87 protein-coding genes and 9 pseudogenes (1 of these 96 cut by a window edge) are annotated in these 91,196 nt (G+C 70.5%); 53 read left to right on the top strand and 43 right to left on the bottom strand.

Features of this window, described 5'->3' with window-relative positions; all coding sequences use genetic code 11:
* Positions 1-364: 364 nt before the first annotated feature.
* Both ACZ39I_RS35270 and ACZ39I_RS35265 read left to right on the top strand, forming a co-directional pair.
* A complete protein-coding gene (locus ACZ39I_RS35270; protein ID WP_467248978.1) occupies positions 365-1,363 on the top strand; it encodes a DUF4232 domain-containing protein in 999 nt (332 codons plus the stop codon).
* Positions 1,364-1,428: 65 nt separating this feature from the next.
* Positions 1,429-1,943: pseudogene (locus ACZ39I_RS35265) on the top strand (mycothiol transferase).
* Positions 1,944-2,075: 132 nt separating this feature from the next.
* Here ACZ39I_RS35265 and ACZ39I_RS35260 read toward each other — a convergent pair.
* Positions 2,076-3,719: a peptidoglycan-binding protein gene (locus ACZ39I_RS35260; protein WP_467248977.1), complete on the bottom strand. Its 1,644-nt coding sequence runs from the start codon at positions 3,717-3,719 to the stop codon at positions 2,076-2,078.
* Positions 3,720-3,896: 177 nt separating this feature from the next.
* Positions 3,897-4,343, bottom strand: coding sequence for a peptidoglycan-binding domain-containing protein (locus ACZ39I_RS35255; protein WP_467248976.1), 447 nt, complete (start codon positions 4,341-4,343; stop codon positions 3,897-3,899).
* Positions 4,344-4,618: 275 nt separating this feature from the next.
* Between ACZ39I_RS35255 and ACZ39I_RS35250 the strand changes: the two genes are divergently transcribed.
* Both ACZ39I_RS35250 and ACZ39I_RS35245 read left to right on the top strand, forming a co-directional pair.
* The gene (locus ACZ39I_RS35250; RefSeq protein ID WP_467248975.1) at positions 4,619-5,449 is read left to right on the top strand and encodes a peptidoglycan-binding protein; all 831 of its coding nucleotides are present in this window, start codon (positions 4,619-4,621) and stop codon (positions 5,447-5,449) included.
* A pseudogene (locus tag ACZ39I_RS35245) lies at positions 5,446-6,240 on the top strand (helix-turn-helix domain-containing protein); the annotation flags it as partial. The gene ACZ39I_RS35250 and the pseudogene ACZ39I_RS35245, both read left to right, overlap by 4 nt.
* A 97-nt stretch (positions 6,241-6,337) precedes the next feature.
* Here ACZ39I_RS35245 and ACZ39I_RS35240 read toward each other — a convergent pair.
* Together ACZ39I_RS35240 and ACZ39I_RS35235 are read right to left on the bottom strand one after the other, a co-directional pair.
* A complete protein-coding gene (locus ACZ39I_RS35240) occupies positions 6,338-7,138 on the bottom strand; it encodes a maleylpyruvate isomerase N-terminal domain-containing protein (RefSeq protein ID WP_467248985.1) in 801 nt (266 codons plus the stop codon).
* A gap of 165 nt (positions 7,139-7,303) precedes the next feature.
* Positions 7,304-8,104, bottom strand: coding sequence for an SDR family NAD(P)-dependent oxidoreductase (locus tag ACZ39I_RS35235; RefSeq protein WP_467248974.1), 801 nt, complete (start codon positions 8,102-8,104; stop codon positions 7,304-7,306).
* Between the two features lie 73 nt (positions 8,105-8,177).
* Here ACZ39I_RS35235 and ACZ39I_RS35230 point away from each other — a divergent pair, with 73 nt between their 5' ends.
* Complete coding sequence (locus ACZ39I_RS35230; RefSeq protein WP_467248973.1) at positions 8,178-8,768, top strand: TetR family transcriptional regulator; 591 nt, start codon at positions 8,178-8,180, stop codon at positions 8,766-8,768.
* Between the two features lie 18 nt (positions 8,769-8,786).
* Here the strand turns inward: ACZ39I_RS35230 and ACZ39I_RS35225 are convergent, their stop codons facing one another.
* The gene (locus ACZ39I_RS35225; protein WP_467248972.1) at positions 8,787-9,533 is read right to left on the bottom strand and encodes a phosphotransferase family protein; all 747 of its coding nucleotides are present in this window, start codon (positions 9,531-9,533) and stop codon (positions 8,787-8,789) included.
* A gap of 203 nt (positions 9,534-9,736) precedes the next feature.
* Between ACZ39I_RS35225 and ACZ39I_RS35220 the strand changes: the two genes are divergently transcribed.
* Entirely contained in the window at positions 9,737-10,723 is a 987-nt protein-coding gene (locus tag ACZ39I_RS35220) for an SDR family oxidoreductase (protein WP_467248971.1), read from the top strand.
* A 205-nt stretch (positions 10,724-10,928) separates the two neighbouring features.
* Here the strand turns inward: ACZ39I_RS35220 and ACZ39I_RS35215 are convergent, their stop codons facing one another.
* Positions 10,929-11,819: a hypothetical protein gene (locus ACZ39I_RS35215; RefSeq protein ID WP_467248970.1), complete on the bottom strand. Its 891-nt coding sequence runs from the start codon at positions 11,817-11,819 to the stop codon at positions 10,929-10,931.
* Positions 11,820-12,370: 551 nt separating this feature from the next.
* Here ACZ39I_RS35215 and ACZ39I_RS35210 point away from each other — a divergent pair.
* Positions 12,371-13,126, top strand: coding sequence for an alpha/beta fold hydrolase (locus tag ACZ39I_RS35210; protein WP_467248969.1), 756 nt, complete (start codon positions 12,371-12,373; stop codon positions 13,124-13,126).
* A gap of 82 nt (positions 13,127-13,208) precedes the next feature.
* Positions 13,209-13,547: pseudogene (locus ACZ39I_RS35205) on the top strand (SpoIIE family protein phosphatase); the annotation flags it as partial.
* Positions 13,548-13,651: 104 nt separating this feature from the next.
* Here ACZ39I_RS35205 and ACZ39I_RS35200 read toward each other — a convergent pair.
* The 6 genes and pseudogenes from ACZ39I_RS35200 to ACZ39I_RS35175 all read right to left on the bottom strand — a co-directional run bounded on the left by ACZ39I_RS35200 (position 13,652) and on the right by ACZ39I_RS35175 (position 21,239).
* A complete protein-coding gene (locus ACZ39I_RS35200; protein ID WP_467248968.1) occupies positions 13,652-15,232 on the bottom strand; it encodes a lectin in 1,581 nt (526 codons plus the stop codon).
* Positions 15,233-15,258: 26 nt separating this feature from the next.
* Positions 15,259-16,557 carry a poly(ethylene terephthalate) hydrolase family protein gene (locus ACZ39I_RS35195; protein ID WP_467248967.1) on the bottom strand — a complete coding sequence of 433 codons (1,299 nt, stop codon included), beginning with the start codon at positions 16,555-16,557 and terminating at the stop codon, positions 15,259-15,261.
* Positions 16,558-16,756: 199 nt separating this feature from the next.
* Complete coding sequence (locus ACZ39I_RS35190) at positions 16,757-17,782, bottom strand: glycoside hydrolase family 5 protein (RefSeq protein ID WP_467248966.1); 1,026 nt, start codon at positions 17,780-17,782, stop codon at positions 16,757-16,759.
* 187 nt (positions 17,783-17,969) lie between these two features.
* Positions 17,970-18,683 (bottom strand): annotated as a pseudogene (locus ACZ39I_RS35185) (SGNH/GDSL hydrolase family protein); the annotation flags it as partial.
* Positions 18,684-19,160: 477 nt separating this feature from the next.
* Positions 19,161-20,318 (bottom strand): N-methyl-L-tryptophan oxidase, encoded by a 1,158-nt coding sequence (solA, locus tag ACZ39I_RS35180; RefSeq protein WP_467248965.1) that lies wholly within the window; start codon positions 20,316-20,318, stop codon positions 19,161-19,163.
* A gap of 51 nt (positions 20,319-20,369) precedes the next feature.
* Positions 20,370-21,239, bottom strand: coding sequence for a helix-turn-helix domain-containing protein (locus tag ACZ39I_RS35175; RefSeq protein ID WP_467248964.1), 870 nt, complete (start codon positions 21,237-21,239; stop codon positions 20,370-20,372).
* 183 nt (positions 21,240-21,422) lie between these two features.
* Between ACZ39I_RS35175 and ACZ39I_RS35170 the strand changes: the two genes are divergently transcribed.
* From ACZ39I_RS35170 to ACZ39I_RS35130, 9 genes are all read left to right on the top strand, one after another.
* The gene (locus ACZ39I_RS35170) at positions 21,423-22,439 is read left to right on the top strand and encodes a zinc-dependent alcohol dehydrogenase family protein (RefSeq protein ID WP_467248963.1); all 1,017 of its coding nucleotides are present in this window, start codon (positions 21,423-21,425) and stop codon (positions 22,437-22,439) included.
* A gap of 83 nt (positions 22,440-22,522) precedes the next feature.
* Positions 22,523-23,188: an SDR family NAD(P)-dependent oxidoreductase gene (locus tag ACZ39I_RS35165; protein ID WP_467248962.1), complete on the top strand. Its 666-nt coding sequence runs from the start codon at positions 22,523-22,525 to the stop codon at positions 23,186-23,188.
* 14 nt (positions 23,189-23,202) lie between these two features.
* Positions 23,203-23,733 (top strand): cyclophilin-like fold protein, encoded by a 531-nt coding sequence (locus ACZ39I_RS35160; protein ID WP_467248961.1) that lies wholly within the window; start codon positions 23,203-23,205, stop codon positions 23,731-23,733.
* Positions 23,734-23,902: 169 nt separating this feature from the next.
* On the top strand, positions 23,903-25,159 hold the full coding sequence (locus tag ACZ39I_RS35155) for an MFS transporter (RefSeq protein ID WP_467248960.1): 1,257 nt from the start codon (positions 23,903-23,905) through the stop codon (positions 25,157-25,159).
* A gap of 67 nt (positions 25,160-25,226) precedes the next feature.
* Positions 25,227-25,994, top strand: coding sequence for an SDR family NAD(P)-dependent oxidoreductase (locus tag ACZ39I_RS35150; protein WP_467248959.1), 768 nt, complete (start codon positions 25,227-25,229; stop codon positions 25,992-25,994).
* 36 nt (positions 25,995-26,030) lie between these two features.
* The gene (locus ACZ39I_RS35145) at positions 26,031-26,444 is read left to right on the top strand and encodes a (R)-mandelonitrile lyase (protein ID WP_467248958.1); all 414 of its coding nucleotides are present in this window, start codon (positions 26,031-26,033) and stop codon (positions 26,442-26,444) included.
* A gap of 305 nt (positions 26,445-26,749) precedes the next feature.
* Positions 26,750-27,400, top strand: coding sequence for a 2Fe-2S iron-sulfur cluster-binding protein (locus tag ACZ39I_RS35140; protein ID WP_467248957.1), 651 nt, complete (start codon positions 26,750-26,752; stop codon positions 27,398-27,400).
* A gap of 11 nt (positions 27,401-27,411) precedes the next feature.
* On the top strand, positions 27,412-28,392 hold the full coding sequence (locus ACZ39I_RS35135; RefSeq protein WP_467248956.1) for an FAD binding domain-containing protein: 981 nt from the start codon (positions 27,412-27,414) through the stop codon (positions 28,390-28,392).
* On the top strand, positions 28,389-30,584 hold the full coding sequence (locus ACZ39I_RS35130; protein WP_467248955.1) for a xanthine dehydrogenase family protein molybdopterin-binding subunit: 2,196 nt from the start codon (positions 28,389-28,391) through the stop codon (positions 30,582-30,584). Before ACZ39I_RS35135 ends, ACZ39I_RS35130 begins: the two co-directional genes overlap by 4 nt.
* Positions 30,585-30,764: 180 nt before the next feature.
* On the opposite strand, the gene ACZ39I_RS35125 is transcribed toward ACZ39I_RS35130, so the two are convergent.
* From ACZ39I_RS35125 to ACZ39I_RS35110, 4 genes are all read right to left on the bottom strand, one after another.
* Entirely contained in the window at positions 30,765-31,238 is a 474-nt protein-coding gene (locus ACZ39I_RS35125) for an MFS transporter (protein ID WP_467248954.1), read from the bottom strand.
* A gap of 16 nt (positions 31,239-31,254) precedes the next feature.
* On the bottom strand, positions 31,255-31,785 hold the full coding sequence (locus tag ACZ39I_RS35120; RefSeq protein ID WP_467248953.1) for a DUF6584 family protein: 531 nt from the start codon (positions 31,783-31,785) through the stop codon (positions 31,255-31,257).
* A gap of 84 nt (positions 31,786-31,869) precedes the next feature.
* The gene (locus ACZ39I_RS35115) at positions 31,870-32,145 is read right to left on the bottom strand and encodes an SHOCT domain-containing protein (RefSeq protein ID WP_467248952.1); all 276 of its coding nucleotides are present in this window, start codon (positions 32,143-32,145) and stop codon (positions 31,870-31,872) included.
* A 36-nt stretch (positions 32,146-32,181) separates the two neighbouring features.
* Positions 32,182-32,604, bottom strand: a complete 423-nt coding sequence (locus ACZ39I_RS35110) for a DUF6325 family protein (RefSeq protein ID WP_069764702.1) — start codon at positions 32,602-32,604, stop codon at positions 32,182-32,184.
* 177 nt (positions 32,605-32,781) lie between these two features.
* On the opposite strand from ACZ39I_RS35110, the gene ACZ39I_RS35105 reads away from it, so the two are divergent.
* Complete coding sequence (locus ACZ39I_RS35105; protein WP_467248951.1) at positions 32,782-34,119, top strand: hypothetical protein; 1,338 nt, start codon at positions 32,782-32,784, stop codon at positions 34,117-34,119.
* 386 nt (positions 34,120-34,505) lie between these two features.
* Here ACZ39I_RS35105 and ACZ39I_RS35100 read toward each other — a convergent pair.
* The 5 genes and pseudogenes from ACZ39I_RS35100 to ACZ39I_RS35080 form a co-directional block, all read right to left on the bottom strand.
* Positions 34,506-34,652 (bottom strand): annotated as a pseudogene (locus ACZ39I_RS35100) (GTP 3',8-cyclase MoaA); the annotation flags it as partial.
* Positions 34,649-35,815: an XdhC family protein gene (locus ACZ39I_RS35095; RefSeq protein WP_467248950.1), complete on the bottom strand. Its 1,167-nt coding sequence runs from the start codon at positions 35,813-35,815 to the stop codon at positions 34,649-34,651. The gene ACZ39I_RS35095 and the pseudogene ACZ39I_RS35100, both read right to left, overlap by 4 nt.
* Positions 35,816-35,962: 147 nt before the next feature.
* Positions 35,963-36,157, bottom strand: a pseudogene (locus ACZ39I_RS35090) (xanthine dehydrogenase family protein molybdopterin-binding subunit); the annotation flags it as partial.
* 47 nt (positions 36,158-36,204) lie between these two features.
* Positions 36,205-36,555: pseudogene (locus ACZ39I_RS35085) on the bottom strand (FAD binding domain-containing protein); the annotation flags it as partial.
* 11 nt (positions 36,556-36,566) lie between these two features.
* Positions 36,567-37,205, bottom strand: a complete 639-nt coding sequence (locus ACZ39I_RS35080; RefSeq protein WP_467248949.1) for a (2Fe-2S)-binding protein — start codon at positions 37,203-37,205, stop codon at positions 36,567-36,569.
* A gap of 482 nt (positions 37,206-37,687) precedes the next feature.
* Between ACZ39I_RS35080 and ACZ39I_RS35075 the strand changes: the two genes are divergently transcribed.
* Positions 37,688-38,413, top strand: a complete 726-nt coding sequence (locus ACZ39I_RS35075) for an SDR family NAD(P)-dependent oxidoreductase (protein WP_467248948.1) — start codon at positions 37,688-37,690, stop codon at positions 38,411-38,413.
* Between the two features lie 450 nt (positions 38,414-38,863).
* A complete protein-coding gene (locus tag ACZ39I_RS35070; protein ID WP_467248947.1) occupies positions 38,864-39,700 on the top strand; it encodes a helix-turn-helix transcriptional regulator in 837 nt (278 codons plus the stop codon).
* A gap of 538 nt (positions 39,701-40,238) precedes the next feature.
* Here ACZ39I_RS35070 and ACZ39I_RS35065 read toward each other — a convergent pair.
* Together ACZ39I_RS35065 and ACZ39I_RS35060 are read right to left on the bottom strand one after the other, a co-directional pair.
* Positions 40,239-40,667, bottom strand: a complete 429-nt coding sequence (locus tag ACZ39I_RS35065) for a nucleoside deaminase (RefSeq protein WP_467248946.1) — start codon at positions 40,665-40,667, stop codon at positions 40,239-40,241.
* The gene (locus tag ACZ39I_RS35060) at positions 40,664-41,539 is read right to left on the bottom strand and encodes a TIGR03619 family F420-dependent LLM class oxidoreductase (protein WP_467248945.1); all 876 of its coding nucleotides are present in this window, start codon (positions 41,537-41,539) and stop codon (positions 40,664-40,666) included. Before ACZ39I_RS35060 ends, ACZ39I_RS35065 begins: the two co-directional genes overlap by 4 nt.
* A 95-nt stretch (positions 41,540-41,634) precedes the next feature.
* Between ACZ39I_RS35060 and ACZ39I_RS35055 the strand changes: the two genes are divergently transcribed.
* The gene (locus ACZ39I_RS35055; RefSeq protein WP_467248944.1) at positions 41,635-42,090 is read left to right on the top strand and encodes an Lrp/AsnC family transcriptional regulator; all 456 of its coding nucleotides are present in this window, start codon (positions 41,635-41,637) and stop codon (positions 42,088-42,090) included.
* 362 nt (positions 42,091-42,452) lie between these two features.
* On the opposite strand, the gene ACZ39I_RS35050 is transcribed toward ACZ39I_RS35055, so the two are convergent.
* The gene (locus tag ACZ39I_RS35050) at positions 42,453-42,785 is read right to left on the bottom strand and encodes a DoxX family protein (RefSeq protein ID WP_467248943.1); all 333 of its coding nucleotides are present in this window, start codon (positions 42,783-42,785) and stop codon (positions 42,453-42,455) included.
* Between the two features lie 144 nt (positions 42,786-42,929).
* Between ACZ39I_RS35050 and ACZ39I_RS35045 the strand changes: the two genes are divergently transcribed.
* From ACZ39I_RS35045 to ACZ39I_RS35020, 6 genes and pseudogenes are all read left to right on the top strand, one after another.
* Positions 42,930-43,403, top strand: a complete 474-nt coding sequence (locus tag ACZ39I_RS35045) for a carboxymuconolactone decarboxylase family protein (RefSeq protein ID WP_467248984.1) — start codon at positions 42,930-42,932, stop codon at positions 43,401-43,403.
* Between the two features lie 119 nt (positions 43,404-43,522).
* Positions 43,523-44,443 (top strand): RNA polymerase sigma-70 factor, encoded by a 921-nt coding sequence (locus ACZ39I_RS35040; protein ID WP_467248942.1) that lies wholly within the window; start codon positions 43,523-43,525, stop codon positions 44,441-44,443.
* A 75-nt stretch (positions 44,444-44,518) separates the two neighbouring features.
* Positions 44,519-45,352 (top strand): NAD(P)H-binding protein, encoded by an 834-nt coding sequence (locus ACZ39I_RS35035; protein WP_467248941.1) that lies wholly within the window; start codon positions 44,519-44,521, stop codon positions 45,350-45,352.
* Complete coding sequence (locus ACZ39I_RS35030; protein ID WP_467248940.1) at positions 45,349-46,017, top strand: NAD(P)-dependent oxidoreductase; 669 nt, start codon at positions 45,349-45,351, stop codon at positions 46,015-46,017. The genes ACZ39I_RS35035 and ACZ39I_RS35030 overlap by 4 nt, the downstream gene beginning before the upstream one ends.
* A 145-nt stretch (positions 46,018-46,162) precedes the next feature.
* Complete coding sequence (locus tag ACZ39I_RS35025; RefSeq protein ID WP_467248939.1) at positions 46,163-46,669, top strand: anthrone oxygenase family protein; 507 nt, start codon at positions 46,163-46,165, stop codon at positions 46,667-46,669.
* A 155-nt stretch (positions 46,670-46,824) separates the two neighbouring features.
* A pseudogene (locus ACZ39I_RS35020) lies at positions 46,825-46,938 on the top strand (IS982 family transposase); the annotation flags it as partial.
* A gap of 94 nt (positions 46,939-47,032) precedes the next feature.
* Here ACZ39I_RS35020 and ACZ39I_RS35015 read toward each other — a convergent pair.
* Positions 47,033-47,203: a DUF5670 family protein gene (locus ACZ39I_RS35015; RefSeq protein ID WP_030933194.1), complete on the bottom strand. Its 171-nt coding sequence runs from the start codon at positions 47,201-47,203 to the stop codon at positions 47,033-47,035.
* A 116-nt stretch (positions 47,204-47,319) separates the two neighbouring features.
* Positions 47,320-47,688 (bottom strand): STAS domain-containing protein, encoded by a 369-nt coding sequence (locus ACZ39I_RS35010; protein WP_467248938.1) that lies wholly within the window; start codon positions 47,686-47,688, stop codon positions 47,320-47,322.
* A gap of 175 nt (positions 47,689-47,863) precedes the next feature.
* On the opposite strand from ACZ39I_RS35010, the gene ACZ39I_RS35005 reads away from it, so the two are divergent.
* Positions 47,864-48,355, top strand: a complete 492-nt coding sequence (locus tag ACZ39I_RS35005) for an ATP-binding protein (protein ID WP_467248937.1) — start codon at positions 47,864-47,866, stop codon at positions 48,353-48,355.
* A gap of 137 nt (positions 48,356-48,492) precedes the next feature.
* Positions 48,493-49,338 (top strand): RNA polymerase sigma factor SigF, encoded by an 846-nt coding sequence (locus ACZ39I_RS35000; protein WP_467248936.1) that lies wholly within the window; start codon positions 48,493-48,495, stop codon positions 49,336-49,338.
* Positions 49,339-49,407: 69 nt separating this feature from the next.
* On the opposite strand, the gene ACZ39I_RS34995 is transcribed toward ACZ39I_RS35000, so the two are convergent.
* Complete coding sequence (locus ACZ39I_RS34995; RefSeq protein WP_467248935.1) at positions 49,408-50,994, bottom strand: amidohydrolase family protein; 1,587 nt, start codon at positions 50,992-50,994, stop codon at positions 49,408-49,410.
* Between the two features lie 267 nt (positions 50,995-51,261).
* Between ACZ39I_RS34995 and ACZ39I_RS34990 the strand changes: the two genes are divergently transcribed.
* The gene (locus ACZ39I_RS34990) at positions 51,262-52,413 is read left to right on the top strand and encodes an acyl-CoA dehydrogenase family protein (RefSeq protein WP_467248934.1); all 1,152 of its coding nucleotides are present in this window, start codon (positions 51,262-51,264) and stop codon (positions 52,411-52,413) included.
* Between the two features lie 626 nt (positions 52,414-53,039).
* On the opposite strand, the gene ACZ39I_RS34985 is transcribed toward ACZ39I_RS34990, so the two are convergent.
* The 6 genes from ACZ39I_RS34985 to ACZ39I_RS34960 all read right to left on the bottom strand — a co-directional run bounded on the left by ACZ39I_RS34985 (position 53,040) and on the right by ACZ39I_RS34960 (position 59,997).
* On the bottom strand, positions 53,040-53,555 hold the full coding sequence (locus ACZ39I_RS34985; protein WP_467248933.1) for a PaaI family thioesterase: 516 nt from the start codon (positions 53,553-53,555) through the stop codon (positions 53,040-53,042).
* Positions 53,556-53,586: 31 nt separating this feature from the next.
* Positions 53,587-54,561: an LLM class flavin-dependent oxidoreductase gene (locus ACZ39I_RS34980; protein WP_467248932.1), complete on the bottom strand. Its 975-nt coding sequence runs from the start codon at positions 54,559-54,561 to the stop codon at positions 53,587-53,589.
* Positions 54,558-57,011: a bifunctional acetate--CoA ligase family protein/GNAT family N-acetyltransferase gene (locus ACZ39I_RS34975; protein WP_467248931.1), complete on the bottom strand. Its 2,454-nt coding sequence runs from the start codon at positions 57,009-57,011 to the stop codon at positions 54,558-54,560. The genes ACZ39I_RS34980 and ACZ39I_RS34975 overlap by 4 nt, the downstream gene beginning before the upstream one ends.
* A 23-nt stretch (positions 57,012-57,034) precedes the next feature.
* The gene (locus ACZ39I_RS34970) at positions 57,035-58,114 is read right to left on the bottom strand and encodes an amidohydrolase family protein (protein ID WP_467248930.1); all 1,080 of its coding nucleotides are present in this window, start codon (positions 58,112-58,114) and stop codon (positions 57,035-57,037) included.
* A gap of 97 nt (positions 58,115-58,211) precedes the next feature.
* Complete coding sequence (locus tag ACZ39I_RS34965; protein WP_467248929.1) at positions 58,212-59,174, bottom strand: electron transfer flavoprotein subunit alpha/FixB family protein; 963 nt, start codon at positions 59,172-59,174, stop codon at positions 58,212-58,214.
* A 61-nt stretch (positions 59,175-59,235) separates the two neighbouring features.
* A complete protein-coding gene (locus tag ACZ39I_RS34960) occupies positions 59,236-59,997 on the bottom strand; it encodes an electron transfer flavoprotein subunit beta/FixA family protein (RefSeq protein ID WP_467248983.1) in 762 nt (253 codons plus the stop codon).
* Positions 59,998-60,158: 161 nt separating this feature from the next.
* Here ACZ39I_RS34960 and ACZ39I_RS34955 point away from each other — a divergent pair, with 161 nt between their 5' ends.
* The 8 genes and pseudogenes from ACZ39I_RS34955 to ACZ39I_RS34920 all read left to right on the top strand — a co-directional run.
* Positions 60,159-61,481 (top strand): phenylacetate--CoA ligase family protein, encoded by a 1,323-nt coding sequence (locus tag ACZ39I_RS34955; RefSeq protein WP_467248928.1) that lies wholly within the window; start codon positions 60,159-60,161, stop codon positions 61,479-61,481.
* On the top strand, positions 61,481-62,191 hold the full coding sequence (locus ACZ39I_RS34950; protein WP_467248927.1) for a hypothetical protein: 711 nt from the start codon (positions 61,481-61,483) through the stop codon (positions 62,189-62,191). The genes ACZ39I_RS34955 and ACZ39I_RS34950 overlap by 1 nt, the downstream gene beginning before the upstream one ends.
* Positions 62,192-62,214: 23 nt before the next feature.
* Positions 62,215-63,126 (top strand): SDR family oxidoreductase, encoded by a 912-nt coding sequence (locus ACZ39I_RS34945; protein WP_467248926.1) that lies wholly within the window; start codon positions 62,215-62,217, stop codon positions 63,124-63,126.
* 1 nt (position 63,127) lies between these two features.
* Entirely contained in the window at positions 63,128-63,586 is a 459-nt protein-coding gene (locus ACZ39I_RS34940; protein WP_393596925.1) for a Zn-ribbon domain-containing OB-fold protein, read from the top strand.
* Positions 63,583-64,731, top strand: coding sequence for a thiolase family protein (locus tag ACZ39I_RS34935; protein WP_403662070.1), 1,149 nt, complete (start codon positions 63,583-63,585; stop codon positions 64,729-64,731). The genes ACZ39I_RS34940 and ACZ39I_RS34935 overlap by 4 nt, the downstream gene beginning before the upstream one ends.
* Before the next feature lie 42 nt (positions 64,732-64,773).
* Positions 64,774-66,021: an acyl-CoA dehydrogenase family protein gene (locus tag ACZ39I_RS34930; protein ID WP_467248925.1), complete on the top strand. Its 1,248-nt coding sequence runs from the start codon at positions 64,774-64,776 to the stop codon at positions 66,019-66,021.
* Positions 66,018-67,136, top strand: a complete 1,119-nt coding sequence (locus ACZ39I_RS34925; protein WP_467248924.1) for an acyl-CoA dehydrogenase family protein — start codon at positions 66,018-66,020, stop codon at positions 67,134-67,136. The genes ACZ39I_RS34930 and ACZ39I_RS34925 overlap by 4 nt, the downstream gene beginning before the upstream one ends.
* A gap of 610 nt (positions 67,137-67,746) precedes the next feature.
* Positions 67,747-67,914: pseudogene (locus tag ACZ39I_RS34920) on the top strand (IS701 family transposase); the annotation flags it as partial.
* A gap of 61 nt (positions 67,915-67,975) precedes the next feature.
* Here the strand turns inward: ACZ39I_RS34920 and ACZ39I_RS34915 are convergent.
* On the bottom strand, positions 67,976-68,128 hold the full coding sequence (locus ACZ39I_RS34915; RefSeq protein ID WP_467248923.1) for a hypothetical protein: 153 nt from the start codon (positions 68,126-68,128) through the stop codon (positions 67,976-67,978).
* 413 nt (positions 68,129-68,541) lie between these two features.
* On the opposite strand from ACZ39I_RS34915, the gene ACZ39I_RS34910 reads away from it, so the two are divergent.
* Positions 68,542-68,844 (top strand): hypothetical protein, encoded by a 303-nt coding sequence (locus ACZ39I_RS34910; protein WP_467248922.1) that lies wholly within the window; start codon positions 68,542-68,544, stop codon positions 68,842-68,844.
* Entirely contained in the window at positions 68,841-69,980 is a 1,140-nt protein-coding gene (locus ACZ39I_RS34905) for an ABC transporter substrate-binding protein (protein WP_467248921.1), read from the top strand. Before ACZ39I_RS34910 ends, ACZ39I_RS34905 begins: the two co-directional genes overlap by 4 nt.
* A gap of 292 nt (positions 69,981-70,272) precedes the next feature.
* On the opposite strand, the gene ACZ39I_RS34900 is transcribed toward ACZ39I_RS34905, so the two are convergent.
* The 6 genes from ACZ39I_RS34900 to ACZ39I_RS34875 are packed head-to-tail and all read right to left on the bottom strand — an operon-like array spanning position 70,273 to position 75,633.
* Positions 70,273-71,430, bottom strand: a complete 1,158-nt coding sequence (locus tag ACZ39I_RS34900) for an acyl-CoA dehydrogenase family protein (protein ID WP_467248920.1) — start codon at positions 71,428-71,430, stop codon at positions 70,273-70,275.
* Between the two features lie 30 nt (positions 71,431-71,460).
* Positions 71,461-71,973 carry a DoxX family protein gene (locus ACZ39I_RS34895; RefSeq protein ID WP_467248919.1) on the bottom strand — a complete coding sequence of 171 codons (513 nt, stop codon included), beginning with the start codon at positions 71,971-71,973 and terminating at the stop codon, positions 71,461-71,463.
* Positions 71,970-72,881: an SDR family NAD(P)-dependent oxidoreductase gene (locus tag ACZ39I_RS34890; protein ID WP_467248918.1), complete on the bottom strand. Its 912-nt coding sequence runs from the start codon at positions 72,879-72,881 to the stop codon at positions 71,970-71,972. The genes ACZ39I_RS34895 and ACZ39I_RS34890 overlap by 4 nt, the downstream gene beginning before the upstream one ends.
* A gap of 23 nt (positions 72,882-72,904) precedes the next feature.
* Positions 72,905-74,059 carry a CaiB/BaiF CoA transferase family protein gene (locus ACZ39I_RS34885; protein ID WP_467248917.1) on the bottom strand — a complete coding sequence of 385 codons (1,155 nt, stop codon included), beginning with the start codon at positions 74,057-74,059 and terminating at the stop codon, positions 72,905-72,907.
* Between the two features lie 37 nt (positions 74,060-74,096).
* Entirely contained in the window at positions 74,097-74,876 is a 780-nt protein-coding gene (locus tag ACZ39I_RS34880; RefSeq protein WP_467248916.1) for an enoyl-CoA hydratase/isomerase family protein, read from the bottom strand.
* Position 74,877: 1 nt separating this feature from the next.
* Entirely contained in the window at positions 74,878-75,633 is a 756-nt protein-coding gene (locus ACZ39I_RS34875; RefSeq protein WP_467248915.1) for an SDR family NAD(P)-dependent oxidoreductase, read from the bottom strand.
* Positions 75,634-75,718: 85 nt separating this feature from the next.
* Between ACZ39I_RS34875 and ACZ39I_RS34870 the strand changes: the two genes are divergently transcribed.
* The 10 genes from ACZ39I_RS34870 to ACZ39I_RS34825 all read left to right on the top strand — a co-directional run bounded on the left by ACZ39I_RS34870 (position 75,719) and on the right by ACZ39I_RS34825 (position 86,533).
* Positions 75,719-76,861 carry an acyl-CoA dehydrogenase family protein gene (locus ACZ39I_RS34870; protein WP_467248914.1) on the top strand — a complete coding sequence of 381 codons (1,143 nt, stop codon included), beginning with the start codon at positions 75,719-75,721 and terminating at the stop codon, positions 76,859-76,861.
* 121 nt (positions 76,862-76,982) lie between these two features.
* Positions 76,983-78,473, top strand: a complete 1,491-nt coding sequence (locus tag ACZ39I_RS34865; protein ID WP_467248913.1) for an aldehyde dehydrogenase family protein — start codon at positions 76,983-76,985, stop codon at positions 78,471-78,473.
* A 36-nt stretch (positions 78,474-78,509) separates the two neighbouring features.
* Positions 78,510-80,084, top strand: coding sequence for an AMP-binding protein (locus tag ACZ39I_RS34860; RefSeq protein WP_467248912.1), 1,575 nt, complete (start codon positions 78,510-78,512; stop codon positions 80,082-80,084).
* A 4-nt stretch (positions 80,085-80,088) separates the two neighbouring features.
* Positions 80,089-81,240, top strand: a complete 1,152-nt coding sequence (locus ACZ39I_RS34855; protein ID WP_467248911.1) for a thiolase family protein — start codon at positions 80,089-80,091, stop codon at positions 81,238-81,240.
* Complete coding sequence (locus tag ACZ39I_RS34850) at positions 81,237-81,632, top strand: Zn-ribbon domain-containing OB-fold protein (RefSeq protein WP_467248910.1); 396 nt, start codon at positions 81,237-81,239, stop codon at positions 81,630-81,632. The genes ACZ39I_RS34855 and ACZ39I_RS34850 overlap by 4 nt, the downstream gene beginning before the upstream one ends.
* Before the next feature lie 236 nt (positions 81,633-81,868).
* Positions 81,869-84,256 carry a sensor histidine kinase gene (locus ACZ39I_RS34845; RefSeq protein ID WP_467248909.1) on the top strand — a complete coding sequence of 796 codons (2,388 nt, stop codon included), beginning with the start codon at positions 81,869-81,871 and terminating at the stop codon, positions 84,254-84,256.
* 8 nt (positions 84,257-84,264) lie between these two features.
* The gene (locus tag ACZ39I_RS34840) at positions 84,265-84,693 is read left to right on the top strand and encodes a roadblock/LC7 domain-containing protein (RefSeq protein ID WP_393598879.1); all 429 of its coding nucleotides are present in this window, start codon (positions 84,265-84,267) and stop codon (positions 84,691-84,693) included.
* Between the two features lie 8 nt (positions 84,694-84,701).
* Positions 84,702-85,079: a DUF742 domain-containing protein gene (locus tag ACZ39I_RS34835; protein WP_352385804.1), complete on the top strand. Its 378-nt coding sequence runs from the start codon at positions 84,702-84,704 to the stop codon at positions 85,077-85,079.
* A complete protein-coding gene (locus tag ACZ39I_RS34830; protein WP_467248908.1) occupies positions 85,060-85,656 on the top strand; it encodes a GTP-binding protein in 597 nt (198 codons plus the stop codon). The genes ACZ39I_RS34835 and ACZ39I_RS34830 overlap by 20 nt, the downstream gene beginning before the upstream one ends.
* 85 nt (positions 85,657-85,741) lie before the next feature.
* A complete protein-coding gene (locus tag ACZ39I_RS34825; protein ID WP_467248907.1) occupies positions 85,742-86,533 on the top strand; it encodes a FadR/GntR family transcriptional regulator in 792 nt (263 codons plus the stop codon).
* Positions 86,534-86,558: 25 nt separating this feature from the next.
* Here ACZ39I_RS34825 and ACZ39I_RS34820 read toward each other — a convergent pair whose 3' ends face one another.
* From ACZ39I_RS34820 to ACZ39I_RS34810, 3 genes are read right to left on the bottom strand one after another with little or no spacing between them, the layout of a single operon-like run.
* Positions 86,559-87,584: an LLM class F420-dependent oxidoreductase gene (locus tag ACZ39I_RS34820; RefSeq protein ID WP_467248906.1), complete on the bottom strand. Its 1,026-nt coding sequence runs from the start codon at positions 87,582-87,584 to the stop codon at positions 86,559-86,561.
* On the bottom strand, positions 87,581-88,753 hold the full coding sequence (locus ACZ39I_RS34815) for an acyl-CoA dehydrogenase family protein (RefSeq protein WP_467248905.1): 1,173 nt from the start codon (positions 88,751-88,753) through the stop codon (positions 87,581-87,583). Before ACZ39I_RS34815 ends, ACZ39I_RS34820 begins: the two co-directional genes overlap by 4 nt.
* Before the next feature lie 3 nt (positions 88,754-88,756).
* On the bottom strand, positions 88,757-89,542 hold the full coding sequence (locus ACZ39I_RS34810) for an enoyl-CoA hydratase/isomerase family protein (protein ID WP_467248904.1): 786 nt from the start codon (positions 89,540-89,542) through the stop codon (positions 88,757-88,759).
* Positions 89,543-89,642: 100 nt separating this feature from the next.
* Here ACZ39I_RS34810 and ACZ39I_RS34805 point away from each other — a divergent pair, with 100 nt between their 5' ends.
* The 3 genes from ACZ39I_RS34805 to ACZ39I_RS34795 form a co-directional block, all read left to right on the top strand.
* Positions 89,643-90,542, top strand: a complete 900-nt coding sequence (locus ACZ39I_RS34805) for a crotonase/enoyl-CoA hydratase family protein (RefSeq protein WP_467248903.1) — start codon at positions 89,643-89,645, stop codon at positions 90,540-90,542.
* Positions 90,539-90,706 (top strand): hypothetical protein, encoded by a 168-nt coding sequence (locus ACZ39I_RS34800; protein ID WP_467248902.1) that lies wholly within the window; start codon positions 90,539-90,541, stop codon positions 90,704-90,706. Before ACZ39I_RS34805 ends, ACZ39I_RS34800 begins: the two co-directional genes overlap by 4 nt.
* Positions 90,707-90,820: 114 nt before the next feature.
* On the top strand, positions 90,821-91,196 hold the start of the coding sequence (locus ACZ39I_RS34795; protein WP_467248901.1) for a family 1 glycosylhydrolase. 1,040 nt of this gene lie beyond the right edge of the window; only the first 376 of its 1,416 coding nucleotides appear in the window; the start codon lies at positions 90,821-90,823; its stop codon lies beyond the right edge, outside the window.

The raw sequence follows: 91,196 nt of genomic DNA, 5'->3' as shown, positions 1-91,196 counted from the left end.
CGCAGCCCCATCGCTTACGAGACAGCACTCGACACAACATCAACTACCCTGGCCCAAGCCGCATAGCCCGTGTCCAAGATTCCGGGTCAAGGCCCGAACGGCCGACCAGCTCCGGTTGTTCCCCGCCCCGTGTCGGCGACCGTTGTGAGCTGCGGCACCCAGCGACCCGGTCGGCGCTGCCACGTGACCCGGCTGCCGCCCACAAGTAAGGGAGGGAGAAGGGGGCGTTGTGCCCCCGGGCACGTGAACTCCCTTGTCGACCCCGGCGTGCCCGCGGTCGGCCACGCTCATCTGTGACACCGCTGTGACCGGAGGTGTGGGCTCCGCCACAGCCCAAGGCGTGCTCCCCTGGTGAGGTGAGCGGATGTCGAACGCCTCCCGCACCGCTCCCGCCGTCCTCGCGGCCGCCCTGCTGCTCGCCGCCTGCGGTTCCGAGACAGGCTCGTCGGGCGGGGATGCCGGCGGGGGCCCGGTCCGGGCCGGGGCGTTGTGCCCGTCGGAGTTCTCCCGGTACGGCAGCCCGCCGTCCTCGGTGCCGTCCGAATCGTCCGAACCACCCGCTGGTCCCTCCGGCACGCCGACCGCGTTACCCCTGCCCTCGGGCCCGGCCGAGAACGGCGTCAAGATCACAGCGCTGTACGCCTGGGGCTCGCAGAGCGGCTGTGCGGGAGTCTCCTACAGCGCGGACTTCGAACTCACCAACGAGCAGACGGAAGCCGCAAGGTACACGCTGACCTTCGGATTCCTCTCAGCCTCCGGAGGCCCGGTCGACAACGCGGTACGGACCGTCGAGGCCGTCGGGCCGGGGCGGACAGTCAAGGGCTCCGTCGTCATGGCGGAGCAGGCGGGAAACGCCTCCGAGGTGACGGGCGTAAAGGTGACCAAGGTCCGTAGCGTTCCCGAGGCCGAGGCGTCGTCCGCCTCGGGAACGTGCCCGAAGTCGGGCACGCGTCTCTACGTCGACCAGGGGGACGCGGCCCTGGGGCTGCGCGTCGTCGGCCTGCACCTGGTCAACTGCGGAACCGGATCCATCCGGCTCAACGGCTACCCGAAGCTCACGATCCAGGACGAGGACCACCACACCGTGGACGGTGTACGGATTCTTCAGGGAACCGATCAGATCGGTACGGGCGTCGGTGGGGACGGCAGCCCGCACCCGGTCACCCTGCGCCCGGGTGAGGCCGCGGTGGCCGGGCTGGCCTGGCGCAACACCACGCAGGCGGGCGAACCGGTGAACGGGCCCTACGTCCGTGTATGGGCCACGCCCGCGGCCGATCCCGTGATGGTGGTCCCGGAACTCGACCTCGGCACGACCGGAAAGCTCGGCGTCGGTCCGTGGCGGAAGGACGAGACCTACCGGTAGCGGCCTCCACCCCGGCCTTGTGAGGTCGTGCTCGGTTGTCAGTGCCGGGTGGGAAACTGCCCGGCATGATCGAACCGAACCCGAAAGCGGACCTTCTCCGGTACCTGCAAGAAGGGCGTGACGCCCTGGTGTGGAAGCTCGATGGCAACCGGGGTATTTCGGCGACACGTTCGGGCGGCCCTTCTTCGACGGGGACCCGCCGTCCTGGTGGTACACCGAGGAGTCGGAACCCAACTCGGACATGTGGGCCACTGCGGACGAATCACGGGAACAGATCGTCGGGCTGTATCGCCAGGCGTGGGAGCACTCCAACACCACGATCGCGACGCTGCCGCTCGACGCGATCGGGTATGTCCCGTGGTGGCCGGAGGAACGCCGAGCGGTGACGCTGAACCACATCCTGGTGCGCGTGATCTTTGATACTCAGCGCCACGCAGGGCACGCCGACATCGTGCGAGAGCTCATCGACGGGTCGGTCGGATATTTGGAAGGCAAGGGCACCATGCCACCGGCGGATCAGGCGTGGTGGGAGGATCACCGGAGCCGACTGGAGGGCGTGGTGCGGGAAGTCGACGGCTGATCTCGGGCGTTGCCGAACCCGTGGGCCGGGGCACAAAGGTCCGCCGCTCACGGCCCGTGCCAAGTCGGTGCCGGAGTCCTGGGAAGGCCGCCGTAGGAGAGTTCGGCCTGCCGTGGACCCCGGCAGTTCCGTTCAGCGGACCCTGATGAAGACCACGTCGTAACTACTGTTCGTGGCACGGGACTTGACGTAGACGCCGTCGCTGCCGCCGTTGGGGTCGCTCGTGTTGCCCTCGACGGTGGTGAAGGACGACCCGGACACCGTCCGCACGATGCCGATGTGCTCGTTGCCGCCGGTGAAGTCGCTCCCGCCGTCCCAGTCGAAGGCCACGATGTCACCCGGCTGCGGACTGGTCGTCACCGACAGGTGGTAGGTGCCGGCCCGCGCCTGCTTGACCCAGCCCGAGACGTAGGAGTTGCGGTAGGAGCTGGCCCCGGTCTGCTTGGCCACCCAGCTCACGAAGGTCGCGCACCAGGCGTAGTTGCTGGTGGACAGCGAAAGACCCACGGACGCGCCGTAGCTGTTCGCGCGGGCGCTGCCCTCGACCGTGCCGACCTCGGCCGCCGCCACGTCGAGGATCTTGGCGTAACCGCCGCCGGGCGCGGGCGACGACGGCGGGGTGACCGCGCCGTACAGCGCGGCCTTGGTGTTCGGCCCCACATGGCCGTCGACCGAAAGGCCCTTCTCGGCCTGGAAGTCCCTGACGGCGCTGTCGGTGAGCGCACCGAAGTCGCCGTCGACGGCGAGATCGGCGCCGTGGTGGTTGAGCAGGCTCTGCAACTCGGTGACACAGCCGCTGCGCTGGCCCTGAACGATCTCGTTCGGGCAGGAGGCGGAGGTCAGGTTGATCGGCGCGGGTGCGCCGTTGCCGCCGCCACCGCCGATGTTGGAGTACAGGGCGGCCTTGGTGTTCGCACCGACCTGGCCGTCGGCGGTCAGCCCGCTCGCGGACTGGAACGCCTTCACGGCAGCCAGGGTCTGCGGGCCGAAACTGCCGTCGACGTCGAGACTCTGGCCCTTGCCGTTCAGCAGGGACTGCAGCGTGGAGACGCAGCCGCCGCTCTGCCCCTCCACGATGTTCGCCGGGCAGGACGTCGACCTCAGGTCCAGGCCCGTCGACGGTGACTCGTCGGTGTCGTACAGCGCGCGTTTGGTGTTCGTGCCGACCTGGCCGTCGGCCGTGAGGCCGTGGGCGGACTGGAAGCTGCGGACGGCACTCGCGGTCCCGGCACCGAAGTCGCCGTCCACGTCGACCGTGTAGCCGTGGTGGATGAGCAGCCGCTGAAGCTCGGTGACGCATCCGCCCTTGGCGCCCTGCACGATGTTCGCGGGGCACGACGAGGAGTTGAGGTTGACGGGGGCGGGCGCCGAGCCTGCGGTGGCGTACAGCTTGCTCTTGGTCGCGGGGCCCACCCGGCCGTCCACAGCGATCGCCGTGGCGGCCTGGTACTCACGGACCGCGTAGAGCGTGGCCGACCCGAACTGACCGTCCACCACCAGGCCGGCGCCGTGCGCGTTGAGCAGATTCTGCAACTCCGTGACACAACCGCTCGCCTGGCCCTGCACGATCTCTTGGGGGCAGGACGCGGACGTCAGCTTGATCGGGGCCGGTGCCGCGGACGCCGGGCCGGCGCCGAGCACGAGACCGGCCGAGACCATCGCCGCGGTGGCGGCGAAGGTCCCGATGCGGACCCGCCACGGCTTCCCGGGGCGGTGCGTGTCCCGATGTGCCGGATCTGCGTCTTCGGCGCGAACGAGGAATGCGAGTCTTCCCATGGCGGCGAGGTTCTCCTTCGGTTGTGGGGTCGGCTGTGGGAGGGCGAGGGACCGTACCGGGGGGGAGCGGAAACACGCATCCGCGGCCCGTCCTTGCCGGGCAAGGACGGGCCGCGGTCGGTCACTCGACGATCAGCCCGGACAGGCGGGGTCGTACGGGTCGTCGGGGCGTACGGCTCAGGCGGCGAATCGCTTGAACGCCGCCCGAGTGCCCGAACCAGCGATGCCGTCGATGGCACCCGTGTAGCCGTAGGAGTCCTTCAGCAGACGCTGCAGCGCCTTGATGGTGTTGGGGCCCGGGTCCCCGTCGATGTCACCCGTGTAGCCCCAGTACGTGGCGAGGCAGCGCTGGAAGGCCTTCCAGCTGTTGGTGCCCAGCTGGCCGTCGATGGCGCCCGTGTAGCCCCAGTTGTCCGCGAGGAATTTCTGGACGTTCTTGGCCTCGGCCGTGGTCAGACCGAAGTTCTGCGTCGCGGCCACGGCGGCGGGCTGGGCGACAGCTGCCGTCTGCGCGGTGCTCGTGGTCGCCGCGAAGCTGGTGCCGGCGGTCGCCACACTGCCGGCGGCGAGGCCGACAACGGCGATGAGGCCGGCGATGGTCCTGCCAAGAGCGTTCGGTCGCATGTGTTCCTCTTTCGGTTGTGGGGTGGGCACTTGTCCCGCCGAGCGGGCCAAGTGGCGAGACCAAAGGTGCAGGGCGCGGGGCAGGGCCGCCACGGTTGCGGTACAGGTGGCGTTCTTCCGGGACGGCCACCCTTCTGACCTGCGGCTACAGCATCGGGCGGGACGGTGATGTGGGACGCCTGTGACAGATGTGGCGGGCTCATGCAGAATGCGCAGCAGCGGAGGGGGCCGCTGTTCACGCGCTGACCCACGCTGACGACCGCTTTGGGGGACACATGCCGCGCTCCAAGACGCTGCCCGCGGAACTCGATGCCGAGGCACGGCAGTTGGTGGCACGCTTGCGTCGGCTGAAGGACTGCAGCGAGCTGACACTGCGGCAGCTCGCGACCAAGACCGGCTACAGCGCCAAGTCGTGGGAGCGGTATCTCGGAGGTACGTCGCTGCCGCCGCGGGAGGCGGTGGAGGCACTGGCCCGGATCACCGGCACCGATCCCGCCCCCTTGCTCGCGCTGCACGAGATCGCCCTCGACGCCAGGCACTGCCACCGTGCAAGGCCCGCTGCGCAACAGCACGACGAGCAGCGTGAGCGGGACGCGGAGGAAGAGACCCACCCGGCCGACCCGCATCCCGAGCCGTTGGCCACACCGGACGCCCGCACGCCACCGCGTGCCACCGAACCGGCTTCCGCGCGCTTCCCGCACCTCGCCCTGACAGCAGGGGTCGCCGCCCTCGCCGTAGCGCTGTCGGCGGCGCTGCTCCTCGCGCTGCGTCTTGGCGACGGTGAGGCCACGGCGGCCGTCACCGCGCCGTCCCGCACTGCCGCCGTCTCCTCACCGCCCTCCTACACCTGCCGCATCAGCCGGATCGACGGTCGCTGGTCGGCCGGCATCAACAAGGGCCGCAACACCGAGATCGTCTACGGCGCCACCGGTGCCGATGTCGCCGAGGCGCAGTGTCTGCTGCGCCGGGCAGGCATCACGCCGGGAGGCATCGACGGCATGTTCGGCCCCCTGACGCTGCGGGCGGTCAAGACGTTCCAGCAGCGCGCGGGGCTTTCCGTCGACGGGATGCTGGGCCCGCGCTCCTGGAAGGCGCTGCGCGGATGACATCCCGTGCACCCTCACCACCGGGCGCCCGACTGGCCGCCGTACTCCAGCAGTTGCGGCAGCGCACCGGACTGAGCCTCGCGCAGCTCGCGAACACGACCACCTACAGCAAGTCGTCCTGGGAGCGCTACCTCAACGGCAAGAGCCTGCCACCGCGCAACGCGGTCAAGGAACTGTGCGGTCTCGCCGGCGAACCCGCCGACCGTGCGTTGGCTCTCCTGGACATTGCCCGCATGGGCCCGACGGAAGACGGGGAGCCTGCACGGACGCCGGCTCGACAACGCACGGTCGCCGACGCGGACACCTCGACCGCGGCCTCCGCCACTTCCCGACCCGACACCGCTCCACCCGCCACCGGCCCCAGCAAGACGGCTCCGAGCGCCGCCGATTACCCGCGTGCGACGCCAACGGGCCGTCGGGGCGCGAACATTGTCACCGCTCTCGCGTCGCTCGGTGCCGTCGCCCTCGGAACGCTCGTGCTCGTACACCTACCCCCGTCGCACCGCAAGGCGACGTCACCGTCTCCCGTGCCCGCAGTGGCCACCGGGGCGCTCTGTCGGCACACAGCCTGTCAGGACAAGGACCCGATCGCGACGAGATGCGGAGCCGAACCGCTGACCCTCGCCGAGCGCGAGACCGCCACCGGCGCCTGGGTCCAGATTCGCTACAGCGAGGAATGCGGAACGAGTTGGGCTCGGATGTGGGGCGCCGCCGTGGGCGACCGCGTCGAGATCAGGGCAGGAGGCCGGCACGGCTCCCTCCACGATGCCCAGGTCACCACCCGGAAGGAGGCGGACACCTATGTCCACACCCTCATGAGCGTGGTCGGTCCCGGAACATCCGTGCAGGCCTGCTTCAGCCCTGCGACCGGCAGCGGGAACGAATGCTTCAAGGCCCACTACAGGCCGAGCCCTCAGCCGGGAGGGCACGATGCCCGAGTTGGCGTCGGGGTGTCGGATGACGTTGACGGCGTCGAGGAATCGGGCGGCGAGTTCGGTGTCGCCGGTGACGGTCACGTCGTGGTCGCGCCACGACGAGCGCCGGGTTCCCCAGTCGGGGAAGGTGAGGGCGGGCGCGGTGATGTGCGCGGCGACCGGGCCGTTGGACGGGGTCAGCGCACCTGCCTCGTCGATCCACCATGTTCCGCCGCCGGGGCCGGTGAGCGTCAGGGCGACGCGGGCGTCGAGCCCGGCGACCGGCGCCTGCCGGACCTGGTTGTCCAGTACGGCGACCATCCACGTCAGGACGGCTCGCATCCGGTCGGCGTCGGTGGCCGGTGTGGGCCGGCCGAGTGCGGGGGCCATGTCGAACCGTAGGTGGGTGTGGTGGTCGAAGACGACGGCGCCGCCGATCAGCAGGCCCACGGGGTAGCGTCCGAGCTCGACGAGAGGCAGGCGCAGGCGGGTGGCAGGGGTGCGCCGGACGACGTCGAGGAGTGTGGTGGCTCGGCGGGTGGCGCGGGTGTACTCGGCCATGACCTGCGCCCGGCTCCAGCCGCGTCGCCGCTCGACGGGGCCTTCGTTGAGCTTTTCGAGGCTGGTGGCGCGGAACATGTCCGGTCCGGGGGGGTGTGTAGAAGTTCCGTGCTGTCGCGCCGATGTGGGCGACGACATCGGCGATGCGCCATCCCGCCGCGGCGCTGGGTGCAGCCCATTCCTCGTCGCTGAGGCTGCTGGTGAAGTCGAGCATCTCGGTGCGTTCGGCGCGCAGGGCGGTGGTGAGGTTTCGCAGGTCCGCTGCGGGGAGACGGTCGGTCATGGCGTTCTTTTCTCTTGGCGGAACTTCCCTCGGAGCAACTTCGGATCGTCCGGGTTGACGGTCCCCACGCCCGTGGCGGTGCGGCGATGAGTGGGGTTACGCGTGCATGGCGCGTCGTGCCGTCCAGCCCATCGCGCGGACGACCGTGCGCCTCGGCAGGAACCTGCCGGCGAGGGCGAGGGGGCGGCCGTTGGTGATGACCGAGGGCGGTGCGGAGCGGCGGTCGAGAGTGTCGAGGGCCGCCCTCACGACGTGGTCCGCGGTGACCCGTTTCGAGCCGTAGTCCGCCGACTGGCTGCCGGCAGCGTCGTAGAACTCGGTCTCCACCGCCCCGGGGCACACGGCCAGGACGCGCAGGCCGGTGCCGCGGGTCTCCTCCCACAGCGATTCCGTGAAGCTGAGCACGAATGCCTTGGTGGCGCCGTAGACGGCCAGGTACGGCGTGGGCTGGTAGCCCAGGAGGCTCGCGACGTTGATCAGGAAGCCGTTGCCGGCGGAGGTCAGCGGGTCGATGAACGCGCGGCTGAGGTCGACGAGGGCGGCGACGTTCAGCGCGATCATGCTTTGCAGGCGCTCGGGATCCTCGTCCCGGAAGGCGCCGTGCGTGCCGAAGCCCGCGTTGTTGACCAGTCCGGTGGCGTGGATGCCGCGGGATTCGAGCTCGGCGCGCAGTGTGCGGCCGGCGTCGGGCAGGCCGAGGTCACGGGCGACGACGGTCACCGTGACGCCATGGGTGCGGGTGAGGTCGTCGGCCAGGCTCTGCAGCCGGTCCGCGCGTCGGGCGACAAGCACCAGGTCCGCGCCCCGAGCGGCCAGTTGCTGTGCGAACTCCGCGCCGAGGCCGGAACTGGCTCCGGTGACGATGACGGTCTGGTGGCGATGGTCGATTCCTGTCATGTCGTACACCCTACGCATGGTCTTGCACTCAGTGCAAATATCTCTATCGAGTGAATGCTTGTACCATCGATGCATGGCCCGGAAACAGACATCCATCCGTGAGCAGACCCGCTCCGTGGTCCGATCCCTGCTCGCCCGGACCGCCGTCGAGCTGTTCGCCGCGCAGGGGTACGACAACACGACACTGGAGGAGGTCGCCGCCGCGGCGGGTGTCTCCCGGCGGACCCTGTTCAACTACTTCCCGAGCAAGGAAGACCTCGCGCTCGGCGGCCTTTCAGAACAAGGCGAGTCGATCGCGGAACGCTTCGCGCAGCGCCCGGCCGACGAGGACTGCTGGGTCTCGCTACGCGCGGCCTTCCAGGTCGTCGAGGAGATGGAGACCACCGCCGAGCACCGGCTCGAACTGGTCACCCTCCTGTTCGGCAACGAGTCGCTGCGCGCCGGCCACGCCGAGAAGCAGGCCCGCTGGCAAGACCTGCTCGCCCCGCTGATCGAGCCGCGCCTGCCCGACTCCGACCACCGCGCCCTCCAGGCACGCGCGATCGCGGCAGCGGCGATCACCTGCCTGCAGGCAGCGAACCAGGAGTGGGCACGCCTCGGCGGCCGGGCCGACCTGTTCGACCTCTACGACACGGCCGTGCATGCCGTCCGCCGGCCAACCTGAGGCTCCGGCCGAGCCGCCTCACATCCGGGATCTCAGCACGTCGACCTCGCAGCCCGGCGCGAACGGGTCGAAGCCGTGCTCGATCAACCAGCGAACGATCAGCAGGCTTCGCAACGACCACCACGCGTGGATCACGTCGAGGTCGACGGTGGTGTCATAGCCGGCGATGACGTCGTCGAGGTGCTCCTCGTGTCCGAGCGTGAAGGTGGCGACGTCGTACAGGGCATCGCCCTGGCCCGCCTCCGACCAGTCGATGATGCCCGTGACCTCGTCGCCGTCGACGAAGACGTGATCGATCTGCAGGTCGCCGTGCGTGAACGCCGGAGTCCACGGCCGGAACGCCGCTTTGGCGACCCGGCGGTTGCGGGTGACCAGCTCGGCCGGCAGGACACCGTTCGCCACGAGCCACTCGCACTCGACGTCGAGTTCCGCCGCCAGCGCGACCGTGCTCCGGCCGGCCCGGCCGAGCCGGGGCGGCAGCGGAGCCTCGTGCAGCTTCCGGATGGCGGCGCCCGCCGCGGCCCACGCCGCCGGCGACCCGGTCGACGGCCCGCCGAGGCGCCCGAGCGTCGTCCCCGCGAGTGCGGCGATCGCGAGCGCGGGCGGTTTGCGCCACAGGATCTCCGGGGTCGGAACCGGCGCGAGGGACATCGCCTCGACCTCGACGTCGATGCGCGCCTGATCGGCGTCCACCTTCACGAACACGTCACCGACGCGCAGGGTCGCGCGCTCGGAATGGGCGACGACGACTTGGACCTCATCCATGGGCGACCAGTATCCCGGGGGCGATCGCCGACGGCGCCGGGTTTGTCGCGTGGGGTTGTGCGGCTGACCGCGCAGATCGGACCAAGGGGTGCGTCGGCGCCTGTCTGCCCCTGTAGATCGGTTCGGTGTCAGCCGGGTACTCGTTGCGCCCCGGAGTCGGGCGACGGAGCGCCCGGCTCGGCAGACCTGAGGAGGAGGTACGTATGGGACTGCGCGATCACGTCGTGGTGGTGACCGGAGCATCCAGCGGCATCGGACGTGCCACGGCCGAGGCCTTCGCCCGCAAGGGCTGCGCCGTGGTGCTGGCCGCGCGCCGCGAGGAGGCACTGGAGGCGGCGGCCAAGGAGTGCGAGAAGCATCGCGGGGCCCGGACGCTGGTCGTACCGACGGACACGACGGACGCCGGAGCGGTCGAGAACCTCGCGCGGCGGGCGGTGGCGGAGTTCGGCCGTATCGATGTCTGGGTGAACAACGCGGCTGTCAACGCCTTCGGCCGCTTCGAGGACGTGCCGCTGGAGGACTTCCGCAAGGTCCTGGACGTCAACGTGATGGGTTACGTGCACGGAGCCCGGGCCGCGCTGCCGGTGATGCGGGAGCAGGGGACCGGCACGCTGATCAACATCTCGTCCGTCGTGGGTGCCGTGTCCCAGCCGTACAGCCACCCCTACAGCATGTCCAAGCACGCCGTCCGAGGGCTCGGATCGAGCCTGCGGCAGCAGCTGAGGGTCGAGGGGGTGAAGGGCGTGCACGTGTGCACGGTGATGCCCGCCACCATCGACACCCCGCACTTCCAGCAGGCGGCGAACTACACCGGGTACAAGGTGGTCGCCATGCCGCCGGTCTACACCCCGGAACGCGTCGCCCGGGCGGTCGTCGACCTCGTGCGCCGTCCTCGCCGCGAGGTGGTGGTCGGTCCGGCGGGCCGCGCCCTCGTCCGCCAGTCCCGGATCATGCCCGGACTCGCGGAGCGGACCATGGCACGGCAGACGGACAAGGGTCATCTCGATCACGACGAGGCGGCCCCCGTCACCCACGGAGCGCTGCACGTACCCGCTGCCGGGGAAGGCGCGGTGCGCGGCGGCTGGCACGGAGGGCGACGCACCGCGATACGGCGGACCGCCGTCGCCGCCGCACTGGCCGGAGCGGCCGTGACCGCCGGCCGCAGGATCACTCGCGGCGCGGCCGCCTGAGAGTGATCGGGTGCGGGACCTGACACGGTGACGGGGTCGAGGCTCGTGCCTACGCGATGTTGCCCGTCCGGCGCGAGACCGGACGGGCAACGGCAGCCGGACCAGGGTGCCGACCAGGACCCGCTCGCCCCGGCACAGTGCCACAGCTGAGGAGCCGGGCCGCGACCGCCGTGGGGAGACAGCCCGGGCTGCGTTCCGGCGCTCTCTATGTGTCGCCTCTGGACATACGACGTACCTGCTGCGCACTCTCGTGTGCCGCCCGCTCGGCCTGGGCCAGGGCGTCCGCAGCGGACTGGTTGTGTTCCTCGGCCTTCTGCTGTTCGTTCTCCGCTCGACGGCACTCCTCGCGCGCCTGCTGCAGTTGCTCCTCGACGGTGGACACCCGTCGGCGGGCCTGCTCGGTGCGCTCGCGGGCCCGCTGCAGCTCGGCGTCGGCGTCCGCCTGCCGTGCGCGCTCTTCGCGCAGACGCTGCTCGGCTGCCTTGGCGGCCTCCCGTGCCCGGGCCAACTGCTCCTGACGTGCACGGCGCCGCTCGGCGACTTCGTCCTTGGTCGCCCTTGCCGGAGGCGGGGGCGGGGGCGCCGGGCGGCTTCGGGTGCCCGGTCTCCCGGCCACTGGTGTGCTGCCCGGGCGGAACTCCGAGGGCGGGGTGAGGGCGCTGACCAGGCGGCCGCCCGCCCACTCATCGGCTGCCTCCGGATCGGCGAGTACGGCGCGCAGAGTCGCTTCGAGATCCTGCTGGACCGGCTCCGAGAGCTGCTGCCCTGCGTCGCGGGCGAGTTGGGCGGCCTGCCGGGACAGCGCGGAGACGACACGGCGGCGCTGCGCGGAGAGATCCTTGAGGCCGGCGGGGTCCAGCGTCTGGTAGGCCTCGCGCAGCGCGCGCCCCAGTTCCAGGAACTGCCGGCTCTCTTCCGGCTGGGAGCGCACCAGGAGGTTGGCCGCCCAGGCCGCGAGGGTGGGTCGGCGGGCGGCGCGGATGCGGCGGGCATCGTCGACCCGGCCGGCCGTTTTCGCGGCGAGGGCCAGCGTCTCCCGCCGGGTGACGAAGCCGGACGGCGGCGTGGTGTAGAGCTCGTCGAGGACGGCTTCCACGTCGGGCCCTTTGCCGTCCCGACGGCGGCCTGTGCGCGCGTTCAGCGTCTCCACACCTCCGGCTCGCCCGCATGCCTTTCGGCGGGTCCCGATTCGGCGACGGCCGGCTCGTCCCGGCTGCTCAGGCCCGTGTTCCGCCGAAAGACGGTGAGGTCGAGGTCATGGACGCGGTATCCCGCACCGAGCATTCGATCGCCGACGCCCAACCCGCCGCCACCCGTCCCGGACGGCGGGCAGGCGATCACGCGGCGTTCCGACATGGCACCAGCCTCCCGCGCACCTCACCGCCTCGCATCCCGGCCTGCCCCGGTCCAGTCACGGAAGGGGTCTGGGGCCCTCGGATGATTGGGACGTTCTGTCACGGTGACTCGGCGAAGAGCAAAGACGCGCCAAGACGACCAGAGCTGAAGTGGGTGGGAGTGGGCGACGATCAGGCCGCGGAGTGCCGGCGTACCGAAGAAGGGCCCCTCGAGTCTGCTCACGCCGTGCGCACCCGTCGTCGACGCAGGCGCGAGGCTGTCGTCGCCTCGCCCGGGGTGGAAGAGCAGCCCGTGCGGTCAACAGCTCGGCGCGAAGGGCGAGTTGAGGGTCTGTACACCCTGCGCCTGGGGCCCTGGCCCCCGAGCGAAGCCGCGGTCGTCATGGTCCACGGCCTCGGCCTGTCGGGACGCTACTTCACCCCTCTCGCCCGGTCCCTGGCGGCTGCGGGGCGCACCGTGCTGGTGCCGGACCTCCCGGGAAACGTACGCTCGCGGCGGGCCGTCCGGCGTGCCCCGGACATCGAGGAAACGGTGGAAGCGCTGCTGCGCTGGCGGACCGCCGCGGCGATCGGCCCTTGCGTCCTCGTAGCCAACTCGGTCGGCTGCCAGGTGACCGCGGCACTCGCGGCCGAGCACCCTCGACTGGTGGAGCGGATGGTGCTCATCGGCCCCGCACTCGACGCCACGGCGTTGTCACCGGTGCGGCAACTGCTGCGACTGCTGACCGACGCGCCGAAGGAACCGCTGTCCCTCCTCGCTGTGGCCGCCGCGGACTACCTGGTCACCGGAGCGGCCCGGTCCCTTGCGGGATTCCATCGCGCACGCCAGGACGCGTCCGGCCCGTTCGAGGCGCACCTGCGTCGCATCGAGGCACCGACCCTCGTGCTGAGGGGGTCCGGCGACCCGGTGGCCCCTCAGTCCTGGGCCGAGCGACTGACCGCCCACCTGCCGCACGGCCGACTCGCCGTGGTGCCCGGCGCGGCCCACGCGGTGCACTTCAGTCGGCCCGACACCACCGCCCGGCAGATTCTGCAGTTCCTGCCATGAGGAATTCCGGTACGCCCACCGCGGTCGCCCCGGCTCGTAGTCCTTGAAAGCGCATCCGTAGGGCAGGCGTTCCAGTGCCGGGCACCCGCCACCCCTGCTGATTACTCACGACGGTGACACTCGTTACCTCACCGGCGGTCACGGCCTTCTCCTCGGCGTCGACCCGGACGAACCTCGCCCGGACACCACCGAAGTGCTACCCGCCCGCTCCACCTTGCTGCTCTACACCGACGGTCTGATCGAACGCCGTGGCGAAGGGCTGGACGCGGGGATGACCCGGCTGCGGCAGCACGCCGCCGCCCTTGCCCGCGAGAACCTCGACACCTTCTGCGACGAACTGCTCAACGGCCTGGCCGCCGACCACGCCGACGATGTCGCGCTCCTCGCCGCCCGCCTGCCCCCGACCCGCCCCGGACGATGATCCGTGACATGGGCTATGGCTGTCTCGTGCGCGTCACGAGAAGGTCCGCCCGGGCCTGACTGACCACTGCCTCGGCCCGGACGGTGTTCGTCAGCTTCGGTCGGTCAGACGCGGGTCCACTTTTGGTTGGCCCCGCCGCCGCAGTCCCAGATCTGGACCTTGGTGCCGTTGGTGGTCGCGCCGCCACTGACGTCGAGGCACTTGCCGGAGCCGACGGCGGTGATGGTGCCGTCGGCGTTGAGTCGGAACTGCTGGTTGGACTGGCCGTTGCAGTCCCAGATGTTCACGGCGGTGCCGTTGGCGGTGGCGGCGCCGACGACGTCCAGGCACTTGGTACCGCCGTAGACCCGCAGCTCGCCCGCGCCGGTACTGGTGAACCTCTGGTTGGCGCCGCCGTTGCAGTCCCAGATCTCGGCGAGCGTGCCGTTGGCCTGGGCGCCGCCGGTGATGTCCAGGCAGCGGCCGGAGCCCTGGCCCTTCAGCGAGTAGGTGCTGCCGCCGGGCGGCGTGCCGCCGCCGGAGACCACGTACATCGCGGCGCCGTGGGCGGGAACGGAGGCGCTGAGGGAGCCGCTGGTCGTGCTGCTGGAGTGCGCCCACAGATCGCGTACGGAGTAACTGGACGCCGCACCGAGGCCGATCTGGGAAGCGGAGGTGGAGACGGTGGCCGTGCCGCTGCCGCGGTTGAGGAGCACCACGGCGACCGAGCCGCCGGCCATCGGCTTGGTCCACACCTCGGTGTCGCCGTTGTCGACGAGGCGGTTGCCCTGGCGGCCGCCCCAGTCCTGGTTGACCCCGATGACCTCGGTGTTGGTCAGGATCGACTTGGTGGCGGCACTCATGGAACGCAGATCGTTGCCCGCGATCAGAGGCGCGTTCAGCAGCGCCCAGAGGCTGAAGTGGGCTCGGGACTCGGTGTCGGACAGACCGTTGCCGACCTCCAGCATGTCGGGGTCGTTCCACGCACCTGGGCGGGAGAAGCCCGCCCAGGCGGGCTGGGCGTCCAGGATGCCCATCACGGAGTTCCAGTTGGCCTGGATGTCGCCGGTGTTGCGCCAGGAGTTGCCGGTGGCCGGGCCCCAGGTGCCGACCTGGTCCTGACCCCAGTTGCAGAGGGCGAACAGGATGGGGCGGCCGGTCCTGGCGAGAGCGTCGCGCATGGCCGTGTAGCGGTCCTGTCCGCTGCGGCCCTGGTGGTCACCGCAGTTGTCGTACTTGAGATAGTCGATGCCCCAGGACGCCCAGAGGTTGGCGTCCCGTTGCTCGTTGCCGAGGCTGGCGGGGTATCCGGCGCAGGTGGTCAGGCCGGCCGACGAGTAGATGCCGAGCTTCAGCCCCTTGCCGTGCACATAGTCTGCGACTGCCTTCATGCCGTTGGGGAATTTGGCGGGGTCCGCGACCAGGTTGCCGCCGCCGTCACGGTTGCGTGTCGACCAACAGTCGTCGATGTTGACGTACTGATAGCCGGCCGCGGCCATGCCGCTCGACACCATCGCGTCGGCGGTCTCCCGGATCAGACGGTCACTCACGTTGCAGCCGAAACTGTTCCAGTCGTTCCAGCCCAACTGCGGAGTACGGGCAAGGCCGTTGTCGAGCGCCAGGGCCTGGGAAGCGGGTAAGAGGGCGAGAGGTACGGCGGCGGCTACCAGGGCCGCGGACAGAACCGCGCGGACGAGTCTGAGCATGGGTTTCTCCTCGGGCTGTGTCTTCGTTAGCGGACGGTCCAGCGCTGAGTGGACGCGCCGTTGCAGTTCCCCAGGACGGTCTGGGCGCCGTTCCCGGTGGCGCCGCTGTTCGTGTCCAGGCACAGCCCGGAGCCGACGCTGGTGATGGTGCCGTTGGTGTTGACGTTCCAGCGCTGGTTCTGCCCGCCGTGGCAGTCCCAGATGATGACCCGGGTACCGGTGGCCGTTCCCGAGCCCTCGGCGTCCAGGCACTTGCCGCCGTACACGCGCAGTTCCCCGGCGTCGGTGCGCGCCCACTTCTGGTTGACGTTGCCCGAGCAGTCCCACAGCTGGACCTGGACGCCGTTCGTCTGCGACGCGTTCGGTACGTCCAGGCAGCGGCCCGAGCCGGCGCCGACGATCTGTCCCCCGCCCGGCGGCGGAGTGGTCGTTCCGCCCGGCGGCACGTACGGGCACTTGGTCTGGGACCGGGAGATTCCACTGCTGTCCGCCAGTGACGGGCACAGGAACTGCGTGTAGCGGGTGTCGTTGTCGAGGAAGATCTTCAGCCAGGGGATCGTACGACGCGTCACGCTGGAGTTCCCCCAGGTGGGGAAGCCGTGGCCGCCGCTGGTGAGCTCTATGTAGGCGCTCTGGGTGGCGGACGGCATGCTGCCGTAGAGCCCGTTGAGGTAGGAGGAAGTGACCGTGCCGTCGTCCCGTGCGCCCATGATCATCGTGGGCACGCGCAGGCTGGACAGGTTCTGCGAGGGAGAGAAGGGCGCGAACGGCACGGCTGCCTTCAGTGACGGTCGGCGTTCGGCCGCGCTGATGGCGCCGCCACCGCCCATGGAATGGCCGAGCACGCCCAGCCGGTCGGGGTCGACGCGGTCGCGCACCGGGCTCTTCTGGGTGAGGTAGTCCAGGGCTGCGAGGAGCTGGGTGCCGCGGGCGGTGTCGTAGTCGTTGGGGCTGTTGGTGTCGATGCCGATGACGACGAACCCGAAGGACGCGAGCCAAGGTCCCATCCACGCGCCTTCGGCAGCCCACTTGGCGGTGTAGCCGGGCACGGCGGCCACCGCACCCCACGTGCCCAGAGAGGTGTCCGTCGGGTAGTAGATCTTCCCGCCGTTGAAGCCGTTGCCGGGCGGCACGGCCACCTCGGCGGTCGCGAACGTGCCCCGCTGGGCCGCAACGCTGCTGACGGTGGGAGCCGGTCCCCGCTCGTACGGGTTGGCCGCGGCCGTGGGCGATTGCGCCGATGCCGGCTGGATCGCAGCCAGTGCGGTCATCAGGCCGGTCACGGCCGCGAGCACAGCGGCCTTCAAGGTGACGGTCCTGCTCACGGTCCTGCTCCTCCTGCGGAATCCCTTCGGGCGGGTACGGGCGTCGCGGGAATCCGGGACGTCGATGATGCTCGTGTGCATCGTCCTGTTCCTCCATGCCTTTGTCGTGGCTGCGGGAGTCGCGCCGAACCGGCGACGGCCTATGGCATACGCATATGGCGTGCGCATGACAGCCGCCAAGCCGTAGGGCCGAGTTGCCTCAGCGGGAGCGCTGGGCAACGGCCGGGGGAGTGGTGCCCGTGGCGCCGGTGGAGAAGACCGCGGCCTCCTTGGCGGTGGCAGCAATGCCGTTCGTCCCGTTGAAGAGGCGCCGGCCCCAACTGGTGAGCTGGTTGGGGTCGAAGCCGGTGGCCAGGTCCAGGTACTGCACATCGCTGCTGTTGCCGCTCCATGACCAGCCCAGGTAACCGATGCGCAGTCGCTGCGCGGCAGCCAGGATGGCGTCCTCGTCGGGATTGCCGTCCGAGTGGTTGTGGCCGAACTCGCCTACCACGATGGGGAGTTTCGCGGCCACGAAACGGTTCAGGTAGTCGTCGACCTTCGCGGCCGTGTTGAAGACGCCGTACATGTGGACCGAGAACACCGTGTTGCGGTCCGGGTCGGCGGCGAACACCGACGCGGCGTTGTCGCGCATCGTGAACGCCCAGTCCTGACCCCAGTTGGGCGCGTCCACCATCAGCGTGTGGCTGAACCCGGCGCTCCGCAGCTTCTGGACGGCGGCCTTCGTGTCGGCGGTCCACCGTGTGTAGTTGCCGTTTCCGTACGGCTCGTTGCCGATGTTGACGATGACGTACTTCTCCTGGCCGGCCAGGGCACTCTTCACGCTGATCCAGTAGTCGGCGGCGCGGGAGAGGGTGATCGCACCGCTCTGGTCGCCGTAGCCCGTGGTGTCGTGCACTTCCAGGACGCAGATGAGCCGGTTCTGCTTGCACTGGGCGACGACGTTGGCCACGTCGGCGGCGGTGTTGCGAGTCCAGCGGTCACCGCTGGCGAGGACGACTCGGACGGTGTTGGCACCCTTGGCCTTGATGTGGGAGAGGGAGCTGATCCGGTTCGGGTACCAGGTGTGGGCGTGGTTGACGCCCCGCATCACGAAGTCGTTGCCGGACGCTTCCAGCAGCCTGCCGTTCTGGACGCGGAAGCCACTGGGCGCGGCCTGGGCCGGGGAGGCGAGACCGAGCAGGGGGACGAGGAGAGCCAGGAGGGCTGCCAGGACAGCGGCCATTCGTGTGGCGGTTCGGGTGCGGACTCGCATGGTGGCGGCTCCGAGAGGGGAAGGGGTGTGCTCAGGTGGTCAGGTGGTGTGGGTCGTGTCGTGCGGCTGACTGGGGCGGCTCGTGCCGTGAGGAGGCGGCCCCATCAGCGGCCGGGCAGGCGGCCATAGGTGTCCGGGCCGCTCGGCACCCCGTTCACAGCAGAGGGGCGAGGGCGGGATACCAGCGGGCGGCGATCTTCGTGTTGCCGGAGGTGGAGGGGTGTACCCCGTCGTAGGTGTCATTCGACGTGTTGAAGCCCGTCCACTGGTCGACCACGGTCACGGGAGAGCGGCTCGTACTGGTCGCCCGGGCCCAGCCGGGGATCCGCGCATTCAGGTCGACCACTCGCCCGGCACAGCCGGTGCAGTTGGAGGGATTCATCGGAATGATCTGTGCGACCAGGATCTTCATGTTCGGGTTGGACGCCCGCATCTGTGTCACCAGCTTGGTGTAAGCGGCGAGGATGCGGTCGGGCGCGATGCTGCTCCAGACGTCGTTCGTGCCGAAGTGCATGACAACGATGTCGGGACGGGTGGTGGAGAGGCGGGCAGGCAGCAGGTTCTGGTTTGCCACGTTGGTCACGAGTTCACCGCCGTGACCTTCGTTGTCGCCGTCGAACGACTGGGGGCAGCCCTGCTCCTTGAGGGTGCCGACGAAGTCGATGTTCGCGTGCCCGCTGCTGCGCAGGCGGTTCCACAGCACCGCCCGCCAGCAGCCGGGGGAGCCGGTGATCGAGTCACCCAGCGGCATGATGCGTACGGGGGTCGCTGCGGGAGCGGCGGCGACCGCGGGAGCGAGGGTCCCGCCGAGGGCGAGCAGAAGCAGAGTCAGGAGAATCCGCAACAACGGTAAGTGCGGGGTGCTGCGCATGTCGGTTCCTTCCTGTTCGAGCAGGGAGCGCCATGAGGCCGACGGCGTACTGGGTGACATGGGGCGGCGGGGTGATACGTCTGCCGGTCAGTACGACGGCGATGACGCGGCCGACCAATTCGCTTGCGACAACCGGATCGCTCTCCGCGCTGATGGCACGATGCCGAGGCGTGAGTCGGTCATGAAGGTCTCCGATGCGTGGGGGGTGCCGAGTGAACCGGTGCCTGTCAGGATCGCTCGGACGTGCATGGGAACGCTCCCACGGAGATTAGGAAGGGCCCCAAGGCGTCGTCAAGGAGTCTGTCGAAACCCGACGTCAGGCATGCCGATGATTGCCGGGTCGCCACATACTTCGAAAACCGCGTGATGCGTCGACTATTGAACGATCTCAAGCAGTAATGCGAGATCTTTGGGACTTACCGGCACGCGTATTGAATGCGGTCACGTTGAATTCGGTCACGCCCTTGAAGGGATTCGTCAGCTCTCGACGGTGTCGAAGCGTCGTACGTCGAAAGCGGCGATCGGGTGGGCCGTGGAGCCCTCGGCGGCCAGGTCGGCGATGATCTCGCCGATGACCGGAACGAACTTGAAGCCGTGCCCGGAGAAGCCGCAGGCGATCGTCACCTGGGGATGCTGTGGATGGGCGGACAGCACGAAGTGCTCGTCGGGGGTGAGCGTGTAGGTGCAGGCGGCGCCCGTCAGGAATCGTCCCTCGGCCAGCGCGGGGATCCGCGGACGCAGATACGCGCGCATCGCCTCGACCTCCTCCGGATGGATCTCCCGGTCGAGCTCGTCCGGGTCGGCGGGGGAGCCCACGGTGTGGAAGGCGACCTTGGCGCCGCCGTCCGGGCCGTCGAGCGCGGGGAAGCCGTAGATGTCGGTGCCGTCGCGGTCCTCCCAGACGTAGACCGGATGCCGGTCCGCAGTGAAGGGCGCGGTGCCGCCCCGGGGAGCGAACCAGTACATGACACGCCGCTCCACGTGCACCGGGACATCGATGCCCCGCAGGAGCCGGGACGCCCACGCGCCCGGGGCGATGACCAGTCGGTCCGCCACATACGTCCCCTTCGCCGTGGTGACCCGGGCGTTGCCGGGGGAGTCGATCTGCCAGCTGCGGACGGGCTCCTCGAAGCGCAGATCGGCGCCGTGCCGTGCGGCCAGGTCGAGGTGGGCCGAGACGGTGAGTTCGGGCCGGGCCACGCCGGCCTCGCGCTCGTAGAACGCCACCTCGTCGTCGGCGGGGGTGAAGGTGGGGAAGCGGCGGCGGAGCTCGGTCGTGTCGAGCATCTCGTGGGCCAGTCCCCAGTCCTGGGCGCTGCGGACGCTTCCGGCGACCATCGGGCTGTCCTGCGGTCCGATGACCAGCCCTCCGGTGGTCGTGAACACCTCCTGGCCGCAGTCCGCGGCAAGTTGGTGCCACAACTCGCGGGAACGCAACAGCAGGGGTACGTAGCCGGAGCCCTCGGCGTAGCTCTGCCGGTAGATGCGCGAGCCGCCGTGGCTGGCCCCGAGAGCGTGGGCGGGGCGGAACTGTTCCAGCCCGAGGACCCGCTTGCCTCGCCCGGCCAGGTGGTAGGCAGCGGCGCTGCCCATGCCACCGAGTCCGATCACGATGACGTCGTAGGGGGCTGTCATTGTCGACTCCTCAGAATGTCACTTTTGACGGACCGAATGAGCCCGTCGCGGTCAGCCGGCGGGGGAGGAGGCGGGCAGGTCCTGGTCGGCGGCCCAGGAGGCCAGGATGCGCAGGCGTTCGTGGGTGGGGGAGCCGGGCTCGGCGGTCCAGACGGTCAGATTCTGGTCGGGGTCCGTGTTGGCGGTGAGGGTGTCCCAGTCCAGGACGAGTTCGCCGACGACGGGATGGTTGAGGGTCTTCGTGCCCACGGTGCGGGCGGCGACATGGTGATCGCCCCACCAGCGGGCGAACTGCTTGTCGCGCAGGGACAGTTCACCGACCAGTTCGATCAGGCGGGGGTCCTCGGGGTACTTCGCCGCCTCCATGCGCAGTTGGGCGACGGCGATGTGCGCGGAGGTCTCCCAGTCGGCGTACAGGTTGCGCATGGCGGGAGTGGTGAAGATGATCCGCGGATAGTTGCGGTGTTTTTCCGGGATGCGGGAGAAGTCGGTGACCAGGGCGGCGGCCAGGGCGTTCCAGGCGAGGATGTCCCCGCGCCGGCCCTGCACGATGGCCGGGGTGGCGGTGAGGTCGTCCAGGACCCGCTGCAACTGCGGCTGGACCTTCTGCCGGCCGCGGCGCCGGGTGCGGTTGGTGGTCTTGCCGGCGAGCTGGAAGAGGTAACCGCGCTCGTCGTCGTCCAGGTGGAGCACCCGGGCGAGGACATCCAGCACGGGCGCCGACGCCTGCATACGGCCCTGCTCCAGGCGGGTGTAGTAGTCGGTGCTGATGCTGGCGAGCTGGGCGACCTCCTCGCGGCGCAGCCCCTCCACCCGGCGGGGCTTGCCCGTCTCGGGCAGGCCGACCGTGCGCGGGCTCAGCTCGGAGCGGCGCTTCTTGAGGAATTCTCCCAGCTCATTGAGGGGAACGTAGGCGGTCATGCTTCCCAGGATGGCATCGATCGCACCTGGATATGGGGGGAGAATTTCCTCCCAGGATGTTTCCCTCCCGGGATATTTCTCTCCGCTTTTCGCGCCTGCCCTCGCGTGTGAGGCTCGATCATGAGCAGTCGCGTTCCTCACGGCGGCTGCGGCTCACCGATCCCCGCACCGAAGGAAGACCCCATGCGCGGAGCAGTCATTCACGCCCCCGGCGATGTGCGCTTCGAGACCCTGGACGACCCGAAGATCCTCACGCCGACCGACGCCGTCATCCGTACGGCCGCCACCTGTGTGTGCGGCTCGGACCTGTGGCCGTATCGCGGCGCGGAACCGATCGGCGACCCGCACCCGATGGGGCACGAGTACGTCGGCATCGTCGAGGAGGTCGGCAGCGAGGTCACCAACGTCAGGCCGGGCCAGTTCGTCGTCGGTTCCTTCGCCACCTCGGACAACACCTGCGTGAACTGCCGGGGCGGCTGGCAGTCCTCCTGTCTGAACCGCGAGTTCATGAGCACCTGCCAGGCCGACCACGTGCGCATCCCCAACGCCCACGGCACCCTCGTCGCCACCGACGAGCTCCCGGACGCGGAGCTGCTTCCTAGCCTGCTCGCCGTCTCGGACGTGATGGGCACCGGCTGGTACGCCGCCCTCGCCGCCGAGGTCAAGCCCGGCTCGACGGCCGTGGTGGTCGGCGACGGAGCGGTCGGCCTGTGCGGTGTCATCGCCGCCAAGGAACTCGGTGCGGAGCGGATCATCGCCATGTCCCGGCACGAGTCCCGGCAGAGGCTCGCCCTCGAGTTCGGCGCCACCGACATCATCAGCGAGCGCGGCGACGAAGGCATCACCCGCGTCAAGGACCTCACCGGTGGCATCGGCGCCGACTCCGTGCTGGAGTGCGTCGGTACCGCCGAGTCCATGCGGCAGGCCCTGCACTCCACCCGCCCCGGCGGCAACGTCGGCTTCGTCGGAGTCCCCCACGAGGTCTCGATCGACGGCCAGGAGCTGTTCTTCTCCCAGGTCGGCCTGCGCGGCGGCCCGGCCCCCGTGCGCCGCTACCTGCCCGACCTGATCGACCTCGTCCTGACCGGCCGGATCAACCCGGGCAAGGTCTTCGACCTCACCCTGCCCCTGGACCAGGTCGCCGAAGGCTACAAGGCCATGGACGAGCGCCGCGCCATCAAGACCCTGCTCAAGCCCTGAGCACGGACGCGTCCACACCCGGGGCCGCACCGACGCGGTGCGGCCGCAGGGCCGGCAACCACCCCGCTCGCACAAGGACTGACATGACGACCTTCGCCCTCATCGGTGCCGGACCCGGCCTCGGGCTCGCCACCGCCCGGCGCTTCGGAGCCGCCGGCCACACCGTCGCCCTCATCGCCCGCGACGCGCAGAAGCTGGACGGTCTGACGGCCGACCTCGCCCGTGACGACGTCCAGGCGCGCGGCTACCCGGCCGATGTCCTCGACATCGAGTCCCTGACCGCGGCCCTGTACGCGGCCGCGGCCGACCTGGGCACCGTCGAGATCCTCCAGTACAGCCCCGTGCCCCGCGCCGACTTCATGAAGCCCGTCCTCGACACGAGCGCCGACGACCTGGACGCCCCGCTCGCCTTCTCCGTCAAGGGCCCCGTCACCGCGGTGAACGCCGTCCTGCCCGGCATGCGCGAACTCGGCCGCGGCACACTGCTGTTCGTCAACGGCTCCAGCGCCGTACGCCCCAATCCGAGAGTCGCGGGCACCTCGATCGCCTTCGCCGCCGAGAGCGCCTACGCCCGCATGCTGCACGACACCCTCGCCCCGGAGAACATCCACGCCGCCCAGCTGATCATCCCCGGAGCGATCCGGCCCGACGCCGAGCACAGCAGCCCCGACGTGCTGGCCGAGCGCCTGTACGACCTCCACGCCGAGCGGGACGGCTTCCGCCACTACGCCGAGCCCCTGCCCGACTGACGCCCGGACGACACATGAACTCGGCCACCCTCCGCGCCGTCGCCCGTGCCGCCGCGGCCACCGCTGTCCTGCTGGCAGCGGCGGCCTGCGGCGACACCTCACCGGCCGCCCCGCACAAGACATCCTCCGCGTCCTCCGCCCGACAGCACACACCGACGGCCGGGGCACGCACCACACCGTCCGACAGGAACACCGCCATGGACATCCGGGTCACCCTCGACGGCCGCCCCGTCGACGCCGCCCTGAACGACAGCCCGGCTGCCGGTGACTTCGCCGAACTGCTCCCGCTCACCCTGGATCTGAAGGACTTCCACCGGACGGAGCGGATCGCCGACCTGCCGCGCAAGCTGACCACCTCGGGCGCTCCCGAGCCCCGCGCGCCGAAGGTCGGCGACCTGACCTACTACGCGCCGTGGGGCAACCTGGCCCTCTTCCACCGCGACGGCGACTCCGCCAACGCCGACCTGCTCATCCTCGGCCACATCGACGCCGACGCCGACCGGCTTGCCGGGGCCGACCGGATCACCATCGAAGCCGCCCCCTGACCCGCACCCCTCGTTCGTCCCCACATGAAGGGGGGAGGAGATCCTCCCCTTTTCGTCCGGTTCGCCGCATGGGACCGTCGAAGACGCGGCCGCGCCGTCCACTGTCCGCCCCGACGGCTTCCGCTGCCACCACGAACCCCCGATGTCCACGCAAGGAGAGACCACACGTATGCCTTCCGCATCCGGGACCACCCCCGGCAAGCTCCCCTTCGTCGTCTGGGTGCTCGCTGCCGGCACGTTCCTGATGGGGACCACCGAGTTCGTCGTCGCCGGTCTGCTGCCGGAGCTGGCCGATGACCTCGGAGTCAGCGTCTCCCATGCCGGCCTGCTGATCACCGCCTTCGCCATCGGCATGATCGTCGGAGCGCCGACCATGGCCATGGCGACCCTGCGCCTTCCCCAGCGCCGGACGCTGATCCTCGCCCTGTCCGTGTTCTGCCTCGGACATCTGGTCGCCGCCCTCAGCACCTCCTTCACGATCGTCCTCGCCGCCCGCGTCGTCACCGCCCTGGCCACCGGAGCGTTCTGGTCCGTGGGCTTCGTCGTCGCCACCACCGCCGCGGGACCGCACAACGCCACCCGCGCCACGGGCGTCATGATCGGCGGCCTGACCCTGGCCAACGTCGTCGGCGTGCCGATCGGCTCCTTCGCCGGCCAGTTCACCGGCTGGCGCGGCCCCTTCTGGGCCCTGGCCGCCCTCTCCGGGCTCGCCGCCGTCTCCATCGGCCGCTTCATCCCGGCCCGGGAGCAGCGCGTCGAGGTGTCCCTGCGGGCCGAGGTCCGGGCCCTGCGGCAGGGCCGGCTGTGGCTGGCGCTGGGCGCCGCGATGCTCATCATGGGCGGGGTCCTGGCGACGTACACCTACGTCACGCCGCTGCTGACCGACCGCGCGGGCATCCCGGCAGGCGCCGTACCGCTCGTCCTGATCGCGTTCGGCGTGGGCGCCCTGTGCGGCACCACCACGGGCGGCCGCCTGGGTGACCGGCGTCCGATGTCCACCACCATCACGGCCGCCGCGGCCACCGCCCTGGTCCTGTTCCTGATGATCCCGCTGTCCGGCAACCCGGTCACGGCCACGCTCCTGGTCTTCCTCATGGGCCTGACCGGCTTCACGGTCAACCCGGTGGTCACCGCGCTGGCCATGCGTTTCGCGGGCGACGCGCCCACTCTCACCTCGGCGCTGACCACGTCCGCCTTCAACACCGGTATCGCCGCCGGTTCGCTGATCGCCGGTACGGCCCTGGACTCCTCCCTCGGCCTGACCGGGCCGCCCCTGGTCGGCACCGTCATCGCCGCCCTCACGCTGCTGCCGCTGATCGCCCTCGCCGTCCACGGCTCATCCGGCAAGGGCCGGATCGTGGCCCGCAGCAGCGCGTCCACGCGGGCGCGACGCGACGAGGCCGCGCAGGTGCCGTCGCAGCGCTGACTCGCGCCCGGATCCGCGCAGCGCCCACCGCCGTGCCCCACATCCCCCATCTGAAGGGACAACAGCAGTGAATCCCACCTACGACTTCACGGGCCAGGTCGCGCTTGTCACCGGGGCCGGTGCCGGCATGGGCCTGGCGACTGCCCGCGCGTTCGCCGAGTCCGGAGCCGCCGTCGCTCTCACCGACATCGACGAAGCGGCCCTGAACGCGGCCGCGAAGGAACTCACCGACGCCGGCCGCCAAGTGCTCGCCCTCACCTGCGACGTCAGTGACGAGGACCAGGTCGCCGCAGCGGTCGACCGCACCGTGGAGACCTTCGGCCGCCTGGACATGGCCTACAACAACGCCGGAATCCAGATCCCGCCCAGCGACGCCGCCGACGAACCCGCCGAACGGTTCGACCGCGTCAACGCCATCAACCTGCGCGGTGTGTGGGCGTGCATGAAGCACGAGCTGCGGCACATGCGCGCGCAGGGCAGTGGCGCCATCGTCAACTGCTCCTCCCTCGGCGGCCTGGTCGGCCTCCCGGGACGGGCCTCCTACCATGCCTCCAAACACGGCGTCATCGGCCTGACGAGCAGCGCGGCCCTCGAATACGCCCCGCGCGGCATTCGCGTCAACGCCATCTGCCCGGGCACGATCGACACCCCCATGGTCAGCGACATGATCGCCAAGGGCGAGCTCGACCGCGCGGAGGCCGAGGCCAACCAGCCCATCAACCGGCTCGGCACCGCCGAGGAGATCGCCCAGGCGGTCCTGTGGCTGTGCAGCCCCGGAGCGGGTTTCGTCGTGGGCGTCGCCCTCCCTGTGGACGGTGGCTACGTCGCCCGCTGACAACAGCCCACGCATCAAGGAGAGTTGAGAGACATCATGGAATTCATCAAGGCGCAGCCCAGCAGCAAGGCCCCGGCGGACTGGTTCACCGGCGATGTGTGGTGGGACGTCATCGTGGCGGGCCAGGAGCCGTCCCGGATGCGTGCCAACCTGGTCCGCTTCTCGCCGGGCGCCCGCACCAACTGGCACTCCCACGCCGTGGGCCAGACCCTGCACGTCGTTTCCGGCGTCGCCCTGATCGGCACCCGGGACGGCACCGTCTTCGAGGGCCACCCCGGCGAGACCGTCGCGTGTCCGCCGGACGAGGAGCACTGGCACGGTGCCGTCCCCGACCGGTTCATGGAGCACATCGCCCTGTGGGAGGGCACGGCGGACGGCACTCCCGAGACCACGTGGGCCGAGCCGGTCACCGACCAGCAGTACAACGGCCTCCGCACCCGCGACCAGTAGCCCCGGCCCGGCCCGTCCCACCCGCATGCGGGCCCGCTCACGACGTCACGGCTTCCCGGACAGGGCCGCCTGCCCTGTTTCGCGCGCAAGTGCCCCCGACGACGTCGGCCAGTCGCCTCCGACGGAGCCTGAAGGGGGGAGAAAAGTCTCCCTGCCACGACAGTTGCCGGTGGTGCAAGACTCCCCAGGTGCCCAGTAGCCGCTGCCCGAGCACGCGGTTGCCGGCTTTCCAGCGGTGACGACGATCCACTCGCGCGTCCCGCTGATGTGTACGGCCGATCCGTCCGCGATCCGAAGGCGTACGTATGTCAACTGAACTCCCCGAGTTCGCCGTTCCACCCCCCACCCGGGCCGGCGAATCCTCCCCGGCGCCCACGCGGCGCACCTTCCTCGCCACGAGTACCGCGGTCGGCGGCGCCGTTGTCGCGGGGAGCGTCGTAGGAGGGACCTCCCTCATCGGCGCGGAAGGGGCGGCAGCCGCCGAACGGCCGTCGTCCAGCCGTGTGTCCCTGGCGGTGAACGGCACGCGTCGGACGGTGACGGTCGACAATCGCACCTCGCTGCTGGACCTGTTGCGCGAGCACCTCGACCTGACCGGGTCGAAGAAGGGCTGCAACGCGGGGGCCTGCGGGGCGTGCACCGTGCTGGTCGACGGGCAGCGGGTCAACTCCTGTCTGACCCTGGCGGTCCGGCTGGAGGGTGCCGAGGTCACCACCATCGAGGGACTGGCCGAGGGGGATCAACTGCACCCGCTGCAGCAGGCGTTCATCGACGAGGACGCCTTCCAGTGCGGCTACTGCACCCCGGGCCAGATCGTCTCCGGGGTGGGCTGCGTCCAGGAGGGCCACACCAATTCGCCGGAGGAGATCCGGGAGTGGATGAGCGGCAACATCTGCCGCTGCGGCTGTTACGTCAAGATCGTGCGCGCGGTCGAGCAGACCGCCGCCCGCAAGTAAGGAGCGGCCCCATGCACCCCTTCACCTACGCCCGCGCCTCCGACACCCGCGAAGCCCTCAACGCCGGGCGCGCGGGCGGCCGTTACATCGCCGGCGGCACCACCCTCGTCGACCTGATGCGCGAGACCGTCGAGCGCCCCGACAGCCTGGTCGACATCAGCGCCCTGCCCCTGAGCGAGATCACCGCCACCGAGCGTGGCGGCCTGCGGGTCGGCGCCCTGGTGACCATGTCCGAGGCCGCCGCCCACGCCAAGGTGCGCACCCTGTATCCCGTCGTCTCCGAGGCGCTGGAACTGAGCGCCTCGGCGCAACTGCGGAACATGGCCACCATCGGCGGCAACATCATGCAGCGCACCCGGTGCACCTACTTCCGGGACGTGACCGCCGACTGCAACAAACGCGAGCCCGGCTCCGGTTGCGCCGCGCTGCACGGAGTCAACCGCACGCACGCCATCCTCGGCACCTCCGACGCCTGCGTGGCCACCCACCCGTCGGATGCCGCCGTGGCCTTCGCCGCCCTGGAGGCACGGGTGCACCTGCTGGGCCCGGACGGAGCACGCCAAGTCCCCTTCGCCGAATTCCTGTTGCGGCCCGGCCGCACACCACAGCGTGAACAGGCTCTGCGCAAGGGAGAGTTGATCACGGCGGTGGAGATCCCCGCTCTTCCGCGCCCGCTCAGGTCCGGCTATCTGAAGGTCCGTGACCGGCAGTCGTACGAGTTCGCCCTGACGTCGGCGGCCGTCGCGCTGCACATCCGCGGCGGGGTCATCCGCGACGCCAAGGTCGCCGCCGGGGGAGTGGGCACCGTGCCCTGGAAACTGACCGCCGTCGAACAGCACCTCGTCGGGGAACGCCCCTCGGGGGCCCTGTGGTCGGCCGCTGCCGCGAAGGCGGCGGACGGGGCCCGTCCCCTGCAGCACAACCGCTTCAAGGTCGAGCTGCTCAAGCGCACCGTCGAACGCCAGCTGCGCGTCGTAGGAGGTGCCAAGTGAGCCCTCAGCCGCAAGCAGCCGTGGGTGCGCCGCTGTCCCGGGTCGACGGCCGGCTCAAGGTCACCGGACAGGCGTTGTACGCCGCCGAACACGACGTCGACGGAGTCGTGCACGCCGTCATCGTGGACGCGGCCATCGGCCGCGGTCGCATCACGTCGATCGACACCGGTGCCACCGAGGCCCTTCCGGGCGTACTGAAGGTGATCCACCACCGCAACGCGCCGAAGCTGCCGTACCGCGACAACTCGGGTTCGAACAATCCGCCCGGCAGGCGACTGCGCGTCTTCCAGGACGACGTTGTCCGCTTCCACGGCCAGCCGGTGGCCGTCGTGGTGGCCACCACCCTGGAGGCCGCACAGCACGGTGCGAGCCTGGTCGAGGTCGGTTACGACGCCGAACAGCCGTCGACCGACCTGACCGGAGCCGAGCCGGACGAGCCGACCCGATACGCACGCGGCGACGCCGAAGCGGCCCTGCGCTCGACCGCCGTACGACTGGACCTGACCTACCGCACGGCGCGCAACCACCACAACCCGATGGAGCCGCACGCCACCATCGCCCGCTGGAACGGCGCCAAGCTCACCGTCTGGGACAAGACCCAGTGGGTGGTGGGCACGCAGACCGAACTCGCGGCGGTGTTCGGCCTGGAGACGGACGCGGTGCGCGTCATCTCGCCGTTCGTGGGCGGCGGTTTCGGTACGGCGCTGCGCTGCTGGCCGCACGTGGTCGTCGCCGCGCTGGCCGCCCGCGAGGCGAAGCGCCCGGTCAAGCTGGTCCTGAGCCGGAAGCAGATGTATCTCGGTACCGGTTTCCGGCCCTCGTACGAGTACCGCCTGCGCCTCGGCAGCGACCGGCGGGGCCGACTGTCCGCAGCGGCCCACGAGTTGGACGCGGAGACGTCGTCGTACGAGACGTTCACCGAGTCCGTCCTTGCGGCCGGCCAGATGCTCTACAGCATGCCGAACGTGAGCCAGGCGTACCGGACGGTGCCGCTGGATCTGCCCACGCCGCTGTACATGCGCGGGCCCGGCTTCCAGACGGCCTCCTTCGTCATCGAGTCGGCCATGGACGAACTCGCCCACAAACTCGGCATCGATCCGATCGAGCTGCGCCGGCGCAACGAACCGGACGAGGACGAGTCGTCGGGCCTGCCGTTCTCCACCCGCCGGCTGCGGGAGTGCTACACGGTCGGCGCGCGCGAGTTCGGCTGGCACCGCCGCAACTCCGAGCCCCGCTCGACGCGTGAGGGCGACTGGCTGATCGGCAGGGGCATGGCCGCCGGCGTCTACGACACCGCCCGCATGCCGGCCCAGGCCCGGGCCCGCCTCGACGCCGACGGCACCGCGCTGGTCGAGGCCGCCGCCACCGACATGGGCCCGGGCACCTACACCTCCCAGACCCAGGTCGCCGCCGACGCCCTCGGGCTGACCGTGCGCATGGTCACCTTCCGGCTGGGGGACTCCCTCTACCCGCCGACCCCACCGCACGGCGGCTCGATGACCATGGCCAGCGTCGGCTCCGCCACCCTCGACGCCTGCAACAAGGTCCGCCGTCAGGCGATCCAACTGGCCGTCCAGGACCGCGAGTCACCGTTGTACGGGGTGGACGCCGGCGATGTCGTGGTGCGGGCCGGCCGACTGCACGTGAAGAACGACCCCACGCGCGGGGAGACGTACCGGCGGCTGCTGGCCCGCAACCACCGCACCCACCTGGAAGCGGACGGCTCCTTCGCACCCCCGTCGGGCCCGGAACGGCACTCCTTCTACGGCTACAACGCGACCTTCGCCGAGGTGGCCGTGGACGCGACCCTGGGCCTGGTGCGGGTGCGGCGCGTGCTCGGCGTGTACGACGCGGGCCGCATCATCAGCCCCAAGCTCGCCGACAGCCAGGCCCTGGGCGGCATGGTCGGCGGCATCGGCACGGCCCTGCTGGAGCACACGCTCACCGACCACCGCGACGGCCGGGTCGTCAACGCCAACCTCGCCGACTACCTCGTCCCCGTCAACGCCGACATCCCCGACCTCAAGGCGATCTACCTGGACGGCGAGGACCGCGAGGCCGACCCGATCGGCGTCAAGGGCCTCGGAGAGCTCGTGATGATCGGAGTGGCACCCGCCATCGCCAACGCGGTCTTCAACGCCACCGGCCGCCGCGTCCGTGAACTGCCCATCACCGCCGAGGCGTTGATCTGACCCAGCGCCCCTGCTCCTGCTCCTCCTCGGGGGAGTGCCCACCGCTTGTCCGGCAGCCTGCCTCTCCCCGTCCGGCTGCCGGACTCTCCAGGGCCGTCGCCGCAACGTCTGCCCGCGTCGCGGCGACGGCCTGCTTACCGTGGCGTGAGTGCCGCACCCGATCGACTGCTCTGCGGCAGCTCAAGGCTGAAGCTGAGGCTGAGTCTGCGGCCTCTCGGAGCGAGTGGCACGCATCAGCGCGAGTGCGCTCAGCGGTACGAGGGTGAGGGCGGCCGCCACCGTGCCGACCAGCGGAGGCCCGGCCTGCCCCAGTGGCGAGCTCAGGGTTACGCCCGCCGTCCAGGAGCCGACGGCGATGCCCACGTTGGGCACCGAGCCGCTGAGGCCGGAGACCCGGGTGGGCGCGGAACCGGCGAAGCGCAGGGCCAGCGCGCCGAGCACCGGGGTCGCGGCGAAGCCGGTCATCCCCATCAGTGTCACCAGGACGACGGCCGCCACGGGGATCGGGGAGAGGAAGGTCAACAACAGCAGCACCGGCCTGGTCGTGGCGCCGGCCGTGAGGAGCGTGGCGAGGGGGCGACGGTCACCCAGGCGCCCGCCGACCGTCGTGCCCAGCAGGGCACCCAGGCCATAGCCGGTCAGGACCAGGGGCACGGCTCCGTCCTTCGAGTCAGTCGAAGAGGGCAACCACTCCATTGACCCAGATCGCGAGGAACGCAAGGGCCCCCACCAGGCAGCCGACGCCCGCCAGCACGCCGCCGGCCGTCCACGGCTCGGAGGGCGTCTCCTCGTACGTCTCCCGCAGGCCGTCCCGGTAGGAGGCGGGGTCGTCCCAGTCGACGGGGCGCCCCAGCTCCTCGGCGCAGGCGGTCCGCACGGCGACCAGCTGCCGCTCCGCGAAGGAGGTGGCGGCCATGGCCTCGGGGCCGCGCCAGACGAGAGCCTTCATCCGCCGCGCAGGAGACTCGTGCCGCGCCTCGAAGGCGACGGTCTCGTCGGCGTGGCGGTCCTCTTCGAGGTACATCCAGCGTCCGGCCTCGGCGGCATCGCCGTAGAGCCGGTACACCTCGGCCAGACGCCGACGGAGCGTCAGGTCGTACGGGAAGGACGAGACGAGACCGCGCAAACGCTGGCGCGCGACGGGAACCCGGCCGGCAGCCAGGTCTGCATCGACTCGGGCAAGGGTCTCTCTCAGTGGCATGAACACATGATCGGGCGCCGCACTGCTCCGCGTCGACCTGGTTTGTCGCTCATCGCTCAGACAGGCCCGCCCCCGCAGGAGCGGTCAGGAGTCCAGAAGTTTGCGCTTCTGGTCCTCGAACTCGGCTTCGGTGAGGACGCCCCGTGTCTTCAGCTCGTCAAGCTGCTTCAGCTGTTCGATCTTGCTGGTCATGTCGGGGGCCTGCTGAGCCGCGGGCGACTCGGCAGGGTACGCCGGTTGCGGCGCGGGCTGCTGTGCCGCCCATCGCCCCTGCTGGCGGCGCGATACGCGGTTCGATACGGCGGTGGCGGTTCCGGCGACGACGGCCGTGCGGGCAACCCCTCGGAGGAGTCCAGGCATGGTGATCTCCCTTCTCGTTTCCCCCTGCCCCCGCTCTCAGGGCGCGGTTTCCGCCGCGTCCAGGGCGGCCAGGACCGCGGGCACGGGGATCCGTCCGGAGGCGACCAGTTCGGCGCCGCCGCGTCGCAGGGCGGCGGCGAACGGCGCGGCCCAGAGGTTCTCGTAGATCAGGACGCCGGCGGAGTTGCCGGGTTCCAGGGCGGCGGCTGCTTCCACGAGGTCGTCCTGGCCCAGCAGGCCGGAGGACGCTCCCTCGAAGACAGCCAGATCGAGTTCGCCGTCGCCGGTGAGATCGCCGATCTCCAGGCCGGTCACGGATCCGTCGGCGTCCTTCCTGATGAACGTCAGATCGAGGATCCGGATGAGGCCGCGGTCCACCAGATCGACCAGGAGGGGGAAGCCCTCGCCGGTCATTCGGTTGCCGGGAAACTCGACGACCAGATAGTCGATCGGTCCCATCGCGCCGGATGTGTCGACTTCGTCGAATGTGTCGCTCACGGCGTCACCTTCTGGGCTTGTGGCTGTCTTCCCCTTGCCATTGCATCACCCGACCGCGGCGATCGCACCTCGTGCGGGGCTCACCCGTCGGGCGCACACGGGTCGCGTGTGCTGCACCGTGCCGATCTTCTTGTGTCCATGAGCAATGAAGGCGACGAGCAGCTCTCGGCCCGGGAACGCATCGAACTCGATGAACTGCGGCACCGGGTCGGCGCCCTGGAGAGTGCCGCTCGCCCGCAGGCGGCGCGCCATCACTGGCTACGGTCCACAGGCTCGGTCCTGCTGATCCTCCTCGCTGCGCTGCTGTCGCTGCTGTCCGTCATCGCGGTCTGGGCGAACAGCATCGTGCGGGACACGGACCGCTACGTCGCCACGGTGGGACCGCTGGCGTCGGATCCGGATGTGCAGAAGGCCGTCACCAACCGGGTCACCGACGTGGTGCTGGCGCAGATCGACGTAGACGTGCTGGTCAAACAGTTGCAGGACGCCGTGTCGGAGAAGGGTGTGCCGCCGAAAGCGGCCCAGCTGGTCGGCAATCTGGACGGGCCGATCGCGAGCGGCCTGAAGCAGCTGGTCAGCGGCACCGTGGAGCGGGTGGTCAGCAGCAGCGCCTTCGAGAAGGTCTGGGTGGACGCCAACCGCAGGGTGCACTCGTCCGTCGACAAGGCCCTGACGGGCGAGGGCGGCGGCGCCGTCTCGCTGAAGAACGACGAGGTGGCCATCGACGTGGCACCGATCGTGGACCAGGTCAAGGAGCGGTTGGTCGGCGCCGGCCTCGGAATTGCCGCGAAGATCCCGGACGTCCACACGGACTTCGTGGTGGTCCAGTCGAAGGACATCGGCAAGATCAAGACCTATATGAGGGTCCTGGAGATCCTGGGCAGCTGGCTGCCCCTCATCGCCCTGCTCGTGGCCGCTGCGGGGGTGTACACCGCGTTCAACCGCCGGCACGCGTTGGTCGGGGCCGGGTTGGCGGTGTTCCTGGCCATGCTGGTCCTCGGGATCACCCTCACCGTCTTCCGGGACATCTACCTCGACCATCTGCCCTCCGGAGCGTCCCCGGCCGCCGCCGGAGCGGTGTACGACGCGCTGATCAGGTTCCTGCGCGCCGGTGTACGGGCCCTCGGCGCCGTCGCCCTCATCGTCGCCGTCGGCGCCTTCCTCAGCGGCCCGTCCCGGATCGCCGTCCTCGTCCGCAACGGCTGCCGCAGGAGCATCGGCGCTCTGCGCGACGTGGCGGCCTCCGAAGGACTTCGACTCGGGGCGGTCGGGCGGTTCGTGCACCGCTTCAAGCGCTGGATCGGGGTCGCGATCCTGGTGGTCGCCGCGATCGTCCTGTTCACCTGGACCTACCCGACCACGATGGTCGTGGTGTGGACCACGGTCATCGTGCTGGCGGGCTTCGCGATCCGTGAGTTCCTGGACGGCGGCTCCGCCTCACCCGCCGACCCGGCGGCCGGCGGGGCCGCTCGCTGACGCGTGGCGAGACGGGGGGCCCGTACTGGCTCGGCTCGCCGGAAACGCCTCCAGGGACAAGTTGAGCGGGGAAGCTCCTATGCCCCTCTGACACGGCCGGGCCGGAGCACGCCCCGAAAAGCGCCGGTCCGTGTGCCCTGGGCGCAGTGACACCCGTGGCATGACCGGCACGCGCCGGAGTGGACAGTCCTCCGCCGACGCCCACCGCCGGCGGCATCGCCCGTGCGTCGGGCATCACCTGGCTGCTGCGGGATACGGTGGCCCGCGCCGCCTTGCCGAGTGTGCGGGCCGCTCCTGCGGTGAACTCCCGGCTGCCGGCCTCGCCCGAACGCCGCCGACCACACCATGCAGACCCGGACACTCCACGCCAACCTTCCCCTGCAACGGCGCACGATCTCGTCGTCGGTGAGCAGATCGGGCTTGGCCAGCCACTGCAGGCCCTCCTCGGGCATGCGGTAGGTGCACCGCAGATTGCACCGGTCGGTCAGCGAGACCCGCAGGTCGGTGGCCTGCCGGTCATAGGTGTCGATCAGCGTGTTCCCGAGGCCGTTCCTGCCCCGTGCCGCGCTGTCTCCGGCACTGCGTCGGGAACGGGGTGGATCGGGCCGCTGACCCGGGCCAGAGGCAAGCCGCTCGCCCGGCCGGCGTGGGCGATGATCTCGGCGGTGATGGAGATGGCCGTCTCCTCGGGGGTACGGGCACCGAGGTCGAGGCCGATCGGGGACCGCAGCCGGGCCAACTGCTCCTGTGTGACGCCGACTTCGCGCAGCCGGAGAAGACGCTCCTCGTGGGTGCGCCGGGAGCCCATCGCGCCGACGTAGCCGACAGGCAGGTCGAGTGCCCGCCGCAGCAGCGGGATGTCGAACTTGGCGTCGTGGGTGAGCACACAGACGGCGGTACGGGCGTCCACGGCCGTTCGTGCCAGGTAGCGGTGGGGCCAGTCGACGACGACCTCGTCGGCGTGCGGGAAGCGTGCCTGGGTGGCGAAGACGGGGCGGGCGTCGCACACGGTGACGTGGTAGCCCAGGAACCGGCCTGCCTGGGCCAGGGCGGCGGCGAAGTCGACGGCGCCGAAGATCAGCATGCGGGGGCGGGTGGCTGCCGCGTGGACGAGGACGGAGAGCCTCTCGGGGCAGGTGCCGGCGTGTCCACCGACCGCGCGGAGTGCGGTGCGCCCGGTGCGCAGTTGGGAGGTGGCCAGGTCCGCCACCACCCGGCCTGTCGGCCCGTCGCCCAGCGCACTGTCGGCGATCCAACTGTCGCCGATGACACTCAAAGTGGCCCCGACCAATTCCCCTGGCGCGTCCACGACTTGGGCGACGGCAACGGGCCGGCCCCCGACCGCCTCGGCGAACGCCGCGCCGAGATGCGACTGGGCCGCCGGGTCGATGCGCTGGACGAGCACGTCGAGTTCACCACCGCAGGTCAGTCCCACGGCGAAGGCGTCGTCGTCGGAGTAGCCGAACCGGGCACGCTGTGGAGCGCCTTGCTCCTGGAGCACCTGTCGGCACAGTTCGTACACCGCACCCTCGACGCATCCGCCGGAGATGCTGCCGACGGCGTTGCCGTCCTCGTACACAGCCACCGACGTACCGATGGGCAGGGGTGCGCTGCCCGTGACGTCGACGATGGTGGCCAGGGCGAAGGGGCGTTCCTCGCGGAACCGGCGGTGCAGTGTGTCCGCGATGTTCAGCATGGGGGCTCCAGAGCAGACGGTCGCTGTCGCAGAAGGTGGGCGGGCTGCCACCGCGCCGACGGGGGCGTGTGCGCGGCGGCGGCCCGGGGAGGATCCGGCAGACGTACGGGGGTTCGGCTGCCGGACCGGTCCGTGGCGGCGGAGGTGTCAGAGCAACGCCTCTGCGGCGATGGTCAGTTGGCGGATCCGGCGGCCGGTGGCGTTGAAGACCGCGTTGCCGATCGCCGCCGCCACGCCGACCTGGACGACCTCGCCGAGCCCCTTGACGCCCAGCAGGTTGCCGGCGTTGTCCTCGCCGTCGAGGTAGATCGCCTTGATCTCGGGGACGTCGGCGTTGACGGGCCGCACGCCACTGTCGCCCCCGGCAGCACCCCGCACCGCGAACAGGCCGTGCAGCGGGTGCGCTGCATGATGTTGCCGCCGATGGTGGCCATGTTCCGCAGTTGCGCCGAGGCGCCCCGCAGCGCCTGGGCGGCCACCGCGAAGAGGGAGTTCAGCTTGGGGTCGGCGGTGGCCACGGCCATCGGGACCAGGGCGCCGATGCGGATGCCCCCGCCCGCGGTGACGGTGATCTCGCTCAGGGGCAGGGTGCTGATGTCGACCAGGCTGTCGGGGGTCTCGACGGTCTCGCGCATCAGGTCGACCAGCGTGGTGCCGTCGGCGATGTAACGGCCGCCCGCGCGCCCGGCGTTGAGGGCTTCGCGGGTGTCGGAGGCGCGGGTGTAGGTGAAGGGGTGCATGGGGCCGCTCCTTACTTGCGGGCGGCGGTCTGCTCGACCGCGCGCACGATCTTGACGTAACAGCCGCAGCGGCAGATGTTGCCGCTCATCCACTCCCGGATCTCCTCCGGCGAATTGGTGTGGCCCTCCTGGACGCAGCCCACCCCGGAGAGGATCTGGCCCGGGGTGCAGTAGCCGCACTGGAAGGCGTCCTCGTCGATGAACGCCTGCTGCAGCGGGTGCAGTTGATCCCCCTCGGCCAGTCCCTCGATGGTGGTGACTTCGGCACCCTCCAGCCGGACCGCCAGGGTCAGACAGGAGTTGACCCGCTGCCCGTCGACCAGCACGGTGCACGCCCCGCAGGCCCCCGCGTTGCAGCCCTTCTTCGACCCGGTCAGGTCGAGGTGCTCGCGCAATAGGTCCAGCAGCGAGGTGCGATTGTCGACCGTCACCGTCCGACGCGTGCCGTTCACCGTCAAGGAGACACGGCTGGAAGGGGCCGCTCCCGTGGCGGTCGCCTCCTCGGCACCGGCCAGGAACGATCCTCCAGCGACCACGACACCGCCCACCGCGACACCGGTGGCGATGACGGTGCGCCGACTGGGTCCCGAGGTGGACTCACCGCCTCCGGTGGGCGGAGAGACAGCAGATTCAGGGAGTTCAGAGGACATGCGTTCGCCTTTGCATCACGGACGGATCAGTCGTGCACACCAGCGGAAGGCCAGGCACGGAGATCGACGCCACCGCGGGAGACTGGGGTGATCGCTCGCCTCGACAGGGCGGCTGATCACGCGACGAGTCTTGCACCACGGGAGTCACGCATGACAGGGAGAGTCTTGTCCCCCCTGCTTTCCCTTGGCCGTCCCTTGGTGTCTTTGCCCGCAAGTGAGAGCTCAGTGAAGGAGGCTGATCGGGTCGGGTGGGGGAGGGTAGGGGGCATCAAGTCCGCGAGTGCGGTGATCGAAGGGAGACGCCCCGTGCGAGGAGGCACACAGATTCACGACGACGTCAGCGGCGACGCCGGCAGGCAGGACCCGACGACCGTCCGAGCGCTTGGCGGCGTTACCGGGCTGGAGGCCGCTGCACGCACCGCACCGGTGCCTGTGTCCGGCGGCCAGGCCCGAACGGGGTGGGCCCCGGGGGCGGTGCGCTCATGAGCCGCATCCTGGTGACCGGTTCCGCGGACGGTCTCGGACGTGCCGCCGCGGACACGCTGCTGTCCCAAGGCCACGACGTTGTCGTACACGCTCGCAATCAGGATCGGGCGGGGGGCCTGGCCGCGCTGGTGGAGCGCGGGGCGCACCTCGTGACGGGGGACTTCACGGAGCGGGATGCCGTTCGGCGCATCGCCGCCGAGCTGAACGACGCCGGCCCGTTGGATGCGGTCATCCACAACGCCGGCGTGTGGAGCGGGCCGGCGGTCATGCCGGTCAACATCATCGCCCCGTACCTGCTCACGGCCCTGCTGCGCGGACCGCGACGGCTCGTCTACTTGAGCAGCGACTCGCACTTCGGTGGACAACCCCGGCTGGACGGCGTCGACTGGCGTGGCGAGAGCGCGGGTTCGTACCCCGACAGCAAGCTGTACGTCACGGCGCTCGCTGCCGCCGTGGCCCGGCTGCGTCCCGGTGTGTTCAGCAACGCGGTCGATCCGGGCTGGGTGCCGACCAAGATGGGCGGTCCCGGGGCACCGGACGACCTGGAGCTCGGGCATCGCACACAGGAGTGGCTCGCCTCCAGCGATGACCCCCAGGCCCTGACCGCCGGCGGGTACTGGTACCACGGCGAGCGAGTGCAGCCGCACCGGGCAGTGCACGACGAAGCGTTCCAGGACCGCCTCCTGCAAACGCTGGCCGAAGATACGGGCCTCGAACTCTGAGGGCGGACCACCGACAGCACATCCTGGCCGCCACCCACGTGCACGGATGAGGTCAGGTGTGTCAGGAGCCCCTCGCAGCAGCTTCCGCGAGGGGCTCCTCACCGTGCTCTGAGCCCGGGCCGATGACCGCGCGCCTCGCGCCGAGCGGCCCGGGGGGCTTCCGGGCACGTCAGAGTGGCAGGCTGGTGAGCCCGGTCGACGATTTCCTCACCGAGCCCCTCGACCTGCTGCGTAAGAAGCCCGGTGGCCAACGGTTCCTACGACGACGTCCTCGCCGTGCTCAGCAGTCGACCGACCTGTGGTGACCGACGTGGAACAACTCCCCGCGGGCTCCTTGCTGCGCGCACCTCGGCGTCGGCCGTCGGGCGCATTCGCGGGGTGGGAGAGGAGGGCGTAGCCATGGATCGGTGGTCTCTGGATAGCCGGGCGGGATGCGGTGAGGATGGGGCCATGGACAAGAAGGAACTGGCCGAATTCCTGCGCCGTCGGCGTGAGACGTTGCGCCCCGGCGACGTCGGCCTGGTCGAGGGGCCGCGCAGGCGTACCCAGGGCCTGCGCCGTGAGGAGGTCGCCCAGCTCGCCGGCATGTCCACCGACTACTACGCCCGGCTGGAGCAGCAGCGTGCTCCGCAGCCCTCCGTGCAGATCACCGCGGCTCTCGCCCGGGCGCTACGGCTGACCTTCGACGAGCGCGACCATCTCTTCGCCCTCATCGGCCACAACGCCCCGGCCCGCTTCCGCCGCTCCGAACACGTCAGCCCGACCCTGCTACGGGTCCTGGACAGCCTGGACGACACCCCCGCCTTGGTGACCACCGACCTGGTCGACACCCTCGCCATGAACCCCTTGGCCGTCGCCCTCCTCGGCGACCAGACCCGTCACACCGGTCTGGCCGGCAGCGGCTTCTACCGCTGGTTCATGGACCCGGCCGAGCGTCTTGTGTACCCCGAGGAGACCCACGAAGGTCACGGCCGGGCCCAGGCAGCGCGCCTGCGGGCCGCGCTGACAAATGGCAGCGACACCCCCCGAGCCGCCCGGATCCTCGCCGAACTCCAGGAACACAGCCCCGAGTTCGTCCGCATGTGGGAACTGCAGGAGGTCGCCCGCTACGGCGACTGCAAGACCGTCCTGCATCCCGAACTCGGCCGCATCGACGTCGACGCTCAGCTCCTCTACACCGAGAATCGCGCCCAGACCCTGGTCGTGCTGACCACCCGCCCCGGCACGGAGAGCCACAGCAAGCTCGAACTGCTCTCCGTCATAGGGCACCAGCAGCTCACCCCCTGACGTCCTGGACCGGACAAGGGCACGCTGGAATGCCTGGGCAGCTCGCATGGTCGGCTCCGCGCTCGGGCCGCCCATTTGACCGGATGCTGCCTCCGCTTTACTCTCGAATACATGCGGAGGCAGCATCCGTTTTGATGCGGCCGCAGGGCAACGGCAGGCAGGAGGGCGCATGAGCGCCGGTGCACAGCGCGAACGCACGCCCGCAGCTTGGAAGCGATGCCATTTCATAGCGCGGCTGAGTAGTGGCCCGACACGTGGGCGCTCCCCGGGCGAGCGCCCCGCCCGTCAGACTCCGAGTGCCTCGATCACGAGCTGTGCGACCTTGCGTGCCGAGTACTGCTGCTGACCAGTGATCAGCCTGCCGTCGCGCACGGCGAAGGCCTTGAAGAGATGTCGTCGCTGGTGCCTCCGTGTTGAGCGGCGCCTGTCTTGTCGTTTATCTGGAAGCTGACTAGCCCTTGGGCGTCCTGGTGCGCAGGAGGGGCGAGCGCACCCAGGTGCGTTCCACCGGTGGCGGGCTCTGCCCTCGGCCCGGCGGTCAGCGGTAGTAGGGCTCGACTGCGGCCCGTACCTCGTCGAGCAGCGCGGGGCCGTCCTGCGGCACGGGCGGTCGGCTGCTGCCCGGCCTGATGTCCAGGAGCTGTTCGTTGGACAGGGCGAACACCACTCGCCGCAGTCCTGCCCATTGGATGACGGCCTCGCACATCCCGCATGGCTGGCAGCTGGTGTACATGGTGGTGTCTGCCGCCGTCTGCGCGTCGAGTTCTCTTGCGGCCCACCTCGCCAATTTGAGTTCCGGGTGTGCGGTGACGTCGTTGTCGGTGAGGGTGGTGTTGTGCTCCTCGGCCAGGATCGTCCCGTCCGGTCCTGCCAACAGAGATCCAAAGGGCGGGTTGCCGCTCGTGCGTGCCTTGGCCGCGAGAGAGATGGCCCGTCGGAGGAGGGTGTGGTCGTCGGGTGTGGTCATGACTGCTCCTTCGTGGTGCGGGGTGGGGTGTTGGGCGGGAGAAGGCGCGCGGCCACGGTGGCGAGGGCTTGCCAGGCCGCCTGCGGGTGACATGTCGCGTGGGGGTCGCCCTGGTAGGTGTCGAGGACGACGGACTCGGCGCCCAGCAGCCGCAGTTGGTCGAGGTCGTCCATGATCTGGTCGATGGTGCCCTCACCGGCGGGCCGTCCCGCTCCGTCGACCGGTTCCTTGGTGAGTCGCAGGGCGATGCGGGGAGCCAGTGCGGGCACGGGCAGGTGTTGCTCGTCCGCGTACGTCTTCAGCCTGCCTGCGGCTTCGCGCAGCCACGGCATGGTGGGGTGCAGCGGATGCCATGCGTCTCCGAGTCGTACGGCCCGGCGCAGCCCCGCGTCGCTGTTGCCGCCGACCCACACCGGGATCCGGCGGTCTCCGTACGAGGCGGTGTCCTTCCAGGCGGCCCGAATGTCCCGCAAGTGACTGTCGGTCAGCTGTCCGCGCTGTGAGAACGGGATGCCGAGGGCGGCGAACTCCTGCCGCGCCCAGCCCACTCCCACGCCGAGGATCAGCCGGCCGCCGCTCAACTCATCCAGATTGGCCGCCATTCGGGCGGTGAGCAGCGGGTGCCGGTAGGGAGCGATGAGGACCGTCGTGCCGAGCTGGATACGGGTGGTGAGGCCGGCCAGCCACGACAAGGTGGTGAAGGGCTCGTAGAAGGGGGCCGGGTAGCGCTCGGCGACATCCGGCGTAATGGCTATGTGGTCCGAGACCATCAGTAGGTCGAAGCCCAGGCCCTCCACGGTCTGGGCCCAGCTTCGCAACACTCCGGGGTCGGTGCCCGGGCCGAAATTGGGGACGTTCACTCCGATCTTCATAGGGCCCAACCCTAGGCAGGGTGTACGGGTCGCCAGAAGGGATTCCCGCCTGTTCAGGGGCAGTTCGGCCGTGGATCCGCCGGTAGAATGGGCGTATGACCGTGAGTCTCGACGTGACGGACTGGGCGATCCTGGCAGAAGTCCAACGGGACGGGCGGATCCCGTTCACCGAGCTGGCGCGGCGGGTGAACCTGAGCGCGTCGGCGACCAAGGAGCGGGTACGTCGGCTCGAGGAGGCCGGGGTGATCACCGGGTACCGGGCGGAGGTGGACCCGGAGCGGACCGGTTACCCGGTGATGGCGGTGGTCCGGCTCAAGTACCCGGGGCCGGGAACCCGGCACCAGCCGCTGCGCCGGCTGCTGGAGGAGCGCTCGGAGATCCTGGAGTGCCTTCGCACCACCGGAGACGACTGCTACGTCATGAAGGTGGTGGCCACGTCGATGGCCCACCTGGAGGAGATCGTCGACGAGTTGGCCGAGTTCGGGAGCACCACCACCAACCTCGTCCTCAGTCGGACGCTCCCGTTGCGCGGTCCGGGGGGCTTCGGGTGAACACCGTCAGGTAGGCGCTGACGGTGTGCGGACGCCTCTCAGTTGCCGAGGCTCGGCCTGGCGTCCAGCAGCGTCGACCATCAACTGCCCGTCGTCCGCTGTCACATGGAGAGGGGCGGAGGGCGGCGGCAGTCCGGGCCAGGGCGCGGAGGGTGGGGCCGTCGGCGGCGGAGCGCCCGCTCCACCTCGGCGGCCGAAAGACGCGAAGGTGAAGGAGTTCGTGTGCAAAGCACACCGCCGCCGGACGCCGAGCCTGGCCGGCACTGGAGTGACGTCGTAGCCAACTCCGTTGGCTGGTAGGTGTATCGGTACGACCTGGAGTGTGCCCGGCACTTCGGCGCTCGACTGATGTGCGCCGGTGGTCAGCCGGTGAAGGACTCGGGGCCGAAACGGCCCCATGCGATGAAGGCGGCAAGGGCGAGGTAGATCAGGTCGCCGGGGATCGTGGCCTTCTCGCCACGGCGCAGACGCATGGTGACCGCGCAGGCGAACAGCAGAACGAGACCCGTGACAGCCAGCGGCACCAGCAGCGGCGCGATGTCGAGCACCGCGGGCAGAAACAGGCCCACCGCAGCCAGCAGCTCGACCACGCCGCCCGTCGCGGCCGGCTTCTCCTGCGGCACGAACATCTTGGAGCTGCCCACCAGGCAGACAGCGGCGAGCACCCCAGCGGTGGTCCACAGCGCGACGTTCACCGTCAACGCCCTGATCGAGGACTTCCGTACCCGAAACGAGGGAGCCATCAGCGGAGAGACGTGGGTCACACCGTGTCATGTCACAGGCGTCGCGGCCGCCTCGTCTTGAGGGTGAAGGCATCGACGAACGTGGAGGAGCACACGATGGACGCGCGATTGAACTACTTCGCCAGCCCGATCGCCGGCAAGGCGCTCAAGTACTTCATGTCGGTCGGCCGGGAGCTGAAGGAATCGCCGCTGCCGGCTACGACGCAGGAATTGGTAGCGCTGCGCGTGAGCCAGATCAACGGCTGCGCGGCCTGCATCGACATGCACACCAAGGAAGCCGCCGCGGCCGGCGAGAGCCCGGTGCGGCTGAACCTGATCGCGGCTTGGCGGGAAGCAACGGTCTTCACCGAGGCCGAACGCGCCGCGCTCGCGTTGGCGGAGCAGGGGACCCGGGTCGCGGACGCGGCCACCGGGGTCAGCGACGAGGTGTGGGCGCGTGCCGCCCAGCACTATGACGAGGAGCAGCTCACGGCCCTCGTACTGCTGGTCTCGTTCATGAACACGGTGAACCGGCTGAACATCATCACCCAGCAGCCGGCCGGCGATTACCAGGTCGGCCAGTTCCACTGAACCGCCACCGCCCCGTGGCCCGGGTCAGACTTTCCGGGACCACACATCGGATGATCTTCGAAAGATGCCTCGCCGGCACGAGTCCGGCCGGGCACACAGACAGCTAAGGGGGAGTCGGCGTGGGCAAGGTCGAGGAGTTCGAGGAGCTGCGGCCGCTGCTGTTCTCGATCGCGTACCGGATCCTGGGCAGCGTGGGCGAGGCGGAGGACGCGGTACAGGAGACCTGGCTCCGCTACGACGCCTCGAGAACCCGGCCCGTGTCGGCCAAGGCGTTCTTGTCAGCCACGGTGACCCGGATCGCGATCGACGTGCTGCGCTCCGCCCGGGTGCGGCGGGAGAAGTACGTCGGACCGTGGTTGCCCGAGCCGCTGCTGGACGATCCGTACGAGGACCCGGCCCGCGCGGCGGAGCTGGCCGACTCGGTGTCGATGGCGGCGCTGCTGCTCCTGGAGCGGCTCAGTCCGCTGGAGCGGTCGGTGTTCGTGCTCCGCGAGGTCTTCGCCTTCGGCTTCGACGAGATCGCCACCGCCGTGGGGCGCTCGGAGACCGCGTGCCGACAGCTGCTCGTACGGGCACGCCGGCACATGCACGAGGGACGGCCCCGGTTCGAAGCGGACCGCCAGGAGCGGCAGGAACTCGCGAGGCGGTTCTTCGAGGCACTGACGCAGGGAGACGTGGACGGACTGCAGAATCTGCTGTCCGCCGACGTCCAGCTCATCGGGGACGGCGGTGGCAAGGCACCGCAACTGGCCAGAGCCGTCACCGGCGCCGAGAACGTGGCCAGGCTGCTCGCCACCGTCTACCCGCTCATGGCCCGGATCGACATCACGTTCGAACCGCACGAGGTCAACGGTCAGCCGGGCGCGCTCTTCCGCGACCGCGACGGCAAAATCCTCCACATCCTCGCCCTCGACACACTCGACGGGCAGATCCAAACGATCCGCGCGGTCATCAACCCCGACAAGCTCAGCCACCTCGGCCCGGTCGCCGACGCCTGGGCCGTCGACCGGGAAGTGAAGCAGACCCGTAAAACCCCGTGACGTCTTCCCGCGATATGAACCGCGCTCATCCACCGCGCAAGATCGATTATCGACACACCCACTGGGGGTTCAGTCATGATCCTGATTACCGGGGCCACCGGTGTCGTCGGCCGGGAAACCGTCCGCCTCCTGGTCGAGGGGGGAGCGAAGGTCGCCGCTGTCACCCGCGACCCGCACGCCGAATTCCCCGCGGGGACACAGCTCGTCCACCCCGCGAAGGTTCCCACCCTCGACGGCGTGGAGGCCGTTCTGCTCAGCCCGCGTGCCGCCGGTGCCACCGCTGTCGACCTGTTGACCCGCGTCCGCGAGACGGGCGCGGCAAGAGTGGTCGTACTCTCCGCCGTGACCGTGCAGTACCCGGCCGGGCACGCACGCTTCCGGCAACAGTTCCACGCGGTCGAGGAGATCGCCCGGGGCAGCGGCCTGGACTGGACGATCCTGCGCTGCGCCGATTTCGCCGCCAACACCCTGGCCTGGGCCGGCCAGATCCGGGCGACCGGGACCGTGCGGGGGGCATACCCGCACGCGAGGACCTCGACCGTCGACGAGCGTGACATCGCCGCGGTGGCCGCCCTCGCCCTGACCGACCCGCGGCACCGCGGTCAGACGTACCTGCTCACCGGAGAGCAGTCGCTGAGTCAGCCGGCGAAGGTCGCCGCGCTCGGCACGGCGCTCGACCGGACACTGTCCTTCGTCGAGACCGCACCGGAAGAGATCCGCCGCGGCATGCTCGCCGCCGGCCTGCCCGACGAGGTACCCGACCGGCTGCTCGGCTCGCTGGCCGACTACGCCCGCGAGGCCGGGCCCACCACCGACACCGTGCGGCGGCTGCTGGGCCGCCCGGCACGGACGTACGCCACCTGGGCGCAGGACCACCGCGCCGCCTTCACCGCGGGAGGAACCCGATGAAACTCACGATCGTCGCCGCCACCGGCGGGATCGGACGGCACCTGGTCGAGCAGGCGGTAGCCGGCGGGCATGACGTCACCGCCGTGGCCCGCCGCCCACGTGAGCTGCCGGACGGCGTCCGGACGGTCGCCGTCGACCTCACCCGACCCGACATGCCGACGCTCGCCACGGCGGTACGCGGCGCCGACGCCGTACTGTCCGCGCTCGGCCCGCGAAACCCGCGCGCGGACGCGGGTATCACTTCGCGTGGCACTCGCGCGATCGTCGAGGCGATGCAGGCCGAGCACGTGCGGCGGATCATCATCGTCAGCGCCGCCCCCGTCGGACCGGTGCCGGTGCCCGGCCGGCCGACGCCACCCAGGCACGATCCCGGCGACGGCTTCTTCATGCGCTACCTGGGAGTCCCGTTGACCCGGGCGATGTTCGGCAGGCACTACGCCGACCTCGCGGTCACCGAGCAGACCCTGCGCGGCAGCGGACTGGAATGGACGGTGTCGCGCCCACCCAAGCTCACCGACAAGCCTCTGACCGGCACGTACCGGACGGCTTGGAACCGCAACATCCGGGGCGGGTTCTCCGTACCACGCGCCGACGTCGCCCACCACATGCTGGCCATGGTGAACCAGCCGGAGAGCATCGAGCAGGTCGTCGGAATCGCGAACTGACGAATACCAGCCACGCACACGACCCGGGCCGCGGGTGAGAAGCGAGCGACGATCCGCGACGGTGGCCAACAAGGTGGTGAAGATGCCTCGGCCGCCCCGCCCACCACTTCGCCGTCCGGGTCACCCCTCACGAAAGAACGTGATCATGACGAAGTACGCCCGTTTCGTCAGCCTCGTGTTCGCGGGGCTGTTCGCCGGATTCCTCACGTCGGTCCTTGTCCTGGAACTCTCGCTGCGCGGCTTCGACAGCACCGTCTACACCCAGGTCCGCCTGGTCGAACTCGATGCCCTCGACAAACTCGCCGTCGCCACACTTCTGCCGGCGCTGATCGCCACCGCGGTACTGGCTTACCAGACCTACCGAACGGACACCCGCCGGCCGACCGTGGCCGCGCTCGTGCTCCTGGTCTTCGTTCTCGGCCTCACGCTCATCGTCAACCTGCCCATCAACTCCGACCAGCTCCACTGGAACGCCCAGTCCCCGCCCTCCGACTGGACCGAGGTCCGGGACCGCTGGCAGATCGCCCACGCCGTCCGGACGACGGCCGCGGTCCTCGCCTTCGCGGTCCTCGCCCTTGCGTCGCCGCCGCCTCGTACACGTCGTTCAAGCCCGCCGAACACCTCGACGCGGACCGATCCGGTGCGCACATGAGCTGAGGAAGCCCAACGTCATTGTGTGAAGACACAGTTGGACATCCTCATGGCCGCACTCCAGGTGAAGACAGAGCATGCCAAGGGACTCGCCGCATCTCGCTCCGTGGCGGCCGACGGCGGCCATGCGACGGCCCGGCTACGACAAGCGGCTGCGCGAAACGCTCCGACCTGGCCGGATGGGCCGAGTACGGGTACTGCGCCAGTCACAGCCGCTTCTTCTGGGGCCTGCGCCTGCACCTGGTGTGCACCCTCCGGGGCCTGCCCGTGACACAGTTTCTCAGGGTGGCCATGAGCTGTCCGGACATGCCTGTGGGCTCCGGATCCGTCCGGAGCCCACAGGCATGTCACTGATGGGTGGGGGTTACCAGCGGTACCAGCGTCCCTTGCGGCCGCCTGTGTCGGCGGAGCGCATGACGAAGCCCAGCAGCCAGACGACCAGGACGATGACGGCGATCCACCACAGTGCCTTCAGCGCGAAGCCCGCGCCGAAGAGGATCAGTGCCAGAAGGAGAACGAGAAGCAGGGGAACCATAGTTATCAACCTCCGTCGCTCCTCGTGCCCGGCGAATCCAAGAACATACGGTTGATTTCCTTGGTTTCTTCACTGCTCTTGCGGGCAGTGGACCCAGTTTCTTCACGGGGTGTGGGTCAGGCGGCCAGTGCCTGCTCGACGGTGGGATGACAGGAAATGACCTGGTCCAGGCCGACGAGCTCAATCAGCCGCAGCACCGATGCCTGGGGGGCGGCGAGCCGCAGCCACCCTTGCGCGTCGCTCATGCTCTTGTGGGTGGCGACGAGGACGTTGATGCCGCTGGAGTCCATGAACGTCACGCCGCTGAGGTCCACGACGGTCCGCGGCGGCGTCGGGCCGTCGTCGGGCAGCAGGGCCTGGCTGAGCATGTCCTTGACGGTGTGGTCGATCTCGCCGCGCACGGTGACCACGGGGATGCCGTCGACGGCGGTGTGGCCGATCGACAGCGGGCCGGGCCACCGGGCTGCTCTATGGGTGTCTGTCACCGTGTCCTCGCCGACTGCGCTCACTGATGGGGGGGCTCAAAGCACCGACGCGATCGTGCGCCGATACTGTGCACGATGCTACGGCGAACTCGTGTGCGGCCCTTTGCTCGGTCCTCACGGGACATGTGAGGCGTGGTGCGGGGTAGGCGCAGGCGTGTGAACGGGGGGAGGAACAATGGTGGACCCGGCGAAATCAGTCCCCGACGGTGAGGGCGGCGTGATGCCCGGTGCGTCTGCGATACAGGACACCGTTGCACTGGACGGTGACGGATCCTGCATCGCCGAGGCGCGTCACCGGGCGGTGGATTTCCTTGTCCGCGTCCAGGCCGAGCACGGCCTGCCGGTCTCCGCGCGCGTGATGGATCTGACGCAGCTGGTCGTCAGCGAGCTGGTTACCAACGCCCGCAAGTACGCTCCCGGGCCGGTGCTGATGGAGTTGCGGATCGTCGGCGCCATGGTGGAAGTGGTCGTGTGGGACAGCGATCCGGTCCTGCCGGTGGCCCGGGCCGCTGACGCGGGCAGAGTCGGGCAGCACGGCCTGGAGATCGTCATGGCCGTCGCCCAGGGCTTCGAAGTGCAGCGGGAGCCGGTCGGCAAACGCATCACGGCCCGCATCGCACTCCCCGACGACCTGGGCGGCGCCATCACGGGACGCCGTCCTCAGTAGGAGCCGGCGGTGGCGGGAATTCTTGAATTCGGTTCAGTCGGATAATCAAGGAGTGGGTGCAGGATGTGCGGGTAAGCGGTGCGTCGTCGGCCGCTCGGCCGGCCGTGGCGGCGGGATCGACCTGGGAGGGGAACAGTATGGCGACCAGGAGCATGGTGGCAGCGCAGACGCGGACGGACGAGCTGCCGGAGGTCGCTGACCCGTCCCGGGTGGCACCCAAGGACGCCCGAGAGCTCTCGAAGTTGTTCTTCCAGCAGCTGGCCGCGCTGGAGGAGGGCACCGCGGAGTATCAGTACGCCCGGAACACGCTGATCGAGATGAACATGTCCCTGGTCCGCTTCGCGGCCGGTCGGTTCCGCAGCCGCGGGCCGGAGGAGATGGAGGACATCGTCCAGGTCGGCATGATCGGGCTGATCAAGGCGATCGACCGCTTCGAGCTGTCCCGGGAGGTGGAGTTCACCTCGTTCGCCATCCCCTACATCGTCGGCGAGATCAAGCGGTTCTTCCGCGACACCACCTGGGCCGTGCACGTTCCGCGCCGTCTTCAGGAGGCCCGCGTCCAGCTGGCCCGCGCCACCGAGGAACTGCGCAGCCGGCTGGGCCGCACCCCCACGGTCCGGGAACTGTCGGAGCTGATGAGCCTGCCCGAGGACGAGGTCCGCGAGGCCCGCCTGGCCGCCAACGGCTACAACTCCGCCTCCCTGGACGCCACGATCAGCGGTAGCGAGGAGGGCGAAGCCGCCCTTCAGGACTTCATCGGCACCCAGGACACGGACCTGGAGCTGGTGGAGGACTTCCACGCCCTCGCCCCGCTGATCGCGCAACTCGACGAGCGTGAGCGGCAGCTCATCCACATGCGCTTCGTCGAGGAACTCACCCAGGGGCAGATCGGCGAACGCCTGGGCGTCTCCCAGATGCACGTCTCCCGGCTCCTGTCCCGCACGATTGCCCGACTGCGTGAAGGGATGCTCACGACCCGCTGATACCTCTCGCCCGCGAGAGGGAAGACGGGGTGAGCGGCGCTCGGGCGCATCCGCTCCCCGGCCTGGCGGTCAGGGGTGTCCGCCGCAGCCACAGCCCGTCATGGTCGCCCCCTCCTCGGGCGGCGGGGTCTGTGCGGCGGCCTTTTCCACCGCCGCGAGCAGCCGACGGCGTTCCTCCGGCGGGATCCACCTGCCGTCGACGACCACGCCGTGGATGCGGCGGGTGTTGCGGATGTCCCGCAGCGGGTCGGCGTCGAGGACGAGCAGATCGGCGGCCTGACCACGGGCCACGGTGCCGACGCCGGGCAGACCGAGGGTGCGGGCCGCGTCCCGTGTGGCCGCACGCAGGGCCTCGGCCGGGGTGAGGCCGGCCGTCACGAGCAGCGCCAGCTCGTCGTGGAGGGCGAAGCCCGGGACGAGGTATCCCGTGCCGGTGTCGGTGCCCGCCGCCAGCCGTACACCCGCGCTGTGCAGCTCGCTCACCAGCCGGAGGCGGTGTTCGAAGATCCGGCGGATCTGCCGGGCCTGCTCGGGGGTGCGGCCACCGATCAGGGCCGCCAGTTGGTCCGGCCAGCTCTCCACCTGCCATGCGGGCAGGTACTTCCACTCCTCGGCGCGGGACGGAACGTCGTCGGGCAGCTCCAGCGTGCGGTGCACGCTGAGCGTGGGGACGACGGCGGTCCCGTAGGCCGCCAGACTGCGGAAGAGGGCGTCCGCCCGCTCCGGGTCGTAGCCCTGCACCGCCCGCCATTCAAGGGGATGCACCTGCTGGAACCAGCTGTGGTAGCGGGACAGGCTGCTCGGGTCGCGCGGGTCGATCCGTACGGCGGCCAGGCGGCGCCGTATCTCCTTCTCGTGCCGTGAGGTCGCCAGGAGCAGTGCGTGCAGGTGCTCGATGGTGCGGTGACCGGTGGCGCCGGCCTCCGCGATCCGTACGGTGTCGGGGCAGTGCCCGAGGTGGGGGATGCCCTGGCGGCGGGCCTCGTCCGCGATGGCGAAGTAGGCCTCGCGGGACAGGCGGGAGTACACCTTGACGAAGTCCGCGCCCTCGCGCTTGACCTGTCGTACGGCACGCCGGGCCTCGGCCGCGTCGCGCACCTCGATGGTGGGGCCCACGTCGGCCGCCCACAGCGAGGGCGCGCCGTCGACGATGGGGCTGCCGACGACCCAGCGGGGGCCGAGCAGGGCACCGCTGCGGATCTTCTCGCGCCACTCGTGATGGATCGGCTGACCCCGCATCTCCCGGACCGTGGTGACGCCGGTGAGCGCGTACAGCGCCGGGATCACCGCTTCCGGGCCGTCGCTGTGGGTGTGCGCCTCGATCAGTCCCGGGATCAGGAACTTGCCGGTCAGGTCGACCGTGCGGGTGCCCGGGCGGAGCCGGGCCTGTGTGCTCGGGGTGAGTGCGGTGATGCGGCCGCCCTCGACCAGGACCGTCATGTCGGGGGCCGGGGCTGCTCCTGATCCGTCGATCACGGTGACGTGGGTGAGCGCCAACGGGCCGGTGCCTGCGCCGTTTCCGACCGCCGTCCCGGTCGCGTGTGCCGTCCCGACGGGCGCTGTGCCCGCAAGTGCCGTACCCGTCATGGCGGCGGCCCCGGCCAGGAACCCTCGTCGGGCCATGCCGCGCTGTGCCCCACCTGCTGCTTCGGACATGCTGCTTCCCCCTTCGGCTGGTGAATCCGTCGGCCGTGTCCGCCGACCCCCATGACTCTGGCGGACACGGGGCGACATGACAGTGCGGCCAGACGGTGCGTGTGGGGGTGTTGTTGGGACCACCGGGGGCCCGCCTCGTACACGGGCGGCGGACGCCGTGGCCCCGGGGCGCAGGTAGCCGTGGGGGAGTAGTACTACCGCCGCCTCGTATCCGCTAACATAGAACAATGAGATAGATGAATAGCCTAGTGCTGGCGAGGAGTGTCCGTGGACTTCGGGCTGACCGACGAGCAGGACCTGTTGCGTGCGACGGCTCGGCAGTTCGTCGCCGACGTGTGCCCGGCCGAGAAGGCCAAGCGGTGGGACGAGGAGGGCGTCGTACCGCCAGAGCTGTTCCGGGGGATGGCAGACCTCGGGTGGTTCTCGCTCCCGTTCGCCGAGGACGAGGGCGGCGACGGTGGCGGACCGCTGGAACTCATCCTGATCGCCGAGGAGCTCGGGCGGGCCAGCTTCGATGTCGCCATGTGCTACATCGGGGTGCTCATCCCCGGGATCACGGTGTTCCGGTGGGGCAGCGAGGCGCAGCGCGACTTCATCCGCGAGCAGGTGATGACAGGCCGCCACCGGCTCGCCGTCGGCCTCAGCGAGCCGGACAGCGGGTCCGACGCCGCGGCGCTGCGCACCACCGCCGAGGACCACGGGGACGATTTCCTCGTCCGGGGGCAGAAGGCGTGGTGCACGGGTGGTGGGCTGCCCGACACGACCATCGCCACGTACGTGCGGACCGGGCCCCGCGAGCCCAAGCACGGCGGCATCAGCCTGCTGCTCGTCGATCCCGCGACCGAGGGCGTCGAGGTGCGCCGGACGCCGACACTGGCCCGGCACATCCTGGGCACCAACGAGGTCTTCTTCAACGACGCCCTGGTGCCGAAGGAGAACCTCGTCGGCCCGCGCGACGAGGGCTGGAAGGTGATGCTCTCCAACATCGAGCTGGAGAAGGTCATCATCAGCGGGGGCTATCTGGGCGCCGCGCAGGCCACGCTCGATGAGATGCTCGACTACGCCCGCAACCGGCACGCCTTCGGCCGGCCGATCGGCAACTTCCAGGCCCTCGCGCACGCCATGGCCGACCTGCAGACCGAGATCGACTCCGCCCGCCTGCTCGCCTACCGGGCGGCCTGGCTGCTCGCCCAGGGCAAGCCGTGCACGCGCGAAGGGTCGATGGCGAAGCTGAAGGGCTCGGAGACGTACGTGGCGGCCGCGCGGCTCGGGATGCAGGTCTGCGCGGGGCACGGGTTCTCGACGGAGAGCGTGATGAGCTTCCGGTACCGGGAGTCGATCGTGGCCACGATCTCCGGGGGCACGAGTCAGATCCAGCGCAACGGCATAGCCCGCAGCATGGGGCTCAGGTCCTACTGAGCCTCGCGATCCCGGCCTGCCGGCGGTTCCTTGTGTGCTCCGCCGCCTCGGTCTGCCGGTGGTTGCCTTTGGGTTCCGCAGTGTCGGCCTGACGGTGGTTGCTTTTTGGCTCCGCAGCGTCGGCTTGGCGGCGGTTCCTTGTGTGCTCCGCCGCCTCGGTCTGCCGGTGGTTGCCTTTGGGCTCCGCGGCGTCGGCTTGGCGGCGGTTGCTTCTGGGCCTCGCCGCCTCGGCCCGCTGGCTGTTCCTTGTGTGCTCCGCCGCCTCGACCTGGCGACCGTGCCTTCTGAGCCCGCCGCCCCGGCCCGCCGGCTTCTTTTTGGGCCCGTCGTCCCGGCCCGCTGGCTGTTGCTTCGGACCTCGCCGCCCCGGCCGCCGCATGTTCCTGCTGAGCCCACCGTCCCGGCCCGACAACTGTTCCTTCTGGGCCCGCCGTCCCGGCCCGCTCGCTGTTCCTTCGGAACCCGCCGCCCCGGCTGCCGCATGTGCCTATTGAGCCTGCGGCCCCGGCCGCCGACCGTGCCTATTGAGCCCGCGACCCCGGCCCGCCCGCTGTTCCTACCGAGCCTGTGGCCCCGGCCCGCCGACCGTGCCTACCGAGCCCGCGACCCCGACCCGCCCGCTGTTCCTACTGAGCCTCGCCGTCCTGGTCGGCCAGCCACTCCTGGTGTCGGGCGAAGTGGCCCTGGTCCCGGGTCACCCAGATGCCGGAGACACGGGCCAAAACGGCCCGTGTCGGCAGCAGCACCATCTCGCCCGCGATGTACCAGCGCCTGCCCTCCCGCTTCTCCACCCAGGCCCGGACCTCCAGCGGACGCTGCACCGGAACCGGCTTCACGAAGCTCACGGTCAGTTCCGCCGTCACGCTCAACACCCGGTGCAGCAACGGCAGATGGCCGAGGCAGTCGTCCAGTACGGCCGCGGTCCAGCCGCCGTGCGCCACATCGGGGCCGCCCTCCTGGTCCCGGGGGCAGGACAGCTCGAACCGCGCCGACCCGTCCTCGTCGAGTCGCTCGCGCTCCACTCCCAGCCGGCAGGAACCCGCGGCGCGGCACGCCCCGCACAGGGCCACCCCGCCGGGGGTGCGGGGCGGCTCCTGGAAGTCCGCCCCGGCCCAGGGACCCGTCGGTGATGCAGTGGACATGGTGTGACTCCTCTTGTCGGGCAACGGAGTGTCAGACGTCGGCCAGCAGTGGACGCAGCTTCCCGGCGATCAGCTGGACCTGCCGGGCCACCATCTCCTCGGGCATCCCGGCCAGCGAGGCCCACAGGAACACGCCCTCCACCGGCAACCCCGCCACGTACCCCCTGATGGCGTCGGCGACGTCCTGCGGGGTGCCGTAGAGGAACTGGCCGACGCCCGTCGCGCTCAGCCCCGTCTCCCGCCACTTCTCCGGGTCGATGGGGCGGGGGAGCGGCTGATCGGTGCCCTCCACCATGTACCGGCGGTAGCTGTCCCACTGGTACGCCAGGTGCTTGCGGACCACGGGCCAGTCGCCGTCGGGGTCCTCGGTGACGAACGTCGTGAACGAGCCCTGCATACGCCCCGCCGCCACGTCGTACCCGCTCTCCGCGAGCCCTTCCCGGTACGGCGTCAACAGCGCCGGGTTGAGCGACAGCAGGCCCGTGCCGAGCCGGCCGGCCCGGCGGGCGCCCTGCGGGCCCTGGTAGCCGAGCCAGATCGGCAGCGGATCCTGGACCGGCCCTGGGGTGACCAGGGATTCGGCCCACAGGCCGCGGATCTCCCGTACCCGCTGGTCGGTGGTGGTGTAGCGCTTGGTGAGGTCGGCGCCGTACAGCCGGTACTCGGGCACCCGGTAACCGGTGCCGAGACCGAGGTCCAGGCGGCCGTCGCTGATGATGTCCACGAGCGCGGCCTGTTCGGCGATCTCGGGGGCCGCGTGCAGCGGTGCGGCGATGACCGCGGTGCCCAGGCGGACCTGTCGGGTGCGGGCGGCGGCCGCGGCGGCCATGGTGAGCGGCTGGGGGAGATAGCCGTCCTCGAAGCCGTGGTGTTCCGAGAACCAGACCGAGTCGAGGCCGAGCCGGTCCGCCTCCTCGCACATCTCCAGGGCGAACCCGTACACCCGTGACCAACTCTGCTGCCACGGCGGCGGGTTGCGCAGGTCGAAGTAGATGCCCACCTTCACAAGGAACCTCCTGCTGTTGCTGTGTTGTCCGCCAGCCGGATCGTCGCGTGCGCGACGGTCACTCCGTCCCCGGGCGCCAGCAGCCGTACCGGGCGCAGTTCCAGCGCCTCGATCTCGGGAAGGTCCTCGACCATCGCCGAGAGCCTCAGGACGGTCTCCTCAAGGGCACCGAAGTCCACACCCTGTCTCTCCAGCAGGGGAGTCGCCCGCAGCGAGCGGACCATCTCGCGGGCGTCGCGGTCGCTGAGCGGGGTGACGCGGTGGGCGACGTCCGCCATGAGGTCGGCGTAGTCCCCGGTGAGGCCGAAGGCGACCACGGGGCCGAAGACCGGGTCGGCGCGGACGGTGAGAAACGCGTCGGGTCCAGGGGCCGGTCCAGGGCTCGATCCGGGGCCCGCTTCACCGTCGCGTACGGCGATTTGGTACGCGGCGAGCAGCTCGGTGGCGACCGCTGCGGGGACCGGCCCGGGGGCACAGGAGGCGATCAGCGCGCGGGCCCGCTCGGCGTCGACTCCCGCGAGGTCGGGTACGACGCCCGCGGGGGTGCTGCGCCAGGTCTGGTAGGCCGCCGCGTGTCCGAGCGAGGTGGCCGCGGCCTCGGGGAACGTGTACGTCGGGACCACCAGGTCGCCCCGGTGGAGGAGATCGGCGACGCCGGCACCGCCCAGGAAGCTGGCCAGCACGGGTTTGTCGGGGCGGGCCGCGGCTGCGTCGAGGATCGCCGACGCCACCTCGTCGGGCTTGTCCGCCAGCGGGGGCATGAACAGGACGACGGCCGCGTCGATGCCGTCGTCCGCCAGGGCGGCGTCCAGGGCCTGCCGGTAGTGCGCGGCGGTGGCCATCGGGGTCAGGTCGATCGGGTTGGCGACGTCGGCCCGCGGTGCCAGGGCCGGACGGAGCGTCTGCCGGGTGCGCTCACCGAGCGCGGGCACGCCCAGACCGCTCGCCGCGCACGCGCCGACCGTCAGCGCCGCCGGGCCGCCCGCGTTGGTGATCACGGCGACCCGGTTGCCGGGCGGCGGAGGTTGATGGGCGAGGAGGAGGGCGACGTCGAACAGTTCCTGGAGGCTGCGGGTGCGGATCACCCCGGACTGGGCGAACAGCGAGCTCACCGCCGAGTCCGCGTGGCCCGGATGGACCGCGACGATCGGTTTGCGGGGCGCGATCCGGCGGGCGACGCGGGCGAAACGGCGCGGATCGCCGAAGGTCTCCACGTGCAGCAGGATCACCGAGGTCCCCGGGTCCTCCTCCCACCACTGGAGCAGTTCGTCGGTGGAGACGTCGACGGCGTGGCCCACCGACACGAAGCCGGAGAAGCCGAGCCGCAGCCGACGGGCGAAGTCGAGCACCGCGAGCCCGAGCGGCCCGGACTGGCTGGACATCGCCACCCGGCCGGGCGTCGGCAGAGCGGGCGAGAAGGTCGCGGCCAGTCGCGCGGCGGGGGTCGTGTTGACCACGCCCATACAGTTCGGGCCCACCAGCCGCATGCCGGAGGCGCGCGCGAAACGCGCCAACTCCAGCTCGCCGGCCCGTCCTTCGGCTCCGGTCTCCCCGAAGCCCGTCGAGACGACGACCACCGCTTTGACGCCGGCCTCCGCGCACTCCCGTACGACACCGGGGACGGCCTCGGCGCGTACGGCCACCAGCGCCAGGTCCGGCGGCTCGGGCAGGTCCCGGACGCTTGCGTACGCCCGCGCCCCGGCGATCCGGTGGGCACGCGGGTTGACGGGGAACACGCTGCCGGCGAAACCGCCCCGCAGCAGGTTGGCGACGATCTCGTGGCCGATCGTCAGCGGGTCGCGGTTGGCGCCGATCACGGCGACCGAGCGCGGTTCGAGCAGGGGCTTGAGCGAGCGCCGTACGGCCGTCTGCTCGCGGCGCTCCGCCCGCGCCACGGCCTGGGCCTGCGGATCGACGGCGATCTCGAAGTGGATGATCTGGCCGGGCGGACCGGCTTCGATCTGGTAGCCGGAGCCGAGGAACACGTTGATCATCCGGGCGTTGTCGGCGAGCACGTCGGCCTCCAGCACCCGGATGCCCCGGGCCCGCGCGGCGGCGGCGATGTGCTCCAGGAGCAGCCTGCCGAACCCCTCGCTCTGGTGGTCGTCCCGGATGGTGAACGTGACCTCGGCGTGCTCCGGTTCCTCCGGGTCGCGCACGTAGCGCACCAGGCCGGCGATCTCGTCCCCGGCCAGGGCGATGAGGGCCAGCTCGTTGAGGTAGTCCACGTGGGCGCCGCGCCGGATGACGTCGTCGCGGGCGCGGACCACCGGGCCGAGGGAGCGGTAGGCCAGGGTGGCCCGGGACAGGGTGCCGACGAAGGCGACCAGGCGGTCCGCGTCCTCCGGCCGGATGGGCCGGACGAAGGTCGACCGCCCGGTCCTGACGAGCCCGGGCCGTTCCAGGTCTTCGGGATACGAGGGGTACGGGGAGCCCGAGGGAGTGGTCACCGGAGTGGTTCCGTCGGTGCCGCTCAGACGGCCGCCTCCAGGGGAGTCTGCTCCGGCAGGCGGAAGAGCTCGTTGAAGGTACCGCGCGTGACGCGCTCGCGGATGTCGTCCGGCACACCGTCGAACAGGTCGTGCAGCGTGGACTGGGTGTGGCCGTAGGTGCCTTCCAGGTGGGGGTAGTCGTCGCCCCACATCACGTTGCGGTAGCCGGTCGACTCGACGATCTCCACCGAGCTCTTGTCGTGTTGGAAGGAGGCGTAGACCTGCTGCCTGATGATCTCGCTGGGCAGCCGGCTCAGCTTCGGCCGGACGAACATGCCGTGCTGGCGGTAGGCCTCGTCCATCCGGTCGCCGATGGCCGGCATCCATCCCGCGCCGCCCTCCGCGATGAGGATCCTCAGGTTCGGGTGACGGTCCAGGGCACCGCCCGCGACCATGTGGGAGACCACCCGCATGCCCGGGTAGGTCGTCTCCATGTAGTTGACGACCGCGCCGCCGGGTCCGCGGAAGACGACGTTCTGCGCGCCGGTGCCGATGTGGAAGCCGAGCACCAGGCCCGCCCGCTCGACCGCGGTCCACAGCGGCTCCCAGCGGTCCAGGGCGTATTCCTCGCCCGGTCGTGTCGAACACGGCAGGAAGACGGCCTGGAAGCCCAGTTCCGCGACCCGCTCGACCTCGGCGACCGCGTCGTCGATGTCGGCCGTCGAGACGCAGGCCGTGGTGATGACACGCTTGTTCTTGCGGAGGATCTCGTCATGGGCCCAGTCGTTCCAGGCCCGTACCGTCTCCCGGGCGAGCTCCCGGTCGGTGATCGACACGAGCCAGAACCCCATGGAGGGGAAGGCCAGTTGGCCCCACACGCCCTCCTGGTCGAGGTCCTTGAGCCGGACGTTCAGGTCCCAGGCGCCCGGCGGCCGCATCGCGTCCATGAAGTCGCCGAGCTGGCGGTCGATGCGCTCGCCGTCGATGTAGAGCATCTCGTACTTCTCGCCGCGCTCACTGCGCGGCGCCCGCGCGCCCAGCCGCGCGGACAGCCGCTCGGTCCACACGTCGGCGGGTTCCATCACATGGGAGTCCCCGGAGTTGACCCAGATCTTCGTCATGACGCTCCTTCGGGTCAGGGCTGCAAGCTCAATGGATGTAATCAGTTAGCGATTTTAGTTGTATGGGTGGCGGAAAGGAAGGCCGGGCCGGGAGGGATCAGCCCCGGCGCCGCTCGATCTCGTCCACCAACTGCGGCAGCACCGTGAAGAGGTCCCCGACCACGCCGTGGTCGGCGAGCTCGAAGATCGGGGCGTCGGCGTCCTTGTTGACGGCGACGATGGTCTTGGACGTCTGCATGCCCGCCCGGTGCTGGATCGCGCCGGAGATGCCGGCCGCGAGGTAGAGCTGCGGGGAGACCTGGGTGCCCGTCTGGCCGACCTGATGGCTGTGCGGGTACCAGCCCGCGTCCACGGCCGCGCGGGACGCCCCGACGGCCGCACCGAGCGCGTCGGCGACTCGTTCGATGAGAGCGAAGTTCTCGGCCCCGTTCACCCCGCGACCGCCGGAGACCACGATGTCGGCCTCGGTGAGCTCGGGCCGGTCGCCGCGCTCCCGCGGTGTGCGGGACAGGACCCGGACGGCGGTGGAGGCGGGGCCGAAGATGACGTCCTGCTTCTCGACGACGGGTTCGGCGGGGGCGGCCTCGGGGGCGGCGGCGTTCGGCTTGACCGTGATCACCGGCACGCCCTGGGTGACGTGCGCGGTGACCTGATGGGTCGCGGCGAACGCCGACTGCTCGGTGACCGGCCCGTCCGGTCCCGCGGTGACATCGACGGCGTCGGTGATGAGTCCGGACCCCAGCCGCAGCGCGACTCGCGCGGCGATCTCCTTGCCGTCCGGCCCGGACGGCACCAGGATCGCGGCCGGGCAGGTGCGCTCGGCGATCTGGGTGAGGGCGTCCACGGCCGGGGTGACGAGGTACTCGTCGACCTCGGGGGCGTCCACGACGTGGATCTTCCGGGCGCCGTACCGGCCGAGGATCTCGGTCGCGGTGTCCGCGCCCGGACCGAGGAAGACGGCCGAGGGTTCGCCCAAGCGGCGGGCCAGGGTGAGCAGTTCGAGGGTCGGCTTGCGTACGGCACCGTCGACGTGGTCGACGAGGACGAGGATCTCGGCCACGGTGATGCAACTCCTTCAGGTCTTCGGGGTGGAACGCGGTCGGCTTCGGGGCGGAACGCGGTCAGATGAACTTCTTGGTGGTGAGGAACGTGGCCAGCTCGATGCCGCCCGTCCCCTCGTCGGCGACGATCTCGCCCTTGGTGCGCGGCGGGCGCCGGGTCGCCGTGTCCACGGCCGACCGCGCCCCGGCCGGGCCGACCTCGGCGGCCTCGATGCCGAGGTCGGCGAGGTCGAGGGTCTCCACCGGCTTCTTCTTCGCGGCCATGATCCCCTTGAAGGAGGGGTAGCGGGCGTCCCCGGAGCGGTCGGTCACCGAGACGACGGCGGGCAGGGCGCCCTGGATCCGTACGGTCGCGCCCTCGCCCTCGCGGTGGCCGGTGACGGTTCCGTCCTTGATCGCCAGGTCTTCGAGGTGGGTGACGGCCGGCACGCCGAGCCGCTCGGCAAGCAGCGCGGGCAGCACGCCCATGGTGCCGTCCGTCGACGCCATCCCGCACAGCACGAGATCGAAGCCGTGGCGCTCGATCGCCCTGGCCAGCACCAGTGACGTGCCGAACGCGTCGCTGCCCTCGATGTCCTCGTCGCTGACATGGATCGCCCCGTCACCGCCCATGGCCAGGGCCTTGCGCAAGGCGTCGCGCGCGTCTTCGGGTCCGACGGTGAGGTAGCTGATCTCGGCATCCACGTCCGACTCGGCCAGGCGCAGCGCCTGCTCGACGGCGTATTCGTCGAGTTCGGACAGCAGCGAGTCGACCGACGCCCGGTCGGTGGTGCCGTCCTCGGTGAAGGTGCGGTCCGCCGTGGCGTCGGGGACGTGCTTCACGCAGACAACGATCTTCACGACAGCCCTCCTGTGGTTCAATGAGTTCTAATAGTTAACTATATGGATCGACGGAACGCGAGTCTCGTGTTCAATCCGTCGAATTGGTTGACTGATTGCGCTGATAGCTGGAAGATCTGGGCACTGAGCCGCGAGGAGGCGCCATGGTCGGTGACAGGGACACCGCTGACAGGTACTTCGAGCCCCAGGTGGAGACCATGCCGCGCCAGGAACTGCGCGCGCGGCAGGAGAAACAGCTCCTGGAGCTCGTGGAGTACGCCTACGCCAACTCGGCCTTCTACCGGGAGCTGTGGGACGAGTACGGGGTCAACCCGCGTGACATCCAGTCCCTGGAGGACTTCCGGGCGCGCATCCCCTTCATCACCAAGGACATGATCCGCGCCTACCGTAGCCGCACCGGCGACCCCTTCGCCGGCCTGCTCTGCGTCCCGGTCCAGGAGCTGACCTCGGTCTCCTCCAGTTCCGGCACCACCGGCGACCCGGAGTTCTTCGCCGAGATCTGGCAGGACGCCCCGCCCCTGGTGACCGCGCAGGTACGTGACCTGTGGGAGCTGGGCCTGAGGCCCGGCGACCGGGTGCTGAGCCCGCCCGGCACCTTCCGCAACTTCATGGACGCCGGCTTCCAGGCGCTGGGCGCGGTGGTCATCGAGGTCGACACCTGGATGGGCAACATGCCCGAGGTCGTCGAGGCCCTGCGCACCTACCGCCCCGCCTACCTGCAGATGATGTATCCGCAGATGGTGGAGCTGGAGCACCTGGCCGAGAAGACCGACCTGAGGGAAGCCTTCTCCTCCCTCAAGGGCGCCTCCTGCGCCGGGCAGCCCCTCAGCCGGAAGATGCGCGAGCGGATCCGCGACGACTGGGGCATCGACGTCTACGAGTACACCAGCGCCGCCGACACCGGCACCGCCTGGGAGTGCCGAGAGCACGACGGCTTCCACCTCTGGGAGGACACCGTCTTCGCCGAGTGCGTCGAGGTCGACGAGCACGGCTGGCACGACGTCCCCGAGAGCGACCTCGGCGAACTGGTCGCCACCGACCTCGACAACCGGGCGGCGCCGCTGATCCGTTACCGCAGCGAGGACCTCGTCCGCCTCTCTCGCGACACCTGCGGCTGCGGTCGCACCCACGCCCGTATGTGGGTGGCCGGGCGGCGCGGCGACGAGACGGTGGTCCAGGGACGTTCCGTCGTCCTGCGGGACGTCTGGCAGGTGGTGGAGGACCAGCCGGAGACCGTCGCGGGCGTCTTCCAGATCGTCCGGGACCGGCGCGAGGTCGAGGAACTGCGGCTGCGCGTCGGCTACGACCCGCATCTCACCGGCGATGTCGACGCCTTGGCCGGACGCCTGAGCGAGGCCGTGCGCGAGCGGACCGGAGTCAAGCCGGTGCTCGACATGCGCACCGAGGAGGACCTGTTGAAGACCATGACCAGCGTCGCAAAGTTCCCCCGGGTGGTGAAGACCTGATGGCCCGTGCCGACACCCTGGCCCGTGCCAGGACGCTCGACCGCCCCGAACTCGCCTATCTCCTGCGCTTCCCGACCGCCGACGGCGTGCGGGACCTGGAGCTGTCCTGGGCGGAACTCGCCCGCGACACCGAGTGGGCCACCGCGCGGCTGCGGGAGCACGGTCTCGCCGCCGGGCAGCGGGCCCTGCTGACCGCCTCCGGCTTCGAGGGCTTCTGGGGACATGCGGTGATCGGCGCCCTGCGCGCGCTGAAGGTGCCGTACGGCATCGCCGAGGCGATGGGCTGGGACCACCGCCGCACCGCGGTCTTCCACCGCGAACTGACCCCGCACGCGGTGATCGGCCTGTCGGCGGAGACGCTGGGAGGGCTCGCCGGCACGACCGACATCGGCGAGATGTTCCGGTCCACGCCCGTCGTGCTGGCCCGGCCTGCCGCGATCCCCGTCCTGCGCGCAGTGGGGGTGACCGCCTCCGTGATCTCGGCGGTGGGACCGGCTCTCGCCCTGGAGTGCCCCGAGCGCAGCGGCGCACATGTCAACGCCGCCGAATGGCGGTTCGGCGAGCGGGACGGACAGCTGACCGTGGCGGCGGGGGAGGGGCGCACCTCGCCCCTGCCCGAGACACCGCTCGGCATCACCGGACGTGTCGTCGCGGGCCGGTGCGGCTGCGGCAGCGACGACCCGCGAGTCCTGCTCGCCGAGGCCAACTGACCTTTCCGATGGAGGAAGTGAGCATGTCTGAAGGAGTGGTCGAAGGCCGGATCGCGGTCGTCACCGGCGCCGGCAACGGGATCGGCCGGGCGCACGCCCTGGCGTTCGCCGCGCACGGGGCGAAGGTCGTCGTCAACGACCTGGGCGGCGGACGGGACGGCGGGGGCGCCTCCGCGGGGCCCGCCCAGAGTGTGGTCGACGAGATCGTCGCGGCCGGCGGCGAGGCGGTGGCCAACACGGACGACATCTCCACCTGGGAGGGCGCCGGCCGGCTCGTCCGGCAGGCCGTGGACACCTACGGCGGTCTGGACGTGCTGGTCAACAACGCCGGCATCCTGCGCGACCGGATGATCGTGTCGATGACCGAGCGGGACTGGGACAGTGTGATCGCCGTCCACCTCAAGGGCAGCTTCGCCACCCTGCACCACGCGGCCGCGTACTGGCGCGAGCGCGCCAAGTCCGGTCACGGCAACGACGCCCGGGTGATCAACACGACCTCCCCGTCCGGCATCTTCGGCAATCCCGGCCAGTCCAACTACGGCTCCGCGAAGGCCGGCCTTGCCAGCCTCACCCTCATCGCGGCCGCCGAACTCGCCCGCTACGGCGTGACGGTGAACGCCATCGCGCCCACCGCGCTGACCCGGCTGACCGAGGACATCGAGATGATGAAGCAGGCCGCCGAGCGTCAGGACCTGACCCCCGAGGCCATCTCGCCGCTGGTGGTGTGGCTGGGCTCGGCCGCCTCCCGCGAGGTCACCGGCCGGGTGTTCGGCGTCGTCGGCAATCGGATCACCGTGCTGGAGGGCTGGGCCAACGGCCCCACCGCGGGTGCCGAGACCCGCTGGACGCCGGAGGAGCTGTCCTCCGTCGTCCCGAACCTGGTGGCCAAGGCGGCTCCGAACGCCGACGTCCTGGGCAACCGGAACGGGGCCTGAGATGACGACGACACAACGCCCGGTCGCCGAGGGCCTGTTCACCTGGCCGCCCGCCGCAGCGCCCCTCCGGTTGATCGGTTCCGAGTGCCGGGTGTGCGGTCTGGTGAGCTTCCCGTCGGCCGTGACCTGCGTCCGGTGCGCGAGCGACGAGTCGAAGGAACGGCTCCTGGCGGACCGCGGCACGCTGTGGACGTACACGACCCAGGACTTCCGCCCGCCGTCCCCGCCGTACGACGGCCCCGAAGCCTTCGAGCCGTACGCGGTCGGGTACATCGAGCTCCCCGGCGAGCTGCTGATCGAGGCGCGACTGACCGAACCCGACCCGGACAAGCTGCGGATCGGACAGACCATGCGGCTGACGCTCGTGCCCTACACCGTGCAGGACGACGGCACCGAGGTCGTCACCTTCGCGTTCGCCCCGGTCGAAGAGTCCACCCATGCCGAACAGGAGGCGTCATGACCGAGGCCGTCATCATCGGGGTGGGGCTGCACCCCTTCGGCCGGTTCCCCGGCAAGCCCGCGCTGGACATGGGTGCCGACGCGGTACGGCTGGCGCTCACCGACGCGGGCGTCAACTGGCCGCAGATCCAGGGCGGTTACATCGGCAGCTACGAGGTCGCCAACCCGGACGCGATCGTCGGCCGGCTCGGCCTGACCGGCGTACCCCTGCGCGGTGTCTTCAACGGCTGTGCGACGGCCGGTACGGCAGTGGCGCTGGCCGCCCGCGCCATCGAGACCGGCGAGCACGACCTGACCATCGCGATCGGGCTGGACAAGCATCCGCGCGGCGCGTTCGCCGCCGACCCGTCCGTGGCCGGCATCCCCTCCTGGTACGGACAGACCGGGCTCTTCCTCACCACCCACTTCTTCGGCATGAAGATCAACCGCTATATGCACGAGCACGGCATCTCCCACGAGACGCTCGCCCGCGTGGCCTCGAAGAACTTCCGCAACGCGGCCGGCAACGAGAAGGCCTGGCGCCGGACGCCCCTGTCCCCCGAGGAGATCCTCGCCTCCCCGGTCCTCAACTACCCCCTGCGCCAGTTCATGTACTGCGGCCCGAACGAGGGCGCGGCGGCGATCGTGATGTGCCGGGCCGACCAGGCCCACAAGTACACGGGGAAGCCGGTACGGGTCCGCTCCACCGCCCTGCGCAGCCGCAGGCTCGGCGCGTTCGAGGTGCAGAGCCCGTCCTTCCCGGTCGGGGAGCCCGTGGACAGCCCGAGCGTGGACGCCTCCCGGGCGGCGTACGAAAGCGCGGGCATCGGTCCCGAGGACGTCGATGTCGCCCAGCTCCAGGACACCGACGCCGGGTCGGAGATCATCCACATGGCCGAGAACGGCCTCTGCAAGGACGGCGAACAGGAACGCCTCATCACCGAGGGCGCCACCGAGATCGGCGGCCGGCTCCCGGTCAACACCGACGGCGGACTCCTCGGCAACGGCGAGCCGATCGGCGCGTCCGGGCTCCGCCAGATCCACGAGATCGTCCTCCAGCTGCGCGGTGCCGCGGGCACCCGCCAGATCCCCGGCACACCGCGCGTCGGCTACACCCACCTGTACGGCGCGCCCGGCGCGTCGGCGGTGACGATCCTCTCGACCTGAACCTCTCCCTCTGAACCTCTCCCCGACCGCGGAGCGAACGCGATGGAATCCGACGACATGCAGGACTTCGCCGCCGAGGCACGCCGCTTCCTCGACGCGCACGTGGCGAAGGCCCCCGACCGCACCGCCGTCACCTGGGGCGAGGGCGACGACTCGATGGCGTACTTCAGCAGCCTCCCGCCCGACGAGGAAAGGGAGTTCGTGCAGTGCGCCCGGGAGTGGCAGCGGATCCGCTACGAGAACGGCTTCGGCTGGATCACCGGCCCGGTGGAGTACGGCGGCCGGGGCCTGACCCCCGTCCACGACCTGCTCTACGACGCCGTCGAGTCGGAGTACGACGTCGCCGACACCGGTGTGCTCAGCGTGATCGGCCTGGGCATGATCGGGCCGACGATCCTGGCCCACGCCCAGCCCCACATCAAGGACCGCTGGCTGCCGGCGATGTACCGCGGGGACGCCATCGCCTGCCAGCTGTTCAGCGAACCCGGCGCCGGATCCGATCTGGCGAGCGTGGCCACCCGGGCCGTCCGCGAGGGCGGCGACTGGGTGCTGAACGGGCAGAAGGTGTGGACGTCGGTCGCCCAGCACAGCCAGATCGGCCTGGCCCTGACCCGGACGAACCCGGACGCGCCCAAGCACCGCGGCATCACCGCCTTCCTGGTCCCCATGGACACTCCCGGCGTCGAGGTACGGCCGCTGCGGCAGATGACCGGCGGCGCCGACTTCAACGAGGTGTTCCTCACCGACGTCCGCATCCCCGACGACCACCGCCTCGGCGAGGTCGACGGCGGCTGGACGGTCGCCCTGACCACCCTGATGAACGAGCGCGCGACGGTCGGCAGCGAGGGCGTGGGCCCGGTGGGCGCCGCCCTGTCCCCGGACCACCTCTCGGCGCTCATGCGTGCCACCTGGACCTGGGACGACCGCGCCCTGCGCGCCCGCCTCGCCGAACTCCTGGTGGACGTCCTGGCCACCGGGCACCTCAACGCCCGCGCCCTGCGCAAGCTGCGCGCCGGGGTCGCACCGGGCCCCGAGATGTCCGTGTCCAAGCTCATGTACGGCCAGAACCTGACCCGGGCGGCACACTTCGTGTCCGACGTGCTCGGCCCCCGGATCATCGCCGACACCGGCCAGTGGGGCACCTACGCCTGGACCGAACTGCTCCTGGCCACACCGGCGTTGCGCATCCTCGGCGGCACCGAGGAGATCATGAAGAACATCCTCGCGGAACGCGTTCTCGGCCTGCCCAAGGAACCGGTGACCACCGCTGCCAAGGAGGTGCGGCCGTGACCGCCGACGAGAGCGAACTTCGGGAACTGCGGGCAGCCGTACGGGAGTTCCTTGAGGCCAAGTCGCCCGAGGAGGCCGTACGCAAGCTCATGGAGAGCGAACCGCGCTTCGACCCGGCGGTGTGGTCCCAGGCGGCCGACCAACTGCGCCTGCCCGGCCTGGCCATCCCCGAGGAGTACGGCGGCGACGGCTTCGGCCTCGTCGAACTCGGAGTCGTCCTGGAGGAGATGGGCCGCGCGCTGTTCTGCGCTCCCTTCTTCGCGACCGTCCTCCTGGCGGCCCAGGCATTGCTGGCCTCGGGGGACGGGGACGCCTGCGCGCGCCTTCTCCCCGGCATCGCGGCCGGGCGCACCACGGCCACCCTCGCCGTTGCCGAGGACCACGGCTCCTGGGACCCCGCCATGGTCTCGGCACGCGCCGTGCCGGACGGCGACGGCGGCGGCTGGACGGTACGCGGCCGCAAGTGCTTCGTCATCGACGGTACGACGGCCGATCTGATCCTCGTGATCGCCCGTACCGTCGCCGGCCCCACCCTCTTCGCCGTGGACCGGGATGCCCCGGGACTTGCGGCGGAGCCGATGCAGACGCTGGACGCCACCCGGGCCATGGCCCGGATGACGTTCGACGCCGTCCCCGCGACGCTCGTCGGGACGCAGGGGGCCGGCGGGCGCATCATGGCCAAGGTCCTCGACATCGCCTCCGTGGGGCTGGCTGCCGAGCAGGCGGGCGGGGCGCGCCGGTGCCTGGAGACGAGCGCGGACTACGCCCGCGTCCGTCATCAGTTCGGCCGGCCTATCGGCTCCTTTCAGGCGGTCAAGCACAAGTGCGCCGACATGCTCGTCCAGGTGGAACTGGCCGAAGCGTCCTCCCGTGAGGCGGCCCGGCTGGCCGACGAGGGGTCCCCGGACTTCCCGGTTGCCGCGGCCGTGGCCCACGCCTGCTGCTCACGGGCGTACATGTCCGCCGCCATGGAGACCATCCAGGTCCACGGCGGCATCGGCTTCACCTGGGAACACCCGGCCCACCTGTACTTCCGACGCGCCAAGTCCTCGCAACTGCTGTTCGGCGGCCCGGCGGTGTACCACGAGCGGCTGCTGGACCGGCTCGGCATCTGACCCTCCCTCGGGGCGGGCGGGCCACACCGTACGAGCCGGGCGACACCGCGCGGAGCGAGTACGGGATCGGCAGATGGGAGTCCCCGAAGGGCAGCCGGTACCGAGCGCGTACGGGTACTGGACTCTCTGATGGGCTGTTGCCGTCAAGGCCGGGTGGGCTGGGTTCCGGTTTCCGTCTCGCGTTGGGGTGCGCCCCCGCCGTAATGCGAGTCGACGACGAGTGGATCCAGGGTGGCGACCGTCCGGAACGTCGGATGCAGGTCCACCAGTACCAGGCTCCCGCCCGGCTCCAGCGCCATGGTCGCGCCGCGCATCCAGGCGCGCCCCTGGAGAACCTGTCTCTTTGATCGGTGAGTGACCGTGGTGAGGCTGGTCGGGCTGCTGCGCTGACGGAGAGCGAGCTGATGGTGAACTGCACGATCGGCTGATCGAGACACTTGACGACTTCTGGGACGTGGTGAGCAAGCCGTACGGCCTGTCGGAGTGGTTCGGCCGGAACCTGGACGCGTGGTCGGGCGCGATCGTGCCCCGGGGCATCTCTGAGGTGATCGACAGCCACGACCTTCTGACCGTGCACGTCGACCAGCGGGGTCTCTTCAAAGGGGACCGTCTCGCCCGCCGCAGCGTCAGCAGGCCCGATCAGATCTCCTACTACATCGCCTACTGCCCCGCCGACACCACGCTGAACGAGCTGATCCGCATCGCGGGCAGCCGCCGGGCCGTTGAGGAATGCTTCCAGAGTGCGAAGCAGGAGTGCGGCCTGGACGACGTCCGGGTCGGCTCGTTGAAGCCGTGAGCGGAGACACGGCGGATGAGGAACGACAGGAGCGTGCGACCGCTCACTCCGGGATGGCCTTGCTCCAGCTGTGTGAACGCAGTTCAGTCAGCGCCGGGGCCACGATCTGGGCGACGGTCGACGGCAACGCGGCGAGGGTGGCAGTGGCTCCGACCGTGCGTTTGACCGCCGCGAAGGCCCTCTCGGCCTCCCGCACGGCGGCCAGGATCCGGTGTCTCGGCCGTATCCAGGCGGGGCATCAAGACGTGTCGAGGAAGAGCAGCAGGAAGTCGAGCACGGCGGCAGCGCGGGCCTCGACGGCGGCCGCGCTCGTGGCCTCGGGTGCTCCTCGACCACGCCGAGCCGTACTCATGGTGGTCTCCGCCGTGGCGGGCGCCTGGACACCACCGTCTGCCCGGTGCTCCGCAGGGACCTCCACCGGCGCCCTATGCACTTCACGCCACGGCACCACCCACCCGGCCAACGGTGGCCGCAACAGCAGACCCAGTGCGACTCGCATCACACCCGGTGCCCCCATGTCCACAACATCTGACGTGTCAGATACCGTCTTGTCGGATGAATGGTCGCCTCCAGCGGGCCCCATCCTCGACGGAACAGCGAAGAGTCCTGATGAGCACACTCGAATTCACCGGCCTCGATCCGGACTTTCCGGTCGGCAGCAATAACAGGACCGCCACCCTCGTCAACAGTGAGCAGGAGGCGCTGCCGACCGACGCCGGCCTCACCCTCGCCGACGGCCACCGGCTCGCCTCCGACATGCTCGACTCCGGCAAGCTCACGGCCGGTCTGAGGCGCAGTCCGTACGAGACCACCGGCTTCGCTGCTTCCGCTCCCACCCTCCCGGCCGAGGCGGTTCGCCGCCCGTACACCGGGACCACCCCTGCCCCCACGCAGAAAGGGTTACCCCAGTGACCAGCATTCCCAGTCGACGACGACTCCTGGCTACCGGAGCGGGCGCCGCGCTCGGCCTCGGCACGCTCGGCGCCACGGCGTCCCCTGCCGCGGCAGCCCCCACCACAGCCGCGCGCGGCGCCGGCGCCGAGGAGACCAGGACCCTCGACGAGCTGTACCAGGCCGCCATCGCCGAAGGCGGCAAGCTCGTGATCTACGCGGGCGGCGACCTCGCCAACTCGGGCAGCGGCGCCGCCGCCCGAACCGCTTTCCGCCAGCGATTCCCGCAGATCGACCTCAACCTCATCGTGGACTACAGCAAGTACCACGACGTCCGCGTGGACAACCAGTTCGCGACCGGCACCCTGGTCCCCGACGTGGTGCAGTTGCAGACGCTCCAGGATTTCACCCGCTGGAAGCGCCAGGGCCGGCTGCTGCACTACAAGCCCGCCGGCTTCAGCAAGCTGTACAAGAAGTTCCGGGACGCGGACGGTGCCTGGGTGGCCGGCATGGTCATCGCCTTCAGCTACCTGTACGACGTGGCGGCGGCCGGGGCCGACGCGCCGCAGACGCCGCTGGACCTGGTCGACCCGCGCTGGAAGGGCGCCATCGCCTCCTCCTACCCGCACGACGACGACGCGGTGCTCTACCTCTTCGCCCTCTACGCCGAGACCTACGGCTGGGACTGGGTGGCCGACTTCGCCGCCCAGCAGCCGCAGTTCGCCCGCGGCACCTTCTCCCCCGGCACCGCGGTCACCAACAAGGAGAAGATCATCGGCGTCGGCGCGGGTGGCAACCCGCTCGCCACCAGCCCGAACCGCTGGATGATGACCGACGGGCACCCGTTCATGGCGTGGGGACAGCGAATCGCGATCCTGAAACAGGCCGCCAACCTCACGGCGGCCAAGCTTTACCTCAACTGGCAGCTGTCCACCGAGCGTCAGACCTCCAACAGCTGGTCCGTGCGCACGGACATCGCGCCGCCCACCGGCCTCAAGCCGATCTGGGAGTATCCGAACGCCAACGTGGACGGGTTCCCTCGCTTCATGGAGGACCGGGCCCAGGTCGAGCGGCTGAAGCAGACCTTCGCCCTCTACTTCGGCGAGGTCAAGGGTGACCCGACACCCGGCTGGCCCGGTCTGCACCCGGGCGCCTGACCCTCCATCAGGCCCCGTACGTGGCGGATTCGACAGCCTGTCACACGGAGTGGTCGGATCGCAGCCAGCAGCGACGCGGGCGCGCCGTACGCCGGCCATAGCTCGCGCTCACCACGTGCGGGGTCCTGGTTCCAGCGACCCCCGCCGGCCATCGACGAGTCAATCGCCGACGCCCCGCCCCTGCCGGTGCGCACCCGGGGAGGAGTGCACCGCGTGAGCCAGCACCAGGCACGCATCGCCTCCAGGGTGTAGGCGGTGTCCGTGTGGCCGGGGTCCGGGATGACAGGCGGGTTCAGCCGTGCGCCGCCTCGCCCAGCAGTGCCTTCGCGATGATGACCTGCTGGACCTGGCTGGTGCCCTCGTAGATGCGGAACAGGCGGGCGTCGCGGTAGAAGCGCTCGACGGCGACCCCGCGCATATAGCCGGCGCCGCCGTGGACCTGCACCGCTCGGTCCGCGACCCGCCACACCATCTCGCTGGCGAAGTACTTCGTGCAGGACGGGCCGATCTTGGTGTCCGTGCCGGCGTCGAAGCCGCGGGCGGCCTCCAGGACGGTGGCGCGTCCGGCGTAGTAGTCGGTCTGCGAGTCGGCGATCAGACCCTGGACGAGCTGGAAGGAGCCGATGAGCTTCCCGGACTGCTTGCGGGTGCTCGCGTAGGCGACCGACTCGTCGACCAGGCGCTCGGCCATGCCGACCATCAGCGCGGAGATGTGCACCCGCCCGTGGGCAATGCAGCCCATCGCGGTGGAGAAGCCCCGGTTGAGGCCGTCCTCGCCGCCGACGAGGGCGGTGGCCGGTACACGGACGTCGTCGAAGTACACGTCCGCGGTCCAGGCGCCGAACTGGCCCATCTTGTGGTCCTTGGGAGCCACGGTGAGCCCCGGGGTGCCGGCCGGGACCAGGAAGGTCGAGATGCCGCGGGTGCGCGGGGCGTCGGGGTCGGTGCGGGTGAAGACCATGAAGACGTCGGCGAGGGGGGCGTTGGTGATGTAGCGCTTGGCACCGTTGATCACCCACTCGTCGCCGTCCAGGTGCGCCCTCGTGGTGAGGGTGGAGGGATCGGACCCCGCCTCCGGCTCGGTCAGCGCGAACGACGCCAGGACGTCCCCCGACGCGATCCGCGGCAGCCACTCGGCCTTCTGCTCCTCGGTGCCGCCGACCATGAGGACGTGCCCGGCGATGCCGTTGTTGGTGCCGAACATCGAGCGCAGGGACGGGGTCGTGTAGCCCAGCTCGAACATCAGCTGGGCCTCCTCGTACATCGACAGCCCCAACCCGCCGTACTCCTCGGGCAGCGCGAAGCCGAACAGGCCCATCTTCTTGGCCGCCTCGCGGATGTCCGCGGGCATCTCGTCCTTCTCGTCGATCTCCGCCTCGAGCGGCACGACGCGGTCCCGGACGAAACGCCGGACCTCGGACAGCACCGCGCTGAAGTCAGCCGCGTCCATGTCGACTCTCCCTTGTTGCCCTCATCGGTCTCACTGATCTGTCTCGTCAGGGTTCGGCTGCGGCCGGTAGCACAGCGCCAACAGCGCCGCCGCGCTCACCGTGCCGACGCCGGCCGCCAGCAACGCGTGCCGGGCGCCCGCGCGTTGGCGGCCCAGCAGGCCGTCGAGCGAGTACCGGCCGTTGCCCAGGGCCGCCAGTGCGACGGCCGCGCCGCCCACGACACCGGCGTACTCCCAGCCGCCCTTGAAGACGAAGAAGCCCTTGCCGCGGTGGTCGGTCCGCGCGGCCACGGTCATCAGGCCGACGGCCGCCGCCGCGGGGAGCGGGTTGGCCGCGCCGAGCGCGATGCCGACGCCCGCGGCCATTTCGGTGCCCGCCGCCATCCGGGCGTGCACCTCGGCCGGCTTGAGGCCCAGTGCCTCGAACCAGCCCGTGGTGCCCTTGAGCCCGCCCGGCCCGGCGACCTTGTTCCAGCCGTGCGCGAAGAGCATGGGGCCTAGGGTCGCGCGCAGCACGAGGGCGGCGGCGTCGTGGCCCTTCACTGACCGGCTCCCGTCGCCCGGCCGGCGGGAACAGCACCGTACAACTGCGGTACGGCGTCGACGAGTTCGTCGTAGGTGAGGGCCTGCCCCGACTGGCTCGGGTGGACCGCGGCGACCGTCCAGCCCTGCAGGCGGTTCAGTCGGTTGCCCTCGATGCGCAGGACCTGGCCGGTCAGCCAGGCCGCGCTGTCGGAGGCCAGGTACACGACGACGCCGGAGGCGTTGGCGGGATCGCGCGGGTCGAAGCCCTCGGCGGCCTGGAGGGACTCGCCGACGGCCAGCCCGTCCGTCATCCGGGTGGCCGCGATCGGCGAGATGGCGTTCGCGGTGACGCCGTACCGGCGCATCTCCAGGGCGGTCAGGACGGTGAGCCCCGCGATTCCGGCCTTCGCCGCCCCGTAGTTGGACTGGCCCTGGTTGCCGAACAGGCCGGTCCCGGACGTCGTGTTGATCACGCGGCCGGAGACCCGCTCGCCCCGCTTCGATGCCTCGCGCCAGTACGCGCACGCGTGCCGGGTCAGCGCGAAGGTGCCCTTCAGGTGCACCGCGATGACGGAGTCGAACTCGGCCTCCGTCATCGAGAACAGCATCCGGTCGCGCACGATGCCCGCGTTGTTCACCACGATGTCGAGGCGCCCGAACTCCGCGACGGTGTCCGCGACCATGGTCTCGGTCGCCGTCCAGTCCGTCACCGAGGCGTGGTTGGCGATCGCCTGGCCGCCGAGCTTGGTGATCTCGGCGACGACCTCGTCGGCGGGGGAGTCGCCGGTCTGCTCGCCGTGTATGCCCGAGCCGAGGTCGTTGACCACCACGGTCGCGCCGGCCTCGGCGAGCGCCAGACAGTGCGCCCGGCCAAGGCCTCTGCCGCCGCCGGTCACGATGGCGACCTTGTCGTCGAGGATGCCCACGCCGTACCTCCAGATAGGTGAGTTCAGTTGAGTTCGCGGAGCACTTCGTCGGTGTGCTCGCCGAGTGTCGGCGCGCCGCCGCGCGGCTTCTCGTCGACGCCCCAGAAGGCGACCGGAGTCGCCACCGTGCGCAGTGGCGGCGCGTCACCCATACCGGGCTGTTCGACGAACGCCCCGACCGCCTCCGCCTGCGGGTCGGCCGCGACCTCCGCCAGGGTCTGCACGGGCGCCCACCACACGCCCTCGGCGTCGAAGCGCTCGGCCCACTCGTCCAGCGGCCGCTGCGCGAACTCCTCGTCGAACGCGGCGATCAGTTCGGTGACGTGCCCGCGCCGGGCCTTGCCGGTCGCGAACCGCTCGTCGGTGGCCAGGTCCTCGCGGCCCAGCGCCTTGACGACTCCGGGCCAGTGCCGGTTGCCCTCCAGGCCGACCAGCCAGAACCAGCGGTCGTCGGCGGCCCGGTAGGAGTTGTAGAGCGGCGACTCGTGCTCGGTGCGGTGCCTGGTACGGCCGCGCTTGCCGAAGAAGTTCTGCAGGGCGAGGTCGTTGCCGTTGGCGTACGTGCCCGACCGGAGCAGGGACACGTCCACGACCCCGCCCTCACCGGTGCGTTCCCGGCGCAGCAGCGCGGCCAGTACACCGGCGACCAGGTTGGCCGCGGCCGTGCGGTCGCCGAGGCCGGGCCGGATGCCGGGCGGTGGCTCCCCGGCCGGGTTGAGCATGGCGGCGATGCCGGGCCGGGCCCAGAACGCGGAGACGTCGTACCCGGCGCGGTCGCGCTCGGCGCCCGTCCAGCCGTAGCCCGTCAACGTGCCGACAACCAGCTGAGCATGACGTTCCCTCAGATCGTCCGGCGCCAGGCCCAGCCTCTCCAGAGCACCCGGGCGGAGGTTGGTGACGAACACGTCGGCGCGTTCCAGCAGCCGCTCCAGTACGTCTTTGCCCTCCTGCGAGCGCAGATCGAGGACGATCCCGCGCTTGCCGCGGTTGTCGGTCTCGAACGGGGGAGCACTGTCGATGTCCTGCCCGACGTGCTTGAGCGTGTACCGGTTGGGGTCGCCGGTCGGCGCCTCCACCTTCACCACGTCCGCGCCCCAGTCGGCGAGCATGGTGGCCGCGGCCGGTGCCGCCACCCACATGCCCAGCTCGACCACGGAATAGCCCTCAAGTGGCCGCACGGGCCCACCTCCAGATCATCGGACGCTTGTACGCCTGCTACACGCCGCGGAAGTCGCCCGGTCGGCGTTCCCGGAAGGCCTTGAGTCCCTCGGCCCGGTCCTCGGTGCCGAACAGCACCGCGACGGTTTCGCGCTCGTACGCGATCGCCGACTCCAGGTCCATGCCGAGCCCGTAGTCGACGAGCCGCTTGCCCGCCGCGAGTGCGAGCGGGGCCCCGGCGGTCAGCTTCGCGGCCAGGGCTTCGGCGGTCTTGAGTGCACCGCCCGGCTCGGCGAGTTCGTTGACGAGCCCGAGCGTGTGAGCCCGCTCCGCGTCGATCGGCTCGCCGGTGAGGATCATCTGCTTGGCGATCGCCGACGGCAGGAGGCGGGGCAGCCGCTGGGTGCCGCCCGCGCCCGGCAGCACGCCGAGCTTCATCTCGGGCAGGCCCAGCCGGGTGCCGCGCTCGGCCACCCGCAGGTCGCAGGCGAGGGCCAGCTCCAGGCCGCCGCCGAAGGCGAAGCCGTGAACGGCCGCGACCGACGGTTTGGGGAAGTCCTCCAGGAGCGCGAACGCCTCGGTCAGACGCCCCACGAAGGCACGGAACTGCCCGGCTGTCGTGAACGACTCGATCTCACCGAGGTCGGCACCGGCCGAGAAGGCCCGCCCCGCCCCGGTGAGGACCAGGGCGCGTACGTCGTCGTTGTCGCGGACGTCGGCGAGGATCTGTGTCAGTTGGTCGACGGTCTCGGAGCCGATGGCGTTGAGCTGCCCCGGCCGGTCGAGGGTCAACACGGCTATGTGGTCGCGGAGTTCGGCACGCAGCACGGTGTTCACCTCAGACCATCGTCAATCCGCCGCTGACCGAGAGCGTCTGCCCGGTCATGTAGGCGGCGTCGTCGGACGCGAGGAAGGCCACCACACCGGCGATCTCGGCGGGCTGGGCGACGCGCCGCAGCGGGATGGCCCGCACCGTCGCGTCGTACATCTTCTGGCTGTAGTCGGCGACCTGGCCGAGCAGCGCCGTGTCGGTCGGTCCCGGGCAGACGCTGTTCACAGTGATGCCGTACCGGGCGACCTCGCGGGCCAGTGCCTTGCCGAAGGCGATGACCCCGCCCTTCGTCGCGGAGTACACCACCTCGCCGGACGAGCCGACGCGGCCGGCGTCCGAGGCGATGTGCACGATCCGGCCGCCACCGCTCTCGATCATCGAGTCGAGCACCACCCGGGTCACCGTGATGGTGCCGCGCAGATTGACGTCGATGATGCGGTTCCAGGTGTCCTCGGTGCTGTCGACGAAGCGGCCGATGACGTCGACCGCCGCGTTGTTGACGAGGATGTCCAGCGGACCGAGCTCGACGATCACCCGCTCCACGGCCGCGTGCACGGCCGCGCTGTCGGAGATGTCCGCGCCGACCCCCGTCGCCCGCACTCCGTATCGCTCGACGAGCCGGCCGGCCACCTTGGCGGCGGCCTCCGGGTCGAGGTCGCAGACGGCGACCGCGGCTCCCTGGGCGGCGAGCCGGTCGGCGATCGCCTCGCCGATGCCGCGTCCCGCTCCGGTGACGAGTGCCACCTTGTCCCGTACGCTCACGCGCCCTCCCTCGCCCAGGTCCCGATACAGCGCTATCGTATAACTACTTCAGCTAAATAAGCGAGATGCGTGAGTGGAGTCGAGCATGCGCCGAACGATCTTCACCGAGGAACATGAGCTGTTCCGCAAGACCGCCCGCACCTTCTACCTGCGCGAATGCGCCCCGTACGCCGAGCAGTGGGAGCGCGACGGGCAGGTGAGCCGGGCCGCGTGGGCGGCGGCGGGCAAGGCCGGACTCATCGGCTGGCAGTTCCCGGAGGAGTACGGCGGCCAGGGCATCCGGGACTTCCGCTACAACGCCATCATGGCGGAGGAGATGGCGGCCACCAGCTCGGTCGGCATCGGACTCGGGCTGCAGAACGACGTCCTCCCGCCCTATCTGATGAACCTCACGACGCCTGAGCAGAAGGCCCGCTGGCTGCCCGGGGTGATCAGCGGCGAGACGATCTGCGCGCTCGCGCTGTCGGAGCCGTCCGCCGGGTCCGACCTCAAGGCCATCCGCACCACCGCCCGCCGGGACGGCGACGAGTGGGTGATCGACGGCTCCAAGACCTTCATCACCAACGGCATCCTGGCCGACCTGGTCATCGTCGCCTGCAAGACCGACCCGGAGGCCGGCCACAAGGGCATCAGCCTGATCGTCGTCGAGCGCGGGGCCGAGGGCTTCGAGCGGGGGCGCAAGCTCGACAAGGTCGGCATGAAGGCCCAGGACACCGCCGAGCTCTTCTTCCGCGAGGTCAGGGTCCCGGCCGAGAACCTCATCGGAGAGGAGGGCCGCGGTTTCTACCACATGATGGGGAACCTCCCCACGGAACGGCTCGCCATCGCCGTCTCCTCGCTGGCGGCGGCCGAGCGGGCCTACGTGCTGGCCCTGGACTACGCCAAGACCCGCACCGCCTTCGGGCAGCCCATCGGGGAGTTCCAGGCCAACCGCTTCGCGCTCGCCGACATCAGGGCCAGGCTGAACGCTGCCCGGGTGTACGTGGACGGCTGCATCATGGCCCTGTTGCAGGGCGAGCTGACGCCCGACGAGGCCGCCGCCGCCAAGTACTGGACCTCCGAGACCGGCTGGCAGGTCATCGACCGCTGCATGCAGCTCTTCGGCGGCTACGGCTACGTCAACGAGTACGAGATCGCGCGCATCTGGCGCGACAGCCGGGTGCAGCGGGTCTTCGGCGGGACCTCGGAGATCATGCTGGAGATCATCGGGCGGTCGCTGGGGCTGTAGTCCGCGGCCGGGACTGTAGTGCCTGGCCCGGAGCGTCCTGAACTTATTGACTACCTTGGCTAAATAGGTTAGCTATTTAGCCTGGATGTGCGCAGTGTTGCGCGGTCTCTAGGAGGTACCCGTGGTCACGGTCGATGTGGAGCTTCACCAGGACAGAGCGGAGCACGACCTGCCGCAGCCGCGTCTGGTGATCGGCGGCAAGGACATGACCGACACCAGCGGCGGGCTGTACGAGCACCGCAACCCGGCGACCGGCCTGATCCAGGCGTACATCCCGCTCGCCGGGCCCACCGAGGTGGACCAGGCCGTGGCGGCAGCCCGCCAGGCCTTCGAGGTGTGGGGACCCATGCGCCCCGCCGAGCGCCGCCGGCTGCTGACCCGGTTCGCCGGGCTGCTGCGCGACCACATCCCCGACTTCGCGGCGATCTGCCCGCTGGAGAACGGGGTGTGCATCGGCGGCTGGGCGGAGAACGTCGGACCGCACGTCGCCGAGTGGACCGAGTACTACGCGGGCTGGGCCGACAAGATCGAGGGCATGGTCGGCGCGGCCTACAGCCCGCACGAGAACGTCGAGTACACCATCGCCGAGCCGTACGGCGTCATCGGCCACATCATCACCTGGAACTCGCCCGCGCTGTCCCTGGCCATGAAGGTTCCGCCGTCGCTCGCCGCCGGCAACACCGTGGTCATCAAACCGGCCGAGTCCACGCCGTTCTCCGCGCTGCTCTTCGCCGACCTGGCCCGAGAAGCCGGTATCCCCGACGGCGTCATCAACGTCGTCACCGGGCTCGGCGACGCGGGATCGGCCCTGGTCACCCACCCCGGCGTCGACAAGATCTCCTTCACCGGCGGCCCCGCCACAGCGCGCCGCATCATGGCCGACGCGGCCCTCAGCCTCAAGCCGGTCGTGTTCGAACTGGGCGGCAAGTCCGCCAACCTGCTCTTCGCCGACACCGACCTCGACTTCGTCGTCCCGTACTGCGCGGCCTTCGCCATGAGCAACACCGGCCAGGGCTGCGCACTGCCCACCCGGCTGCTGGTCGAGCGCTCCATCTACGAGGAGGTCATCGCCCGGGTCACGGGGGTGATCGCCCACCTGCCGGTCGGCGACCCGCTCGACCCGGCGACGTACATCGGGCCCCTCATCAACGAAGCCGCCCGCGACCGTGTCCAGGGCATGGTCGACAAGGCGATCGAGGACGGTGCCGGCCGACTCGTCTACGGCGGCGAACGCATCGCATCCGACGGCTACTTCGTGACCCCGACCGTCTTCGCCGACGTCGACAATCGCAGCGACCTCGCCCAGCAGGAAATCTTCGGCCCGGTCCTGGCCATCACCCCGTTCGACACCGAGGACCAGGCCGTCGCCCTGGCCAACGACAGCGAATACGGCCTGTCCGCCTACATCCAGTCCCGTGACATCGCGCGCGTCAACCGCCTGGTGCCGCGGCTGAAGGCTGGGACGGTCTACGTCAACCCCGGTCCGAATCCGATCACTTCGCCCGCCACGCCCTTCGGCGGCGTCGGCATGAGCGGGTTCGGCCGGGAGGGCGGCAAGGCCGGTCTGGACGAGTTCATCAACGTGAAGGGCGTGGGTATCGGCCGCGTCTGAGGGCCCCCACCTCTCCAAGCCTTTGGAGCCAACAGCATGCATTCCGCCCGCCGCCTGACATTCGGCGACATCATCCGTGAGCACCGAAGGTCCTTCCCCGACAAGGTCGCCCTCGTCGACGGCGATGTCCGTCTGACCTGGGCCCAGTTGGACGAGCGCACCAACCGGCTCGCAGGCGCCCTCGCGGACGCGGGCGTCGGCTCCGGCGACCGCATCCTGTGGCTGGGCCAGAACTCCTTCCGGATCTGGGAACTGCTCGGCGCCGCCGCGAAGGTGGGTGCCATGGTCTGCCCCGGCTACTGGCGCTGGGCAGCCCCCGAGATGGCCTTCGCCGTCGAGGACTTCGACCCCAAGGTCGTCGTCTGGCAGGACGAGGAGATCGGCGACACGGTCGCCAAGGCGCGGGCCGAACTCGGCAGCGACCACCGGGCGTTGTGGCTGCGCCACGACGCGGAAGGACCCGGCTCGTACGAGTCCTTCCTGGCGACCGGTTCAGTCGAGGACCCTGTCGCCGACGTCGACCCCGACTCCGCGCTCCTGGTCATCTACACCGCCGCGATCTCCGGCCGGCAGTCCGGCTCGAAGCTCTCGCACCGCAACCTGCTCGCCATGGGTGCGAGCGCCGCGTGGATGGGGGACATCGGCACGGAGACCTCCTTCCTCGGCGCCGGGCCCATGTTCCACATCGGCAACTACCAGTTCTGGGGCGTTCCGGCCTTCGTGCACGGCGGCAAGAACGTGGTCGTCCGCCGCGTGGTCGCCGAGGAACTGCTCCCGCTGCTGGCGGGCGAGAAGTGCACGCACGCCTACCTGATGCCCCCGACCATCGCGCAGCTCGTCGCGCTGAACCGCGAGGCCGGCCACGACCTGTCCCACCTGCGGGCGAGCGTCGCCGCGAAGCTGTGGCAGGGCACCGTCCCCACCGACGAGAGCCGCTTCACCCGCAACGGCGGCGGTATGGGCCGCGGTTACGGGCAGACCGAGGTGACCGGCTTCGCCGTGACCGGCGCCTACGGCGGCACCGGCACCGGCAACGCGGGCCGCCCCGGCCCCTTCACCGCCGTACGCATCCTGGACGGCACCGGCACCGAGTGCGCGGTCGGCGAGGCCGGCGAGATCTGCGTCCGCGGCGACCTTGTGCACCTCGGCTACTGGAACCGGCCCGAGATCAACGAGGAACGCTTCCGCTTCGGCTGGTGGCACACCACCGACCTCGGCCGGCGTGAGGCCGACGGCACGATCAGCTTCCTCGGGACGACGACCCGCATGCTCAAGTCCGCGGCCGAGAACATCTTCCCGGCCGAGGTGGAGAACTGCATCGAGTCCCACCCCTCGGTCAAGGAGGCCGCCGTCATCGGCGTGCCCAACGAGCGCTGGGCGCAGGACGTCAAGGCCGTGGTCGTGCTCCAGCCGGGCGCCGAGCCGGTCACGGCGGCGGACCTCATCGAGCACTGCCGGGAGCGGATCGCCTCGTACAAGAAGCCGAAGACGGTCGAGTTCGTGGAGGCGCTGCCGCGCACCAAGGACTACGCCAAGGACTACCAGGCGCTCGACGAGCGCTTCGGCGGGGGCGGCTACCCCGGCGGCGACCAGCTCGGCGCGGGGCGGTGACCCGGTGAACGCCCGCCAACCCGTCGTCGTCGGCGTGCACGCCACCGAACAGGCGCTGACGCTGCCCGACCGCGACGCCATGGACCTCGCCCTCGAAGCGGTACGCGGCGCGATCGCGGACGCCGGGCTCACCCCGGCCGACGTCGACGGCGCCCAGGTCGACTGGCCCGGCCCCGGCGGCGTACCCGGCGAAGGCAGCTCCTGGGCACGCATGCTCGGCCGCGACCTGCGCTGGACCAGCGACTCGATGCTCGACAACGCCGGCTCGCGGGGTCTGCTGAAGGCGGCCGCCGCCATTGGCGCCGGATACGCGGACACCGTCGTCGTCGGCGGCTGCAAGCTGGTCTCGCGCGGAGCCGGTCCCGTCGGGGCCGGGGTGCCGCTCGAGTTCGCCGACGTGTGGGGCAGCTATGTCGTCGCCCAGTTCGCGCTGGTTGCGGCACGGCACATGCACGAGTACGGCACCACCTCCCGGCAGCTAGCCGAGGTCGCCGCCACCATCCGCAACAACGGCACCACCAACCCGGAGGCGATGATGTACGGCCGCGGCCCGTACACCGCCGACGACGTCCTCGCCTCCCGGATGGTGGCCACGCCCTTCCACCTGCTGGACTGCTGCATTGTCGGCGAAGGCGGCGCCGCCCTCGTGGTCACCACCGCCGAACGGGCCCGCGACCTGCCGCACCCGCCCGTCGCCGTCCTCGGCGGCGGCATGGAGTACCACCAGGCCGCGTACGCCAACCCGGCCCTGCACCGGGAAGTCGGTCAGCTCGGCCGGGACGCCGCCACCCGCGCCTACGCCATGGCCGGCGTCGGCCCGCACGACGTGGACGTCTTCTCCCTGTACGACCCCAACTCCTTCGAGATCATCCGGCAGTTGGAGGCACTGGGCCTGTGCGGCGAGGGCGAGGGTGGACCACTGGCGGCCAGCGGTGCCATCGCCGTGGGCGGCAAGCATCCCGTCAATCCCGACGGGGGCTGTCTGTCGTACGCCTGGAACGGGACGCAGCAGATGACGCTCAAAGTCGTCGAGGCCGTGCGGCAGTTGCGCGGCACCGCCGTGCACCAGGTCGAGGGCGCCGAGCTCGCGGTCGTCGGGAACGCAGGGTCCGGCGCACAGCACTACGAGATGAGCCTGCTGGGGAGAGCGCGATGAGCCGGCCCGTACCCGTCCCCACCGAACTGTCCGAACCGTTCTGGGACGCGGCCCGACGCGGTGAGCTGGTCGTCCCGTACTGCCCGAGCTGTGAGCTGCGCTTCTTCGTCCCCGAGCCCGCCTGCCCCGGGTGCATGGCGCCCAACTGGCATTACGTGCCGAGCGTGGGCCGGGGGACCGTCTACTCGGTGACCGTGGTGCATCGCGCCCCCGGCCCCGGCTTCGACACGCCCTTCGCGCTCGCCGTGATCGACCTCGACGACGGCGGCACCCTGCTCTCCCACGTCGACGCCGGCGATCCGCACACCGTTGCCATCGGCATGCGGGTACGCGTCGACTTCCGGCCCTTGACGAACGCGATCACGCTGCCGTACTTCGTGCCGGAGCGCTGACCGAGCAGGTTGACCCACTCTTGTGAAAACTTAGTGAGCTAAGTGTATTTAGATAGCGGTATCCGGCGATAGCATGGCGCGTCATCGTGCGGGCCCAACGGAGCGGCCTGTCACTTGGAGCATCGCTGGGGACCTCAGTGGCAGTGCACGCGCGTGCGTCGAAGAGACAAGCCCCCAGGGGCGGCGGAGCCCGGCGACAGCCCTCACTCCGCACCGTCCTGCTCATCCTGGCTCTGGTGCCCAGCGTGACCCTCGTGGCCCTGTGGCTGGCGAGTTCCGCACAGCTCTACACGGACTGGCAGAGGCAGAAGGACCGCAACGCGGCCTCCAACGCGGCGGCACGTCCGATCATGGCTGCCTTCTTCGACCTCCAGGAGGAACGCCGTCTCAGTGGCGCGGAGTTGGCCGATCCCGAGGGCTACCAGAAGGCGTTGCGCGCGCAGCGCGTCCGCACCGACGCCGACGTCACCACTGTCCAGGAACTGCCCGACAGCAACTGGAGCGCCCCGGACGACATCCGCGCAAAGGTCGTCCAGGTGGGCAGCAACCTGCGGAAACTGTCCGACTACCGGGCGGCTGTGGACCAGCGGACCGCCTCGCAGCAGCAGACGTTCGACCGCTATACGGCTCTCATCTCCGGCCAGTTGAACGTGTTCACCACCCTGAGCCACGTGGGGTTGCCCAACATCGACTACCTCGCCCGGCCGGCCATCGACTCGGTCTGGGGAATGGAGATGATCTCGCGGGAAAATGCCCTGTTCACCCGCGGCTCGGTGACCGGGCGGCTCACCGGCACCGAACGCGGGCAGCTCGCCGGCTGGATCGGCTCCCAGCGCTTCCTCTACGACAACAAGATCGTGCCCCTCGTCCCGGACGACCAGGCCACGCTCTACCGGAAGTTGATGGCGGGTGGCGCGTGGAAGCAGAAGACGACGGCCGAGCAGAAAGTCCTGTCCGGCACCGGCACGGACACCGGCTCCCGCACCGGCACGGACAACAGCTCCGGCGCTGACACGTTCCCCAAGGGACTCGGCACGACGTGGAGCGACAGCGTCGGTCCGGTCACCGCCCAGCTCCAACAGCTCAACACCACCTACTCGGTGACCCTGACAGCGGCCACCGAGAAGGAACTGGACGCGATGGTGCGGCGGCTGATCGTCACCAGCGTGATGGGCGCGGCGGCAGTGCTCGTGGTCGTCGTGATCAGCGCGCTGCTCACCCGGACACTGCGTCGCCGGATCTCCGCCCTGCGCGTCGCCGCCCTGGACCTGCAGACCCGCATGCCGGCCGTGGTCGAACGCCTGCGCAGCGGAGACGTCGTCGACCTGGACGCCGAACTCCCCGCCATCCAGCACGGCGACGACGAACTGGGCCAGCTGGGCCAGGCGTTGAACCTCGCCCGCCACAGCGCGCTGCACACGACGATGGCCCAGGTCTCGCAGTTCCGCGGCTTCGAGAAGCTCCTCCAGCGCATCGCCCGGCGCACCCAGCTGCTCATCGGACTCCAGATGAAGAAGCTCAGCGAGCTGGAGCGCCGGCACGAGGATCCCGAGGTCCTTGAAGGCCTGTTCGACCTCGACCATTTGACCGCCCGGCTGCGGCGTTACGAGGAGAACCTGGTGATCCTCGGCGGCGGCCAGCCGCAGCGGCGCTGGCGCAAGCCCGTCCTGCTCCTGGACGTCCTTCGCTCCGCGCAGAGCGAGGTGCAGGACTACCGGCGGATCCAGATCGACGTCGAGGACCGGGTGTGGCTGGCCGAGCGCGCGGTCGGCCTGGTGATCCACGTGCTGGCCGAACTCATGGAGAACGCGGTGGGCTTCTCCAGGCCACCGACGCCCGTGGAGGTGTACGCAGCCCGGGTGGGCCGCGGCCTCGCGGTGGAGATCGAGGACCGCGGCGTGGGCATGGACCCCGAGCAGTACGACGAGGCCAACCGGCTGATGACGGAGCCGCCCCGCATGGACGTCATGTCCCGGGCGGACGACGTCAGGCTCGGCCTCTACGTGGTGGCCCGGCTGGCGCGTGCCCTCGACATCCAGGTCGAACTGCGGCCCTCCTCCTTCGGCGGCACCAGGGTCGTCGTCCTCATCCCCGACGAACTCGTCGTCGAGGCCGCCGGACCGACCGGGCCGGCACCCGAAGCAGCCGACACCGCCTGGCCGCCACCCCCCGAGGCGGCCGCCGCGGACGGGCCCGGCGCGGAGCACGGGACGGCCCCGGACGTGGACACCCTGGTGACCGGCCGCGTCGGCAGGCCCGCAGGCGCGGTCCCCCTGGGCGATGTGTGGACCCCGCCGCCGCGCCCCCACCCGGTCCCGCGGACGGCTGCCGCACCTGAGGGGAGCGGCACTCTGCGCGTGGATGTCGCGCCGGACGTGCGACCGCTGCCCAAACGGGTGCGCCTGGCCAGTCTCGCCGACGAACTCCGGGACCCGAACGCCGGCCTGGGGGCCCGTCCCACCGACGAGCAGACATCGGCCCGGCGGCCCGCACCCACCCGCTCCGGCGCGACGATCGGTGCCTTCCAGCGCCAGTCCCGGATGGTCCGGCGTGACGTTCCCCCGACCGACCACGAACCCACCGACGTGCTGCCGCAGCGTAGACGCATCCCGACGGAAGACTGACCATGACAATGCGAACGACCGCCACCCATCCGGACCTCGACTGGTTGCTGGACGGACTGGTCGAACAGGTTCCGGGCACGCACCACGCCATCGTGCTGTCCGACGACGGGCTGGTGGTCAGCCAGTCCCGCACCATCGCCCGCGGCGACGCCGAGCGCCTCGCCGCCATCGCCACCGGCCAGCAGTCCCTGGCCCGCGGGGTCGGGCAGCTGTTCGGCGGTGGTTCGGTGCACCAGGTCATCGTCGAGCTGGCCGAGCTGTGGCTGTTCATCTCCGCCGCGGGCCGCGGCACTCATCTGGCCGTCGTGGCGTCCCAGGAAGTGGACGCCGAGTTGATGGCCGTGGCCATGCACACCCTGATGCAGCAGGTGGGCCAGCGCATGAGCACCGAGACGCGCTTCGGGGCGCCCGCCGACGAGCGCGGTGTACGTGAGTGAGCCACTGGATGGACGGCCTGGAAGCAGGGGACGCGGAGGAGTTGTCGGTCAGGCCTTACACGATCACCCAGGGCCGGACGGCACCCGCGCGCGACGACCTCACCCTGATCACTCTCGTGACGACCGTCGAACCGGCACCGGGCCGGGCCGGTCCGCGCGGCCTGCAACCCGAACACCGCTCGATCCTCCAGCAGTGCCGCACACCCGCAGCGGTGGCGGAGATCGCCGCTGAACTGAACCTGCCCGTGGCGGTGACGAAGATCCTGATCGACGACCTGGTGGCGCTGGGCAGGGCGACAACCCGCCCGCCGATCGCCGTAGCGGTAGGGAACACAATGGACATGACACTTCTTCGGGCGGTGAGGGATGGCCTTCGCAGACTCTGACCCCGCGGGCCGGGCCTACGATGGCTCGGCACCCGCGGCGGTCAAGATCCTTGTGGCCGGTGGCTTCGGTGTGGGAAAGACGACCCTGGTCGGGGCGGTGAGCGAGGTGGCGCCGCTGCGCACCGAGGAGTACCTGACCGTCGCGAGCGTGGGCGTCGACGACGTCGAGGGCGTCGAGCGGAAGGCCACCACCACGGTGGCCATGGACTTCGGTCGCATCATGGTCAACCCCCGACTGGTGGTCTACCTCTTCGGGACGCCCGGCCAGGAGCGCTTCTGGTTCATGTGGAACGACCTCGTGCACGGCGCGCTCGGTGCGGTGGTCATCGCCGACACCCGGCGGCTGGAGTCCAGTTTCGCGTCCATCGACTTCTTCGAGAGCCGCGGCATCCCCTTCGTGATCGGCGTCAACTGCTTCCACGGCCACCAGGAACGCAGCGAGCGGGAGATCCGCGAAGCGCTCGACCTCGACCCGGAAGTCCCCTTGGTGATGGGGGACATGCGGCAGCGGGCGGTCGGCCGGGACCTGCTGCTCGCGCTGGCCGAACATCTCATTGCCGTGAACTCGATAACCTAGTTCAATCAGTTATCTAGTAGAGTGAACCGTCTACCCGGTGCTCGGGCCGTGTCCCGCACCTGTGGGTCGGACGGAGGTGGGCCCGGTGACGAGTACGACGGGGCGGCAGGGCGGTGGCGGTGGGCGTGTGAACGGCGTCAAGGTCCGCGTCCCCAAGATGGCCGAACTGGTGGCGGCACAGCTGCGCCGCAAGATCGTGCGCGGCGAGCTGGCCGAGGGCGAGGCGCTCCCGGCCGAGTCGGCGCTGATGGCGGAGTTCGCGGTCTCCCGGCCGACGCTGCGTGAGGCGTTCCGGGTGCTGGAGTCGGAGTCGCTGATCAGTGTGCGCCGGGGCGCCCGGGGCGGGGCACGCGTGCAGACCCCGGAAGGCACGGTCGCGGCCCGGTACGCCGGCGTGGTCCTCGAATACCGGGGCACGACCCTCAAGGACGTGTACGACGCCCGTACGGTCATCGAGGCGCCGTGCGCCGGGCTGCTGGCCGAGCGGCGCACGGACGAGGACCTCGAGCGGCTGCGGGCCGCCGTCACCGAGGCCGAGCGGCTCATGGACAACCCCTCGGCTTTCATCCGCGCCCACATGGAGTTCCACGCCCTCGTCGTCGAACTGGCGGGCAACGAGACGCTGAGCGTCCTCAACGGCATGGTCCGGCACATCATCGACCAGGCGAACTGGTCACATGTCGACCTCGACGCCGGCACCCCCGAGAACGTACGGGCCAACCGCCGGGGCTTCCGGGCCCACGGCGCGCTCGTCGAACTGGTCGCCGCGCGCCGGACCGAGGCCGCCGAGGAGCTGTGGCGCGTGCACCTGCAGGAGGCCGAGGACTATCTGCTGCAGAACAGGTCCCTGACCACCGTCCTGGACCTGCTCGGCTGACATCCCCCATCGGCTCGGTCGAGCGTCACTCGGGCGTGCGCAGCTCCTGCACGATGGGCTCCCACACCGCGGCGTCGATCTCGTACGCCGTGTAGAAGGACACCCGGTCCACCAGCGCCCCGTACCGGCGCCGGATCTCGCCGGCGACCCGCTCCGGTTCCGCCACGACCGCGAAGGTGTGCAGCACCTCGTCGTCGACGAGGCGGCTCATCGCCTCCCACTTGTCCTCGCGCCGGGACGTCGACAACGCGTGCAGCTCGTCGCCGAGTTCGCCCCAGCCGTGCAGCTCCAGCACCCCGCGGTAGGCGGGTGTGCTGCCGTAGAAGGCGATCTGGGCACGGGTGCCGCCGATCGCGCGGGTCATCTCCTCCTCCGTGCGGCCGGTCGCGGTCAGCAGCAGATGGGAGACGGAGAAGTCGGCCCGCGTACGGCCGGACGCGGCGAGCCCCTCCTCCACGGTCGGCAAAGTCACCTCCCGCAGGTACCGCTCGGTGGTGAAGCCGTGTGCGAGAAGCCCGTCAGCGACCTCGCCCGCCACCTTGGTCATCGCCTGGCCGACCGCGGCCACGAATACCTTGGGCGCGCCGCCGGTCGCCGGCGGGGGAGAGAAGAAGGGCGACATCAGGGTGTGCGAGTAGAAGTCGCCGCGGAAGTTGAGCTTCTCGCCCTCGTTCCAGGCGGCCCAGATCGCGTGCAGCGCGCTCACGTACTCCCGCATCCGGGCCGCGGGCCGACTCCACGGCATGTCGAAGCGCCGCTCGATGTGCGGCTTGATCTGGCTGCCGAGACCGAGCGAGAACCGTCCGCCGGCGTAGGTCTGCAGGTCGTGCGCGGTGTACGCGAGCTGCATGGGGGAGCGGGCGAACGCGACCGCGATGGCCGTTCCCACCTCGAGGCGATCGGTGTGCTCGGCCGCCAGGACCAGCGGCAGGAAGGGGTCGTGCTTGGACTCCGACGCCCACAGGCCGTCGTAGCCGGCCTTCTCGTGGTGCCGGGCCTCCTCCACGACCTCCGTGGTGCTCCACACGTTGAGCTTGCCGTCGACCTTCATGCCGCTCCCTTGTCCATTTCCATGCCGCTGTCCATGCCGCTGTCCATGCCGATTTGCCGTGCGAGCAGCTCCCGGTGGTACGCCGGATCGCCGAACAGCAGGTGTGACGTCTTGGCCCGCTTCAGATAGAGGTGGGCCGGGTGCTCCCAGGTGAAGCCGATGCCGCCGTGCACCTGGATGTTCTCCTCCGTCGCCTGCACACACGCGTCGGAGCAGAACGCCTTCGCCAGGCTCGCCACGGCGGGCAGCTCCGGGTCCTCGTTCTCCGAGGCGAGCAGGGCGTAGTGGGCGGCGGCGCGCGCCGACTCCACCTCCAGGAGGACATCGGCGAGCAGATGCTTCACGGCCTGGAAGGAGCCGATGGGCCGCCCGAACTGGTGGCGCACCTTGGCGTACTCCACCGCCATGTCGAGCGCGCGGGAAGCCACCCCGACCTGCTCGGCGGCCAACGCCACGGCGGCCCGGTCGAGCACCTCCGAGACCAGGTCCCATCCGTCGCCGTGCGTACGCAGCCGGGTCGCCGGTACGTCCCGGTAGTCGAGGCGGGCCTGGCGGCGGGTCGGGTCCATGGTGGGCAGCGGTGCACGGGTCAGGCCGGGCGCGTCGCCCTCCACGCAGAACACCCCGATACCGTCGTCGGTGGCGTTCTCGATGCGGGCGACGGTGAGGACGACATCGGCGGTGGCACCGTCCAGGACGAACATCTTGTGCCCGATCAGCAGCCAACTCCCGTTGCTCTCACGGGCGGTGAGCCGGACGCCCGCCGCGTCCCAGCGGGCCGAGTCCTCGGTCAGCGCGAGGGTCCCGACGAGTTCACCGGAGGCCAGGCCCGGCAACAGGCGCTTGCGGGCCTCCTCGTCGGCGCAGCGCAGCAGCGTGGTCGTCGCCAGCACGGCCGAGGACAGGAACGGCGCACACAGCAGCGCACGGCCCATCTCCTCCATCACCACGCCCACTTCGACCGGCCCGCACCCGGCACCGCCGTACTCCTCGGGGACCGCCAGTCCCTGCAGCCCGAGCTCTGTCCCCATCCGGCGCCACAGCGCCCGGTCGAAGCCCTCGGGCGTCTCCATCAGGCGCCGCGTCTCGGTCTCGGGCGACGTGTGGGCCAGGAACGCCCGTACGGTGCGCCCCAGTTCCCCCTGCTCCTCGCTGAACGCGAAGTCCATGCCTCAGCCCTCCCCGGCGGTCCGGCGACGGTCGCGGGACGCGATGATCTTCTCCACGACGGCGATGTGCTCCGGCGAGTGCATGGTCTCCTGCTCGGCGAGCAGGGCGGGTTCCAGCACGGTGGCGAGCGCCTGCTCCAGGTGCAGGTTCACCGCGCGCTTGGTCTCGCGCAGCGCCTGCGCGGGCAGGGCGGCCAGCCGTCCGGCGAGGTCCATGGCCTCGTCCAGGAGCTTGTCCTTCGGTACGGCGCGGTTGGCGATGCCCAGCCGGACCGCCTCCTCGGCGCTCACCCGGTCGCCGAGGAACAGCAGTTCCTTCGCGCGGGTCAGTCCGACGAGCAGGGGGAGGACGAGCGCACCGCCGTCACCCGCGACGAGTCCGACCTGGACGTGGGGGTCCGCGACATAGGCGTCGTCGGCCATCAGGACCAGGTCGCTCAGCAACGCCAGGCTGCATCCAAGGCCCACCGCGGGCCCGTTGACGGCCGCGATCACCGGCAGCGGGCAGCGCACCATGCCGGTGATGATCCGCCGGGCCTCCTCGACGTTCTGCTCCCGGAAGGCGCGGTCGCGCTGGACCCGGGTCATGATGTCGAAGTTGCCGCCGGCGCTGAACGCCCGGCCGCGCCCGGTGAGGACGACCACCCGGGCCTCCGGGTCGTCGGCGAGCGAGTCCCACAGCGACGCGAGACCCGCGTGCAGCTCCTCGCTCATCGCGTTGAGCTGGTCCGGCCGGTTCAGCTCGATCAGCCGGACCGGCCCGACGGCCGTCACCAAGAGGTCCGTCATGTCCACCGCCATCAGTCGTCATCGAACGGGTCAGTAGAGTTGAATGCTATAACTAATTAAGCTTTCTGGAAACGGCTCGCCGGAGTGACGGAGGACGCGTATGCCCGTGCAGGAGTACGAGACCGTGCGGGCCGAGGTGGCGGACCGGATCCTCACCGTCACCCTCAACCGGCCCGAGAAACTCAACGCCTTCAACCCCCGGATGATGGCCGATCTGCTGGACGTCCTGGACGCGGCCGACGCCGACGACGACATACGTGTGATCGTGGTGACCGGCGCGGGGCGCGGCTTCTGTGCGGGCGCCGACGTCAGTTCCGGCGGCTCCTCTTTCGACCACCGCAAGGCGGGCGCCTGGCACCGGGACACCGGCGGCCGGGTCGCCCTGCGCATGTTCTCCAGCACCAAGCCGGTGATCGCGGCGATCAACGGCCCGGCCGCGGGCGTCGGGGCGAGCATGACCCTGCCCATGGACATCCGCCTGGCGTCGACCTCGGCGAAGTTCGGCTTCGTCTTCGCCCGCCGCGGCATTGTGCCGGAATCGGCGGCGAGCTGGTTCCTGCCCCGGGCCGTCGGCATGCAGCGGGCCATGGAGTGGGTGGCCACGGGCCGTGTCTTCGGTCCGGACGAGGCGCTCGCGGCCGGGCTGATCCGTTCCGTGCACCCGCCGGAGGAGCTGCTGCCGGCGGCGTACGCACTCGCCCGGGAGATCGCCGACAACACTTCCGCGGTCTCCGTCGCCCTCTCCCGGCAGATGATGTGGCGGATGCTGGGCGAGCCCCACCCGATGACTGCCCACCGGCTCGACTCCCGGATCATGAGCCAGATCGGCGGCGGCCCGGACCCCGTGGAGGGCGTCCAGTCGTTCCTCGCGAAACGGCCGCCCGAGTTCCCGGGCCGGGTCAGCAAGGACATGCCACCCCTGTACCCCTGGTGGCGGGAGGACGAGTTCCGCCCCTTCGACGCCGACGAGCAGGCACCGGCACCGGAGACCCAGGGATGACGACGTTCGACTACATCGTGGTGGGCGCGGGGTCCGCAGGCTGTGTGCTCGCGAACCGCCTCTTCGACTGCTCGGTCATGCCGACCATGGTGTCCGGAAATCTGAACGGACCGATCATGGCCATGGCCTGGCGGGCGGCCGACCTCGTCCTGGGGACGGTCTGATCCCGTGTCGGGAGATCTGGCCGAAACATTGTCGTGGTCTGTTCGACCTGTTAGCGTCCGGTCGGCGGACATTCAGTTGAATGCGCTGAACCATTCACCGCCTGGACGGTAACCATGAGCGATGGTTTCCTGCACGAATCCCTTCGCTGTGTCGACTGGGGGGTCGCCACCGCGGACACCATCGCGGCGCCACCGCCGCCCGCGCCGGAACGCGGCGGACACTTCCGGCAGTGGACCGAGGATCTCCGGCAGCTGACCGGCGTCGTCGCGGACACCCACCGCATGGTCGCAGGATGGCCGCAGCTCCAGCCCGACGGACCGGGCAGCTGGGACCGGGACGCCCTGGACCGCTGTGACCGCGCGCTCGACGCACTCCTCGCGCGCGGCACCCGGCCCGCTCTCACCCTGCTCGACCGCTCCCTGCCGCCATGGCTGGACGCGGCCGGCGGCTGGCTCGCCCGCGACACCGCCGAGCGCTTCGCCGCCTACG

The sequence above is a fragment of the Streptomyces sp. NPDC024687 genome (assembly GCF_055559055.1).
The sequence above is the reverse complement of the archived record's forward strand: the minus strand, read 5'-3'. Positions and strand labels throughout refer to the sequence as shown.

Coding starts and splice junctions, on each gene's coding strand:
- ACZ39I_RS34930 (WP_467248925.1), top strand. CDS start 64,774: ATGGAATCCGACGACATGCAGGACTTCGCCGCCGAGGCACGCCGCTTC.
- ACZ39I_RS35025 (WP_467248939.1), top strand. CDS start 46,163: ATGACGAAGTACGCCCGTTTCGTCAGCCTCGTGTTCGCGGGGCTGTTC.
- ACZ39I_RS34945 (WP_467248926.1), top strand. CDS start 62,215: ATGTCTGAAGGAGTGGTCGAAGGCCGGATCGCGGTCGTCACCGGCGCC.
- ACZ39I_RS35260 (WP_467248977.1), bottom strand. CDS start 3,719: ATGGGAAGACTCGCATTCCTCGTTCGCGCCGAAGACGCAGATCCGGCA.
- ACZ39I_RS35145 (WP_467248958.1), top strand. CDS start 26,031: ATGGAATTCATCAAGGCGCAGCCCAGCAGCAAGGCCCCGGCGGACTGG.
- ACZ39I_RS34805 (WP_467248903.1), top strand. CDS start 89,643: ATGCCCGTGCAGGAGTACGAGACCGTGCGGGCCGAGGTGGCGGACCGG.
- ACZ39I_RS35045 (WP_467248984.1), top strand. CDS start 42,930: ATGGACGCGCGATTGAACTACTTCGCCAGCCCGATCGCCGGCAAGGCG.
- ACZ39I_RS35105 (WP_467248951.1), top strand. CDS start 32,782: ATGAGCAATGAAGGCGACGAGCAGCTCTCGGCCCGGGAACGCATCGAA.
- ACZ39I_RS34950 (WP_467248927.1), top strand. CDS start 61,481: ATGGCCCGTGCCGACACCCTGGCCCGTGCCAGGACGCTCGACCGCCCC.
- solA (WP_467248965.1), bottom strand. CDS start 20,318: ATGACAGCCCCCTACGACGTCATCGTGATCGGACTCGGTGGCATGGGC.
- ACZ39I_RS35270 (WP_467248978.1), top strand. CDS start 365: ATGTCGAACGCCTCCCGCACCGCTCCCGCCGTCCTCGCGGCCGCCCTG.
- ACZ39I_RS34850 (WP_467248910.1), top strand. CDS start 81,237: ATGAGCCGGCCCGTACCCGTCCCCACCGAACTGTCCGAACCGTTCTGG.
- ACZ39I_RS35225 (WP_467248972.1), bottom strand. CDS start 9,533: ATGGATGAGGTCCAAGTCGTCGTCGCCCATTCCGAGCGCGCGACCCTG.
- ACZ39I_RS34985 (WP_467248933.1), bottom strand. CDS start 53,555: ATGTCCACTGCATCACCGACGGGTCCCTGGGCCGGGGCGGACTTCCAG.
- ACZ39I_RS34900 (WP_467248920.1), bottom strand. CDS start 71,430: ATGGACGCGGCTGACTTCAGCGCGGTGCTGTCCGAGGTCCGGCGTTTC.
- ACZ39I_RS35175 (WP_467248964.1), bottom strand. CDS start 21,239: ATGACCGCCTACGTTCCCCTCAATGAGCTGGGAGAATTCCTCAAGAAG.
- ACZ39I_RS34840 (WP_393598879.1), top strand. CDS start 84,265: ATGCGAACGACCGCCACCCATCCGGACCTCGACTGGTTGCTGGACGGA.
- ACZ39I_RS35055 (WP_467248944.1), top strand. CDS start 41,635: ATGACCGTGAGTCTCGACGTGACGGACTGGGCGATCCTGGCAGAAGTC.
- ACZ39I_RS35120 (WP_467248953.1), bottom strand. CDS start 31,785: ATGCCACTGAGAGAGACCCTTGCCCGAGTCGATGCAGACCTGGCTGCC.
- ACZ39I_RS35240 (WP_467248985.1), bottom strand. CDS start 7,138: ATGCTCGACTTCACCAGCAGCCTCAGCGACGAGGAATGGGCTGCACCC.
- ACZ39I_RS34815 (WP_467248905.1), bottom strand. CDS start 88,753: ATGGACTTCGCGTTCAGCGAGGAGCAGGGGGAACTGGGGCGCACCGTA.
- ACZ39I_RS34860 (WP_467248912.1), top strand. CDS start 78,510: ATGCATTCCGCCCGCCGCCTGACATTCGGCGACATCATCCGTGAGCAC.
- ACZ39I_RS35080 (WP_467248949.1), bottom strand. CDS start 37,205: ATGTCCTCTGAACTCCCTGAATCTGCTGTCTCTCCGCCCACCGGAGGC.
- ACZ39I_RS35005 (WP_467248937.1), top strand. CDS start 47,864: ATGGTGGACCCGGCGAAATCAGTCCCCGACGGTGAGGGCGGCGTGATG.
- ACZ39I_RS34940 (WP_393596925.1), top strand. CDS start 63,128: ATGACGACGACACAACGCCCGGTCGCCGAGGGCCTGTTCACCTGGCCG.
- ACZ39I_RS35160 (WP_467248961.1), top strand. CDS start 23,203: ATGAACTCGGCCACCCTCCGCGCCGTCGCCCGTGCCGCCGCGGCCACC.
- ACZ39I_RS35070 (WP_467248947.1), top strand. CDS start 38,864: ATGGACAAGAAGGAACTGGCCGAATTCCTGCGCCGTCGGCGTGAGACG.
- ACZ39I_RS35115 (WP_467248952.1), bottom strand. CDS start 32,145: ATGCCTGGACTCCTCCGAGGGGTTGCCCGCACGGCCGTCGTCGCCGGA.
- ACZ39I_RS35035 (WP_467248941.1), top strand. CDS start 44,519: ATGATCCTGATTACCGGGGCCACCGGTGTCGTCGGCCGGGAAACCGTC.
- ACZ39I_RS35250 (WP_467248975.1), top strand. CDS start 4,619: ATGCCGCGCTCCAAGACGCTGCCCGCGGAACTCGATGCCGAGGCACGG.
- ACZ39I_RS34870 (WP_467248914.1), top strand. CDS start 75,719: ATGCGCCGAACGATCTTCACCGAGGAACATGAGCTGTTCCGCAAGACC.
- ACZ39I_RS34935 (WP_403662070.1), top strand. CDS start 63,583: ATGACCGAGGCCGTCATCATCGGGGTGGGGCTGCACCCCTTCGGCCGG.
- ACZ39I_RS34830 (WP_467248908.1), top strand. CDS start 85,060: ATGGCCTTCGCAGACTCTGACCCCGCGGGCCGGGCCTACGATGGCTCG.
- ACZ39I_RS35230 (WP_467248973.1), top strand. CDS start 8,178: ATGGCCCGGAAACAGACATCCATCCGTGAGCAGACCCGCTCCGTGGTC.
- ACZ39I_RS34910 (WP_467248922.1), top strand. CDS start 68,542: ATGAGCACACTCGAATTCACCGGCCTCGATCCGGACTTTCCGGTCGGC.
- ACZ39I_RS35255 (WP_467248976.1), bottom strand. CDS start 4,343: ATGCGACCGAACGCTCTTGGCAGGACCATCGCCGGCCTCATCGCCGTT.
- ACZ39I_RS35190 (WP_467248966.1), bottom strand. CDS start 17,782: ATGGCCGCTGTCCTGGCAGCCCTCCTGGCTCTCCTCGTCCCCCTGCTC.
- ACZ39I_RS35235 (WP_467248974.1), bottom strand. CDS start 8,104: ATGACAGGAATCGACCATCGCCACCAGACCGTCATCGTCACCGGAGCC.
- ACZ39I_RS34810 (WP_467248904.1), bottom strand. CDS start 89,542: ATGACGGACCTCTTGGTGACGGCCGTCGGGCCGGTCCGGCTGATCGAG.
- ACZ39I_RS35165 (WP_467248962.1), top strand. CDS start 22,523: ATGACGACCTTCGCCCTCATCGGTGCCGGACCCGGCCTCGGGCTCGCC.
- ACZ39I_RS35140 (WP_467248957.1), top strand. CDS start 26,750: ATGTCAACTGAACTCCCCGAGTTCGCCGTTCCACCCCCCACCCGGGCC.
- ACZ39I_RS35000 (WP_467248936.1), top strand. CDS start 48,493: ATGGCGACCAGGAGCATGGTGGCAGCGCAGACGCGGACGGACGAGCTG.
- ACZ39I_RS34970 (WP_467248930.1), bottom strand. CDS start 58,114: ATGACGAAGATCTGGGTCAACTCCGGGGACTCCCATGTGATGGAACCC.
- ACZ39I_RS34835 (WP_352385804.1), top strand. CDS start 84,702: ATGGACGGCCTGGAAGCAGGGGACGCGGAGGAGTTGTCGGTCAGGCCT.
- ACZ39I_RS35170 (WP_467248963.1), top strand. CDS start 21,423: ATGCGCGGAGCAGTCATTCACGCCCCCGGCGATGTGCGCTTCGAGACC.
- ACZ39I_RS35015 (WP_030933194.1), bottom strand. CDS start 47,203: ATGGTTCCCCTGCTTCTCGTTCTCCTTCTGGCACTGATCCTCTTCGGC.
- ACZ39I_RS35060 (WP_467248945.1), bottom strand. CDS start 41,539: ATGAAGATCGGAGTGAACGTCCCCAATTTCGGCCCGGGCACCGACCCC.
- ACZ39I_RS35200 (WP_467248968.1), bottom strand. CDS start 15,232: ATGCTCAGACTCGTCCGCGCGGTTCTGTCCGCGGCCCTGGTAGCCGCC.
- ACZ39I_RS34800 (WP_467248902.1), top strand. CDS start 90,539: ATGACGACGTTCGACTACATCGTGGTGGGCGCGGGGTCCGCAGGCTGT.
- ACZ39I_RS34955 (WP_467248928.1), top strand. CDS start 60,159: ATGGTCGGTGACAGGGACACCGCTGACAGGTACTTCGAGCCCCAGGTG.
- ACZ39I_RS35135 (WP_467248956.1), top strand. CDS start 27,412: ATGCACCCCTTCACCTACGCCCGCGCCTCCGACACCCGCGAAGCCCTC.
- ACZ39I_RS35095 (WP_467248950.1), bottom strand. CDS start 35,815: ATGCTGAACATCGCGGACACACTGCACCGCCGGTTCCGCGAGGAACGC.
- ACZ39I_RS35065 (WP_467248946.1), bottom strand. CDS start 40,667: ATGACCACACCCGACGACCACACCCTCCTCCGACGGGCCATCTCTCTC.
- ACZ39I_RS35110 (WP_069764702.1), bottom strand. CDS start 32,604: ATGGGACCGATCGACTATCTGGTCGTCGAGTTTCCCGGCAACCGAATG.
- ACZ39I_RS35220 (WP_467248971.1), top strand. CDS start 9,737: ATGGGACTGCGCGATCACGTCGTGGTGGTGACCGGAGCATCCAGCGGC.
- ACZ39I_RS34820 (WP_467248906.1), bottom strand. CDS start 87,584: ATGAAGGTCGACGGCAAGCTCAACGTGTGGAGCACCACGGAGGTCGTG.
- ACZ39I_RS35030 (WP_467248940.1), top strand. CDS start 45,349: ATGAAACTCACGATCGTCGCCGCCACCGGCGGGATCGGACGGCACCTG.
- ACZ39I_RS35155 (WP_467248960.1), top strand. CDS start 23,903: ATGCCTTCCGCATCCGGGACCACCCCCGGCAAGCTCCCCTTCGTCGTC.
- ACZ39I_RS34995 (WP_467248935.1), bottom strand. CDS start 50,994: ATGTCCGAAGCAGCAGGTGGGGCACAGCGCGGCATGGCCCGACGAGGG.
- ACZ39I_RS35075 (WP_467248948.1), top strand. CDS start 37,688: ATGAGCCGCATCCTGGTGACCGGTTCCGCGGACGGTCTCGGACGTGCC.